The following is a 110883-nucleotide window of genomic DNA, read 5'->3' on the forward strand; positions in this document are numbered from 1 at the left end:
CGGAGGGCGTCAACAGGTTATTTCAAGATTCTTCAATAAAGGGGTGTCGGGGCCAGGCGATAGCCCGCCTCCGTCCCTATGATCCGGTACTGCTTGATCTCGCCGGGCGCCAGCAGGATGGACTGGGACACGCTGCTGGCCATGGGGGCGGCGCAGGCGCCGGGACCGGACGAGGTGAGGCTGACGGCGACTTCGCCCGGGGGCAGATTGAAGGAGGCGCTCTGTCCCGCCATCAGGGTACCGGCGAGACGCCCCTGGATCACCAGACCGATATCGCAGCCCGAACCTGAGTAGGCATCACCGCGGGTGATCATGAGGATGCCCGGCTGCCCCGTCCCACCCTGGGGTACCTGGGCCAAGGCGGCAGAGCTACCGAGCAGCCCCAGCAGAAAACCGATAAGCAACTTCATGGCTGTGTCCTCCAGATCGTAAGCACCTTAGCACTGCCCGGCCGCGCGCGCTCCGTTTCGAAGCACAGGCCCGTGGCAGGCCTCCCTGACGCCCAAAAACTGAGCGAGTGGTCAGGTTCTGCGCCGGGCAAAAATCCCGAATCGGGCGGAAGCCTTATACAAATCATTGAAAAATAACTATTTTTCCCGCCCGCTCGTGGTTGGCGCCAATTTTGCTGAGCACGGCGGGGATCTGACCATAACGAGAAAGCACCTTAGGAGCCGACATGCGTAAAACCCTCACCACCGCGCTACTGACGAGCAGTCTGCTGGCCACCGGCGTGGCCAATGCCGCGGATAGCCCGTTGCTGTGGCACGGCGAAAGCCTCACCTATCTATATGGCAAGGATTTCCGGGTCGATCCACGTATCCAGCAGACCGTCACCTTCGAGCACGCCAGTTCCTGGACCTGGGGTGATCTCTTCCTGTTCGTCGACAGCATCTGGTTCAACGGGGCGACCAATGCCAGCGATGGCCATCAGGGCTTCTATGGCGAGGTCAGTCCGCGACTGTCGTTCGGCAAGCTGTCGGGCAAGGACCTGTCCTTCGGACCGGTCAGCGATGTACTGCTGGCCACGACTTTGGAATACGACCAGAACGATGGCCGCGGCGCCGGTCGCGACCAGCGCAACTACCTGGTCGGCCCTGGCTTCGATCTCAAGGTGCCGGGCTTCGACTACTTCCAGCTCAACCTCTATTACCGCAAGCCGGATGGCGGCAGCGCGCCCTCGGGTGCCTGGCAGCTGACGCCGGTATGGGCCTATACCCTGCCCCTGGGCAATTCGGATCTGCTCATCGACGGTTACATGGACTGGGTGATGAACAACAAGGGCAGCTACCACGCCAACCTGCACTTCAATCCGCAGGTCAAGTACGACCTGGGCAAGGCGATGGGCTACGAGGCCAAGCATCTTTATGTGGGTACCGAGTACGACTACTGGTCGGACAAGTACGGCATCAAGGACAGCGAAGGTTTCCGTACCGACCAGAGCGTCTTCAGCTTCCTGGTGAAGTATCAGTTCTAAAGCGCCCAGGATCCCCTGCGGTCCTGCACCTGCCGTCCATACCGGCAGAGCCGATGTGAGGTAACCACCCATGACCACCCCCCTCCGGGACGATCTTCTCTATGGCCTGGAAGAGCGCCCAGCGCCCCTCGCCGCCTTCTGCGCCGCCCTGCAGCACGTGCTGGCGAGCTTCGTGGGGATCATCACGCCCCCGTTGATCATCGCCGGCGCGCTGGGCTTGCAGGAGCACCTGCCCTACCTGATCAGCATGGGGCTGATGGTGTCGGGCGTCGGCACCTTCCTGCAGGCCCGGGGAAAGGGCGGCCTGGGGGCGGGCATGATCTGCCTGCAGGGCACCAGCTTCGCCTTCCTGTCGGCAGTGCTGGCGGCGGGGATGCTGGTCAAGCAGCGCGGGGGTTCGCCGGAGGACATCCTGGCGATGATCTTCGGCGTGTGCTTCTTCGGTGCCTTCGTGCAGATCGGCCTGAGTCGCTGCCTGGGATTGTTGCGCCGGGTGATCACGCCCCTGGTGACCGGTATCGTGATCACCCTGATCGGCATCAGCCTGATCAGGGTAGGCATCACCGACCTGGGTGGCGGAGCCAAGGCTGCCAACTTCGGCGCACCGGCCAACCTGGCACTGGGTAGCCTGGTGCTGATCATCATCATTGCCCTGAATCTGTCGCGACGTCCGTGGCTCCGCCTATCGGCGGTGGTGATCGGCCTGCTGGTGGGCTCACTGGCGGCCTGGGCCTGCGGACTGCTGAAGCCCCAGCCGCTGCCGTCCCTGCCGCTGGTAAGCGTACCCCTCCCCTTCCATTTCGGTTTCCATTTCGATTGGTCGGCCTTCCTGCCGGTCGCGCTGATCTATGTCATCAGCACCATAGAGACCACCGGCGACCTGACCGCCAACTGCCTGATCTCCCGGCAACCCATCGAAGGGCCGGACTATATAAGGCGGCTCCGCAGCGGGGTCCTCGGCGATGGTGTCGCCTGCCTGCTGGCGGCCACCTTCAATACCTTTCCCAGCACCACCTTCGCCCAGAACAACGGGGTGATCCAGCTGACCGGCGTGGCCAGCCGCTACGTCGGCTACTGGATCGGCGGCATCCTGCTGGTGCTGGGGCTGTTCCCGGTGCTGGGCGCCATCCTGCAGCAAATTCCCAAACCAGTACTGGGCGGGGCGACCCTGGTGCTGTTCGGCAGCGTGGCCGCGGCCGGTATCCGTCTGCTGGCGCACTGCAGCCTGGATCGCCGCAGCCTGCTGATCATCGCCACCTCGCTGGGGGTAGGCCTGGGTATCGCCAGCCAGCCGACGCTGCTGGATCAGTTGCCGCCCCTGGTGAAGAATCTCTTCGATACGGCGATCACCAGCGGCGGTCTCACCGCCATCCTGCTCAACCTGCTACTGCCCGAGGAGCGCACTGTGCCAGCGGCCGAAAGCCCCTCGCCAGCCTCCCACCCTTGAAAGAGGTCTTGTGTCCGAGGCCGGGGGTGCGCTATTGATGCCTGCCGCGCCTTCGGATCCTGCAGTTGACATGACCCTTCTCGTACCCGCCCATTACGCCGGCCAGGACAAGCCGGCCGGTCGCATCCGGCAGCAGAACGAAGAGTCGATCCTGAAGGCGGCGGAGGAGGAATTCGCCCGCCACGGCTTCAAGGGCACCAGCATGAACACCATCGCGCAACGCGTCGGGCTGCCCAAGGCCAACCTCCACTATTACTTCAACAACAAGCTCGGCCTCTACATGGCCGTGCTGGGCAATATCCTCGACCTGTGGGACAGCACCTTCAACCACCTGACCGTGGATGACGATCCCGCCGAGGCCCTCGGCCGTTATATCCGTGCCAAGCTGGAATTCTCGCGGCGCCAGCCGCTGGCCTCGCGGATCTTCGCCATGGAGATCATCGGCGGCGGCAACTGCCTGTACGAGTATTTCAACCAGGACTACCAGACCTGGTTCCGCAGCCGGGCCGCGGTCTTCGAAGCCTGGATCGCTGCCGGCAAGATGGATCCGGTGGATCCGGTCCATCTGATCTTCCTGCTGTGGAGCAGCACCCAGCACTACGCCGACTTCGCCAGCCAGATCTGCCAGGTGACGGGACGCAAGCGCCTGACCCGGCAGGATTTCGAGGAAGCCTCCCAGACCCTCACCCACATCGTCCTCAAGGGATTGGGTCTGCAGGTACCATGACGTTCACCCTGATCCAGGAGGCTTCCTGGGAAGAAGAGGTGCGCAAGAGCCGTTTTCTCGCCCTGGCCGCGCCGGTCACCAGCGTGGACGCCGCCCTGGCCTTCATCGAGCGGGTGAGCGTGCCCACCGCGACACACAACTGCTGGGCCTGGAAGCTCGGCAACCAGTACCGCTTCAATGACGATGGCGAGCCCGGGGGGACGGCCGGCCGCCCCATCCTGGCCGCCATCGAAGGGCAGGACTGCGACCAGACGGTGGTGGTGGTGATCCGCTGGTACGGCGGCATCAAGCTGGGGACCGGTGGCCTGGTGCGTGCCTATGGCGGTTGCGCCGCCCGCTGCCTGCAGCAGGCGGACAGACAGCCGCTGGTGCTGCGCCAGGACTATGGCTTCGCCTGCACCTATGCCGAATGGCCGCTGATCAAGGCGCGGCTGGCGGCCTTGGCGGTGGTGGTGCTCGAGGAAGACTATCAGGCCCTGGAAATCGCCCTGCGGATCGCGCTGGAGCCGCAGCGGCGAGACGAGGTGGCCAGGCTGCTGGCGAATCTGAGCAGCGGCCGGATCGTCCTGCAAGGGCACTAGCGGCACGACCTTTGCTGTCTGGCGGTGCACGCCTGCACGATCCGCACCGCCTTGGCGCACTTTCCCGTCCTTGATGCGTTGCAGGGTTGCTTGGCGGCATGACTGGACCTGCCGAAGAGCTGCGTATCGCCCTAAAATCGAGCAACGAGCAGCCACATGGCATGTTTTTGGTGCAACCCTTTCAGACGACTGCCTTGATGAACGAACTGCCCTCCGCCGTGGCCACCCTGGTCCACAGTGCCAATACCCTGTTCCTGCTGCTGGGCGCCGTGATGGTGCTGGCCATGCATGCCGGCTTCGCCTTTCTCGAGGCCGGCACGGTCAGGCACAAGAATCAGGTGAATGCCCTTTCCAAGATCCTTGCCGATTTCGCCATCTCCACCCTGGTGTATTTCTTCATCGGTTATTGGATCGCCTATGGCGTGACCTTCCTCGCGCCCGCCCAGGTGCTGACCGCCGACAGCGGCTACGCCCTGGTGAAATTCTTCTTCCTGGCGACCTTCGCCGCGGCCATTCCGGCGATCATCTCCGGGGGGATCGCCGAACGTGCCCGCTTCGTCCCACAGCTGTGCGCCACCGCCCTGATCGTGGCCTTCGTCTATCCCTGCTTCGAAGGCTTGATGTGGAACAACAACCTCGGCCTGCAGGACGGCATCGAACGACTGTTCGGCGCGCGCTTCCATGATTTCGCCGGCTCGGTGGTGGTGCACGCGGTGGGCGGCTGGCTGGCGCTGGCGGCGGTGATGCTGCTGGGCCCGCGCCAGGGGCGTTATCGCGAGGGCCGGCTGGTGGCCTTTCCACCGTCGAACATTCCCTTCCTGGCGCTGGGCTCCTGGATCCTGATCGTCGGCTGGTTCGGCTTCAACGTGATGAGCGCCCAGAGCCTGGCGGGCGTCAGTGGCCTGGTGGCACTGAACTCCCTGATGGCCATGGTCGGCGGGACGCTCGCGGCCCTGCTGCTGGGGCGCAACGACCCGGGCTTCCTGCACAACGGCCCGCTGGCCGGACTGGTCGCCATCTGCGCCGGCTCCGACCTCATGCACCCCATCGCCGCGCTGCTTACCGGCCTGGTGGCGGGCGCCCTGTTCGTCTGGGCCTTCACCGCGGTACAGACGCGCTGGAAGCTGGACGACGTCCTGGGCGTCTGGCCCCTGCACGGACTCTGCGGGGCCTGGGGCGGCATCGCCTGCGGGCTGTTCGGCCAGACCGCCCTGGGCGGCCTGGGTGGCGTGAGCCTGCTGGCACAGCTCGCCGGCACGGCGCTGGGCATCGCCATCGCGCTGGTCGGCGGGTTGGCTGTCTACGGACTGCTCAAGGCGGTGCTGGGGCTGCGCCTGAGCCAGGAAGAGGAATACCAGGGCGCCGACCTGGCGATCCATCGCATCGCCGCCAACAGCCACGACGGCTAGCGCCTGGTTACCCACAGGGGCCGTGCACAGTGGTGTGGATAACCCGTGCATGAAGTCACCAGAGCGCCACGGGGACCGGGCTGGCAGCGACTGGTGAAGAAATGAGCATACGCCGACGTCGCGACGGAGACCGTGAACGCCGGGTCCCCGGTAGCCGGCCGGCGCACGGAATGGGTAGAGTGGGCGACCCTTCCTGCTGGAGCCCCCCATGCCCGCCCTCGCCACCCTGCTGCCCTGGCTCCGCGAGGTGGACCGCACCACCCTGAAGGCGGACCTCGGCGCGGGCCTGCTGGGGGCGGTACTGGCGCTGCCGCAGGGCGTCGCCTTCGCCACCCTGGCCGGACTGCCTCCGCAATACGGCGTCTATGGCGCGGTGGTGCCCTGCATCGTTGCCGCCCTGGCGGGCTCCAGTCGCCATGTGGTGACCGGGCCGACCAACGCCAACTCCCTGGCCCTGCTGGCCGCGCTGTCGCCGCTGGCGCTGGCGGGCTCCGGCCCCTACATCGATCTGGCCCTGGCCGTGACCCTGCTGGTCGGCCTGCTGCAATTGACGGTGGGCGCCCTGCGCCTCGGCGCGGTGGCCAACTTCATCTCGCCCTCGGTGCTGCTCGGCTTCATGAGCGGCGCCGCCGTGCTCATCGGTCTCTATTCGCTCAAGGACCTGCTCGGCCTGTCGCCGCCCCTGGGTACCTCCGCCTTCGGTGTGCTGGGCTATGGGCTCGCCCATCCCCTGGCGATCCACTGGCCGTCGCTGGTCATCGGCCTGGCGACCCTGGTCGCCACCCTGCTGCTGCGCCGCCTGCGACCGCGCTGGCCGACCATGCTGCTGGGTCTGCTGGCCGGTTGCCTGTGCGCTTGGGTCCTGGAGCGCAGCCTGCCCGGTGCGGCCCAGGGTATCGCCACGGTCGGCCGCATCCCTTCGGCCCTGCCGCCCTTTCACCTGCCAGACGTCACCCTGCAGGACCTGGGCAATCTTTCGGGGATCGCCGTGGCCCTGACCCTGGTGGCCCTCGGGCAGTCGCTGTCGATCGCCAAGGCGGTGGCCCAGCGCTCCGGGCAGCGCCTGGACGTCAACCGTGAATTCCGCGGCCAGGGCCTGGCCAACCTGGTCGGCGGCTGCTTTTCGGCCTATGTCTCCTGCGGGTCGCTGAACCGCTCCATGCCCAATTTCGAAGCCGGTGCGCGGACCCCACTGGCGGCGGTGTTCGCCGCCTTGCTGGTAGTGGCCCTGGTCGCCTTCGGCGGCGAGTTGATCGCGGCCATTCCTTTGGCGGCCATCGCCGCGACCCTGCTGCTGGTGGCGCGCGGCCTGCTGGACCTGGGCCGCTGGCGTGAGGTGCTGCGGGTCAGCCGCACCGAGGCGCTGGTGGCCGGGGTGACCTTCCTGGCGACCCTGACCATCCCGCTGGACCGCGCCGTGCTGCTGGGCACCCTGGTGTCCCTGGTGGCCTATCTCTATCGCACCTCCCATCCGGCGATCCGCCCGCTGGTGCCGGATCCGAGCACACCCGAGCGCCGCTTCACCCCGCTGGACGAACTGGGACAGCCGGCGCGGGAGTGTCCGCAGCTCAAGCTGGTGCGGGTGGAGGGATCGGTGTTCTTCGGCGCGGTGCCCCATGTCGGCGATCAACTGGACGGCTTTCGGCGCGCCCAGCCGGGCCAGAAGCATGCGCTGTTCATGACCAAGAGCATGAATTTCATCGACCTGGCGGGCAACGATCTCTGGCGCCGTGAAGGCCGCGAGCGACGCGCCCTGGGCGGCGACCTCTATTTCCACCGGCCGCGCACCCCGGTGCTGCAGCTGTTCGCCAAGACCGGCTTCCTCCAGGAACTGGGCGAAGGCCATGTGTTCTCGTCCAAGGACCAGGCCTTGCGCAGCATCTATCCGCGCCTGGACCCGGAGGTCTGCCGCACCTGCACCGCCCGCACCTTCGTGGAATGCGCGGCGCGGGCGGCAGAGCGGGCCAAGGACGAGACCCGCACGGACTGCTAAGCTGGCGGTTTTTACCCTGCCGCTGGAGAAGCTCATGCCTGCCGTCCTGTCTCGCGCCCGTTCGCTCGCCCTGGCCTGCCTGCTGTTACCGGGCCTGGCGCTGGCCCATGGTCATCTGAAGAATGCCGAGCCGGCGCCCGACAGCACCAGCAGTCAGGCCCCCAAGCAGCTGAGCCTGACCTTTTCCGAGGGCATCGAGGCTGCGCTGAGTCAGGTGCAGCTGCAACGTCTGGAGGGTCAGGCGAGCACGGCGATCACCACCGGCAAGGTGATTTCCGGTACCGACGCCAGCACCCTGGAGGTGCCGCTGGAGGCGCCGCTCCAACCTGGGCGCTACCAGGTGAAATGGCGCGTGCTGGCCAAGGACGGACACAAGACCCAGGGCGATTATCGCTTCAGCGTCCAGTAAGTCTTCCCGTGTTTGACGGCGGACTGGCGACGCCCGAGGCCTGGCGTCCGCTCACCCGCGTCCTGCTCCTGCTGCCGCTGCTGCTGACCTGGGGCTACCTGGCACTGGCGCTCTGGCTCGCGCGACCAGGGTTGCGTGCCTGGCTGCTGGGGCGGGCGCGAGGGAGCGCGCGGGCGTTGGGTGCCCTCCTGCTGCTCGGCGTCGTCGCGCAGTTGCCGGTGCAGGCTGCGCTGGTGGGCGATGGCTGGACGGACGCCTTCAACCTGGCGGTCTGGCGACTCTTCATGGCCACCGACGCGGGACAGGCCTGGCGCTGGCAGCTCCCCCTGGGTGCGCTGGTGGCACTGTGGCTGCTGGCCGGCACCTTCAACCGGGGCTGTGCTGTGCTCTGGGGCCTGAGTGGCACCCTGCTGGCCAGCCTGGCGCTGGGCGGCCATGCGGCGGCGACGGCGGGCGCCCTGGGTATCGCGCACCCGCTGAATCAAGGGCTGCACCTGTTGAGCAGCGGCCTTTGGCTGGGCAGCCTGCCCGGCGTGCTGCTCTGTCTGCAGCGACCACCTGCGACGTTGAAGGCCGAGGTCCGCGACCTGCTGCGCAGCTACTCGCTGCCGGGTCAAATGTGTGTGGCACTGGCGCTGTCCACTGGCGCGCTCAACAGCCTGTTGATTCTCGGGCCTGAGAAGATCTTCCAACTGACGCCCTACTCGGGGCTGCTGCTGGGCAAGGTGCTGGTGGTGGCGGGGATGGTCGGGCTGGCGTTGCTCAATCGCTATGGGCTGGTGCCGCGACTCGCTCACGGACCCCGTGCGCTGCTGTGGCTGCGACGGGCCACCGCCGTGGAGATCGCCCTGGGTATCGGTGCCGTCGCCCTGGTGGCGGTCTTTTCCGGTCTCGATCCCTACGGCTAGCAAGAGGGGCGGCCTGCACCGCCCCGGTACGTCCTAGAAATAGACGTTCATGCCCAGGTAGATTTCCTTGGTGCTGTCGAGTTGAGTCGAGCCGAGCTTGGTGCCGTCCTGGTCGATGTCCGGCTTGGCGTTACTGCGCAGGTAGCGATAGCCGGCCTCCAGCGAGGTGCGCTGGTTGACCTGCTGCAGGATGCCCGCCTGGACCCCGGCCAGGTAGCCGGTATCGCCGTTGTGGCTATAGCTGGAGCCGTCCTGGGTGACCCGTGTCAGGCCGAGGGTGCCGCCGCCGAACAGCCTGGTGCTGTCGCTCAGCGGGTAGAAGGCGTCGTAGCTGCCGGTGAGGTCTTGCTGGCGGAGCTTTATGCCATCGCTGCTGCCACTGGCCTGGTCGAGGGTAGCGTAGTAGCGACCGGCATCGTTCTGCTGGCCGAGGCGCAGGCCCCAGGTGTTGTTGCCGTCGATGGCACCGTCGGTGTCGGGGCTATTCAGGTTGCCATTGAGTGCGTGACTGTTGTCGAAGTTGTCGTAGCTCCTGCCGTAGGTGAGGCCGGCAAAGTTCTGCGTATCGGCAGCGAAGACCGAGTGGCTGGCCACAGCCAGCAGACCAAAGAGGACGACACGGGATTTCAGGGCATTCATGGTGGAAGATCCTCACGCGATTCGAATACAGCCCGACCGGCTGCCTGGCCATCTTCCGGGGCGGCAGGTTAGCGACGGATTAAGGGGACTGAATCGAAGCTGAACGTCAGGACGACCTGAGCAGCGACCAGGCCGCCCGTTGCAGGCGGCCCGGCAGGCGAGGATCAACGCTGACGGTGGTACTCGGTCACGCGCAGCACTTCCTCCTTGGAGCCCAGGAACACTGCCACCCGCTGGTGCAGGCCGTCGGGCTGGACGTCGAGGATGCGCTGGTGGCCGTTGGTGGCCGCACCCCCGGCCTGCTCGACCAGCATGGCCATGGGATTGGCCTCGTACATCAGCCGCAGCTTGCCGGGCTTTTCCGGCTCGCGAGCGTCGCGGGGGTACATGAACAGACCGCCACGGGTGAGAATGCGATGGACGTCGGCTACCATGGAGGCGATCCAGCGCATGTTGTAGTTCTTGCCCAGGGGGCCTTCCTTGCCGGCCAGCAGCTCATCCACGTAGCGCTTGACCGGGGCTTCCCAGTGGCGCTGGTTGGACATGTTGATGGCGAATTCGGCGGTGCTCTCGGGGATGGTGATGTCTTCATGGGTCAGCACGAAGCTGCCCAGCTCGCGATCCAGGGTGAAGCCCTTGACGCCATCGCCCAGGGTCAGCACCAGCATGGTCTGGGGACCGTAGATGGCGTAGCCGGCGGCGACCTGCTCGGTACCCTTCTGCATGAAGGCTTCTTCGGTCACGTCACCGGTGGTGCTGCTGACGAAGTCCTTGCGCAGGATGGAGAAGATGGTGCCGACGGAAACGTTGACGTCGATGTTGGACGAGCCGTCCAGGGGATCGAACATCAGCAGGTAGGCACCCTTGGGGTAGTGACCGGGAATCTGGTGGACCTGGTCCATTTCCTCGGAGGCCATGCCGGCCAGGGTGCCGCCCCATTCGTTGGCTTCCAGCAGGATCTCGTTGGACAGTACGTCCAGCTTCTTCTGCACCTCGCCCTGGACGTTCTCGGTGCCCATGCTGCCGAGTACGCCACCCAGCGCCCCCTTGGACACCTCGTAGCTGATGCGCTTGCACGCCCGCGCCACGACTTCGATGAGGAAGCGCAGGTCGGCCGGGGTCTTGTGGCTGCGGGTCTGCTCGATGAGGTAACGACTGAGGGATATCCGGGACATCGCGGTGCTCCTTGTAATGATGGGCGCGAGTGTAGCGCCAAAGCTCAAGCTCCGTCTCAAGCAGAGCGGACCGTCAGGCCAGGTCTGCCAGCCAGTGCCGATTCCAGGCTTCGTCATCCGGGCGACGAGGCGCTGGGCAGCGGCGGCCGACAGGGAACGTACGCCTAGCGCACGCTCGAGGTCTCCATGGCCAGCAGTACGCCTCGGCCCACACGGAGATTTTCGGCGCTGGGATAGACTGCCGAGTCGGGTTCCAGTTCAGGCTGGCGGCTGTCCAGCTGTATCACCCAGTGATGTCCGTCACGTGACGGCGGCAGGCGCAGCTCGATTTCCTCCCGCCGCGGCTGGAAGGCCAGCCAGATCCGTGCGGCCTGAGGCTGATCCGCTGCGTCGAGGGGCTCCAGGGTGAGGGCAAGCGGCAGGCTGCCCCCGGCCTGCCAGCGGCCGTCGTCCATCGGCGCACCGTCGGCATCGAGCCATTCGATCCTGACCCAGCCGCGGGGATCGGGGCGCCCGAGCAGCCGCTGCGCCTGCAGGGCCGGTAGTTCCTGGCGCAGCGCCATGAGTTGGCCGACGAAGGCGCTCTGCTGCTGCCCAGCTGGGCTGGCGGCCTGCTGCCAGTCCAGCCAGGACAATTCATTGTCCTGCACATAGGCATTGTTGTTGCCCTGCTGGGTGCGACCGAATTCGTCGCCGGCGGTGAGCATGGGTGCGCCCCCGGCCAGGATCAGGGTCGCCAGTAGGGCGCGCTGGTCGGCGGCGCGAGCTTCCTGCACTGCGGGGTCGTCGCTCGGCCCTTCCACGCCGTTGTTCCAGCTCTTGTTGTCGGTGGTGCCGTCGCGATTGCCTTCGCCGTTGGCCTCGTTGTGCTTCTCGGCGTAGCTGACCAGATCGGCCAGGGTAAAACCATCGTGGGCGGTGATGAAGTTGACGCTGGTGCGCAGCAGGCGATCACCCGCGCCGAACAGGTCGGCGCTGCCGGCCAGGCGCGTGGCCAGGGCGCCGCGCAGGCCTTCGTCGCCGCGCCAGAAGCGGCGCACGTCGTCGCGGAAGGCATCGTTCCACTCCTGCCAGGGTGCGCGGAAGGCGCCGACTTGATGCCCACTGGGCCCTATGTCCCAGGGTTCGGCCACCAGCCGCACCTGGCGCAGCACCGGGTCCTGGGCCAGGGCCTGGAGCAAGGGCGCATCGCGGTCGAAGCCGCTTTCCAACCGGCCTAGAGCGGGGGCCAGGTCGAAGCGAAAGCCATCGACGCCCGCGGCGGTGACCCAGTGGCGCAGGCTGTCCAGGGTCAGGCGCAGCGCTGGCGGGCTGTAGAGCGCCAGGCAATTGCCGCAGCCCATGTCGTTGATGTAGCGCGCCGGATCGTCCGGCTGCAGCCGGTAATAGCCTGCATTGTCCAGGCCGCGCAGGTTGAAGGTGGGACCGAGTTCGTCACCTTCGCCGGTGTGATTGAAGACCACGTCGAGGAGCACCTCGAAGCCGGCCCCCTGCAGGGTGGCCACCGTCTCGCGCAACTCGCCCAGGGCATCGCCCCCCGCCAGGCGCGGATCGACGGCAGCCATCACCACCGGGTTATAGCCCCAGTAGTTGGCCAGCCCCAGGGCCGGCAGGTGGCGGTCGTCGGCCCAGGCGGCGATGGGCAGCAGCTCCAGGGTGGTGACGCCGAGGCGCTGCCAGTGCTCGATCAGCGCCGGATGGCGCAGGGCGGCCAGGGTCCCGCGTTGGCGGGCCGGGACCTCGGGGTGGAGCTTGGTCTGGCCGCGCACGTGCAGTTCGTAGATCAGCCCGGCGTCGCGGGCCTTGGGGCTGGGCACGAGACTGTCCAGCGGTGGCAGGACGATGGCCTTGGGTACATGGGCGCCGCTGTCGCGCTCGTCCGCACGATTGGGGGCGTCGGGATGGAAGCCGTAGGTGCTGGGATGGAGTTGGAAGGGCCGATCCACCGCCAGGGCCCAGGGATCTACCAGCAATTTGTTGGCATTGAACCTGAGGCCGTCTTGGGGCCGATAGGCGCCCTGGGCGCGCAGGCCGTATCTCAGACCCGGCTTGGCGCCGGGGAGGAAGCCATGCCAGACGCCGCCTTCATGTTCGCGAAAGACCAGGCGCTGGGTCTCGGCTTCACCCTTGGCGTCGTAGAGGCAGAGTTCGACGGCCTCGGCGGCGGGCGACCAGACGGCGAAGTTGATCCCGTCGTCGACGACGGTGGCACCGTAGTGAACAGGGCTGCCCGCTTCGAGGCGGGTGAAGGTACGGGGCATGGGGGCTCCAGATCAGGGCTTGTGGGGCGGATGCTGCAAGGATGTAGACGGCGTGGAAGGCGTGGGTTCTCAATCGGGGGTAGTTGATCGCGGCCATGGCCGGCCGGCGTAGGTTGGGTTGAGCGTAGCGAAGCCCAGCATCACCTTGGGGCTGGCAGTGTTGGGCTTCGACGATAGAGCCGTCTCAACCCAACCTACCGGCAACCGCAGGTCGGCTGAGCACAGCGAAGCCCAGCATCGCCTCGGGACCGGCAATGTTGGGCTTAGACGAGGGAGCCGTCTCAACCCAACCTAGGGTCTATCGCCGCAATGGCTGCGCAGCGCATTCAACTACAACGCCTTCCAGATCTCCGTGGCGTATTCGCGGATGGTGCGGTCCGAGGAGAACCAGCCCATGCTGGCGGTGTTGATCACCGCCGATTGCCACCACTTGTCCGGCTGCTGCCAGCGGGTCTCGACCTGGCGCTGGGCGTCCCAGTAGGCGTCGAAGTCGGCGCAGACCAGGAAGCGGTCGTGCCAGGTCAGGACGTCCAGCAGGCTGTTGTAGCGCGCCGGATCCTCGGGCGAGAACTGGCCACCCCGTAGACCGGCCAGCACCTGGGACAGCCGCGGCGAATTCTCGATGATGTCCGAGGAGATGCCGCCGCTGCGCTGGCGTTCCTCCACCTCGGCCGCCTTGAGGCCGAAGATGAACATGTGCTCGGCACCGATCAGCTCGCACATCTCGACGTTGGCGCCATCCAGGGTGCCGATGGTCAGGGCGCCGTTGAGGCCGAACTTCATGTTGCTGGTACCCGAGGCTTCCATGCCGGCGGTGGAGATCTGCTCGGACAGGTCCGCCGCCGGGATCATCACCTCGGCCAGGCTGACGTTGTAGTTTGGCAGGAAGACCACCTTGAGCAGGTCACGGGTCAGGGGGTCGCTGTTGACCACCTTGGCCACGTCGTTGGCCAGCTTGATGATCAGCTTGGCCTGGTGGTAGCTGGCCGCGGCCTTGCCGGCGAAAATCTTGACCCGCGGCGTCCAGTCGCCATTGGGGTTGTCGCGGATGGCCTGGTACAGCGCGATGGTCTGCAGCAGGTTCATCAGCTGACGCTTGTACTCGTGGATCCGCTTGATCTGGACGTCGAACAACGCACTGGGGTCGAGATCGATCTCCAGCCGCTGCCTGACCAGGGTGGCGAAGGTGTCCTTGTTGCGCTGGCGCTGCAGGGCGAAGCGCTCGCGGAAGGTGCTGTCGTTGGCATAGGGCTTGAGCTGCGGCAGGGTCTTCTCGGGATCGTGCAGCACGCCCTGGCCGAGGGTATCCACCAGCAGGTCGGTGAGCGCCGGATTGGCCTGGTGCAGCCAGCGGCGGAAGGTGATGCCGTTGGTCTTGTTGTTGATCCGCTCCGGGTAGAGCCGATGCAACGAGCGGAAGACCGTCTTGCGCATCAGGTCGGTGTGCAGCCCGGACACCCCGTTGGTGCTGTGGGAGCCGAGGAAGGCCAGGTTGCCCATGCGTACCCGGCGGCCCTGGCTTTCGTCGATCAGGGAGACGTAGGAGATCATGCCGCCGTCGGTCTCGCCGCGGGCCCGCAGGGAATCGAGGAACTGGGCATTGATCAGGTAGATGATCTGCATGTGGCGCGGCAGCAAGCGCTCCATCAGCTGCACCGGCCAGGTTTCCAGGGCCTCCGGCAGCAGGGTGTGATTGGTGTAGCTGAGGGTGCCGACGGTGGTGTTCCAGGCGGCGTCCCAGGGAATGCCGTGGACGTCCACCAGCAGGCGCATCAGCTCGGCGACGGCGATGGCCGGGTGGGTGTCGTTGAGCTGGATGGCGACGTGCTCGGGCAGGCTGAGCAGGTCGTTGTGCTGCTTGAGATGGCGACGGGTCAGGTCGGCCAGGGAGGCGGCGACGAAGAAGTACTCCTGGCGCAGGCGCAACTCCTGGCCGGCTTCGCTGCTGTCGGCCGGATAGAGTACCCGCGAGATGCTCTCGGCCCGCGCCTCGTTGGCCACGGCGCCGACGTGGTCGCCGGCGTTGAAGGTCTCCAGGTGAAGGATCTCCAGCGGCCGGGCGCGCCAGAGTCGTAGGGTGTTAGCGCCCTCCCCGCCCCAGCCGATCACCGGGGTGTCGTAGGCCACCGCGCGGATGCGCTCGCCCGGGGTCCAAGTCTGCCGCCGGGGGTCACCCTCGCCATAGGGCGCGACATGGCCACCGAAGCCGATCTCGTACACCACCTCGGCACGTTCGAATTCCCAGGGGTTGCCGAAGTCCAGCCAGTTCTCCGGCTGCTCCAGCTGGAAGCCGTCGGCGATCACCTGGCGGAACAGGCCGTGTTCGTAGCGGATGCCATAGCCATGGCTGGCGATGCCCAGGGTCGCCATGCTTTCCATGAAGCAGGCGGCCAGGCGGCCGAGACCGCCGTTGCCCAGGGCGGCGTCCGGTTCCAGGCCGCGGATGCGCTCCAGGTCGACGCCCAGATCGGCCAGCGCCCGGCGGGTCTCCTCGAGGATGCCCAGGTTGGACAGGCTGTCGATCAGCAGGCGGCCGATGAGGAATTCCAAGGAAAGGTAGTAGACCCGTTTCTGGCCGGTGCGATAGGCCTCGCGGGTACGACTCATCCAGCGGTCGACGATGTAGTCGCGCGCCGCCAGGGCGGTGGCCTGGAACCAATCGTGGTCGAGGGCGTTGTCGGGATCCTTGCCGACGGCGTAGGTGAGCTTGGAGAGGATGTTGGTGCGGAGCGCGGAAACTTCGTTGGGCGAGATGAAGCGGGGTCTCGTCATCAGGATTGACCTCTGCAAGCGCTTAGGAATCAGATCGCGAAGTGGCCGCGGAAAATGCGGTGCGTGCCGTTGCCTTACTTTTAGGCGAAACGGCCGGGACGTCCAAGCTTTTTTCGACCAATCAGACGGTTAGACGTCAGTCCTGCCTTCTCTCCAGACCGAGGTTTTCAACATGCGCAAGACCCTGCTCATCACCGGCGCGAGTCGCGGCATCGGCCGCGCCACGGCGCTGGGCGCCGCCGCCCGCGGCTGGAACGTCGCCTTCAACTACCGCCAGGACGAGGCCGCGGCCCAGGCCACCCTGGCCGAGATCGAGGCGCTGGGCGTGGAAGGCCTGGCGCTGCGCGGCGACGTGGCCGACGAAGCCCAGGTGCTGGCGCTCTTCGAGCGCACGATGGAGCGCTTCGGCGGCCTGGACGCCTTCGTCAACAATGCCGGGATCGTCGATCAGTCGCAGCCGCTGGTGGAAATGAGCGCCGAGCGATTGCGACGGATGTTCGAGGTCAACGTCTATGGCGCCTTTCTCTGTGCCCGCGAGGCGGCTCGCCATCTGTCGCGGGAGCGCGGCGGCCGCGGTGGCGCCATCGTCAATGTCTCTTCCATCGCGGCGCGCCTGGGCTCGCCCAACGAATACGTCGACTATGCCGCCAGCAAGGCGGCGCTGGACACCCTGACCCTGGGCCTGGCCAAGGAACTCGGCCCGCACGGGGTGCGGGTCAATGCGGTGCGGCCCGGCGTGACCCTTACCGAAATCCACGCCAGTGGCGGCCAGCCGGGGCGCGCCGAGCGCCTGGGTGTGACCACCCCGCTGGGGCGTGCGGGCGAGGCCGAGGAGATCGCCGCCGGCATCCTCTGGCTGCTGTCGGACGAAGCCTCCTACACCACCGGCGCCCTGCTGGATATCGGCGGCGGCCGCTAGGGCCTAGGCTCTGTACGAAAAGTCGCCGAGCGACGGTCAGGCGAGGCGAAAAACGCTGAGGAAGCGGAGTTTACGAGTGGTAAATGAGCATTCCGAAGCGTTTTTCAACGAAGCATCACCGAGCGCAGGCATTTTTCGTACAGGGCCTAGTCGCGGCGGGGCGTCAGGGCGTTCAGCACCTGCTGCGACAGCGCATGGTAGAGCGGCACCGGCATCAGCCAGCCGGAGACGGCGGCGGCCAGCAGGCAGGCCGCCAGCACCGGCAGCGCCATGTCCGGGCTGTGGGCCAGCTCCAGGGTGATCACGGTAGCGGTCAGCGGGGTGCGGGTGACCCCGGCGAGGTAGGCGGCCAGCCCCAGCAGGGCGCATTGCGGCAGGCTGATGCCCGGCAGCCAGTCGACCAGCCAGGGGCCCAGGGCGGCGCCCACCGCCAGCGAGGGCGAGAACAGGCCGCCCGGCACCCCGGCCAGGTAGGAGACGACGTTGGCGAGGAATTTCCACAGCAGGAAGTCGCCGCCGGTCAGGGGTTCGCCCGCCAGGATGGCATGGGTCTCGGCATAGCCGGTGCCGAACACGTGCTGGCCGGAGAACAGCCCCAGCGCGGCCAGCAGCAGTCCGCACGCGGCGGCGAAGGCTACCGGTCGCTGCCGACGCAAGGCGTTCAGGCGGCCCAGCCAGCCCCGGTCGGTGGGTAGCACCAGGCGCCCATAGCAGCCGCCCAGCAGGCCGCCGACGACACCGATCACGGCGACCCCGACCCAGCCGAGGCCCCAGGTCAGGTGCAGGTCCAGGGCGCCGAGGTAGCTGTAGGGCCCGACGATCCCCAGGGTGACGATGCCGCCGAGCAGCACGGCGGTCAGCACCAGGCCGCTGAAGCGCTGCTCGAAGGTATGGGTGAGTTCCTCGATAGCGAAGACCACGCCGCCCAACGGGGTGTTGAAGGCCGCGGCGATACCTGCGGCGCCTCCGGCGAGGATGAGTCCGGACAGGGTGCGGCGGCCATGCAGGCCGAGGCGCTTGCCGAAGCCATAGAGCAGCGCCGCGCCGACGTGCACGGTCGGTCCTTCCCGCCCCACCGAGCCGCCTACCAGCAGGGCGCCAGCGGTGAGCAGCAGCTTGGCCAGGGCGATGGGTGGCGCCAGCAGCCGGGCTCGGAGGTCCGCTTTGGGGCGTTCGAGGGTGGCGATGACCTGGGGAATGCCGCTGCCACGGGCATCGCGCAGCACGCCTTGCGTCAGCCAGACCAGCCCGGCGAAGCCGAGGGGCGTGACCAGCCAGGGCCAGATGGCGCTGTGCTGCAGCAGCTGCTGAAAGAGGCCGAAGGAGGCGTCGGCCAGCCAGGCGAAGGCCAGGCCGGCCAGGCCTACCAGTACCGCCCCGACCCAGAAGGCGATCCGCTGGCGCCATTCGCGCAGCCGCCGACGGCGACGATGACGCAGCAGGTGCAGGCGGCGCCGGGCGGCGACCTCGGGATCGGTATCGGGAAAGACGGGATCGGACATGGGAGGCGGCTACACCGGAAGGCCAGAGCCTGCCAGTGTAACCGCTTGTTACCGCAAAGTTGCCGCAGCCGGGTCAGGCGGCGGGAACCAGCTCCGTCGCGGCCTCGTTACGCTTGAGTACCGCGTAGATGACCCCGGTCACCAGGCTGCCGGCCGCGATGGCCGCCAGGTACAGCCAGGCATGGCTGATGGCGTTGGGGATCAGCAGCACGAAGAGGCCGCCGTGGGGCGCCATCAGCTTGCAGTTGAACAGCATCACCAGGGCGCCGGTCAGGGCGCCGCCGATGACGCTGGCCGGGATCACCCGCAGCGGGTCCTTGGCGGCGAAGGGAATGGCGCCTTCGGAGATGAAGCACAGGCCCAGCACCGACGCCGCCTTGCCCGCCTCGCGCTCGCTCTGGGCGAACTTGCGCCGCGCCAGGAGGGTGGCGATGCCCATGCCGATGGGCGGCACCATGCCGGCGGCCATGGTGGCTGCCATGGGGCCATAGGTCTTGGACGCCAGCAGGCCGACGGTGAAGGCGTAGGCGGCCTTGTTGATCGGGCCGCCGAAGTCGATGCACATCATGGCGCCGAGGATCAGGCCGAGCAGCACGGCGTTGCTGGTGCCCAGGTTGTTGAGGAAGTCGGTGAGCCGACTCAGGGCGCCGGCCACCGGGGTGCCGACCAGGTAGATCATCACCAGGCCGACGATGAGGCTGGCGAACAGCGGGATGATCAGGATCGGCTTGAGCGCCTCGACGCTGGCCGGCAGCTTGACGTGCTGGGCGATGACCTTGGCCACGTAGCCGGCCAGGAAACCGGCGATGATGCCGCCGATGAAACCGCTGCCCAGGCTGGCCGCCAGCCAGCCACCGATCATGCCGGGCGCCAGGCCTGGACGGTCAGCGATGGAATAGGCGATGTAGCCGGCCAGCACCGGGACCATCAGCTTGAACGCCGATTCGCCGCCGATCTGCATCAGGGCCGCGGCCAGGGTGCCCTGTTCCTTGAAGGCCTCGATGCCGAAGACGAAGGACAGGGCGATCAGCAGGCCACCCGCCACCACCATCGGCAGCATGTAGGACACCCCGGTGAGCAGGTGCTTGTAGACCCCCGCACCTTCCTTCTTGGCGGGCTTGGCGCCCTCCCCGGCTGCCGGCGCGGCGCTGCCGGCCAGGGTCTCGCCCTCGGCCAGCGCCTTCCGGATCGTCGCCTCGGGTTGCTTGAGGGCCACGCCGGTGCCGCAGCGATAGACGCGCTTGCCGGCGAAGCGCTCGACGTTGACCTCAATGTCGGTGGCCAGCAGCACCACGTCGGCGTCGCGGATGGCCTCGGCCGGTAGCGGATTGCGGGCACCCACCGAGCCCTGGGTCTCCAGGTGCAGGCGATAGCCGAGCTTCTTGGCGGCGTTCTGCAGGGCTTCGGCGGCCATGAAGGTATGGGCCACGCCGGTCGGGCAGGCGGTGATGGCGACCAGGCGCGGCGTCTCGCTGGCGCTGGCGGGCGCACTGGGCGCGGCGCCACTGGCGGCCGGAGCCTGCTCGAGCACCTTGGCCTCGCTGGCGGCGCGCTGCAGGAAGGCGTCGACATCGCGCAGGGCTTCGGCCGGGGCCGCGCGGTAGACCCGCTTGCCGACGAAGCGCGACAGGTCGACGGCGCCGGTGTGCACCACCACCACCAGTTCGGCGCGGGCCACCTGGTCGTCGGTCAGCAAGGTGGCCTCGGGACCGTCGTGGATCTCGACGCTGGTGGTCCAGCCACGGCGTTGGGCGGCGGCATCGAGCAGGCGTGCGCTGAGCACGCTGGTGACCATGCCGGTCGGGCAGGTCGTGACAATGGCGATGTTCATGGGGTTACCCCTGATTCTTGTTCTAGCGGAAAGTCGGGAAGGATGCGCACCCGCACCTGCTCTTCGAAGGTGGCGAGCCGCGCGGGATCATTGATGCCGAAGCCGATCTGGGTGACCGCCAGGGCGGCGATGGCGGTGGCCGTGGCCAGGGTGCGTTCCGGCGTCTGGCCGGTGAGCAGGCCGTGCAGCATGCCGGCCAGCAGGGAATCCCCCGCGCCGACGGTGCTGGCCACGGTGACCTTGGGCGGCTGCGCCTCCAGGGTCTGGGCGCCATACCAGCGCACGCCCTCGGCGCCCTGGGAGATCACCAAGTGCTCGATGCCCAGGGCCCGCAGCTGCTCGACCAGCAAGGCCTGCTCGGTGGCGGTCTCGGCGGGCGCGCCACAGGCCTCGGCCAGTTCCTCGGTATTGGGCTTGATCAGCCAGGGACCGGCGGCCAGGGCGGCGCGCAGGGCGGCACCACTGGTGTCCAGCGCCACCGGCAGGCCCAGCGACTTGAGCCGGCCGATCAGCGCGGCCAGCCACTCGGGGCTTACCCCACGCGGCAGGCTGCCAGCCACCACCACGGCATCATGGCCAGCGGCGATGCGGTCGAGGGTCTCCAGCAATTCCTGCTGGGCGGCGGCCGACACCTCCGGGCCCGGCCCGTTGATGTCGGTGATGCGGCCAGCGGCCTCGGCCAGCTTGAGGTTGCTGCGCGTCTCGCCGGCGACCCGGACGAAGGCATCGGTGAAACCACGACGGGCGAACAGGGCGTCGAAGGCGGCCGCATTGTCGGCACCGAGGAAGCCGCTCACCGTCAGCTCATGGCCGAGGTCCGCCAGCACCTGGGCGACGTTAAGGCCCTTGCCGGCGGCATGGACGATCACCGCCTCGCTGCGGTTCACCGCACCGGGCTTGAGTTCGGGCAGCTGGACGGTGAGGTCCAGCGCCGGGTTGAGGGTCAGGGTGAGGATCCGGCTCATGACAGGGCCTCCACGCTCTGCCGGACTTCGGCGGCGGTGGCCAGCTCCAGGGCCCGCGCGGCGCAGGACTGCACCAGGCGCAGCTCCAGCTCGCGCACCCGCGCCTTGACCAGCGGCACGCTGCGCGCCGAGACCGACAGCTCGTCCACCCCCAGGCCGACCAGCACCGGCACCGCCAGCGGATCGGCGGCCAGCTCGCCGCAGACGCCGACCCACTTGCCGTGGGCATGGGCGGCGCGCACCGTCATGTCGATCAGGCGCAGCACGCTGGGATGCAGGCCGTCGGCCTCGCCCGACAGCAGCGGATGGCCGCGGTCGATGGCCAGGGTGTACTGGGTGAGGTCGTTGGTGCCAACGCTGAAGAAGTCCACTTCCGGGGCCAGCACCGGCGCCAGGAGGGCGGCCGAGGGCACCTCGATCATGATGCCGACCTGCAGGTCGGTGGTGGGAATCTCCTGGCGCAGGCGGTCGAGGATGTCGCGCGCCTGGCGCCACTCCTCGACCCGCCCGATCATGGGGAACATGATCCGCAGCGGCCGGCCATCGGCGGCCTTGAGCAGGGCGCGCAGCTGGGTTTCCAGCAGCTCGGGACGGCGCAGGGTCAGGCGGATGCCGCGGACGCCGAGGAAGGGATTCTCTTCCGGCGGCAGCGGCAGGTAGGGCAGCGGCTTGTCGCCGCCGACGTCCAGGGTGCGCACCACCAGCGGCTTGCCGGCCAGGCCATCGAGGGCGCGGCGGTATTCCTGCTCCTGGGCGGCCTCGTCGGGCGCCGCATCGTGGCTCATGAACACCAGCTCGGTGCGCAGCAGGCCGACGGCTTCGGCGCCCTGCTCCACCGCGGCGGCGGCCTGGGCGGTGTCGCCCAGGTTCACCGCGATCTCGACCTGATGGCCATCGCGGGTGGTGGCGCTGTCAAAGCGACGGGCTTCGGCGGCGCGGCGGCGCTCGGCCTGGACCTCGCGCTCGCGCTGCACGGCCTCGATCCGGGCGGCGTCCGGGGCGATCTCCAGGGTGCCCTTATCGCCGTCCAGCAGCAGTACGCTGCGCGGCGCCAGCTCCAGCACCCGCCGGCCGGCGCCGACGATGGCCGGGATGCCCAGGGCGCGGGCGACGATGGCGCTGTGGGAGCTGGCGCCCCCGCGGGCGGTGAGGATGCCGCAGACCCGCTCGCGGTCGAGGCGGGCTACGTCGCCGGGGCCGACCTCGTCCATCACCAGTACATAGGGTTCTTCGGGTTCACGGACCGCTTCGACGCCACAGAGTTGGGCCAATACCCGGCGCCCGACGTCACGCAGGTCGGCGGCGCGCTCGGCGAGCAGCTTGTCGTGCAGGGCTTCCTGCTGGCTGGCCGCCTCCTCGATCTGGGCATCCCAGGCGGCTGCCGCACTGGCATTGGCCTTGAGACGGGCCGCGATGCCCTGCTGCATGTCGGGATCTTCCAGCATTTCCAGGTGGGTCTGGAAGATCTCGCGCAAGGCACTGGATTCGCTACGGGCGATCAGCGCCTCGATGTCGGCGCGCACGGCGGCCAGGGCGACGTCCAGGCGCTGGCGCTCGGCCGCGGCCCCTTCGCCGGTGGCGGGATAGTCGAATTGCTGGGGCGCCACTACGTGGGCCGGGCCCACGGCCAGGCCCGGTGCGGCGGCCACCGCCTGGGCGTAGTCACCCGGCGCCAGCGGCAGTTGTTCGGACGGATCCACCAGGCTGATGGCGGTGACCCGGGCGGCGCCAGCGGGGGCCGGGGCGCTGGCGGTGACCGGCTCGACTTCTTCGCCGAGTCCAGCCTGCACCGCGCCGATCAGATCGTTCAGGGCCGCCTCGGCCGGGGTGCCGGGTTCGACCAGGAATTCCAGGGTCTGGCCGCGACGGGCGCCCAAGGCCAGCAGGCGCGACAGGCTCTTGGCCGAGACCGGGGCACCACCGTCGACCCGCACGCGGATCTCGCCGTCATAGGCCTTGGCCAGCCGCGCCAGCTCCTTGGCCGGACGGGCATGCAGGCCGTGGGCGTTGGCCAGCACCACCTGGGCGCTGGGCCAGTCGGGCGCCACTTCGCCACCCAGGGCTTCGAGCACGGCGCGACGCGAGGTGGCCTGGGCCAGCTCCTGGCCACGGCCGGCGACCAGCAGGTCGCAGAGGCGTTCGAGCAGGGCGCGGTGCCCCTCGCCCAGGCTGGCCAGGCAGAACAGGCCGCGCACCGGCTGGTCCTGGTAATGCAGGATCTGCAGCGGGGTGACGAAGGCCAGGCCGGGGCGCTTCACCGCGCTCTCGCTGTTCAACCACCAGAGGCCGTCGCCCAGCGGCAGCGGCTGGCTGGCCTGCAGGGCACCGGCGAAACCGGCGCCGACGCATTCCATGTGCTTGAGCATGCGCGCGCCCTGCCAAGCCAGGTCTTCCAGGTCTTCGGCGTCGATGGCCAGCTGGACCAGTTCTTCGTCCAGCGCCAGGGCCTGGGGCGCGCCCTGCAGCAGGTCGAGGATCTGCTGGGGTTCGCGGGCCTCGCGCAGCGCCTGCTGCAGGTCGCTCTCGCCCAGGGCACGGGTCAACAGCTGCAGGATGCGCAGGTGCTCGTCGGACTTGGCGGCGATGGCGATGGCCAGGTAGGTCAGTTGCCCGTCACCCCAGTCCACCCCTTCGGGGAACTGCATCATCCGCACCCCGGTGACGAACACCTGGTCGCGGGTCTGGGGCGTACCGTGGGGAATGGCGATACCCTGGCCGAGGTAGGTGGAGCCCTGGGCCTCGCGGGCCTTGAGCCCCTCGAGATAACCCGGGGCGACCAGGCCATCGGCGACCAGGGATTCGGCGAGCATGGCCAGGGCGGTCGCCTTGTCGGGCGCCTGCTGGGCCATGCGGATATGCTGGGCGTTGAGTTCGAACATGGAAGGATACCTCCGGCGCCGCGCGCCCGATCCTGGCGCCGTGCCTTTCTTGTAATAGATGCTTGCCGGCTCGCTCGACCCTGCAAACGCGCCCGAACAGGCGTGGCAGGGCTTCGGGTAGAGGCGTGACAGCCCTCGGACAACAGAAAGCTGAAACGTTTCACCCAATGGGACTGGAACGTTACTCGATAATCGCCGATCCTTGAAGCACAACACACAATAAAGACCGTCGCGTTTCTGCCGTATCCCGCAGGCGCTTCAGGTCCGATGAGGAACAGGCGTGAAACTCAGCGACATCGCCCAATTGGCTGGCGTATCCCTCACCACCGCGAGCTATGTCATCAACGGCAAGGCCGCGCAGCGACGCATCAGCGCGGCCACCGTGGCGCGGGTCATGGCGGTGGTCGAAGCCCATGGCTACCAGCCCGACCAGCGCGCCGCCGGCCTGCGCCGCGGGGCTACCCATACCCTGGGTTTCCTGCTGCCCGACCTGGAAAACCCCAGCTACGCCCGACTGGCCAAGCAACTGGAGCGGCGGGCACGGGCGCGCGGCTACCAATTGCTGATCGCCTGCACGGACGACAATCCCGACAGCGAGCGCCAGCTCATCGCGCTGTTCCGGGCGCGCCGGTGCGACGGCCTGTTCACTGCCAGCAGCCTGGCCGAGGACGACGCCCCCTACCGGCAACTGCAGGAACACAGCATCCCGATCATCGCCATCGATCGCCAGCTCGACCCCACCCAGTTCTGCTCGGTGGTCAGCGATGACCATGCCGCCGGCCGGCAACTGGCGGCCACCCTGCTCACCCCCGATACCCGCAGTATCGCCCTGATCGGCGCCCGCCCCGACCTGGTCATCAGCCGCGAACGCGCCGCCGGCTTCGCCGCCGCCCTCGTCGACCACCCGGCGCGCCACTGGGAGCGCCATGCGCCCCACTACAGCCGCGACGGCGGGCGCGCCCAGGCGCAGGCGATGATCGAGGAGCTCGGCCACTGGCCCGAAGCCCTGCTGACCACCTCCTATGTGCTGCTGCAGGGGGTGCTGGACGTCCTGCGCGACCACCCCTTGGCCGAGGGCGACGGCCTGCGCCTGGCCACCTTCGGCGATACCCAGCTGCTGGACTACCTGCCGTTCAAGGTCAACGCCATCTCCCAGCAGCACGAGGTCATCACCGAGCGGGCCCTGGAGCTGATGCTGGATGCCCTGGAAAACGACCACTACCTGCCCGGGGTCCAAGCCATTCCGAGGGTCCTCAAACACCGCCTGCCATGAGCCTGCTGATCGACACCCACAACCATCTGGACTATCCAGGCTTCGACGCCGAGCGGTCGACCCTGCTGGCCCAGTGCGCGCGCCTGGGCGTGGTGCGCCAGGTGCTGATCGGCGTGGAGCGCAAGCAGTGGCCGCAACTCTGGCGGGTGGCTATGGAAAATCCAGGCTTGCATGCAGCGCCAGGCCTGCATCCGCTGTACCTGCAGCGTCATCAGGACGTCGATCTCGACGCGCTGCGGGCCTTCTGCCTGGACCGTCGAGCGGACCGACGGCTGTGTGCCATCGGCGAGATCGGTCTGGACTATTTCATCGAGGCGCCGGACAAGCCGCGCCAGGCCTGGTTCTTCGAGCAGCAGGTGCGCCTGGCCATGGAGCTGGAACTGCCGGTGCTGCTGCACGTGCGCCGTGCCCATGCCGACGTGGTGAAGATCCTCAAGCGCCTCAGGCCACCCCGGGCCGGCATCGCCCATGCCTTCTCCGGCAGCTACGAGGAGGCGCGGGAATACCTGCGTCTGGGCTTCAAGATCGGCCTGGGCGGCGCGCCGACCTGGCCCCAGGCGAAACGCCTGCAGCGCGTGCTGCCGCGACTGCCGCTGGAGGCCATCGTCCTGGAGACCGATGCCCCGGACATGCCGCCAGCAATGCACCCCGACGTGCGCAACAGCCCGACCCACCTGCCGGCCATCTGTGCGGCCCTCGCGCCGCTGTGGAACGTCTCGGCCGAAACCCTGGCCGCGACCACCACCCGCAACGCCTGCGCGGTGTTCGGCTGGGACCCCGGCCAACTGGCCTAGTCCTGCAGTGCCTCGTGTAAACGCGGCCAGTCGAACGCGGGACCCGGATCGGTCTTGCGCCCCGGCGCTATGTCGCTGTGTCCCTGGATCCGCGCGGCGGTGATCGCGGGATAGGCGCGCTGTAACGCCCGGGTCAGGCGCTCCAGGGCCCGGTACTGGGCGTCGCTGTAGGCCTGGTCATCGGTGCCTTCGAGTTCTATGCCGACGGAGAAGTCGTTGCAGTTGTCGCGCCCCTCGAAGGAGGAAACCCCGGCGTGCCAGGCACGCTGGTCGCAGGAGACGAACTGGGTCACCGCGCCCTCGCGCTCGATGAGGAAGTGGGCAGCCACCCGGAGGTCGACGATTTCCTGGAAGAAGGGATGGGCCGTGTGGTCGAGCCGATTCTGGAAGAACGCCTGGACACAACCGGTGCCGAATTGCCCGGGCGGTAGGCTGATGTTGTGGATCACCAGCAGCGACACCTCGGTGCCGGCCGGCCGCTCGTTATGATTGGGCGACGGACACAGCCGCGCCTCACGGTACCAGCCCTCGACGAAGACCCCGTCCATCAGCGCGCCTTGGCCTTGAGCGCATCGCGCAGGGCGATGGCATCGCTGAACTCACGCTGGCCGACGAAGCGCCCATGATCGAGCATGATCCAGAGCACCCTGTCCGCATCCCCGGGAAACCGGGGCGCAACCCGCGATTCGCGGTCGAGCAGCACGGGATAGCCGTACTTGCGCATGGCCGGCACGGCGAACAGCCGGGTGATGGCGGCGGGCATGCCGCTGATGTCTGCGACATAGACCACCCGGGTGCCATCGATGAAGCCCGCGGGCTGGTCGCGCAGGGCTTCCTTCACCAACCCGGATCCGGTCATGCTGCGGGCGACCAGCAGCACCTGCGCGCGATCATCGAAGGTATAGGGCTGGTCGCGCTGATCGAGCAGGGTAAAGGGCGCGACGCGCTCACCTGGCTCGAGCGCCAAGGCGGTCAGGGGCAGCAGCAGACACGACAGCAACAACGCCAAGGCTCTCCCGCGCATGGCATCCTCTCCCAGGTGATCCATCGAGGCCGTTATCCTGCCCTACCGGCCGGCCAGGCACCACCTTAGCGTCGAGGAGCTGCATGATCCCACTCAAAGATTTGCTCGCCCAGGTTCCCCAGTCCGGCGCGGTCCGCTGGATCGGCGTGCGGCCCGTGGCCCGGGCGCCCATGGTCGAGATCGAGGCGGTCGAAGCCCGGCGGGATGCCGGCCTGACCGGCGACCATGCCCGGCCCACGCCACGCAACCAGCGCCAGGTAACCCTCATCCAGTGGGAACACCTGCCGGTGGTCGCCGCCCTGATCGGCAGGCCGGTCGCCCCCGGCGACCTCAGGCGCAATCTGGCCATCGCCGGGATCAATCTCTTCAGCCTGAAGAATCGCCGCTTTCGCATCGGCCAGGCGGTGCTGGAAACCACCGGCTGGTGCCAACCCTGCGCGCGTCTGGAAGACCGGCTCGGTCCGGGTACCTTCCAGGCCATGCGCGGCCACGGCGGCCTCACCGCCCGAGTGCTGGAGAGCGGCATCATCCGTCTCGGCGACCGGGTGGAGGTGCTGGATTGACCCCAGTATCCCTAGGGTCGAATGGCTGCTCCAGCCCAGTTAAACTAGGCCTACCTCTCGTCGTGGCGAACCTCTTCATGCAGGCGAATGCATGCCGTTGCCCTTGAAACCCCTGGCTTTTCGCCCATCTTCCACCTTGGCTGCCGCGCTTTTCAGCCGCCTCGACGTCCCCAGATTCCGTCCGGCCCGGGACTGCGCCCGCTTGCGGCGACGCGCCCGGACCGGCCAGCGCTTTCCTTCCCTATGAGTACCTTCCATGACCCATCGCATCGTTATCGTCGGCGGCGGCGCCGGCGGCCTGGAACTGGCCACCCGCCTGGGCCGTAAGCTGGGCAAGCGTGGCCAGGCCAAGATCGTGCTGATCGACGCCAACGCGACCCATATCTGGAAACCCCTGCTGCACGAGGTCGCCGCCGGATCGCTCAACTCCACCGAGGACGAACTGAGCTACGTCGCCCAGGCCAAGTGGAACCACTTCGATTTCCAGCTCGGCCGCATGACCGGCCTGGATCGTGATCGGCGCAAGGTCCAGCTGGCGGCCATCGAGGACGACGGTGCCATCCTGGTGCCCGAACGGGAGATCGGCTACGACTCCCTGGTCCTGGCCATCGGCAGCACCACCAACGACTTCGGCACCCCAGGCGCGGCGGAGAACTGCATCTTCCTCGACACCCGTGCCCAGGCCGAGCGCTTCCACCGCAAACTGCTGACCCATTACCTGCGCGCCCACATCAGCGAGCAGCCGGGTGAATTCATCGAGGTCGCCATCGTCGGCGCCGGCGCCACCGGCGTGGAGCTGGCCGCCGAGCTGCGCAACGCCGCCGAGGAACTGCAGGCCTACGGTCTCGACCGCATCCGTCCCGAAGACCTGCGTATCACCGTGGTCGAGGCCGGTCCGCGCATCCTGCCGGCCCTGCCGGAGCGCATCGCCGGGCAGGCCCATCGCACCCTGGAAAAGCTCGGGGTACGGGTGCTGACCGGTTCGGCGGTCAAGGAAGTTCGCGCCGATGGCCTGCAGACCGCCAGCGAGTTCGTCCCCGCCAGCCTCAAGGTCTGGGCGGCCGGCATCCGCGCCCCGGCCTTTCTCAAGGAGCTGGCCGGCCTCGAGACCAACCGCATCAACCAGCTGGTGGTGCACTCGACCCTGCAGACCACCCGCGATGCCAATGTCTTCGCCCTGGGCGATTGCGCGGCCTGCCCCCTGACCCCGGGCGACACCCGCACCGTGCCACCCCGGGCCCAGTCGGCCCACCAGCAGGCCTCCCTGCTGGTCAAGACCTTCAAGGCACTGCTGGACGGTCGGCCGCTGCCCGAATACCACTACAAGGACTACGGCTCCCTGATCTCGCTGTCGCGCTTCAGTGCCGTCGGCAACCTCATGGGCGGCGCTCTGGGCAACCTGACCCTGGAAGGCTGGCTGGCGCGGACCTTCTACGTCTCCCTCTACCGGATGCACCAGGTCGCCCTCTATGGTCCGTTGCGCGCCCTGGCGCTGTTCGCCGGCGATCACCTCAGACGCAAGACCGAGCCGCGCCTGAAGCTGCACTGAGCCGCAGCCGCGCGGATACGAAAAAGCCGTCCCGAGGAACGGCTTTTTTATGGGTACCGCTGCCTCAGGACGACGACTGGCCGCGCAGGTTGCCGATCACCGAGGTCATGGCCCGGTCGAACAGCAGCGCATCGTCCAGCAGCCGTACCCGGCCTTCCTGGTAATCCAGCGCCAGCTCTTCGCGCGTCCGGTCCAGCACCTTCATGCCGGTCCGGTTGACGAAGACCAGGCGCCCCATGGGCCGGATGATCGCGGCCAGCTTGCAGCGCAGCTTCTGCTCCACATCGAGGATCTCCAGCCAGGCCCCCACCGACAGCGCATCCACCCAGTCGAGGGATTCACTGGTCAGCCCGGCGATCCGATCACCGCCGCGCGGCAGCTCGAAGGGTTCTTCGACAGGCGCCGGCGCGGGCACCGCGGCCGCCACCTCGGCGTCGACCGGCTCGGCGCGGGTCTGCTGGAAGGTCTGCACGTGCAGCGATTCGAGTTCGGTGAAGAATTCGGAGGTCGAGAAGGGATCGAAGGCGGCACTCGCCAGGCCTTCACGCAGCGCCTTGAGCAAGCCGGGGACCATTTCCAGCAGCCGCTGGCGCGAGGCCACGTCGTAGTGCGGCTGGATGCTCCAGATCAGATCGTCCATGGTCTGCAGCGCCGCGCGCCACTCGCTGGAATCGTAGCCCTGCTTCAGGCAGGTCAGCAGCAGGACCTGGCTCCAGGCCTCGCGCAGCACCCGCTGCACGGCGGCCGGCAACTGGTGCTCCTGCAGGCGCTGGCTGAGCACGTGCTCGACCTGCAACCGGGCGATCTCCGCCCGGGCACGCCCTTCTTCGGCGTCACGGGTACGCTGTTCGAGCAACTCGCTGCGGCGCTGCTCGTCACTGACGTAGGCCATGAAATCGGCCAGCAGCTCGGCGAAGATCTCCGGGTCGTCGACGAAGTCGCTCAGCAGCCGTTGCACGATCTGTTCGATCTTCTGGTAGAGGCCGTCGCGCTGCAGATCGCTCTGCTCACCCCAGCCCAGGGAGGCGGCGGCGATCTCGTTGAGCAGCCGCCGCGCCGGATGGCTGCCACGACTGAAGAAGGTCTTGTCGAGCACCGCGACCTTGAGCATGGGGATCTGCAGCCGGGCGATCAGCGCCTTCAGCGAATCCGGCAGCGTGAGGTCGTCGAGAATGAATTCGAAGAGCATCGCCACCAGATTGATGACGTCCTCGTCGACCTGGCCCACCACCCGCTTTCGTCCGGAGCGCTCGCTGATCCTTCCCAGCGCCACGCCCAGCTGTGCCTTGAGGTCGTAACCGTCCAGGGACTGGCTGGAAATCTGCTGCTGCAGGTGGGACAGCAGGCGCATGAGGTCGTAGCTGGTGATGACCTGGCCATCGCCGGTCGCCGCACCGCTGTCAGCGGACGGCGCGCCACCCAGGCTGCCGCCGTTCGGGGCACGCAACTGGGCGAGGAGCCCTTGCAGGGTACCGAAGAGTTCCTGGCCATCGTCTTCGCTGTTGACGTGCGCCGGCGTACGACCGCTGTAGCCCTTGGCCGAGCGCCCCGGCACCTGCTGGGGAATGGCCTTGAGCTGCGGCAGCACGCCGGCATCGACCAGTTGCCGATTGGATTCCGCGTACAGCTGGCCGAGGCCATTGAGCACGAAGCGCTCGAACAGCTTGTAGATGATCAGCTTGACCTTGATGTCGGTATCGAGATCGCGACAAGCCTCGACGAAGGCCTCGCACAGCCGGCGCGGCCCCAGGGGATGGGTCGCGTCGTCCAGCTTGCTCGACAGCTGGGTATTGAATCTGATGGTCAGGTGACTGATGGCCATGGCGTTGTTGCTCAGCGCCTTAGCCACCATGGTGTCGACCGCCACGCTCTCTTCCAGCGCATCGTTCTGCACCAGGCTCAGGTCTTCGTAGGAGACGCTGTCGAGGCGCATCTCCGGCTTGCTGCCGACCAGGTTGTTCAGCGCCGCGAAGCGCTCGAAGTACTGCTGGAGAAAGCTGCGCTCGATACTCTTGCGCCGCAGGCGCAGGTCGCGCATGGCTTCGAAGTAGAGGCTCTGTTCCTGGTTGCTGCCAGCCCGGTCGGCCATCTCGAACAAGGCATCGTCGGCATTGTCGAACAGCTGCTGCAAAGAGGCATTGAGTCGCTGAGCGGCGCGATCTCGAACCGGCAAAAGTACCGCGGGCAATCGGGAAGAGGACTCCCCGAGCGCCTTGAAATGAACTACGTTTACGTCGTTCTGCACCACCGCCTCCCACAACCGTTCTTGCGTTCGGCTGAATCGCGTTCCACTACAGGAGCATTGAACAACGTTGGCCGCCCTGGCCGCGAGGTGAAACGTTGTCGAAGTGCCATTATTTGCTTTGCTACGGCATCGACCAATCGGCATCTGCACAGTACATGACAGGGTTCACAAGGCACCTGTCCGACAGCGCCTGCCCTTAGAATAACTCAACGTTGTCTATCTCAGATCGTCAACCTCCCCTAAAGTTGCCCGCGCGTCCGCCGCTATCCCCTACCGGAGTCCGTTCATGTCCAGCGCCACCCTGCCCGAGCTTGCCCAGGTCATCACCGACAACGTCGCCGCCGCGCTGCGCGAAGACGTCGGCAGTGGCGACCTCACGGCAGGCCTGATTCCCGCCCACCAGCACGCCCGGGCGCGGATCATCACCCGCGAAACGGCGGTCGTGGCGGGCACGGCCTGGGTCGATGAAGTCTTCCGGGTCCTGGATCCGCAGGTAGCGGTCACCTGGCACGTGGCCGATGGCGAGCGGGTGGCGCCGGATCAGGTGCTGTTCGAACTCCAGGGCCCGGCGCGGGCGCTGCTCACCGGCGAACGCAGCGCCCTCAACTTCCTGCAGCTGCTGTCCGGCACCGCCACCCGCTGCCGCCACTATGCCGACAAGGTGCAAGACACCCAGGTACGCCTGCTGGACACCCGCAAGACCCTGCCCGGCCTGCGCCGCGCCCAGAAGTACGCGGTCACCTGCGGGGGCTGCCACAACCACCGCATCGGCCTGTTCGATGCCTTCCTGATCAAGGAAAACCACATCGCCGCCTGTGGTGGCATCGCCCAGGCGGTGACCGCGGCCCGCCAACTGGCACCGGGCCGACCGGTGGAGGTCGAGGTGGAAAACCTCGGCGAACTGGAACAGGCCCTGGCCGCGGGGGCCGACATCGTCATGCTCGACGAGCTGAGCCTGGCCGACATGCGCACGGCGGTCGCCCTGACGGCGGGCAGGGCCAAGCTGGAAGCCTCGGGCGGGGTCAACGAAGACACCCTGCTGGGTATCGCCCAGACTGGGGTCGACTACATCTCCATCGGCACCCTGACCAAGGACGTCAAGGCCATCGACCTGTCGATGCGGATCCGCGATTGAGCGGGATAGGCAAAGGGCCTCGCGGCGGCTAGACTCCGCAGCCGCGCCCCTGGGCGCACCGGCTGCGAGCGGTCCTGGCGACCGCTCGCCCCTCGCGACACTCGAACAAGATCGAACCCGTGACCAAAGACCAACTTCGCGCTGAACTGGAACGCCAGGCCCAGCGCTATCAGGATGTATACGGTGGCGAAATCGTCACCTACGCCGCCCAGCCCAAGCCCGATCGCAAACCCTGGAAGAAACGTCCTACCGTGCAGGACGAGGTGTTCGCGTCGGAAGTCCGCAAGATCGCCGACCTCAAGGCCAAGACCAGCGCCGAGTCCGTCGCTCAGGACGACTGAGCGGCAGCCGCCGCTTCGCCCTCGTCCGGCGCAGCGGCGGGGTCCGCAGCCTTCTGCAACCGATGCCACAGCTCCGCGGCCGCGCTGAAATCGGCGCCGCTCTCGGCGGCGAGGCCCTGCAGGTCATAGCGGGCCAGGCAGCCCTCGCCCAGGCGCGGTGGCGCCCCGGCGGTACCGGGTACCGCCGGGGCGTCGCGGTCAGTCGAAGATGACGGTCTTGTTGCCATGCACCATGACCCGCTCTTGCAGGTGGTATCTCAGACCACGCGACAGCACCATCTTCTCGACGTCCTTGCCGAGGCGGACCATGTCCTCGACGTTGTCCCTGTGGCTGACGCGCTCCACGTCCTGCTCGATGATGGGGCCGGCATCCAGCTCCTCGGTCACGTAGTGGCAGGTGGCACCGATCAGCTTGACGCCCCGCTGGGCCGCCTGGTGATAGGGCTTGGCCCCGACGAAGGACGGCAGGAAGCTGTGGTGGATGTTGATCACCTGGTGGGCGTAGCGGGCGCAGAGATCGGGCGGCAGGATCTGCATGTAGCGCGCCAGCACCACGGTGTCCGCTTGGTGCAGGTCGATCAGCCGCGACACCTCGTCGAAGGCCGGCTGCTTGTCGGCCGGATCGACCGGTACGTGGAAGAAGGGAATGCCATGCCACTCGACCATGCTGCGCAGGGTGTCGTGGTTGGAGATGACGCAGGGAATCTCGCAATCCAGCTCGCCGCTGTGCCAGCGGTGCAGCAGATCGGCCAGGCAATGGGATTCGCGACTGGCCATGAGCACCACGCGCTTGCGCTGGGCCGAATCGGTAATCCGCCACTGCATGGAAAACTCCCGCGCGATGGGCGCGAAGGCCTGGCGGAAGCCCGCGAGGTCGAACGGCAGGGAGTCGGCGCGGATCTCGTGGCGCATGAAGAACCAGCCACTCTCCGTATCCGAATGGTGGCTCGCTTCGGTTATCCAGCCATTATAGGTCGCCAGGAAGTTGCTGACCTTGGCCACGATACCTACCCCGTCCGGACAGGCGATCACCAGACGAAACGTTTGCATAGCACAACCTCGAACGAAAAGGGGCTGCATTCTAGGCGCAGTCGCAGGCAGCGTCGAGCGGTGCACAGGCAACGTGGCTGGAGGATCCGGTCGTGGAAGCGGAGCGGTAAAACAATCGCGCTGTGCGAAGTTCCGCCAAGGCCGCAATGAAAGTTATGGGTTGCGGCGAAAGTCCCGCCAAGAAACAGTTGGTCTGTTAATTATTCAGCGGTGCCCGCCTAGTTTACTTATCCCGATAGCCAACCTATGATACAGGCACTTTCATCTCTGCATCAGCAGCAAACAAAGGCCAGCCATGTCGCTCATCAATGAATATCGCCAGACCGAAGAAGCCATCAAGGAACTGCAGGAGCGCCTGAAGTCGCTGCAGCAGGATGACAAACTGCAACGCGAACTGGAGTTCGAAAAGAAACTCCGTTCCTTGATGGGTGAGTATCAGAAGTCGCTGCGTGACATCATTGGCATCCTCGATAGCGAAGCCAAGCCCGCACGCCAAGCTCGTACCACCAAGGCCAATACTGCCAGCACCCCCAAGCGCGCGCGCAAGGTCAAGCAGTACAAGAACCCGCACAACGGCGAAGTGATTGAAACCAAGGGTGGCAATCACAAGACCCTGAAAGAGTGGAAGGCCAAGTGGGGCTCGGACGACGTAGAGTCCTGGGCGACCCTGCTGGATTGATCTGAAAACGCCGGTTCGCCGGCGTTTTTTTCGTCTCGCTGGGGTGCAGCCCGCGGCTCACCGCCCTGTAACAGCGGAGTGCTGCGCCATCGGCGCTACTCTTTTCGATCCTGGATTTTCGCTGGCAGCTGCCTGCGGCTGGATTGGGTACAAGACTCACTTCGCGCTGTGCGACGACGGCCCATAAGTCTGGATGCCGTTCTTAAGAAACTTGCCATCCCTGGCAATGTTTCCTAGCAAAAAAGTTGTCGCGCCATTTGTCGCGACGTTAAGTCGCACTCTCGACCGAACTCTCCAACCGCTGCATCACGGCGCGAACATGGGCGGACCAGGCATCGAGAATGGGCAATAGATCACTGGATACTTCACCCCGCAGCTGTTCGGCCAGGGTGAAGAATTGACCGCAGGTCAGTTGGCCTTGTCCTTCTTCCTTCAAGAGTCGTAGCCGACAGAATTCCCGCCAACGCGCGCCCTCTTCCGCCGTGAGTAACTCGGGAAAGTTACGGGCACGGTAGCGAAAGAACAATTCGGGATGACGTTCGTCACGAAAGGCCCACGTCTGGACGCTCAATTGTTCGGCAGGACACTGGCGAACTCGCTCGCAAAGGCTTCGCTCTTCGGCATCGATGAAGCCGTCATAGAGTCTCAACTCCGCATCCTGTCCCTGTCCTGCGAACGCGGCAGACTCGGTGTAGAGCTCGCGGAGCTTGGGTTGCCAGTTCGAGCGCTGGTCGAGCAGGCGGCTGACGGCGCGCCACACCGCGGCCAGGTCGAACTGCAGGCGCTCCAGATCCGCGGGACGCAACACACTGAAAGGCGCCAGGACCGGGCATTTGTTGATCTGCACCAGCTTGAGCGGCACGGGCAGCTCGCCCTCCGCCAGATCCTCGCGACGGGTGTAGAGGCGCTGGCGCAAGGTATCGGCATCGAGTTCGAACAGGGGTTCGGGCGCGGCGCCGAGGTCGCAGACGATCAGGGCGTTGCGATTGACCGGATGCCAGGCCAGCGGCAGGACCGGCGCGAGGAAGTGCCGCTCGGCACTGAAGCGGCCGGAGACGTGCAGCAGGGGTTCGAGCAGGCGGATACGCGTCTGGACCGCCTTTTTCTGTCGCTGCGTCCAGAGATAGTCATAGAGCCGCGGCTGGCGCTGCCTGACCAATCGCGCCAGGGCCAGGGTCGCCCGGACATCCGCCAGGGCATCATGGGCCTGGCCATGCTCGATGCCATTGGCCAGGGTGAGACGATCCAGCCGCAGGGAGACGCGCTGGTTCTCCTCCGGCCAGGTGAGGCTCTCCGGGCGGAAGGCATAGAGGGCGCGGATCAGGCCAAGCACATCCCAGCGACTGTTACCCTGCTGCCACTCGCGGCCATAAGGATCATGGAAGTTGCGGTACAGGCTGTGCCGCACCATTTCATCGTCGAAGCGCAGGTTGTTGTAGCCGACCGTGCAGGTATTGGGCCGCGCGAGCTCGTCGTGAAGGCGCTGCAGGAACTCCCGCTCACGCAGTCCCTGACGCTGCAGGGTATCCGGCAGGATGCCGGTGACCAGGCAGGCACGCGGATGCGGCAGGACATCGTCGCTCAGCCGGCAATGCAGATTGAGCGGTTCGGCGATTTCATTGAGGTCGAGATCGGTACGCACCCCGGCGACCTGCAGCGGACGATCCCGCCGTGGATCTATCCCCGTGGTCTCGAAGTCGTACCAGAAGATACTTTGAGTCACACCGCCCTCCCCTAGAATCGGCGCAGTCTAGCATCGTCGAGCGCCTTGCTCCCGGCCCCCCGCACCCGCTAGGCTCTGGAGTCTGTCCATCCGTGTATCCGCTCCCCGCATGCGTTCAGTCGATCGGCTCTCCTTTCGCGTCAGGTGCCGACTGCTCGGCGCGCGCCTGGGCGCCGCCGGCTTGGCCCTGACGCTGTCCCTGGCCTGCCTCGCCGAGCCGGAGCCGTTGTCCTGCCCGCTACCGCCGCAGGCCGACAGTGGGCCGGCAAGCCTGCGACTGACCCACCAGGGACTCGACAGCCGCGCCGCCCACCAGCTCGCCACCGAGCTCGCCGCCTCGACCGCAAGCAGCCAGGACCCGCAGGCGCTCGCGGCGGCCTACCTGCGCCGGCTCGGCAGTCCGGTGCAGCGCAGCAGCCCCGAGCACCTCGGCGAACTGCCGTCGACAGGGGGCGTACGCTTCTGGCTGGCCGGCAATCCACCCCTCACCGAACAGGACGCCCAGCGCCTGCTGGACTGGGTCGAGTCGGGTGGCCGACTGGTGGCGGTCGCCGACGACAGCACCCTGGCCCTCAGTGCGACCCTCGGCGTGAGGCCGATGCCCACCCGCGAGTTGAGCGGCACGCCGCAACCCATCATGGCCCTGCCGCTCTGGCCCAACCTGACGCAGCTGTATCTGGCCGACGACGACGCCCCCGCCTACCTCGGCTTCGACGACAGTCGCCACCTGTTCGATGTCGGCGACCAGGCCGTGGCCTGGGCGAGCAGCGCCAGCGCCACGCATCTGCTGCTGCTACCCTGGGGCGAGGGTAGCGTCACCCTGCTATCGGACACCGAGCTCTGGAGCAATGGGCGCCTGCCCCAGTACGACAACGCCTGGCTGCTGTGGTACCTGACCCAGGGCGCAGCGGTCGTCATCGTCGCGCCGACGCCACCCGTTCCGCTGTGGCTCGACCTGCTGCAGCGCTTCGGCGTGGCCACCCTGTTGCTGGCACTGGCGCTGACCCTCTGGCGGTGGCGGACGGGCGGCGGCAGCCGCGCGGCCCATCGCTGGCCGGAGCTGGTCGCCGCACTGCAGCGTGACATCCAGCGCGACCTGCATCGCCGCCGCCCCGAATTTGCCGACCAGGGCGTGGCGGAGCACTGGCACTATCTGGCGCGCCTGAGCGGCCTGAGCATCCGCGCGGTGGGCGAGGCGCTGCGCCCCGGGCCGGCGCGCCTGTCCGGCAAGGACTTCACCCGCCGTATCGTCCACTTGCGCCAGCTGCGCCTGGCCTTGCGCACCCTTAGCCCGAGGAATTCCGATGACCGACACCGCCCTTCCTGATGCCAACCCGGCGGATCCCGGTGAGGCGAGCGTCAAGGCGCGCGCCCTGGCCCGCGTGCAGGCGCTGCGGCAGGCGCTGCTCAGGGTATTGCCGGCGCAGGAGACCGCCGTGGACGGCCTGCTCGCGACCCTGCTGGCGGGGGGGCACCTGCTGCTGGAAGGCCCCACCGGATCCGGCAAGACGCTGCTCGCCCGAGCCCTGGCTGCCAGCCTGGAAGCCGGCTTCGCCCGCCTGCACTGCCATCCGACACAAACCCTGGCCGAGGTCGCCGGGGAGATCGTTCTGGACAGCGGCCAGGACAGTGCCCGTCTCCGACGCGGGCCGCTGTTCAACCCGCTGGTCCTGATCGAGGATCTCCACCGCGCCCCGGCGGTAGTCCTCAATCTCCTGGACGATGCGCTGCAGAGTCGCCAGGTGCTGCTGGAGGGCCGCCAGGTACCCTTGCCGGCGCCCTTCCTGGTGATCGCCACCCGGGCGCCGGGCCACGACCTGCCCCTGGCGCTACGGGATCGTTTCCTCAGCCAGCTACGCCTGGACTGGCCCGCGGAAAGCCAAGAGCTGGCCGCCTTGCGCCAGGTCGTCCAGCAGGGCTACGGCGACCCCCTGGAGGCAGCGGCGCTGCGCCCCCTGCTGCACGCGCGGGATCTGCCCGCCCTGCAGCGCCTGGTGGCGAGCCTGCCGGTCCCGGAGTCTGTGCTGGACTACGCCGTGCGCCTGATCCGCCTTACCCGGGACTGGCCGGCGTTCGACCAGGGCGCCGGTCCGCGGGCGGGCCAGGCGCTGCTGCGTCTCGCCCAGGCTCAGGCCTTCCTGCGCGGCAGCGCCACGGTCGCGGGCGAGGACGTCCGCAACGCGCTGCCAGGCGTGCTGCGTCCGCGCCTGCGGCTGACCCCGGAACGGGAATTCGAGGGTGACAGCCTCGATGGCCAGATCCTCAAGCTGCTGGGGCAATGTCCGGCACCACGCCCATGACCCCGAGCCGCCGCTTCCCACTCGTCCTGGTCATCCTGGCCCTGGCCAGCCTGGTCCTGGGGATCGCGGTGCCACCCCTTTGGCAAGGACTGCCCGCGGCGGCTGCCGCGCTGGTGTTGGCCCTGGCGATCCTGGAGCGGCAGAGTCCGCGCTGGCGCTGGGTGGGACTCTGGCAGCATCCGCCTGCCGTTCCGCGCCCATCGAGGACTCCGCGGTACCCCACTGCCTGGCACCTGTTGCTCGACAACCAGGCGCCCAGCGGCCTCGACGCCTGGCGACAGGACCGCGACCAGGTGCTGGAGCTGTGGCGCAATCTAGCGGTCGGTGGCAATGAGGTGCGCCTGTATGGCCTGGCGCCCGAGTTGCGCCTGCTGGCGGCGGCCGCGCCCGGACGTCCCCCGGTCCGGCCCGATCCGCTTCCGCCGCGACCGACTGCCGCCGGCGACCTGCAATCCGCACTGGCACGACTATGCCGCCAGGCCGCGCCTGGGAGTGTCATCCTGGTGGTGGCACCGCTGGAGGAAGCGGCAGTGGACTGGCTCGCCCGCCTGGACCTGGCCGGGCGCGGACTGCAGCTCTGGGTGGTCGGCACCTCGCTACGACTCGCCGGGGAGCCTCGCGAGATTAGCGGCTGGCGCAGTGCCCGGCGCTACGCCGAAGCCTGGCAGACCGAGATCCGCAGCGAGCGGCTGGCCAGGCGCCTGGAGCGCCTGGGCGTGAGCTGGTTGGCGGCCAGTCATACGGCGGATCTGCAGACCCGCCTGCTACGGCGCCTGGAAGAGCAAGGCGCTCAGATCGCCGACTGCGACAGGCGACCGAAGGTGAAATAGTGCTGCAGCACGCCGATCAGCTCGGCGAACTCGGGCGGCGGCTCGGCGACGCTGAAGCCGGAATCGTAGTTGCCCGGCGTCACGTCTTCATGGCTCCACTGGCAGCGAGCATCGAAGTCGACGAAATGCAGCTGGCCGTCCTGGCCGGGAATCTTCAGCCGGAGTTCGAAACGCGCATTCACCAACATGGGCAGCTGGCTGATCATCAGCAGCCCCTCGCGGGAGATGTTGCCGATGTAGCCCATGGGCTTGTCGGTGAAGCGGTTGAACACCTTCAGGTAGTAGGGCAGCTGGTGGCGCTCGATACGACGATTCTGAGTCATGGTGCGATTCATCCTGCACACGGTAAAGCCACTTTACCGACAACGTCCTGGAAAGCTCAGCGCTGCGGTAGGTTTCGCACCGGTTGGGGCGTCGCAACGGCCGTTCCGCCATCTAGCCCCATTTGGCGCAGGGTGTCCAGTCGGGCCTGGGCCCGATAGGCATATTCGCTGGCCGGATAGCGGGCCTGGATGAAACGATAGGTCTGGGCGGCGTCGCCGTACAGCTGCTGCTGCTCCAGGCACTGGCCGCGCAGCATGGAGAATTCCGGTTGCAGCCAGGGCCTCGCCCTGCCCTTGCGCTCGGCCTGGGAGATCTGCAGCAGGGCATTGGCACAGTCGCCTTCCGCATAGGATTTGTAGGCGGCATCGAGATAGGAATTCATCGAGACACTGGTACAGCCCGTCAGGCCGAGCAGCAGGAACAGGCAGAGATAAGGGCGCATGGAAAGTCCTCCTGTTCGCTAGATCGGCGCCGGGGCCAGCTTCTTGAGGACGAACGACCATCGGTGTGACGAAGCTGCGAAAAGCCGTCATGTGCTGGCCACGCGGGAGCGCTACAATGAGCTGCGCTTCGTGTTCTACGTCGACTCGGCGCTCGGGCGCCGACTCATGGTTGCAATCCGCTAAAGGAAAGACTGCATGATTTATCGCCGTACCAAGATCGTCGCCACCCTAGGCCCGGCCAGCAATTCTCCGGAAGTCCTCGAGCAGCTCATCATCGCCGGCATCGACGTCGCCCGGCTGAACTTCTCGCATGGAACGCCCGATGAGCACCGGGCCCGTGGTCAGCTGGTACGGGATCTCGCCGCCAAGCACGGCCGTCACGTCGCCCTGCTCGGCGACCTCCAGGGTCCGAAGATCCGCATCGCCAAGTTCGTCAATAAGCGTATCGAACTCAAGGTCGGCGATCCCTTCCGCCTGTCCATTGCCCATCCGCGCACCGAAGGCACCGAGGAAGTGGTCGGCATCGACTACCCGGGCCTGGTCGCCGACTGCCGCGTGGGCGACGAGCTGCTGCTGGACGACGGCCGCGTCGTGCTGCGCGTGGAAGGCGTCACCGCCACCGAACTGCATTGCACCACCCTGATCGGCGGTCCGCTGTCCGACCACAAGGGCATCAATCGCCGTGGTGGCGGTCTCACCGCGCCGGCGCTGACCGACAAGGACCGCGAGGACATCAAGCTGGCCGCCTCCATGGAGGTCGACTACCTGGCGGTGTCCTTCCCGCGTGATGCCGAAGACATGAACGAAGCCCGGCGCCTGATGGAAGCCGCCGGTGGCAAGTCCTGGCTGGTGGCCAAGATCGAACGCGCCGAAGCCGTCGCCAACGACGAAGCGCTGGATGGCCTGATCCAGGCTAGCGATGCCGTCATGGTGGCCCGCGGCGACCTGGGCGTGGAAATCGGCGACGCCGAACTGGTAGGCATCCAGAAGCGCATCATTTCCCACGCGCGTAGGCTCAACAAGGCGGTGATCACCGCGACCCAGATGATGGAGTCGATGATCAGCAGCCCCATGCCGACCCGTGCGGAAGTCTCCGACGTGGCCAATGCCGTGCTCGACAACACCGACGCCGTGATGCTCTCCGCCGAGAGCGCCGCCGGCCAGTACCCGGTGGAAGCGGTCAAGGCCATGGCGCGCGTCTGCGTCGGCGCCGAGAAGCAGCCCACCAGCAAGCTGTCCAGCCACCGCCTGGGCCAGACCTTCACCCGTTGGGACGAGAGTATCGCCCTGGCCTCCATCTACGTGGCCAACCACTTCCCCGGCGTGAAGGCCATCATCAGCCTGACCGACACCGGCTACACCCCGCTGATCATGTCGCGCCTGCGCTCCTCGGTGCCGATCTTCTCCTTCGCCTCCAGCCGCGCCACCCAGGCCCGCACCGCGCTGTTCCGCAACGTGCACACCATCCCCTTCGACCCGACCACCATGCCGGCGAACAAGGTGAGCCAGGCCGCCGTGGACGAGCTGCTCAAGCGCGGTATCGTCGAGCACGGTGACTGGGTGATCCTGACCAAGGGCGACAGCTACACCAAGCGTGACGGCACCAACACCATGAAGATGTACCGCGTGGGCGACCTGCTGGTCTGAGTCACAGCGCCAGGCATCACCCGTCCAGGCGGGTAAGGCCTCGAAAAGCCCCGATCAGGCGACTGGTCGGGGCTTTTTCTTGCGCCCTGCGCCGCGGCCCAAGGAGCGGCTCGTCGGACTAGCCACTGGCACCGGCCAGGTAGGCCAGATGCAGCGCCGCCGCGCCCATGACGCCTAGGCTGCAGACGACGAGGATGTAGCGCTGCAAGGAACGCAGGCGGCCTTCCCGCCTGGCCTGCGCATTGAGGGTATCGACAAGGGCCAGGCTGGCTAACGGTTGTTCGCGCATCGTCTCGCTCCCCAATTCCTAAATGCACTATATTCTCATTCTCACAAAGTGCAAGGGAGTCCAACGAGTGCCTGGTGGACTGTGGCAGAATAGCCGGTTTGGTACGAACAGCCTGGGTGAACGATGGCGTTACGTTTCGAACGGCTCAAGTGGCAGGACTGGAAGGGCGCCTTCACGGAGCGCAACTACGAGCGCGGCCGGCGCCTGGTCCTCGACGGGCTGGTACAGCTCCGCTCGGCCGCCAAGGGGCAGGTCTACGCCGAGTGCAGCAGCCCGGCCGGCCCGGCCTATCGCCAGGCGATCACCCTGCGCCCGGGCGAATCCGCCTGGCGGGTCGAAGCCCGCTGTACCTGTCCGGTCGGCCGCAACTGCAAGCATGCCGCCGCGGCCCTCATCGAACTCGAACGCCTGCAGCGCTGCGAGGCCGATCTGCCGAGCGTGCCGGTCGCCAACCCGGACCTGCCGCAGCCGATCCTGACCCTCGGCAGCCACACCCAGATCGATTACGACCGCCACATCGGCAAGATGCGGCCCACCGTAAGGCACCGCGCCGCCCTGGCCTTCCAGTATGGTCAGCGCCGGGTATTCGGCACGCCGCCGCGCACTCCGGGCGCCGACTATCCCGCCCGCCAGCTGGCTGCCGAGCAGCGCTGGCGCCAGACGCTGATCGACCATGGCCTGCGCCTAGCGACTCGGCGCAGCGCCGCCCTGCCCGAGGAATGTGGCGAGATGTTCGAGCTGCCTGACGATCCCGCCTGGCTCAGGTTCGTGCAGCAAGTCATCCCGACCCTGCGCGAGAGTGGCTGGCAGATCGAGGCCCAGCCGGAATTCACCTTCGATCTCACGCCGGTGGAAGGCTGGTACGGCCACCTCGAAGAGGTGGAAGACCAGGCCGCTACCGGCCTGTTCGACGTCGAACTGGGCATTCGCCTGGGTCAGCGCCGCGTCAGCCTGATCCCGCTGCTGATCGACGCCATTCGCCGCGAACCCTCCCAGTACGAACCGGGGATCCTGGCCAAGCGTCCTGACGACGAGCCGGTGCTGCTGCGCATCGAACCGCCGCGAATGGCCGGCCAACAGGGCCGGGTACAGCGGGTCGCCGTCCCCCTGGGGCGACTCAAGCCGATCCTGCAGATCCTCGGCGAGCTCTATGCCACCGAGCGCCTGCCCAATGACCGTGCCCTGCGTCTGCCCCGCCTCGATGCCGCGCGCCTGGCCGAGTTGGACGAGCGCCTGCCGCTGGAATGGGAAGGCGGCGAGCGACTAAGGAGCTTCGCCGAGCGCCTGCGCAGCTACGCCGCCGAGCCGGTGGTGCTACCCGAAACCCTGCACGCGGAATTACGACCCTACCAGCGCGAGGGCGTGGCCTGGCTGCAGGCCCTGCGCGAACTGGAGGTGGGCGGCATCCTCGCCGACGACATGGGCCTGGGCAAGACGCTGCAGACCCTGGCGCACATCCTCGTCGAGCAGGCGGCCGGCCGCCTCACCGCGCCGGCGCTGATCGTCATGCCGACCAGCCTGATCCCCAATTGGCAGGACGAGATCGCCCGCTTCGCGCCGGGCCTGCGCGTCCTCACCCTGCAGGGCAGCGCCCGCAGCAGCCGCTTCGAACGCATTCCCGAGCACGATGTGGTGCTCACCACCTATGCGCTGCTCCCGCGCGATGCCGAGCGCCTGGCCGGCTACGACTTCCATCTGCAGGTACTGGACGAAGCCCAGTCGATCAAGAACGCCGCCACCAAGGCCGCCCAGGCGGCCCGGCACCTGCGCGCCCGCCATCGCCTGTGCCTAACCGGCACGCCGCTGGAAAACCACCTGGGCGAGCTGTGGTCGCAATTCCACTTCCTCATGCCCGGCTGGCTGGGTGACGAGAAGACCTTCAAGCAGAGCTATCGCATCCCCGTCGAGCGCGAAGGCAATGTGCAGCGCCTGGCGGCGCTCAAGGCGCGGGTGCGGCCGTTCATGCTGCGCCGTACCAAGCAACGGGTTGCCAGCGAATTACCGCCGAAGACCGAGATCGTCCAGCTGGTCGAACTCAGCCCGGCGCAGCGCGAGCGCTACGAAGCCCTGCGCCTGATGCTGGACGAACGGGTACGCGCCGAGATCGCCCGCCAGGGGATCGGCCGCAGCCAGCTGCTGATCCTCGATGCCCTGCTGCGCCTGCGCCAGGTCTGTTGCGACCTGCGCCTGGTGCCCCATGAAGACGATGCCGTGGCCAAGCCCTCGGCGAAACTGGCGGCGCTGAACGAAAGACTCGACGCCCTGCTACCGGGAGGCAGCCGGGTCCTGGTGTTCTCCCAGTTCACCAGCATGCTCGATCTCATCGCAGCGGATCTCGATGAGCGCGGCATCGAGTACGTCACCCTGACCGGCGAGACCCGTGATCGCCGCACCCCGGTGCAACGCTTCCAGAGCGGCGAGGTGCCGGTGTTCCTGCTCAGCCTCAAGGCGGGCGGCAGCGGGCTCAACCTGACCGCCGCCGATACCGTGATCCACTTCGACCCCTGGTGGAACCCGGCGGCCGAACAGCAGGCCAGCGACCGGGCCTACCGCATCGGCCAGGATCGCCCGGTGTTCGTCTACAAGCTGATCGCCCGCGGCACCCTGGAAGAGCGCATCCAGCAGCTGCAGCAGGAAAAGGCCCGGCTGAGCGCCGGCATCCTCAGCGAGAACGCCGGCGACTGGCGCCTGACCGAGGCCGACCTCGCCCAGCTGCTGGCGCCGCTGGACCGTTAGGCCAAGGCTGGGAAGCAAGCGGCTGGCTGGGCTAGGCGGCCTGCTGCTCGTGGAGCATCCAGGCCGACACGGCCCTGCTCGCCAGGGGCGCCTCCCGCCGCACAGGCGATGGAAGGCGCCGCTCCTGCAGCGCTGCCGCCCGGCTTATTTCTCTCCAGCGCTGTCCCCTACCGCTTCCCCCGTCGCATCCAGGGCCTTGCTGGAAGGAAACTTGTTGGAGGCGACCCTGACCGCCAGTACCGAGAGCGACAGCAGGAAAATCCCGCCACAGAGATACAGCAGGCCAACATCCGGCGGCCGGTGGTGCGAGACATCGCCGATCAGATAGCGGGTCAGCGCAGTGATGGCGATGTAGAGCAGAAACCGGATCGGCAGGTGGTTGGTCTTGAAGTAGATGCCGACCATGGCACCCAGCTCCAGATAGATGAACAGCAGGAGGATGTCATCGATGCTCGCCTGGCCTTTGTCGAACATCTCCATGAAGGCCATCACCGAGGCCCAGGCCGTGGCTGCGCCTATGGCGAACAGACCGCAATAGTGGAAGCCTTCCACCATCAGGTTGCCCAGCGAATTGGCGCCATCGTGCATGCGCTTGCGACTGCCATCTGCCCACTTCATACCGGGTCGCTCCATCCAGCCATACCGCGATCACTGGCCAGACGGGCCAGCGGCTTGCCCAGGCCGTTGGCCAGGAGGTGCGTACGAGGCCGCAGGCGTTCGTTCAAGGATTCATCCATGCTGAAAAGTCTCCTTCGTCAGGTTGCCCTGGCGCCGTGGCCAGGGGGTTCTTATAGCGAGAAGCCAGGCAGCCCGCCAGTGCGCGACTGTCGCAGACTGGACGCGCGGGCAGCGGCAGGCTAAAACCTCAGGAAAAGCCCCAAGGGCCTGGAGTCTACCGTGGAGTCGCGTCTCGCCTGCCTCGCCTGTCTGGACCGCCCCGATCCCCGGCTGCTAGAAGCCGCCCTGTGGATCGCCGCCGAGCATCGCCAGGACCTCGAGCCCCGTGCCCTGCTGCACTCGCTGGACGACCTGGCGCTGCAGCTGGTCGCCAGCCTGGACGGCGACGCCAGCCACTCGGAGCGTGCCCAGGAATTGTTACGGCAGCTGTGCGACGCCGGGTTCCGCGCCGCCGAGTGGCCCCTGCGCCCCACCGCCGCCCTGCTCGACGAGGTGCTGGTACGGCGCCGCGGCCAACCCCTGTCCATCGCCCTGGTGGCGCTGGAGCTGGCCCGGCGGCTGGACATCGAGCTGCAAGGCATCGGCTTTCCCGGTCATTTCCTGCTACGTGTGCCCGGTGCCGATCACCTGCTCGAACCCTTCGGCGGACGCCGGCTGTACATGAACGACTGTCGCCAACTGCTGGTAGATCAATTCGGTCCCACGGCGCGGCTGCAGGCGACCTACCTGGCGCCGCTCTCTCCCCGGCAGATGATGCAGCGTCTCTCGCGCAACCTGCGTGAGTTGCACCGCCAGGGCGACCAGCCGCTGGCGGCGCTCAAGGATGCCCAGCGCGTCATCGAACTGGGCGCCGCGGGTGTCGCCGACCACCTGGCGCGCGCCGATCTGTATCGGCAACTCGACTGTCCCCAGGCCGAGCGCTACGACCTGCAGCACGCGCTGCTGATTAGTGAAGACGAGGCCGAGCGGGAGCAGGTACGGCGGCGCCTCGAGCAACTGGGCGCCGCCAAGACCACCCTGCACTAGCCGTGCAGCAGCCAGAGCACCAGCTGGGCACCCAGCAGGTTGCTCAGGCCGGCCAGCACCATGACCAGCCCGGCCACGGTACCCTCCTCCAGGCCGACCTCGTAGGCCTTGCTGGTGCCGACGCCATGGGCGCCCATGCCGAATAGGGCGCCGCGGGCGAGGGCCGACTTGAGCGGCAACAGCTTGATCAACAGGCTGCCGAGGATGGCACCGCCCAGCCCGGTGATCATGACGAAGGCCGCCGTCAGCTCAGGCACGCCACCGACGGCGGCGGACATCGGCATGGCGAAGGGCGTGCTGATGGAGCGTGGCAGCATCGACAGCAGCACCCGATCATCCAGCAGCAGCAGGCGGGCCAGCAGCCAGGAGCTGCCGATGGCGACCCCGCTGCCCACGCACAGCCCCGCCAGCAGCGCCTGCCAGTAGCGCGCCAGCAGTCGTCGCTGCTGCCAGATCGGCACGGCGAAAGCGACCGTCGCCGGCCCCAACAGGGTGATCAGCCAACGGCTGTAATGGGCGTACTGCGCATAGCTCACCTGTTGCCAGAGGGTGGTGGCATAGAGCAGTACGGTGACGAAGATGATGGGGCTGACCACATACCAGCGCAGGCGGGCATAGAGCAGCCGGCTCACCCCATAGGCGGCCACCGTCAGCAGCAGCCAGAAGAGTCCCGGCAGATCAAGCATCGCGGCGTCCCCGGCGGCGGAACATCCAGTCCACGGTATAGGCGGTGGCGACCATGGTCAGCACCGTGCTGAGCAGGATGGCGAGGAGGATGCGCACCCCCTCCTGCCGTAGCAGCGGACCGTAGTCGAGCAGACTCAGCAAGGCGGGGATGAAGAACAGCAGCATCTCACCGAGCAACAGGCGCACGCCATTCTGCAACCACTCGGGTTCGACGATACGCGCCGCCAGCAGCAGGAGCAACATGGCCAGCCCTACCACACCGCCCGGTACCGGCAAGGCGAAGGCAGTCGCCAGCCAGCTGCCCAGCCCCCATAACGCACCCAATCCGCACAGCTCCAGAGCCAGGCGTAGATATCTATTCACCCAGGGCTCCATCTCAAACCGTCATCAGCGCCCAAGGATACCCAGGCTGACCTGGCGAGGACAGCGACCCGGGCCCGGCGGCGGCGATCCGGCAGGTAAAGCTGTGTTGTCCGCCGGGCAAGGTCAGCCCAGGGCGGCGATGACCGCGGAGGTCCAGCGCTCGGCGTCCTCGTCCGGGGTCACCGTCTCGCTGGCATCGATGCGCAGCAGGGGCAGCAGCTCGCGCAGTCCCAGCTCGGCGAACAGCTCCTGCATCAGCTCGCCGCCGCCGCAATAGGTATCGCCATAGCTGGAGTCCCCCAGGGCCAGCACCGCACCGGGCCGGCCGCGCCAGGACGGCAGCCGGTCGCGCAGCTGGAAGTACAGCGTCTCGAGGTTGGCGGGCAACTCGCCCATGCCGGTGGTGGAGGTGATGGCCAGCAAGGCCTCGGGCGCGAAGGCCTCCAGACTGGCAAGTTCGGCATTCGGCTGGTGCCAGACCTCATGGCCCGCCGCGACCAGACGGGTCTTCACCTGCCGCGCGATATCTTCCGCGGTGCCGTATACGGAGCCATTCAACAGTGCGACTTTCATGCAGACCTCTAGCGGTGAAGGCTGCCCAGTATGCCTCGAACGACCCTTGTTTGGCGTTTGCGACATCCCTGCAACGTCAGGCGCTGCCCCGGGGTCTCAAGGCTTGCTATGCTAGCGGCGCCTGCTACCCCAGGTATTTCTCCACCCTGCCCGCCTACCCGGCGGCTTGATGGCATCCGGCCTATCCGACCCGATCGCTTGGAGCTCCAACATGAGTCAGCCCGTTACCCTCATGGTCGCGCGCCGCGTGGCGGCCGGCCAATACGACGCCTTCCTGGTCTGGCTACGCGAAGGCGAAGCCCTGGCGACCCGTTATCCGGGCTATCTCGGTTCCGGGGTCCTGACCCCACCGCCGGGCGACAACCTGGTGCAGATCATCTTCCGCTTCGCCTGCCCCCAGAGCCTCGACCAGTGGGAACACTCGGAGACGCGGCGCCTCTGGCTGGAGCGCGGCCAGGGCCTGTTCGAAGCGCCCCAGGCGCGCCGCGCCCAGGGCATGGACGATTGGTTCGGTGCCGGCGTGCAAGCCCCGCCGCGCTGGAAACAGAGCATCGCCGTCTGGCTGGCGTTCTTTCCCATCTCGCTGCTGTTCAACGCCGCCTTCGGTGACTACCTGGCGCATCTGCCTTTGCTGCCGCGCATCCTGCTGAGCACCCTGATCCTCACGCCGGTGATGGTCTGCGTCTTCATCCCGCTAATCACCCGCGCGCTCAGGGGCTGGCTGCACAGCGCCTCGTCCAGGGCCGAGGAGCTCAGAGGCAGCGCCCGCTAGACGTAACGGATCGGCCTGCTGCCCGACGAGTCGAATGCGTACAATACGCACGGCCAGCTTCCTGGCCGTTTCGCTCTTAAGGATCGGGTACCCTCATGTCTGCAGCCCTTCCCCTGCTGGTAACCGGCGCCAATCGCCGCGTCGGCCTGGCTCTTACCCGCCGCCTTCTGGCGGAAGGTCAACCGGTCATCGCGGTCTACCGCGACGATCCGGGTCCGTTGCGTGAGCTGGAGATCGAGGCCTACCAGGTCGATCTGGTGGAGGAACAACAGCGCGACCTGCTGATGCAGCAGCTGCATGAAAGGCACCAGGCGCTGCGCGGCGTGGTGCACAACGCCTCGGTCTGGGCGGAAGACGGCCTCGACAACCTGCGCCTGCTCTATCGCCTGCACCTGGAAGCGCCCTACCACCTCAACCTGGGCCTGCAGGATCTGCTCTTGGCGGCGCCGCGGGCCGACATCATCCACATCGGCGACGACAGCGCGACCCGTGGCAGCCGCAACCACATCGGCTACGCTGCCACCAAGGCCGCGCTGCACAACCTGACCCTGTCCTTCGCCGAAGCCCTGGCGCCCACCGTTCGCGTCAATACGATCGCGCCGGGCCTGCTGATCTTCAAGGAAGGCGCCGACGAGACCTATCGGCAGGCTACGCTCGACAAGGCCCTGCTGGACTTCGAACCCGGCGCCGATCCCATCGTGGATACCGTGCTCTATCTGCTGTCGACGACCTACGCGACCGGCAGCACCTTCACCGTCAACGGCGGGCGCCACCTGCGCCATGGCCGCCGCTAGCCAAAGGAGTCACCCATGACCGAACAAGACCGCCTGGAACTGGAGGCCGCCGCCTTCCGCACCCTGGTCCAGCACCTGCGCAAGCGTACCGATGTGCAGAACATCGACCTGATGAATCTCTCCGGCTTCTGCCGTAACTGCCTGTCCAAGTGGTACAAGGCGGCCGCCGACGAGAAGGGCTTGGCGCTGAGCCTGGATGACGCGCGCGAAGTCGTCTACGGCATGCCCTATGCCGAGTGGAAGGCCCAGTACCAGACCGAAGCCTCCCCCGCTCAGGCGGCCGCCTTCCAGGAGAACCAGCCCAAATGAGCGAGCTGTCCAGCTTCCGCGCCAGCCTGGCCAGTGGTAACCACGCCTTCGCCGATACCCTGGCGTTCGTGGCCGAGCACTATGCCTACCAGCCAACCGCCTTCCACAATGGCGGGGTGGAAAACGCCGCCGGCCAGAACGAAGGTTCCTGCAAGACCCTGGGCCTGGCTAAGCTCGAAGGTCTGAGCGATCAGGAAGCCCTGCTGGCCTTCGGCGAGCATTATCGCAGCGTGCTGGAGACGCCTGAAGGCAGTGATCATGCCAATATCCGTGCGCTCATGGCCAAGGGCCTGGCCGGCGTGAGCTTCCAGGGCGAGCCCCTGAGTCGTCGCTGAGCGATCCTGCGCTCATAAAAAAGCCCTGCATAGGCAGGGCTTTTTCTTGCAACCGGGCTCAGACGGCAGCCGCGGGTCTCATGTAGGAAATGGGCGCCAGACCGGAGTCTTCGAAGGTCACCACTTCCCAGGCATCGCGATCGGCCAGCAGCGCGCGCAGCAGGCGATTGTTCATGGCGTGGCCGGACTTGTAGCCGCGGAATTCGCCGATGAGGCTCTTGCCGAGCAGGTAGAGATCACCGATGGCGTCGAGGATCTTGTGCTTGACGAATTCGTCTTCGTAGCGAAGACCGTCTTCGTTGATCACACCCTTCTCGTCCACCACGATGGCGTTATCGACGCTGCCACCCAGAGCCAGGTTGTGCGAACGCAGGAATTCCAGGTCACGCATGAAACCGAAGGTACGGGCGCGGCTGACTTCCTTGAGGAAGGAGGTGCTCGAGAAGTCCACCGAGGCCTTCTGGGTGCGGTTGTTGACCACCGGGTGATCGAAATCGATCTCGAAGGTCACCTTGAAGCCGTCGAAGGGCACGAAAGTGGCGCGCTTGTCGCCATCGACGACGGTCACTTCCCGCTTGATGCGAATGAACTGCTTGGCCGCTTCCTGCTCCTGCAGACCCGCGGACTGGATCAGGAACACGAAGGGACCGGCGCTGCCGTCCATGATCGGTACTTCGACCGCGGACAGCTCGACGTAGGCGTTGTCGATACCCAGGCCGGCCATGGCCGACAGCAGGTGCTCGACGGTGCCGACCTTGACGCCGCTGTCGCTGAACAGGTTGGTCGACATGGTGGTTTCACCCACGTTCTCCGCCCAGGCCGGGATTTCCACGACCGGATCGAGATCGGTGCGACGGAACACGATTCCCGTATCGACCGGAGCCGGCTTCAGGGTCAGGTATACCTTCTCCCCGGAATGCAGGCCGACGCCAGTGGCGCGAATGGTGTTCTTGAGGGTGCGTTGTCTAATCATGCCAGGGCCGCTCGGTCGCAGGGTGCGAATGGTGGTCAACGAAATCGCGATGATAGCAGAAGCGAAAATCGATGCCCACTAATCACACCCGCGCTTGTGATATACCCGATCAATCAGCCTGACGACGCAGGAAGGCCGGGATGTCCAGGTAATCCAAGTCGTCGTTGGGATTGACCTTGGTTGCTGCCGCCGAGCCGCCATGGTTCTGGCTGCCACGACCGGAGCGCATGGAGGTCGGGTACTTGAGGTCGTCGTAGTTGACCGGAGCGGACTCCTGACGGGCTGCGGCGAGGGTCTGGGCGGTGTTGTCGACCACCTTGACCGGCTTCTCGATGCGCGCACCCAGGCCAGTGGCGACCACGGTGACGTGCAGCTCGTCGCGCATTTCCGGATCGATGACCGCGCCGACCTTGACGGTGGCGTGCTCGGAAGCGAAGTCCTCGATGATCTCACCCACGGCGGCGTATTCGCCCAGGGACAGGTCCAGGCCGGCGGTGATGTTGACCAGGATGCCGCGGGCACCGTGCAGGTTGACGTCTTCCAGCAGCGGGTTGCGGATGGCGGCTTCGGTGGCTTCGCGCGCCCGGTTCGGGCCGCTGGCGTGACCGGTACCCATCATGGCCATGCCCATCTCGCCCATCACGGTCTTGACGTCGGCGAAGTCGACGTTCATCAGGCCGGGACGCTGCATGATGTCGGAGATGCCACGGACCGCGCCGGCGAGGACGTCGTCGGCCTTGGCGAAGGCGGCCAGCAGGCTGGCGTCCTTGCCCAGGATGGTCAGCAGCTTCTCGTTGGGGATGGTGATCAGCGAGTCGACGCATTCGGACAGGGCACGGATACCTTCGTCGGCGACCTGCATGCGCTTGCGGCCTTCGAAGGGGAACGGACGGGTGACCACGGCAACGGTCAGGATGCCCATTTCCTTGGCGACCTCGGCGATGATCGGCGCAGCACCGGTACCGGTGCCACCGCCCATGCCGGTGGTGATGAAGACCATGTCGGCGCCTTCGAGGACTTCGGCGATGCGCTCACGGTCTTCCATGGCCGCCTGGCGGCCGATTTCCGGGTTGGTGCCAGCACCGAGACCCTTGGTGACGCCCGGGCCGAGTTGCAGCACGGTACGGGATGTGACGTTCTTCAGGGCTTGGGCGTCGGTATTTGCACAGATGAATTCGACGCCTTCAACACCGCTTTTGACCATGTGGTTGACGGCGTTACCACCGCCACCGCCTACGCCGATAACTTTGATCACGGCGCTTTGTGGAATGTTGTCTACGAGTTCGAACATGGTCCCCTCTCTTCCTTTCGGATCTTCGCCTACTGCCGCGGTTTAATTGTGAATTACAAATTGCCCTGGACCCAACGCTTCATGCGTTCCAGGACTGTGGATTTGGTTTCGCTGCTATATCCGCCGGAAACGACCGGCAAGGGATCGGTCTGCTTTTGCAGGCCATAGAGCAACAGGCCGACGCCTGTGGAGTAGATCGGGTTGCTGATCACGTCGGTCAGCCCCTTCACCGTCTGGGGTACCCCCAGGCGTACCGGCATATGGAAAATCTCTTCCGCCAGCTCGACCGCGCCTTCCATCTTCGCGGTGCCACCGGTGAGTACGATCCCTGCCGGGATCAGATCCTCGTAACCACTGCGGCGCAGTTCCGCTTGCACCAGTGTGAATAGCTCATCGTAACGGGGCTCGACCACTTCCGCGAGGGCCTGACGCGACAATTCTCGCGGCGGACGATCACCTACGCTGGGCACCTTGATGGTTTCGCCCGGGCCAGCCAGCTTTGCCAAGGCACAAGCATACCGAATCTTGATTTCTTCCGCATATTGCGTAGGGGTTCTCAAGGCCATGGCGATGTCATTTGTGACTTGGTCGCCAGCAATGGGTATCACCGCGGTATGGCGAATGGCGCCTTCGGTAAAGATCGCGATATCGGTAGTACCGCCGCCGATATCCACCAGGCAGACACCCAGTTCCTTTTCATCATCGGTCAGCACGGAATAAGCCGAGGCCAACTGTTCGAGAATGATGTCGTCGACTTCCAGGCCACAACGTCGGACGCACTTCTCGATGTTCTGGGCAGCGTTGACGGCGCAGGTCACCACATGGACCTTGGCTTCCAGGCGCACCCCGGACATGCCCAGGGGTTCGCGGACGCCTTCCTGGTTGTCGATCACATAATCCTGGGCCAGGGTGTGCAGCACGCGCTGGTCGGCGGGGATGGCCACCGCCTGGGCGGCGTCGAGCACGCGCTCGATGTCGGCCGGGCTCACTTCGCGGTCGCGGATCGCCACGATGCCGTGGGAATTCAGGCTGCGGATGTGATTGCCGGCGATGCCGACGAAGGCCGAATGGATCCGGCAACCGGCCATCAGCTGGGCTTCTTCGATGGCCCGCTGGATGGAAGCGACGGTGGACTCGATGTTGACCACCACGCCCTTCTTCAGCCCGCGCGACGGATGGGTGCCAATGCCGACGATCTCGATCTGACCCTCGGAAGACACCTCGCCGACCAGAGCCACGACCTTGGAAGTGCCGATGTCGAGGCCGACGATCATCTTGCCGCTTTGCACGCTTGCCATAGTAAGAAACTTCTCCTCAATGCTTGGCCGGTTCGGTCACGGGGGTGGCGGCGACGGCGGGATCGCGCCAGGCCACGGCCAGACCGTTCGGATAACGCAGATCGATCCGCGCGATATTGTCCATCTGTGCCTTGAGCACCTGATCGTACAGGCGCATGAAGCGCCGCATCTTTTCCACCAGCTGGTCGCGGCCGAACACCAGTTCCAGGCCCTGACCGGTGGTGAGGTACCAGCTGCCGCGCTCGTGCATTTCCAGGCGCGACACGGTGTAACCGAGCGGCCGGAGCATCTGGCTGAACATCTGGTACTGCTGCATCACTTGCTGCTGGGCCCGCTTGGGGCCGTACAGGCGCGGTAGATTGTCATAGTTGGCCAGATCCTGTGGGGCAAAAGCCTCACCCTGGTTATTCAGCAGGGCTTCATCGCCCCAGCGGGCGATGGGCATCTGCTCTTCCAGGCGGATGCTGATCTCGTCGGGCCAGACCCTGCGCACCTCGGCATGGGCGATCCACGGCATGGTCTCCAGCTCGTGGCGCATGTCCGCCAGGTCGACCTGGAAGAAGGTGGTGCCCACGAAGGGCGCGATGCGCTGCTGCACGGCTCCCTGGCTGATGTAGGACAGGTCGCCCTTGACGCTGACCTTGGCGATCGGCCGGTCGGCGTAGGGCAGCAGCTTCTGCGCACCCTCGTAGGTGCCGAAGCCCAGGCCCAGCAGCAGGAACGGCCAGAGGATGCGCTTGAGCAACCCCAGGCTCGGCCGCGGCAGGCGCGTCGACAGCGGTTCCTCGGCGACCAGGCGACTGGCGCCGCGGGGCTCGACGTTGCGCGACCGGCCGTAGCCGGGCTGGTTGTGACGTAGGGTGGCGACCAAGGTTCAGCCCTCCACGTGCGCGCCGGCAACAGGGGTTGCCGGCAGAAAGTTGGACGGATAACCGCTCATGCCGAACTCCCGGACGTCGCGGCGCTGGCGAACAGCGGGTGCTTGAGCAGTTGCGGCGCCAGGGCACCGATATCGCCCGCGCCCTGGCAGAGCAGGATGTCGCCGGGACGCAGCAGCGGCTTGACCAGCGGGGCGATGTTGGCACCGCGCTCCACGTAGATGGGATCGAGCTGGCCACGCTGACGGATGCTGTGGCAGAGCTGGCGGCTGTCGGCGCCGGGTATCGGCTCTTCGCCGGCCGGATAGACTTCCATCAGCAACAGGACGTTGGCATCGGCCAGCACCTGGACGAAGTCTTCGTAGAGATCGCGGGTACGGCTGAAGCGGTGCGGCTGATAGACCATCACCAGCCGGCGCTCGGGCCAGCCGCCACGCACCGCCTTGATCACCGCGGCGACCTCGCGCGGGTGGTGGCCGTAGTCGTCCACCAGCATGACGCTGCCACCAGCGACCGGCAGTTCGCCGTAGACCTGGAAGCGTCGCCCTACCCCCTGGAAGCCGGACAGGCCATTGAGGATGGCTTCGTCGCTGACACCTTCGTCGGTGGCGATGGCGATGGTGGCCAGGGCGTTGAGCACATTGTGCACGCCCGGCATGTTCACCGAGACCGCCAGCGGCGCACGGCCGTCGCGCAGGACGGTGAAGTAGGTGCGCATGCCTTCCTGGCGGATGTCCACGGCGCGCACGTCGGCGTCCTCGACGGTACCGTAGGTGACGGTGGGCCGGGCGACCTGGGGAATGATCTCGCGTACCACCGGGTCATCCACGCAGAGCACGGCCAGGCCGTAGAACGGCAGGTTGTGCAGGAAGTCGACGAAGGTGCGCTTGAGCCGGTTGAAGTCCCCTTCGTAGGTGCTCATGTGGTCGGCATCGATGTTGGTGACCACGGCGACCATCGGCTGCAGGTGCAGGAAGCTGGCGTCGCTCTCGTCGGCTTCGGCTACCAGGTAGCGGCTGGTGCCGAGCTGGGCGTTGGTACCGGCGGCATTGAGGCGGCCACCGATGACGAAGGTGGGATCGAGGCCTTCAGCCGCGAACACCGAGGCGATCAGGCTGGTGGTGGTGGTCTTGCCGTGGGTGCCGGCGACGGCGATGCCGTGGCGATAGCGCATCAGCTCGGCCAGCATCTCGGCGCGGGGGACCACGGGAATGCGCTGTTCGAGAGCGGCGGAGACCTCGGGGTTGGATCTGTTGATGGCGCTGGAGACCACCAGCACATCGACCTGGTCCAGGTTTTCGGCGCGATGGCCGATGTAGATGCGCGCGCCGAACTGCTGCAGCCGGGCGGTCACCGCGGATTCCTTGAGGTCCGAACCCGAGACTTCGTAGCCCAGGTTGAGCAGTACCTCGGCGATGCCGCACATGCCGACTCCGCCGATGCCGACGAAATGGATGCGCCGGATGCTGCGCATGCGCCGAACTTCGGCCTGGATGGCGCTTTGCGACTTAACCACGGGCAACCTCCAGGCAGGCATCGACGACCGCACGGGTAGCGTCGGATTTGGCCAGGGCACGGCTGCGGGTGGCCATGTCGACTAGACGTTCGGGATGCATCAGGACCTCGGTAAGCTGCGCGGCGAGATCCGCCGGGCGGGTGGAATGTTGCGGCAGTACCACCCCGGCACCGGCACGCTCCAGGAAGCGGGCATTGCTGGTCTGGTGGTCGTCGATGGCATGGGGCAAGGGAATCAGCAGCGCCGGCAGGCCAGTGGCGGTCAGCTCGGCCACGGTTAGGGCACCGGCCCGGCAGATCACCAGGTCGGCCCAGGCGTAGGCCGTGGCCATGTCGGCGATGAACGGCTGGACATCGGCCTCCACGGCGACATTGGCATAGCGCTCGGCGGTCACCTCGGCATGCTGGCGACCGGCCTGGTGGCGTACCTGGGGCCGCAGCCCGGCCGGCAACTGGGCCAGGGCTTCGGGCAGAAGCTTGTTGAGCGGCTCGGCGCCCAGGCTGCCGCCCAGTACCAGCAGGTTGGCGGCGCGCTCGTCCAGGGGGGCGCGGGTCACGGGCGCGAAGAGCTCGGCACGTACCGGATTGCCGGTGGACAGGCGCTTGGCCGAAGCCGGGAAGGTGTCGGCGAAGCCTTCGCAGACGCGCGCGGCCAGGGGCACCAGCATGCGGTTGGCGGTGCCGGCATAGGCATTCTGCTCGTGGATCACCAGCGGGATGTTGCACAGCTTGGCCGCGAGGCCGCCGGGACCGGTGACGAAGCCGCCCAGGCCCAGCACGCAGACGGGCTTGAGCCGGCGCATCAGGCCCACGGCTTGCAACAGGGCGCCGCTGAGCTGCAGCGGCGCCTTCACCAGCGAGCGCACGCCCTTGCCGCGCAGGCCGGAGACCTGGATGTGATGCAGAGTGATACCGGCCTTGGGCACCACGTCGTTCTCGATGCCGCGCGGGGTGCCGAGCCAATGGACGGTATAGCCGCGCGCCTCGAATTCGCGGGCACAGGCCAGGGCCGGGAAGACGTGTCCCCCGGTGCCGCCGGCCATGATGAGGACGTTAGCGGACATCGGCGAAGTCCTCCTCACTGAATTCCATGTCCTCGGTATCGACCAGGGTTCGTCGCTCCCACTCGATACGCAGCAGCAGGCCCATGCTCACGCAGCAGATCACCAGGGAGCTGCCGCCATAGCTGAGGAAGGGCAGCGTCAGGCCCTTGGTGGGCAACAGGCCGACGTTCACCCCGATGTTGATCAGGAACTGGCCGATCCACAGCATCGACAGGCCATAGGCCACGTAGGCCGAGAAGAACTGCTTGGACTGCTCGGCCCAGCGGCCGATGAACAGGCCGCGGACGCAGACGAAGAAGAACAGGGCGACGGTGGCCATGGCGCCGATCAGCCCCAGCTCTTCGGCCAGTACGGCGAAGAGGAAGTCTGTATGGGCTTCGGGCAGGTAGAACTGCTTCTGGATGCTGTTGCCCAGCCCCAGCCCGGTCCAGCCGCCGCGGCCGAAGGCGATCAGCGCCTGGGTCAGCTGGTAGCCGGAGCCGAACTGGTCGGCCCAGGGATCGGTGAAGGTGATCAGCCGCTGCATCCGGTAGGACTGGGTCTGCACCAGGACGAAGACCGCCAGCACCGCCAGGGCGACCATCAGCAGGAAGCGAAACAGGCCGACGCCGCCGAGGAACAGCATGGCGCCGGCGGCGCCCATCATCACCACGGTGGCGCCGAAGTCGGGTTCGCGCAGCAGCAGCATGGCCATGGGCAGCAGCACGATGAACGGCTTGAAGAAGCCCGCCCAGGTGTGGCGCACCTCGTGCTGGCGACGCACCAGGTAGCCGGACAGATAGAGCACCACGAAGACCTTGGCGACCTCCGAGGGCTGCACGTTGAAGAAGCCGAAGCCGATCCAGCGCAGGGAGCCGTTCACCTCGCGGCCGATACCGGGCACCAGCACCGCCACCAGCAGCAGGAAGGCGATGATCAGCAGCGGGAAGCCGAAGCGTTGCCAGGTGGCCATGGGGATCAGCATCACCACGCCACAGGAGACGAAGCCGATGGCCAGGTAGATGAGGTGGCGATACATGAAGTACAGCGGATTGCCGGACTGGGCGGCCGCCACTTCGGACGATGCCGAGGTCACCATCACCAGGCCGAGACCGAGCAGCAGCAGGCAACCGGCCAGCAGCGGGAAGTCCAGGTCGATGCCGTGGCGACTGGCCAGCGGCGAAGGATAGGGACGCAGCAGGCTGAGGATCATGACAAGGCTCCCACGGCCTGGGCGAACAACCGTCCGCGCTCTTCGAAATTGCGGAACATGTCGAGGCTGGCGCAGGCCGGCGACAGCAGCACGGCATCGCCCGGCTGCGCCAGGGCACGGCTCTCGCGCACGGCGTCTTCCAGGGTGGCGACACGCACCTGTTGCACGCTCGGCGGCAGGATGGCGGCGAGGCGCTCGGCATCGCGGCCCAGCAGCACCACGGCGCGGCAGTGACGCGCGATGGGCTCGCGCAGGGCGCTGAAGTCGGCACCCTTGCCATCGCCACCGGCGATCAGCACCAGTTGGCCGGCGATGTCGTCGCCCAGGCCTTCCACGGCAGCCAGGGCCGCGCCGACATTGGTGGCCTTGGAGTCGTTGTAATAGTTGACGCCACCCACCTCGCCCACCCACTGGCAGCGGTGTTCGAGCCCCGGGAAGGCACGCAGGGCCTCCAGCATGGGTTCCAGCGGCAAGCCGGCGGCCTGGCCCAGGGCCAGCGCGGCCAGGGCATTGCTGTGGTTATGGGTGCCGCGGATCTTCAGTTCCTCGACATCCAGCAGGTTGTCGAAGGCCAGCGCCAGGTAGCGGCGGCCCTCTTCCTCGCGGATGCCGAAGGCGCGGAAATCGGGACGACCGAGGCCGAAGGTCAGGCAGGGTACGCCATCGGCGATCAGCGGCCGCGACAGGGCGTCATCGCGATTGACCACTACCTGGCGGGCGCCGCGGAAGATGCGGTGCTTGGCCTGGTGATAGGCCGGCATGCCGCTGTAGCGATCCATGTGGTCTTCGCTGACGTTGAGTACCGTGGCCACCTCGGCGTTCAGGCGCTCGCAGGTTTCCAGCTGGAAGCTCGACAGCTCCAGCACATAGAGCTCGACGTCGTCGGCCAACAGATCCAGCGCCGGGGTGCCGAGGTTGCCGCCCACGGCGACGCGCTTGCCGGCACGCAGGGCCATGTCGCCGACCAGGGTGGTGACGGTGCTCTTGGCGTTGGAACCGGTGATGGCGACGATGGGCGCCTTGGCATGACGGACGAACAGGTCGATGTCGCCCGACAACCGCACGCCACGGGACGCGGCCTCTTGCAGCGCCGGCGTTTCTAGCGCCAGGCCGGGGCTCACGTAGACTTCCGCCGCGCGGGCGAGGAAGTCGGCATCCAGCTCACCGCAACGCACCTCGACCTGGGGATACTGGGTCCGCAGCGTCGCAAGTTCCGGCGGCTGGCTCCGCGTATCGGCCACGGCGAAGGGCACGCCGCGGCGCGCGAGAAAGCGCACCAGCGACATGCCACTCTTGCCGAGGCCGACGACGATACGGAACTGGTCGGAAGCGATGAGCACTGGGATTACCTCAGCTTCAGGGTGGCGAGGCCGAACAGCACCAGGATCACGGTGATGATCCAGAAGCGCACGATGACCCGGGGTTCGGGCCAGCCCTTCAATTCGAAATGGTGGTGGATCGGCGCCATGCGGAAGACGCGCTTGCCGGTCAGCTTGAAGGAGGCCACCTGGATGACCACCGAGAGGGTCTCCATGACGAAGACGCCGCCCATGATGAACAGCACCACTTCCTGGCGAACGATCACGGCGATGGTGCCGAGGGCGGCGCCCAGCGCCAAGGCGCCGACATCGCCCATGAAGACCATGGCCGGATAGGTGTTGAACCAGAGGAAGCCCAGGCCCGCCCCGATCAGGGCGCCGCAGAAGACGATCAGCTCGCCGGAGCCTTCCACATAGGGGATCAGCAGGTAGTCGGCGAATTTCACGTTGCCCGACAGGTAGCAGAAGATGCCCAGGGCGCCGCCGACCATCACCGTGGGCATGATCGCCAGGCCATCGAGACCGTCGGTGAGGTTGACCGCGTTGCTGGAGCCGACGATGACGAAGTAGGTCAGCACAACGAAGAAAATCCCCAGCGGGATTTCGATGTTCTTCAGCAGGGGCAGGATCAGCGTGGTTTCGATGGGCGCCTTGGCCGTGACATAGAGGAAGATCGCCGCCCCCAGGCCGAACACCGATTGCCAGAAGTACTTCCAGCGACTCGGCAGGCCCCGGGAATTCTTCTCGATCACCTTGCGATAGTCATCGACCCAGCCGATGGCGCCGAACAGGAAGGTCACCGCCAGCACGGTCCAGACATAACGGTTGTGCAGGTCGGCCCACAGCAGGGTGCTGATGCCGATGGTGGTCAGGATCAGGGCGCCGCCCATGGTGGGGGTGCCGGACTTGGACAGGTGCGACTGGGGACCATCGTTGCGCACGGCCTGGCCGATCTGGCGGATCTGCAGGGTGCGGATCATCCAGGGGCCGAGCCACAACGACAGCAACAGGGCGGTCAGTACGCCCAGAATGCCGCGCAGGCTGAGGTATTGGAAGACGGCGAAGCCCTTGTAGAACTGTTGCAGGAACTCCGCCAACAGCAGCAGCATCAGTGTTTCTCCTCGGTGTTGATAGCGCAGAGCGCGGCGACGACCTTGTCCATCGCCGCGCTGCGGGATCCCTTGATCAGCAGGGTGGTTCCGGCCCGGTCCTCGTCCGCCAGGGCCTCGATCAGGTGTTCGCGATCGGCGAAATGCCGAGCCTCGGCGCCATAGGCGCGGGCCGCGTGGGCCATCGAAGGCCCGACGCTGTAGAAGGCGTCCACCTTGCCGCGGGCATGCTCGCCCACGTCGCGATGGCCCTCTTCGGTCCATTCGCCCAGCTCGGCGATGTCGCCCAGGACCACCACCCGACGGCCCGGCAGGGCGGCCAGCAGGTCGATCCCGGCCTTCACCGAGGCAGGGTTGGCGTTGTAGCTGTCATCGATGACCTGGGCACCGCGACGGCTGGTCTGGGTCAGGGTGCGACCCTTGACCGGTGCCGCCTCGGCCAGGCCGCGGGCGACGGTGGCCAGGTCCAGGCCCAGGCTGAGGGCCGCCGCAGCGGCCGCCAGGGCGTTGCCCACGTTATGGGCGCCGAGCAGTTGCAGGGCGATGCGCGCCTCGCCCTGGGCACTGTGCAGGGTGAAACTCGGACGACCCTGGCTGTCGAGGCTGACGTCTGTCGCGCGAACATCGGCACGGGCATCCAGGCCGAAGGCCACGACCCGGCGGCCGGCGGCGCGGCGCTGCCAGGTCTCGAAGGCCGCGTCGTCGCGGTTGAGCACCACGGTGCCGCCCTCGCCCACCCCTTCGATGATCTCGCCCTTGGCCTCGACGATGCGGTCGACGCCGCCGAACTCGCCCACATGGGCCTGGCCGGCGTTGGTAATGATAACGACATCCGGGCGTGTCAGGCTCACGGTGTAGGCGATGTCCCCGACGTGCGAAGCGCCCAGCTCGATGACGCCATAGGCGTGCTCGGCGGCCAGCTGCAGCAGGGTCAGGGGCGCCCCCAGGTCGTTGTTCAGATTGCCCTGGGTGGCCAGGGTCGTGCCGCGCTGGCGCAGGATGGCAGCGAGCAATTCCTTGACCGTGGTCTTGCCGCTGGAACCGGTGACGGCGGCGACCTGGCCGTGGAAGAGGTCACGGTTGAAGGCGCCCAGGCGACCCAGCGCCAGGCGGGTATCGGCCACCACCAGCTGGGGCAGGTGTACCTCGGGGACGGCGCGCTCGACCAGGGCAGCCGCGGCGCCCTGGGCAGCCACGTCGGCCAGGTAGGCATGGCCATCGAAGCGTGGCCCGGTCAGGGCGACGAACAGCTGGCCGGCCACCGCCTTGCGGCTGTCGGTACCGACGCCGTCGAACAGGGTATCGGCACCCAGCAGATTGCCGGTCAGGGCCTCGGCCACTTCGGTCAGGGTAAAGGATCTAAGCATCGTGTCGCTCCCAGGCGGTCAGGGCCCGCTCGGCCTGGTCGAGATCGGAAAAGGCATGCCGGACACCGGCGATTTCCTGATAGGGCTCATGGCCCTTGCCGGCCAGCACCACGATGTCCTGCGGCTTGGCCTCGGCGACCGCCAGGGCGATGGCGGCTTCGCGTCGTCCGGCGAAGCGAACCCGCTCGGGATGCTTAAAGCCGGCGCGGATGTCGGCGACGATGGCGGCCGGATCTTCCGTACGGGGATTGTCGTCGGTCACCACTACCTGGTCGGCCAGGCGCTCGGCCACCGCGGCCATTTCCGGCCGCTTGCCGCGATCGCGATCGCCGCCACAGCCGAACACGCAGACCAGTCGACCCTCGGCACCGACATGGGGCCGCAGGGCAGTGAGCACCTTGTCGAGGGCATCCGGGGTATGGGCGTAGTCCACCACCACCAGCGGCTGTCCGGCACCGCCCAGGCGCTGCATGCGTCCGGCCGGGCCCTGCAGCTGCGGCAGGATGGCGAGGATGTCGTCGAGGCGATGGCCCAGACCCAGCAAGGCGCCGATGGCGGCCAGCAGGTTGCTCAGGTTGAAGCGGCCAATCAGTTGGCTGCGCAGTTCGCCGGCGCCCAGGGGGGTCACCAGGTGGGCACGTACGCCATGGTCATCGAACTGCACAGCCTGGCAGTGCAGGCTCGCCGCTGGATCACCAAGGCTGTAGGTCAGGGTCAGGGCATCGCTGGGACGCGCCGCCAGCGCCCGGCCGAAGGCGTCGTCCAGATTGAGTACCCGGACGCCGAGCGCCGGCCAGGCGAACAATTGGGCCTTGGCCTCGCCATAGGCGTCCATGGTGCCGTGGAAATCGAGGTGGTCGCGGGTCAGATTGGTGAAGACCGCGACCTTGAAGGCCAGGGCCGCCACGCGACCCTGGGCCAGGCCATGGGAAGAGACTTCCATGGCCACGCTGGCGGCGCCGCGCGCGGCCAGTTCGGCCAGGGTCGCCTGCAGCTTGAGGGCGTCCGGCGTGGTGTGGCGGCCTTCGGCGAGGGCGCCATGGAAGCCGTTGCCCAGGGTACCGACGATGCCGCAACGCTGGCCGAGCAGGTCACAGCCCTGGGCGATCAGTTGGCTGACGCTGGTCTTGCCATTGGTGCCGGTCACCCCGACCAGGCTCAGGCGCTGGCTGGGCTCGCCATGGAAACGCCCGGCGATGGCGGACAGCTGGCCGGCGAGGCCGTGAACGGCCACGAGGGGAATGTCCAGCGCCGGCAAGGCCGGGGCGTTGTCGGCCTCATAGGCGATGGCGGCGGCGCCACGCTCGACGGCGCCGGCGATATGGCCACGACCGTCGCTGTGCAGACCGGGAACGGCCAGGAACAGGAAGCCGGGCTGGACCTCGCGACTGTCCAGGGCCAGGCCGACGATCTCGACGGCAGGGGCCGCTTCAGACAGGAGGTCGGTCAGCAGGCGGCTCATCGATCACGCTCCCCGACCAGCAGCGGCTTGCTGGCGGCCTGGACCTGCTGCTGCACCGGCAGCGGCTGGATGTTGTCCGGCTGGATGTTCATCAGGCGCAGGGCACCTGACATGACCCGGCTGAACACCGGCGCCGACACCACACCGCCGTAGTAGCCGCCCTTGCTCGGCCGGTCGATCACCACCACCGCGGCCAGGCGCGGGTTGCTGGTGGGGCCGAAGCCGGCGAACAGCGAACGATAGGAATTCTCGGCGTAGCCGCGGGTACCGGTGCTGGTCTTGCGCGCGGTCCCGCTCTTGCCCGCTACGTGGTAGCCAGGCACCTGGGCGCGGAAGGCCCCACCGGGGGCTTCCACGACCTGCTGCAACATGCCTTGCAGGGTCTTGGCGACCCGTTCGTCCACCGCCTGGTCGCTGGCCGGGGCCTTGTCCAGGCGCACCATGGACAGGGGCACCGAGCGACCGTCGTTGGCCAGCACCGAATAGGCATGGGCCAGCTGCACCGCGGTCACCGCCAGGCCATAGCCATAGGACAGGGTCGCGGTCTCGGCCGGGCGCCAGTTGCGATGATTGGGCAGGTTGCCGACCCGCTCGCCGGGGAAGCCCAGGCCGGTGTCCTGGCCCAGCCCCACGGCGCGCATGGCGTTGTAGATGTTCTCGCCGCCGACGTCGAAGGCGATCTTGCTCATGCCGACGTTGCTGGACTTGATCAGGATGCCGGTCAGGTCCAGGGCGCCATCGCTGTGGGAGACGTCCTTGATGGTGTAGCGGCCGATCTGCAGCGAGCCGGGATAAACGTTGACCTTGTCGGTGGGCTTCCAGCGACCGCTGGCGAGGGCAGCGGTCATGGAGATCGGCTTCATCACCGAACCGGGCTCCATGACGTCGATCATCGCCCGGTTGCGCATGGCGGCCGGTTCGAGACTGCGTCTGTTGTTGGGGTTGTAGGTGGGCATGTTGACCATCGCCAGGACCTCGCCGGTCTTGACGTCGACGATGGTCAGGCTACCCGCCTCGGCTTCGAACTGGGTCAGGGCATTGCGCAGTTCGCGGGCGGCGAGATACTGCAGGCGCAGGTCGATGGACAGTGCCAGGGTATTGCCCGGCTTGGCGTTCTTGGCGACCTGCACATCGCGAATCAGCCGGCCACGGCGATCCTTGACTACCTGGCGCCGACCCGGCACGCCGGACAGCCACTCGTTGAAGGCCAGCTCGATGCCTTCGCGACCGTGATCGTCGATGTCGGTGAAACCGACCACGTGGGCCGCCACGTCGCCCGCGGGATAGAAACGACGAAATTCCTCGATGTCGTAGACACCGGGAATCTTGTGCGCCTTGACCTGGGTCATCACCGCCTCGCCCTGCTCGGGGGTGAGTCCTCGCGCCAGGTAGAGGAATTCCTTGCTGGCGTTCTGCTCGAGGCGCTTGCTCAGCTCTGCCCGCGGCTGGCCGACGGCATCGGCCAGCAACGGCCAGCGATCCTCGGCACCGGCCAGTTCCTTGGGATTGACCCACAGGGTGGTGACCGGGGTGCTGACCGCCAGCGGTTCGCCGTTGCGATCGGTGATCAGGCCGCGGTGGGCCGGAATCGGAATGGTGCGCACGCTGCGCGCATCGCCCTGCCCCTTGAGGAAGGCGCGGTCGATCACGTGCAGGTCGACGATGCGCCAGACGATGGTGCCGACCATGACCAGCAACAGCCCGAGGATCAGGCTGAAGCGCCAGGGCAGGCGCGCGATGAGGCCTATCACGGATTGACCATCCGGATTTCGGCCGGATCGGGGATGCGCATCTGCAACTGGCCGCTGGCCAGGGCCTCGACCCGGCTATGGGCGGTCCAGGTGCTCTGCTCCAGCAGCAGGCGGCCGTACTCGGCCTGCGCCTTGTCGCGGATGGCCATCTCGCCGTAGAGGGTATTGAGCAGCTGGCGATTCCAGTGGGCGCTGTAGGCCACCGCCACCGCCGACAGCAGTACGCCGGCGAAGAGCACCAGCATGACGCTGCTGCCCAGGGGCAGCTTCTTCACGAACAGCCGGCTCATTTCAGTTTCTCGGCAACGCGCATGACGGCGCTGCGAGCACGGGGGTTGGCGGCCAGTTCGCCTTCGCTGGCATAGATGGGCTTGCCGAGCAGGCGCAGCGAGGGCTCGAACACCGTGGCGCGGATGGGCAGGTCGCGCGGCAGCTGGTCGGCCTCGCCCTTGGCCAGCCGGCGCATGAATTGCTTGACGATGCGATCTTCGAGGGAGTGGAAGCTGATCACCACCAGCCGCCCACCGACCGCCAGCTGCTCGTAGGCGGCCTGCAGGCCCTGCTCGAGGTCACTCAGTTCACGATTGATGTAGATGCGCAGGCCCTGGAAGGCGCGGGTCGCAGGATGCTTGCCCTTTTCCCAGGCCGGATTGGCCTCGGTGAGTACCTTGGCCAGATCGGCGGTGCGCTCGAAGGGCTGGACTTCACGGCGCTGCACCACGGCACGCGCCATGCGTTTGGCGAAGCGTTCTTCGCCGAATTCCTTGAACACCTGGGCGATGTCGGCCTCGGCGGCCGTGGCGATCCAGGCAGCGGCGCTCTGGCCCCGACTCGGGTCCATGCGCATGTCCAGTGGACCGTCCTGCATGAAGCTGAAGCCGCGTTCGGGGTCGTCGAGCTGGGGCGAAGAGACGCCCAGGTCGAGCAGTACGCCATCGACCTGCCCGGACCAGCCACGACTGACCAGTTCATCGCCAAGTTCGGCGAAGCTGCGCTGGACGATCTCGAAGCGGGAGTCCTCGCTGGCCAGCGTCTGACCCGCGGCGATCGCCTGGGGATCCTTGTCGAAACCCAGCAGGCGCCCTTCCCCACCCAGCAGGCGCAATACCGCCCGGCTGTGACCGCCACGGCCGAAGGTACCGTCCAGGTAACGGCCGGCAGGCTGGATCGCCAATGCCTGTACGGCCTCGTCCAGCAGAACGGAGACGTGGTGGAAGACTGGGTTCATGGTCACAGGATCAAGTCGCGCATTTCATCCGGCATACCGCCGGGTTCTTTAATTGCCAGGAGATCCGCGTCGCACACGGCGCTCCAGGCGTCCTCATCCCATAACTGGAATTTGTTGAGCTGCCCGACCAGCATCACCCGGCGGTCCAGCTTGGCGTAGTCACGCAGGCGCGGGGGCACCAGGAAGCGGCCACTGCCGTCGAGTTCCAGGTCCACCGCGTTGCCGATCAGCAAGCGCTGCAAGCGGCGAGTCTCCTCGCGTAGCGAGGGCAACTGCCGCAGCTTGCTTTCGATGATTTCCCACTCGGGCAGGGGGTAGACGCAAAGGCAGGGATCGACCGCATCGATCGTCACGATGAGCTGGCCGGCACAACGCTCCAGCAGCTCGTCACGATACCGGCTCGGCATCGCGGCGCGCCCCTTGGCGTCGAGACTGATGGCGTTCGCTCCCCGAAACAATGTCGCGTCCTCTAATAGGCTCTTCCTGCCATTTAATCCCACTTCGTCCCACTTCGTACCACCGGCCGCCACTATATTGAGGAGGGCCACTTTCAGTCAAGGTAAGCGAAGGGGTTCCCAGGCCGCGTGGGACGCGGATTTCGAGCAAATTGCACGAGTTCACGGACAGGACGAACGACATCGATTTCCGACAAACGGAAATGAAGTCAATTGATTGGCTCAATTGATTAAAGTGATTTATGAAGAGGCGCCTGGAGCCCCAGGCAGAGCACCCTGGGAGGGAGGGGGATGCGAGAGCCGACCTGTAAGCCGGGTTCTGTCGAGGACAGTCATTCCTCTGGGACAACCATCGCTGATTGCCTCTAGCGACCTACCCGAATCCAGCGCGGGCCACGCCTATGGATTCCTATTTGGTCTTGCTCCAGGTGGGGTTTACCTAGCCACGAACTGTTGCCAGCCGTGCGGTGCGCTCTTACCGCACCTTTTCACCCTTACCGGCGCTCGCGCGCTTAGGCGGTTATTTTCTGTGGCACTTTCCGTAGGCTCACGCCTCCCAGGCGTTACCTGGCACCTCGCCCTATGGAGCCCGGACTTTCCTCCCTCGCAACCCTTGCGGATCACGACAGCGACTGCCCGGTCGGCTCTCGCGGCGCAAGGGTATAGAGACTGGTGCCGGATAACAAGGAAAGATGTCCAGGAAACGCCGATCACTCGGCCTTGCGCTCGAGGGCCAGCTGGTACAGCAGATTCTTGCGCGCCCCGGTGATCTGCGCCGCCAGGGCGGCAGCGCGCTTGACCGGCAGTTCTTCCAGTAGCAGATCCAGGATGCGCAGGGTCTCGGCGTCGACCTCGGCGTCCTCGGGCGCCGTCCAGCCGGCTACCAGCAGCACGCATTCGCCGCGCTGCTGATCCAGGTCCGCACGGATCCAGGCCTGCAACTCCACGGCGGGCAGGCCACGCAGGGTTTCGAAGGTCTTGGTCAGTTCGCGGCCCAGCACGATGTGCCGGTCGGGGCCGAAGGTGGCCACCATGTCGGCGACGCACTCGTCGAGGCGGTGGGGTGCCTCGTAGAAAATCAGCGTCCGCGGATCTTCGCGCAGCGCGGCCAGGCGCCCCTGGCGCCCCACCGCCTTGGCCGGCAGGAAGCCTTCGAAGCTGAAGCGATCCGATGGCAGGCCGGCCGCCGATAGCGCCGCGACCAGGGCGCAGGCCCCGGGCACCGGCGAAACCCTGACCCCCTGGGCGCGCGCCGCCCGGACCAGGTGAAAGCCCGGATCGGAAATCAGCGGCGTGCCGGCGTCGGAGATCAGGGCGACGTCGTCGCCGGCCAGCAAGCGGGCGATGAAGCGGCCACCGGCATCCCGCTCGTTGTGATCATGACAGGCCGCCAGGGGCGTCTCGATCCCGAAATGCCGCAGCAGGCGCGACGAATGACGGGTGTCCTCGGCAGCGATCAGGGCCACTTCGCGCAGGACTTTCAGGGCGCGGGCGGTGATGTCGTCCAGGTTGCCGATGGGGGTGGCAACCACATAAAGAGTACCGGGCGAAATCATGATGAAACCTGACGGACTGGAAATAGCCCAACAGTGTACGCCGCTCTCGCCCTCGGCGTTCGCAGCGCCTGGGTGCTGTGAGACAATCGGGCCCTTTCCAGACCCTAGCTCAGGAACCACCGCATGAAGTTCCGCCTGCGTCCGCTGCTCTGCGCCACCGCCTTCGCCCTGCTCGCCGCCTGTAGCAGCACGCCTACCACGAGCACGCTCGGGGAACTGCCCCAGCCCAGCCAGGCCAGCATCGAGCAACTGCTGAACCAGGCCGGCGCCAGCCAATCCGAACAGGCCAACCTGCTGCGCCTGACCGCCGCCGACAAGGCCTACGCCCAGCAGAATTCCCGTGAGGCGCGGCAGATCCTGGGCTCTATCAACCTGGAAGGCCTGAAGCCGGCGCAGCAGATGTTCGCCCAGACCCTGCTGGCCCAGCTCGACCTGCTCGACAAGCAACCGGCGCAGGCGCTCAAGCGCTTCGATCACCCGAGCTTCGCCCAGTTGGGCGAGTTGCCGGCGCAGCAGCAGATCCGCAGCGGCCTGACCAAGGCCGGTGCCCAGGCCGCCAATGGCCAGGCGCTCGCTGCCGCCCAGGAGCGGATCTTCCTCGGCCCGCTGCTCGACGGCGACGCCGCCCATGATAATCGCGAGCAGATCTGGCAGCTGGTGACCAGCCTGCCGGATGCGCAACTGCGCCAGAGCGTGAAGGACGCCGACCTCAATGGCTGGCTGGCCCTGGCGGCCATCACCCGCGGCAACCTGGCGCTGGATCAGCAGCTGGCCGCCATCGAGGACTGGCAGAAGCAGCATCCCGGTCATCCCGCCGCGCGCACCCTGCCCGATGACCTGGAGCGCCTGAAGACCCTGGCGCGGGAACCGCTCAACCGGGTCGCCCTGCTGCTGCCCTTGCAGGGCCAGCTCGCCGGCGTCTCCCGCGCGCTGCAGGATGGCTTCATGGCCGCCCGCTACGAAGCCCTGGCCGCCAACCAGCCCGTCCCGACCGTGACGGTCTACGACAGCACCCAGATGGGCTCGCTGGACGCCTTCTACCGCCAGGCCCAGGCCGCCGGCATCCAGCTGGTGGTCGGCCCGCTGGAGAAGAACCTGGTCAAGCAACTGGGCGATCGCCCGCAGCTGCCGATCAATACCCTGGCGCTGAACTATGGCGACAGCCAGGGCGCCCAGCCGCCGCAACTCTTCCAGTTTGGCCTTGCCGCCGAAGACGAAGCCCGCGAAGCCGCCCGCCGTGCCTGGGCCGACGGCAAGCGCAGCGCCGGCGCCATGGTGCCCCAGGGTGACTGGGGCAGCCGCGTGCTGGCCGCCTTCCAGGGCGAATGGCAACAACTCGGTGGCCGCCTGGTCGCCGCCGAGCGGATCGGCCAACCGGTGGAGATCGCCAATCGCATCACCAGCCTGCTGCAGATGCGCCAGGGCATGGACTTCATCTTCCTCGCCGCGACACCGGCCCAGGCGCGCCAGATCAAGCCGATCCTGGTCTACCAGAACGCCCGCGACCTGCCGGTGTACGCGACCTCCAACCTCAACAGCGGGGTCAACGAGCCGGGCGTCAACCAGGACCTGAACGGCATCCTGTTCTGCGAGACCCCCTGGCTGCTCGACCCCAGCAATCCGCTGCGCGCCAAGATCACCGGCCAGTGGCCCCAGGCGGGTACCAGCATCGGCCGCCTGTACGCCATGGGCGCCGACGCCTACCTGCTGGCGCTGCACCTGCAGCAGCTCAAGGCGCTGCCCAACTCCGAGCTGCCCGGCCTGTCCGGCAATCTGAGCGTGGCACCTGACCAGCGCGTGGTGCGTCACCTGCCCTGGGCGGAATTCCGCAACGGCGTGGCCCAGCCGCTGCCGGCCAGCAACGCACCGCTGCCCGCCACCAGCGTGCCGGCTTCGCTCAGCACGCCGTGAAGCAGGCCCCGCATCTGCAACGCGGCCAGCAGGCCGAGGACCGCGCCCTGCAGTTCCTGCAGACGCGCGGCCTGCGGCTGATCGCGCGCAACTGGCGCTGGCGGGGTGGTGAGCTCGATCTGGTCATGCTCGACGGCGATACAGTAGTATTCGTCGAGGTGCGCGCTCGCCGGCATACCGCCTGGGGCGGTGCCGCGGAAAGCATAGATGCCCGCAAGCGGCAACGGCTGGTCAACAGCGCCGCCCTCTTTCTGCAATCCGAAGCGCGCTGGGCCAAGCGGCCCTGTCGTTTCGACGTGATCGCGATCGGCCCCGGGGCCGACGCGTCCCCTCAGTCACTCGAATGGATCACCCAAGCCTTCGAGGCCTGAGGCCCTCCACTGCACAGGTCAAAGATATCGCGATGGACACCCACGCCCGCATCCAGAAACTCTTCCGGGACAGCATCGAAACCAAGCGTCAGGCGATGGAAGTCCTGATTCCCCATATCGATCTGGCCAGCCAGGTCATGGTTGCGGCCCTGCTCAACGAAGGCAAGATCCTCACCTGCGGCAATGGCGGCTCCGCCGGCGATGCCCAGCACTTCTCCTCGGAGCTACTGAACCGCTTCGAGCGCGAGCGCCCCAGCCTGCCGGCGCTGGCGCTGACCACCGACACCTCGACCCTGACCTCCATTGCCAATGACTACAGCTACAACGAGGTGTTCTCCAAGCAGATCCGCGCCCTGGGTCAGCCCGGTGACATCCTCCTGGCCATTTCCACCAGCGGCAACTCGGCCAACGTGATCCAGGCGATCCAGGCCGCCCACGACCGCGAGATGACCGTGGTCGCCCTCACCGGTCGCGACGGCGGCGGCATGGCCTCGCTGCTGCTGCCCGAAGACGTCGAGATCCGCGTTCCGGCCAAGGTCACCGCCCGCATCCAGGAAGTGCACCTGCTGGTGATTCACTGCCTGTGCGACCAGATCGATCAGCAACTGTTTGGAAGCGAAGAATGAAGAAGGCTCCCCTCCTCGCCATCCTGGCGCTGTCCTTCGCCGTGGCTGGCTGCAGCAACGTGGTCACCGCCAGCCGCGACAAGCCCATCGACGACAACCGCGGCACCCGTACCCTCGGCAGCACCGTGGACGATGCCTTGATCGAGACCAAGGCCGCGGTCAACATTTCCAAGGCCAATACCGATCTCGCCAGCTCGCACATCGTGGTGGTGAGCTACAACGGCGTGGTGCTGATCGCCGGCCAGACCCCGCGGGCCGACCTCAAGGCCCAGGCCGAACAGGCCGTGCGCAGCGTGCAGCGGGTCAAGACCGTGCACAACGAACTGCAGGTGACCGCCAACTCCTCGCTGCTGGCGCGGAGCAACGACTCCTGGCTGACCACCCGCATCAAGACCCAGATGTTCGCCGACGAAGACATTCCCGGCTCGCGCATCAAGGTGGTCACCGAAAACGGCATTGTCTACCTCCTGGGCCTGGTGACCCAGCAGGAAGCCGCCCATGCCGTACAGCTGATCCAGAGCGTCTCGGGTGTCCAGCGCATCGTCAAGCTGTTCGAATACATCAACTGACCCCAGTCGACGCCCAACAAAAAGCCCCGCCAGTGCGGGGCTTTTCGTTAACCGAACGCTTGATCAGGCGGCTTGCCACTCACGCTCGGCTTCGTCGCGGGTCTTGACCAGGCGGACCTGGGTGCCTTCCACCGACTTCACCCAGCTCAGCGGAATGTAGTGGTGCTTGCCCTGGGCGTCCTGGTCACGCTTGGTCAGCTTGATGCGATCGGCACCTTCCATGTGGTCGACGGTGCCTACGTGCTCACCATCCGAACCGACGACTTCCGCATGCTCTTTGATCTGGGTTGCATCTACCATGGTCGTTCTCCGGCAGGTTAAGAAAAAGGAGGCGCCTCTCTGAGTGCCTGCAGGATAGGAGGCACGAGACGCCGTCTGGGTTCGCCCCTTGCCGACGAAAGGCCTGCACCGTGGTCAGATGCGCAGGACCTGCGAGGAGGATCCACCGATGAGCGACGAGCCAAGCAAGTTGACCCGTTCCAAGGAACGCTGGGCCCAGGAGGGACGCTTCCTGACCGGTGAGCGCGCACGTCCGGAGAGCGAGCGGCTGCCACCCGGCCAGCACCGCGTCAGCAACTGGCCGGTCCTGGACCTGGGCGTCCGGCCCGAGGTCAGCCTGGCACGCTGGCAACTGGCGGTGACCGGGGCGGTGCGGCAGACGCTGCGCTGGAACTGGGACACCTTCGCCGCGCGGGCGACCACCCACGCGGTCAACGACATGCACTGCGTCACCACCTGGTCACGCTACGACAACCACTGGATAGGCCTGCCGGTGAGCGAACTGCTGGCGGAGGTGCAACCGCGCGAAGAGGCGACCCATGTGCTGTTGCACAGCTACGACGGCTACATCACCAACCTGCCCCTGGCCGACTTCGCCGCGCCCGGGGCCATGCTGGTGCACAGCTGGGAAGGTCAACCCCTGACGGCCGAGCACGGCGGACCGGTGCGGGCGCTGATCCCGCACCTCTACCTGTGGAAGAGCGCCAAGTGGCTGAGACGCATCGATTTCCGGGTGGGCGATACGCCAGGCTTCTGGGAGATGCGCGGCTATCACGACCGGGGCGACCCCTGGCAGGAGCAGCGCTACGCCGCCGACGACGCCTGATGGCGCCCTAGGGCGCCGCCGGGGCCAGTTGCAGCTCTACCGGATCGCCGGGATTCAGGCTGCGGATGCGGAATTCGTCGCGCTTGAGGCTGAGGATTTCCGTGGGATAGGTGATGCCTTCCTCGATCAGGTTCAGACCCTTCTCGGTTCGCGTCCAGCGCCCCAGGGACGGCTGGCTGCTGGGCGAGCCCATCACCAGGGTGCCGTCGCTGAGGAAGACGTAGAGCATGCCCGGCTCGATGCTGTTGCTGGTGCGGATCTGCCAGACCTTGTTGACGAAGCTTTCCTGGGTACCGCTCGCCTTGCCGCCGCCCTGGCCGTAGCCGATAAGGCCGGCCACGACGCACAGGGCGCCTAGCGCCAGTACCACCACGCGCCAGTAACGACGCGCCTTGTCTTGCACACTCATGTCACTCCTTGGGTGTTCTTCAGGCTGGCCAGGTAGGTGCCGAGTGGTGGCCGCTCCTGGAAGTAGCCATGCAGCCCGGCGAAAATCGAATCGGCCAGCTGCTTCTGGTGGCGACTGTCGAGCAGGCGTCGGCAGTCGCGATCATTGGAAATGAAGCCGGTCTCGACCAGGATCGAGGGGATGTCCGGCGATTTGAGCACAGCGAAGCCGGCCTGCTCCACCCGTTTCTGGTGCAGGTTGGTGATGCTCGACAATTGCCCCAGCACCTTGTGGCCCAGGTCCAGGCTCGAGGAGATGGTGGCGTTCATCGACATGTCCAGCAGCACGCCGGCCAGCATGGGGTCGCGCCCCTTGAGGATCTCGTTGGCACCGATCAGGTCGACGTTGTTCTCGCTGTCGGCGAGGAAACGCGCCGTGGTCGAGGTGGCCCCACCCTCGGACAGCGCATAGACCGAGGCGCCATAGGCCGTGCGGCGCGGGGCGGCATCGGCGTGCACCGAGACGAACATGTCGGCGTTGTAGCTGCGCGCGACCTCGACCCTCTTGCGCAGCGGCACGAAGAAGTCGTCGTTGCGCACCAGCTTGGCCTTGAAGCCCTTCTGCAGGTTGATGCGGCGCGCCAGGTTCTGCGCCACGATCAGGGCGATGTCCTTTTCCCGATCGCCACGCGCGCTCAGGGCGCCAGGATCCTTGCCACCGTGGCCGGCGTCGACCACTACCATGATGTCGCGACCCGCGGCCAGGCCCTTGCCACGCTTCACTTCCAGCGGCGGCTCGGCGTCGGCCGGCGGGCGTGCCGCGACCACCGGCGCACCGGCGCGCTTGAGATCGAGGACCAGGCGATTGGCGGCGCCCTCGCCGGGGCCGAGGATGAAGCTTTCCATTTCCACCGGGTGCGCCAGCTCCAGCACCACGCGGGTGTCCTGGGCGCCGTAGTGGGCGCTGCGCACGGCGCGGACCGGGGATCCCTGCAGTGCCAGGTGGTTGAGCACCGCGGGCGCCTGGGTATCGGCCAGGTCGAGAATGATGCGATCCGGCGCCACCAGGGTGAAGGTCTTGTAGCGCACCGGCCCGGTGAGATCGAACACCAGGCGAAGCTTGTCGGCATCCTGCCAGGCCCGTGCCCCCTTGAGTTGCTGACGGGCGGCAAAGGCGGGCAACCCGACGGGCAAGGTCATGCCGGCCAGGATCAGATTGAGCAGACGACGGCGATTCATGAAGTCCTCGCAAGAAACGAGAAACGGCTGGGAAGTTACAACATAACGCCAAAGATCGCCTGCCGCCTGGCAGCTGTCAACTGCCGTTCGAACAAAATATTCCTTAAAAAACGGGGATATAGCGTTCGTTTGAAGAATCAGCTTTAGATACAGTCACTTGCCGTCGCCACGGCGTCGGCTGTCAGAAAGGCGAACGGCGAGAAGTGCGACGGAGAGCGAATTTATCGGCGTTGCCATCGTCGAAGTGTCAGGCACTTCCGCCTTTGAAGGGATCACACCATGAACAAGAAGATTGCAGTCGCGACCGCCCTGTTGGCTGGCACCGTCCTGGCGGGCTGCGCCTCGGTCAAGAACACCGCCGACTACACCGTGGGCCGCGTCGAGTTCCGCGAGCAGCCGCTGGTGAAGCAGGTGGACAAGGGCATGAGCAAGGCTGATGTCCTGCGTATCGGCGGTACCCCGTCGAGCACCTATACCCGCAAGTATCGTCCGGGCACCTGCAACAACTATGTGCTCAACAAGGATGGCAAGGAGCAGGTCTACTCGATCGGCTTCGACAGCATGAACCGCGTCGACAGCAAGGACTTCGAGACCTGCGAAAGCGCTGATCGCGCCTGAAGCAGGACGCGAACCGGCCGGTCTGGCCGGGTGTCCTGAAGGACGCTGGCGGCGTCTGATGGACAGGATGGGCGAGCGGCTGCACCATGGGCCCTCCCCATCCCCGATCGCTGCGCCGATGTCATGTCCTGCGGATCGACGCGGGTTCGGCCGGCACCGCCACGCTCTACCATCGTTCCAAGGAATTCAGGCATGTCCAGACGTCACCTCATACTCACAGCTGCGGTGCTTTCCCTGACTGGCTGCGGTGGCTATGACTACAGCTGCGATGCGGCCAAGACCGCCGAACTGGTCCGCCAGCAATACGCCCAGACCATCAACGAGATCTACGCCGAGGACATCGCTGCCGGCCAGCCCGCCCTGGAAGCCGGCCAGGTCTCGCTGGTCGACATCAAGACCCAGGAGGAGCCGTCGGACAGCGGCGACGCAGGCTTCTATACCTGCAACGCGACCGTCGAGGCGACCTGGCCCAAGGCCGCCCTGGAGCGCCTGGCACCCGCGGCCGCCCAGCTGGCCAGCGTCGGTGCCATCCTCGAGAACGGCCACCTGCGCCATGCGCTGAGCTACGAGTCCTCGCTGGAAGGGGGCGACAAGCAGCGCGTCGACATCACCCTGCCCGAAGCCGTGGACCTGAGCCTCAAGACCCTGGCCGGCCAGGAGCCCATGGATGAATACCTGGAAGACGCCCCCGACGGCGAACAGGAAGCGCCCTAGGCTTTGTCTTAAAAGTGCCTGCGCTCGATCATGCGGCGTTAAAAATCCGCTGGGTCGCCAGTCCGATCGGAATGCTCATTTACCACTCGTAAACTCCGCTTCCTCACGGATTTTTGCCTTGCCTGACCTTCGCTCGGCGACTTTTTAGACAAGCCCTAAACTCAGGGCGCCAGCGCTGCTGTGCAGCCCTGGTGCCCGCGTGTATGATCCGCTTTCCCCTCGCCAGCATCCTCCGGCGGGTTCGTGAGCCCTGGTGCCCCTGCGGTGATCCCGCACGACGTCGCCATCCTCCGGCCCGGCATTCGTCACTCCGCGTTTGCACCGTGCCTCGCCTGCGCTCACGATGAGCAGAACCGTGACCTAGAAAGCCGCCTCGGAGAGCCGCTTCATGCCTGACTATCGCTCGAAAACCTCCACCCAGGGTCGCAACATGGCTGGCGCCCGGGCGCTCTGGCGCGCCACCGGGATGAAGGACGAAGACTTCAAGAAGCCGATCATCGCCATCGCCAACTCCTTCACCCAGTTCGTACCGGGCCATGTCCACCTCAAGGACCTCGGCCAACTGGTCGCCCGCGAGATCGAGCGGGTCGGCGGCGTGGCCAAGGAATTCAACACCATTGCCGTGGACGACGGCATCGCCATGGGCCACGACGGCATGCTCTATTCGCTGCCGAGTCGCGAGATCATCGCCGACGCCGTGGAGTATATGGTCAATGCCCACTGCGCCGATGCCCTGGTGTGCATCTCCAACTGCGACAAGATTACCCCCGGCATGCTGATGGCCGCGCTGCGCCTGAACATCCCGGTGGTCTTCGTCTCCGGCGGCCCCATGGAAGCCGGCAAGACCAAGCTGGCCAGCCACGGCCTGGACCTGGTGGACGCCATGGTCATCGCCGCCGACAGTTCGGCCAGCGACGAGAAGGTCGCCGAATACGAGCGCAGCGCCTGCCCCACCTGTGGCAGCTGCTCCGGCATGTTCACCGCCAACTCGATGAACTGCCTGACCGAAGCCCTGGGCCTGGCCCTGCCGGGCAACGGCTCGACCCTGGCCACCCACGCCGACCGCAAGGAACTCTTCCTGCAGGCCGGCCGCACCATCGTCGACCTGTGCCGCCGCTATTACCAGGAGAACGACGAGTCGGCCCTGCCGCGCAATATCGCCTGCTATGCGGCGTTCGAGAACGCCATGACCCTGGACATCGCCATGGGCGGCTCGACCAACACCATCCTGCACCTGCTGGCCGCGGCCCAGGAAGCCGAGGTGGACTTCGACCTGCGCAACATCGATGCCCTGTCGCGCAGGGTGCCGCAGCTGTGCAAGGTGGCGCCGAACATCCAGAAGTACCATATGGAAGACGTACACCGGGCCGGTGGCATCTTCAGCATCCTCGGCGAGCTGGCCCGGGGTGGTCTGCTCCACACCGACCTGCCCACCGTGCACAGCCGCACCCTGGGCGAAGCCATCGAGCAGTGGGACATCACCCTGACCCAGGACGAGGCGGTGAAGACCTTCTTCCGCGCCGGTCCGGCCGGTATCCCGACCCAGGAAGCCTTCAGCCAGGCCACCCGCTATGACAGCCTGGATGACGACCGTGCCGAAGGCTGCATCCGCAGCGTGGAGCACGCCTACTCCCAGGAAGGCGGTCTGGCCGTGCTCTACGGCAACATCGCCCTGGACGGCTGCGTGGTGAAGACCGCCGGCGTGGATGAGTCCATCCATGTGTTCGAGGGCAATGCCAAGGTATTCGAAAGCCAGGACGCCGCCGTGCGCGGCATCCTCGCCGACGAGGTGAAGGCCGGTGACATCGTCATCATCCGCTACGAAGGCCCCAAGGGCGGCCCGGGCATGCAGGAGATGCTCTATCCCACCAGCTACCTGAAGTCCAAGGGCCTGGGCAAGCAGTGCGCCCTGCTCACCGACGGGCGCTTCTCCGGCGGTACCTCGGGCCTGTCCATCGGCCACGCGTCGCCGGAAGCGGCCGCGGGTGGCGCCATCGGCCTGGTGCGCGATGGCGACAAGGTGCTCATCGACATTCCCCAGCGCAGCATCAACCTGCTGGTGAGCGCTGAAGAACTGTCCCATCGCCGTATCGAGCAGGACAAGCTGGGCTGGAAACCGGCCCAACCCCGCGCCCGCCGGGTGACCACCGCACTCAAGGCCTATGCCCTGCTGGCCACCAGTGCCGACAAGGGCGGCGTGCGCGACAAGGCGCTGCTGGGCTGACCGCTCCTGCCGGGCGATGGCGTCTGCCGTCGCCCGGCTGCTCCACTTTACCCTCCCCCATAGGCGCCTGCCGGTCTATCTCGGGCCTTTCGCCCCGCCCCCTCTTTGCCGCTTCCCCTGCCCTTCGCTAAGCTTCAGCCCTCCCGCCACGATGCCCATTCCAGAGCGGTTCTACCGTTGCTTGGCTTGCTATTTTTGCAGAAGCGCGACCTGTGATTCAGCTCACAATCGACCCGAAACGAGACGCTAGGCCGTTGAGTGATCAAAGGCTACCCTCCGTCTGCCGCTGAATTGATTCAGCGATAAGTTTGTAGTCAGGTAAGGCCGCAATGGTCACACCTAAGTTGATCTTTCGCTGGAGCACGGCGGATCAGGTGTGAACCAGGCATCGCGTTACACAACAACAATAATTAGGGAACATAAATGAAGAAGAAAAAGGCTATCCCCCTGGCCAGGGTTTCGGTCGCATCCTTGGTGAGCACTCTCCTCCTGATCCCCGCTGCACAAGCCTTCGAAACCACCGGTTACTTCCGTGCCGGCCTCGGCGATTCTTCCGGCTCCGGCTCCATGCGCTGCTTCAAGCTCCAAGGCGCCCAGTCCAAGTACCGCCTGGGCAACGAGTGCGAGCAGTACGGTGAGTTCGCGGCCAAGCAGGATGTCTTCTCGCTGGACGATGGCTCCGCCGTGGGCGTCTACGGCATGGCCAGCCTCTACAACCAGTACGACCGCACCCCAACCTTCCATGGCGACAACGGCCAGATCCGCGCGGTCCAGGCCTATGCCTACTGGAACAACATCGCTGCCCTGAATGGCGGTAACCTCTGGGCCGGTCGCCGTTACTACAAGCGTAACGACATCCACATCTCCGACTTCTTCTACTGGAACCAGAGCGCCACCGGCGGCGGTATCGAGGACGTCAACATTGGCGGTCTCAAGTACAGCCTGGCCTTCTCGCGCAAGGACAACCAGAACCAGAAGGACTTCCAGAACCGCATCGACTTCAACGTCGCCGGCTTCAACACCAATCCCAATGGCTCGCTGGAGATCGGCGTCAGCTACCTGGACAAGCCCAGTAACCAGCCCAACGCCAACAGCGGCGTGGCGGTGACGCTGCAGCACAAGCAGGCCAACTTCATGGGCTGGGGTGGCGTGAACACCTTCGCCGTGCAGCGCGGCCAGGGCCCGGGCACCGCCCTGGGCAGCACCGGCGATCCCACCCTGAGCAGCGCCGACGTCTCCTATCGCGTGGTCGACTACTTCGACTGGCAGATCAGTCGCTACTGGGGTGGCCAGATCGCCGCGGTGTACCAGAAGGACGAACGTCCCAATGGCAACGACCTGCGCTGGACCTCGCTGGGTGGCCGTCTGGTCTACGGCATCACCGACCAGTTCAAGTTCTCCACCGAACTGGGCCATGACCAGGTGGAAGCCCCTGGCGGCACCCGCAAGCTGACCAAGCTGACCCTGGCGCCGACCTGGTCGCCCAAGGGACCGGAATTCAAGACCCGACCGGAATTCCGCCTGTTCTACACCTATGCTGTCTGGAACCGGGCTGCGCAGAACGCCGCTGACGAGTTCGATCCGGGTTCGTCCCTGTCGAGCACCGGTAACTTCGGTAGCGACCTGCATGGCTCCAACATCGGCTTCCAAGTCGAGCAGTGGTGGTAACAGCTCCACCGCGACCGGCGCACTGCCGGTCGCCTTCCTGTCTCTGAATCCGAGCGCACAACAATGAAAAGAACCGTCTCCCTCGCCTCCTTCGCCGGTTGCCTGTTGGCCGCCGCTCTGGCCAGTGGCACCGCCCAGGCCGCTCCCGTCTCCGCCTGCCTCATCACCAAGACCGACACCAACCCCTTCTTCGTCAAAATGAAGGAAGGAGCCACCGCCAAGGCCAAGGAGCTGGGGGTGACGCTCAAGGCCTATGCCGGCAAGATCGACGGCGACAGTGAAAGCCAGGTGGCCGCCATCGAGACCTGCATCGCCGATGGCGCCAAGGGCATCCTCATCACCGCCTCGGACACTAAGGGCATCGTGCCGAACCTGCAGAAGGCCCGCGAAGCCGGCCTGCTGGTGATCGCCCTGGATACCCCGCTGGATCCGGTGAGCGCCGCCGACATGACCTTCGCCACCGACAATCTGCTGGCCGGCAAGCTGATCGGCCAGTGGGCGAAGGAGACCCTGGGCGACAAGGCCAAGGACGCCCGGGTGGCCTTCCTCGACCTGAACGCCTCCCAGCCGTCGGTGGACGTCCTGCGCGACCAGGGCTTCATGCTCGGCTTCGGTATCGATCCCAAGGACCAGAGTCGCATCGGCGACGAGACCGATCCACGCATCGTCGGCCACGACGTGACCAACGGCAACGAAGAAGGCGGTCGCGCGGCGATGGAGAATCTACTGCAGAAGGATCCGACCATCAACGTGGTGCACACCATCAACGAACCGGCCGCCGCCGGGGCCTACGAGGCGCTCAAGGCCGTGGGTCGCGAGAAGGACGTGCTGATCGTGTCCATCGACGGGGGCTGCCCGGGCGTGCACAACGTGGCGGACGGCGTCATCGGCGCCACCTCCCAGCAGTACCCGCTGCAGATGGCCGCGCTGGGCATCGAGGCGATCAAGACGTTCGCCGATACCGGCAAGAAACCGACCCCCACCGAAGGCAAGAACTTCGTCGACACCGGGGTGAAGCTGGTGACCGACAAGCCGGTGCCGGGTATCCAGTCCCTCGACAGCAAGGCCGCCCTGCAGAAATGCTGGGGCTGATGCCCTCTCGTCTAGGCTAGAGCAGAGGGATCGCCCCCGCTTGAGCGCCATTGGCGCCGGCGCGGGCGATCGCCTCTCGGCCGCTTTCCCGCTCTCAGGAGATTGCCATGAGCGATCCGACCTCGCCCTCCCCGTCCGGCCAGCCGTTCGAGCAGGTGCTCAAGCACAGCGCCACGGAGGTGGCCTCCTTCACCCGTGACGAGCGCAGCGCCCTGCTCCGATTCCGTCACTTCCTGCATTCGCGCCCCTCGGCGGTGTCGCTGCTGGTTCTGCTGCTGTCGCTGGGCATCTTCGGCGTGCTGCTGGGTGGCAAGTTCTTTTCCGCCTTCACCCTGACCCTGATCCTGCAGCAGGTCGCCATCACCGGCATCGTCGGCGCCGCCCAGACGCTGGTGATCATCACCGCCGGCATCGACCTCTCGGTGGGTGCCATCATGGTGCTGTCCTCGGTGGTCATGGGCCAGTTCACCTTCCGCTACGGCCTGCCGGTGGAGCTGTCGATCCTCTGCGGCCTGGCGGTGGGCACCCTGTGCGGGATGGTCAACGGCTGGCTGATCGCCCGCATCAAGCTGCCGCCCTTCATCGTTACCCTGGGCATGTGGCAGATCGTCCTGGCGGCCAACTTCCTCTATTCGCGCAACGAGACCATCCGCGCCCAGGAGATCGGCGCGACGGCGCCACTGCTGCAGGTCTTCGGCGAGAATTTCCGCCTGGGCGGCGCCGTCTTCACCTATGGGGTAATCGCTCTCGCGGCACTGGTCGCCCTGCTCTGGTACGTGCTCAACCACACCGCCTGGGGCCGGCACCTCTATGCAGTGGGCGATGATCCCGAGGCCGCGGCACTGGCCGGGGTCAACGTCAGGCGCATGCTGATCACGGTGTACGGGCTGTCCGGACTCATCTGCGCCTTCGCCGGCTGGGTGCTGATCGGCCGGATCGGCTCGGTCTCGCCTACCGCCGGCCAGTTCGCCAACATCGAGTCCATCACCGCCGTGGTGATCGGCGGCATCTCCCTGTTCGGGGGGCGCGGCTCCATCCTCGGCATGCTGTTCGGCGCCCTGATCGTCGGCGTCTTCGCCCTCGGCCTGCGGCTGCTGGGCACCGACGTGCAATGGACCTATCTGCTGATCGGCACGCTCATCATCGCGGCCGTGGCTATCGACCAATGGATCAGAAAGGCGGCCAGCTGATGACTACCGAACCCCTGCTGATGGCCCGTGGCCTGGTGAAGCGCTATGGCCGCGTCACCGCCCTCGACCATGCCGACTTCGACCTCCTGCCGGGCGAGATCCTCGCCGTGATCGGCGACAACGGCGCCGGCAAGTCCTCGCTGATCAAGGCCATCTCTGGCGCCCTGCGCCCGGACGAGGGCGAGATCCGCTTCGAGGGCCAGCCGATCCAGTTCGCCTCGCCCATCGCCGCACGGCGCGCCGGCATCGAGACGGTCTACCAGAACCTGGCGCTGTCGCCGGCGCTGTCCATCGCCGACAACCTCTTCCTCGGTCGCGAATTGCGCAAGCCGGGCCTGCTCGGCAGCCTCTGCCGGACCCTGGACCGCAAGGCCATGGAGCGCATCGCCCGGGAGAAGCTGTCCGAGCTGGGGCTGATGACCATCCAGAACATCAACCAGGCGGTGGAAACCCTGTCCGGCGGCCAGCGCCAGGGCGTGGCGGTAGCCCGGGCGGCGGCCTTCGGCTCCAAGGTGATCATCCTCGACGAACCCACCGCCGCCCTTGGCGTGAAGGAGTCGCGCAAGGTCCTGGAGCTGATCCTCGACGTGCGCGCGCGGGGCATCGCCATCGTGCTGATCTCCCACAACATGCCCCATGTGTTCGAGATCGCCGACCGCATCCACATCCATCGGCTGGGCCGCCGGCTGACGGTGATCGACCCGCGCGAGCATTCCATGGCCGACGCCGTGGCGCTGATGACCGGGGCCCAGACCGTGGCGGCCTAGTCCAAAGGCGTCGGCTGAACGGCTCGCCGAGAGCTTCCTACGGGCAACCAGGGTGCCTGTAGGAAGCCAGGTCGATGGTGGCTATTCCCTGGGTGGCAAGCCGGGGCTGTCGCACTATCGCGATCTGCTCGCCTGCCTGGCGCGTTGCCAGGGCGCAAGAGTCCGTCTTCGCCAGGATGACCGCTGCGCTTAAGGTACTCCGCGCCTTTGTCGATACAGGGGGATAACAAACATCCCGATGGATCTCCCCTCATGCCCACTGCCCTGTCGTTGAAACAGAAACTCTCGCTATCAGCCACCGCAGCCGTCCTGGTCGTGGGTATCGGCCTGACGACCATCAACTTTCTCAACACACGCGCGGCCCTCGAGGCCTCCACGGTCGAGCAGCTGAAGACGGTCAGCTTCGTCTTCAACGGCGGCGTCCGCCAGTGGCTCGATGGCAAGGCCGCGGCCCTGGGCGCCCTGGCGCCGGAGACCCAGGAGGCGAATCTTCCCGCCAGCCTCAACCAGGTCAAGCTGTCGGGTGGCTTCGACAACGTCTTCTATGCCCGCGGTGACGGCAGCCAGGTCAACGCCAATGGCGTCCAGCTGCCGCCGGACAACAACGATCCGCGGAAATGGCTGTGGTACCAGCAGGCGCTGCAGCACCCCGGCCAGGTGTTCTTCTCCATCCCCACGGTGGCGGCGGCCACCAAGCAGAACGTGCTGTCGCTGGGCTGGGCCCTGCAATCGGCAGGCAAGACGACCGCCATCCTCGGCGCCGACGTGAGCATCCGCGACATCCTCGAGCAGCTCAAGCGCGTGCAATTGCCGGGTGCCGGCAGCGCCGTGCTGGTCAACGGCCAGAACATCGTGCTGGGGCATGAGGACGCCGCCCTGCTGGCCAAGCCGATCACCGACCTCTACCCGCTGCTGGGTGCGGACACCCTCAAGGGCCTGGCCCAGGCGCCGGGCGAGAGCTACGTCGAGACCGCGGCTGGCCAGCGCCTGTACGCGGCGCCCATGAACCACAACGGCGAAACCCTGATCATGATCGTCGACGAAGGGGTGCTCATGGCGCCGCTGCAACGGCAACTGTGGATCAGCGTCGCCATCCTGGCGGCGGTGCTGGGGGTGTCGCTGGTGCTGATCAATCTCTTCTGCAGCTACCTGCTCCGGCCGCTGGGCGTAGTCTCCGCGGGCCTGCAGGTCATCGCCGATGGCCAGGGCGACCTGACCCGGCGGATCGCCGTGCAGAGCCACGACGAGGTCGGCGGGCTGGCGGGACACTTCAACCAGTTCGTCGCCAGCCTGCATGGCCTGATCGGCGGCGTGCGCCAGCATGCCGAGAACGTGGACGCCGAATCGCAGAAGGTCCTGCAGCGCAGTGCCTCGGCCACCCAGGAACTGGGCCGCCTACAACAGGAAATTACCCTGGTCGCCACGGCCGTCACGGAGATGTCCTCCGCCACCCAGGAGATCGCCCGCAACGCCGAGCAGACCGCCGCAGCTATCCGGCAATCCTCCGACAGCACTACCCAGGGCCTGAGCCTGGTGCAGACCAGCAAAACCTCCATCACCAGCCTGGCCCGGGAAGTGGATGACGCCACCCAGGTGATCGGCGAACTGGACCAGCACTCGCAATCCATCGCCAAGGTGCTGGACAGCATCCAGAGCATCGCCGAGCAGACCAACCTGCTGGCGCTGAACGCAGCCATCGAGGCCGCCCGCGCCGGCGAGCATGGCCGCGGCTTCGCGGTGGTCGCCGACGAGGTGCGGACGCTATCGCAGCGCACCCAGGCGTCGACCCGGGAAATCAACGAGACCATCGGCACGCTCCAGCAGATGACCCGCCAGGCGGTGCAGCGGATGGGCAGCAGCATGGCCATCGCCGAACGCAGCGTGGCCGATGTGGAGCGGGCCTCCAGCGCCCTCGAGGCCATCGCCGAGAGCGCCGGGGTCATCTCCGAGATGTCGCTGCAGATCGCCACGGCGGCCGAGGAGCAGACTTCGGTGACCGAGGAAATCACCCGCAACGTCATCACCATCAAGGCACTCGGCGACACCCTGGCCAGCGGCGCCGAGGATTCGGAACGGCAATCGCGCTCCCTGCAGCATCATGCTGCCGACCTCAACCGGGACGTGGCCCGCTTCATCCTGTAAGGCTCAGCCTCCGTACCAGGACTACCCGCCGGCCGCCCGGTCCCCGGGCAGTCCTGGTCGAAGGCCTGCGCCGCGCGGCAGGCATCCGGTAAGATCGGCGCTTTGCCGCGACGACCCGCCCATGTCTCAGTCTCCCCGCTCCGAATTGCTCTATGGTCCTGCCGACCGCCCGCGCCCGCTGATCGCCCTGCTGGCCGCCATCCAGCACCTGTTGGCGATCATCGTCCCCATCGTCACCCCCGGCCTGCTGATCTGCCAGGCCCTGGGTGTCGCCCCGCGCGACACCAACCTGATCGTCTCCATGTCGCTGGTGATCTCCGGCATCGCCACCTACGTCCAGTGCCGGCGCTTCGGACCCTTCGGCGCCGGGTTGCTGATCGTCCAGGGCACCAGCTTCAACTTCGTCGGCCCGCTGATCGCCGGTGGCGCCCTGATGGTGAAGAACGGCACCCCGGTGGAAGCGGTGATGGCCGCCATCTTCGGCGTGGTCATGGCCGGCTCCTTCGTCGAGATGGGGGTGTCGCGGGTGCTGCCCTTCGTCAAGCGCCTCATCACCCCGCTGGTGACCGGCATCGTGGTGCTGATGATCGGCCTGACGCTGATCAAGGTCGGCCTGATCAGCATGGGCGGTGGCTTCACCGCCCTCGGCAACGGCACCTTCGCCAACGGCGAGAACCTGCTGCTGTCGGGCACCGTGCTGGCGACCATCGTGGTGGTCAATCGCCTGCCCGTACGTGGCCTGCGCAGCAGTGCCATCGTCGTCGCCCTGCTGCTGGGCTATGCCCTGGCCGCCTGGCTGGGCCGGCTCAACTTCACCGGCCTGCACGAAGCCGCCTGGGTGCAGATCCCCCTGCCGCTGCACTTCGGCCTGGGCTTTTCCTGGTCGCTGTTCGTACCGCTGCTGGTCATCTACCTGGTGACCTCCCTGGAAGCCATCGGCGACATCACCGCCACCAGCAAGGTCTCCCGCGAGCCGGTGGAGGGCCCGCTGTGGATGCAGCGGATCAAGGGCGGGGTGCTGGTCAATGGCGCCAACTCGCTGCTGGCCGGCCTGTTCAACACCTTTCCCAGCTCGGTGTTCGCGCAGAACAACGGGGTGATCCAGCTGACCGGTATCGCCAGCCGTCACGTCGGCCTGTGGATCGCCGCCATCCTGGTGCTGCTGGGGCTGTTCCCGACCGTGGCCGGGGTCATCCAGGCGGTGCCCGAGCCGGTGCTCGGCGGCGCGGCCATGGTGATGTTCGGCGCGGTGGCCGCCTCGGGGATCAACATCCTCGCCGGCGTCGAACTGGATCGCCGGGCGCTGCTGATCATCGCCGTGTCCCTGGCGCTCGGCCTGGGCATCTCCCAGGTTCCGGAATTCCTCGCGCACCTGCCGGCCGGCCTGCGCGCGGTACTGGAATCGGGCGTCGCCACCGGCGGCCTCTGCGCCCTGCTGCTGAACTGGTTCCTCCCGGAAACGCCGCGAGCCGCGGATTAGCCGCGCTCATTTCATCCTGGGGCTGAAGTTCCGCGGCGGGTTGCCGATAAGCCTGGCAAGTCACCTGTGGACTCGCCGCGAGCGTCGTTGCGCGCGTAGGCGACCCACCCAGCAGAGCGCCCATGATCAGCCCGGATGTTCCTGTCGTTAAGGTCCCGCTGCGCGAATACGCCGTCCTGGCCCGTGCCATGGGTGCCACGGTCTTTGCCCAGAACCTCGAGAAGCGGCCTGGCGAGCTGGTCGGCTGGCGTTTTCCCAAGGGCTGCTTCGTGCAGAAGGCGCATTTCCAGAGCCTGCTGGGCCGCCAGCCGGAGACCCTCTAGGCGTCGTCTTCCAGCACGGCGAGAAAACGCTGCGCCTCGACCAGTTCGGTCTCGTTGAAGACGGCGACCCCGGCGCATTTCAACGCCGCCGCCGTGACCCCCTCGCCCACTACCCGGGTGCCGCTGAAGCTGCCATCGTAGTTTTCCAGATTGCCACAGGACGGACTGCGCGCCTTGAGCACCGCCAGGCGGATGCCGTGCCGTGCGATCAGTTCGAGGGCCGCCTCGGCACCGGCGACGAAGGCCTCGGTCACGTCTTCGCCACCCGCGGTCACCACCGCTACTCGGCCATCCAGCACGGCGCCGCCCTGACCGCCAGGAATCTCCGCGGGCGGGCGCGGCGTGGGCAGGCCACCGGCCACCTCCGGGCAGAGCGGCACGATGCGCCCTGCGGCCTGCCAGACGCCCAGCAGATCGAAGGGACCATGGGCGCCGCCGTCGTAGCGCACCCGGTGCCCCAGCAGGCAGCGACTCACCAGTATCTTTTCCATGGCTCCTCCGGTAGTCCCGCTACTCTAGCCCTAACCCTGCAGCGGATTCTCGCCCCGGCGACGGAACCAGCCGGTCAGTGACAGCCGCTCGCGGGTCGCGGGCAGCACCTCGTGGGGCAGTTGGCCGGAGAGAAAGCAGACCAGGCTACCCCCCAGCGGCAGGACGTCCTGGTGACGCTGCCCGTCGAGGTAGAGACGCAATTCGCCGCCCTGCTCCGGTAACCAGGCGTCGTTGAGATAGAGCACCAGGGAGACCATGCGCCGGTCGTCATCGCGGAAACGATCCAGATGCCGGGCATAGAAGGCGCCGGGCGGATAGAGGGCGAAGTGGCTCTCGTAGTCCTCCAAGCCCAGGAACAGGCTCCGGTTGAAGGCCTCGCGCAGGGTATCCATGAGCTGCAGGTAGCGCTGCACGCCCGGGTGGGCATCGTCCGGCTCCAGCCAGGCGATGTGATCGCCACGCACCCCCTCGCGGATCAACGGACTGTCGCCGCGGCCGATGCCGGCGCGCTCGAGTTCACCACGGGCATGGCGCCGCTGACACTCGGCGGCCAGTTCGGCGGTGAGGTCCAGGGGCAGGAAGATGCTCTGCCGCGACCAGCCGTGCTCGGCGAGATCCTCGACGATACGTTGCAGCAGGGGATGCTCGGGGTGCAGAGCCATCGCGAAAACCGTGAAAGACCGGGCGTGGCCGGCGGGATGCCGAGTGTAAGAGAAGTCGACCACGGCTGCGCGCCTGCCTTGACCAGGCGACGAATGCCCGGGATGAGCGCCTCGACAGCCAGCCTGGGGTTGCCGACAATGGCGGACTTTCCGGCTCCGTGCCGCTGCCCGAGGTGTCCATGCGCGTTCTGTTCGCTTCCCTGCTCTTCGCCATCAGCCTGCCCGCCCTGGCCGACGACACGGTCAGTCTCTATCAGGCCGCCGGTTGGCCCGAGCAACGGGGACATTTCCGCGACGCCCTGCAGGCCGCCCAGCAGCGCTACCAGAACAGCCTGCCGCCGGCGCTCTACCAGAGCCTGGTGGACAACAGCAACAAGCGTTACACGGCCGCCGCCATCGACCAGCGCGCCCTGGCCGCCTTGCGCCAGAGCCTTCCCGCCGACGGTCCGGCACTGCAATTCTTCCAGTCGCCGGTGGGCCGCAAGGTGGTCGCCGCGGAGATCGCCGCCACCCGTAGCGACCAGCTGGCCAAGAACGCCAACGGCGTACCCCAGCAGCAGGCCAGCGCCGCGCGCCGTGCCCAGGCCAAGCGCCTGGCCGCGGCCCTGCCGGTCCGGGAAGCCGGTGCCGAGGTCAGCGTGGCCCTGGCGGGCCTCGCCGCCGACAGCCTGAGTTCGATGCTGCCGGGCCTGCTGGGCCAGCAGCAATCCGGTGGCATGATCGAGCAGCAGCGGCAGCGATTCATCCAGCAGATGAACGCGGGCGACCTGGAAAACACCCTGCTCTATGTCTACCGCAGCCTCAACGACAGTGAACTCGGCCAGTTCGCCGACTTCGCCAGCTCGGCCAATGGCACTGCCTACTACCAGGCGGCCGTGGTCGCGCTGCGCGCCGCCCTGGGGGGTGGCGGCCAGTAGGCCGTCCTAGGCCAGGCGCTCGTCCAGCCAGCGAAAATAGCGCTGACGCAGGACTGCGGTCTCGTTGACCAGATGGTGCCGCGCCTCCGGCAGGCGCAGCACCTCGGGTCGGGCGAACTTGGCGTCCAGAATCCCCAGGTTGTGTCGCCAGTCCACGGTGAAGTCCTGTTCGCCCTGGATCACCAGCGGGCTGCGGGTACTGACCGGCGCGGCTTCGATTTGCGGAATCCAGCGCGCCAGGGCGCCCACCCACTGGGCGGGTAGCTCCCGCGGCTGCAGCCCGTCGCGCTGCAGGAAGTCGAGAAAGTCCGGATCGCCGGAGTTCACCGAGAAGCGCCGCGGCAAGGCGCGCACGAAGGGCTTCACCAGCCGATAGGTCCACAGGCCCTGGCGCCAGGCATGGGGCCGCACCAGGGGAGCCAGCAATACCGTCTCGCCCAGCTCGGGCGCGGGCTCCCCCCTCAGCAGATAATCCAGCAGGATGGCGCCGCCGGTGCTCTGGCCGAGCAGGTGCCAGGGCCGGGGCAGGTCCAGGCGCCGCGCCTCGGCGATCAGGGCCGTCAGGGCAGTCTGGTATTCGGCGAAATCCCGGATGCTGGCGCGGGCGCCGCTCGACAAGCCGTGCCCGGGCAGGTCGCAGGCCAGCACCGCCAGCCGGCGCGACAGCGCCCAGTCCACCACATGGCCATAGAGTCCCATGTGATCGTAGTAGCCGTGCAACAGCAGCACGCTGCCGCGCGGCGCCGGTGGCCACCAGGCCTGCACCGCGAGCTGGTAGTCCCCTGCCGCCAGCACGCCCAGGGCGACCGTCACCTCCGGGCGGGCGCCACGGTCCGCGAGGCGGTATAAGGTGCGATAGGCCTGGTGATCGTCGGCGGGCGCGAGATCGCGGTGCAGGGGCGCCAGGGCGCCGCGCAATCGGTCTGGATCGAAGGAAGCGTTCATGAGGGGTTCGACTGGACAGAGCGGCCCATGATCGACGTCCAGGCCGGTGCGGGACAAGAGCGACCAGCGTACTTTTCCAATTGTTTCAGAATGTGCAACTCAGCCCTGCGCAATGATGTCTGAATATTTCACTGCCTAGGCAGTATTCTGGATACGCTTGATTGCCTGGGCAGATACTGCAATGTCACATTTCGACCGTAGCAACTTTCCACTGCGCTACTCCGTGGGCCATCTGATCCACCTGGCGAACCAGTACAAGGATCGCCTGCTGGACAGCCACCTGGTGCCCTACGACATCACCGCTGCCCAGTTCAAGGTGCTGCTGCTGCTCGCCCGTGATCTGACCGATACCCCGGCCGAACTCAGCCGCTGCCTGTCCCTCGACAGTGGCGCCATGACCCGCATGCTCGATCGCCTGGAAGCCAAGGGCCTCCTGCGCCGCGTGCGCAGCCTGAGCGACCGCCGCCAGGTGCGCCTGGAGCTGACCGCCACGGGCAAGGCGCTGAGCAGCGAACTCATGCAGATCGGCGTGGATGCCCTCAATGACCTTACCCAGTGCCTGGATCGCCAGGAGCTGGATGACCTCGAACGCCTGCTACGCCGACTGCTCGGCCCCTCCGGCCTGCTGCCGGAGACCTCTGGAGACCTCTGAGCCATGACCTTCCGCCTGCCTTTGACCGCCCTCTGCGCCGCCCTGCTGCTGGCCGGCTGCGTGTCGTCCGAGGGGCTGCACACCCAGGGGCACGCCGTGGATCCGGCGACGCTCAAGGGTGAGGCCACCTTTGCCAACGACCGTCTCTCGCCGGCCCAATGGCCGAGCGCCGACTGGTGGACCCGCCTCGGCGATCCGCAACTCGACAACCTGATCCGCGAGGCCCTGCGTGACAGCCCCTCGCTGCAGGAAGCCGATGCGCGCAGCCGCCAGGCCGATGCCGCGGTGCTCGCCGCCGACGCCGACCGCTATCCGCAGATCGACGCCAACGCTGGCGTGACCCGCTCCCGCCTGGCGCGGCCGGACGACCCCCTCGGCCAGGGCGACCGCTATAGCACCCTGCGCCAATTCGACGTCAGCGGTAGCTACAGCTTCGACCTCTGGGGTGGCCAGCGCGCCGCCTGGGAAGCCGCCCTCGGTCGCGCCCGCGCCGGCGAGGTGGATCGCCAGGCCGCCCGCCTGACCCTGGCCGCCAACGTCAGCCGCGCCTACAACCAGCTCGGCCTGGCCTACGCCAACCTGGACGTGGCCCAGCAGGACCTGGAGCGGACCCGCGGCATGCTCGACCTGGCCCAGCGCCGGGTGGACGCCGGGCTGGACAGCGACTACCAGCTGCAGCAGACCCAAAGCCTGGAAGCCAGCGCGGCAGCCTCCCATACCGCCGCCGAGCAGCAGGTGCGCAGCGCCCAGATCCGTCTCGCCGTGCTGCTGGGCAAGGGCCCGGACCGCGGCGCCGAGATCCCGCGGCCCAAGCTGATCGCCCCCGCCGCGGTGAATCTGCCGGCCCAGCTGCCGGCCGAACTGGCGGGCCGCCGTCCAGACCTGATCGCCGCCCGCTGGCGGGTGGAAGCCGCGAGCAAGGACATCGTCGCGAGCAAGACCAACTTCTATCCCAACCTGAACCTGACGGTGGCCGCCGGCAGCAAGGCGATCCTTGGCGACGCCCTGTTCGGCAGCCCGGCGCGCTTCTTCAATGTCGGTCCGGCGCTGTCGCTGCCGATCTTCGACGGCGGGCGCCGCCGCGCCGACCTCGCCAGCCGGGACGCCGACTACGACCTGGCGGTGGCCCAGTACAACCAGACCCTTGTGCAGGCGCTGGGCGACATCGCCGACGCCATCACCCGCCAGCGCTCGCTGGACCAGCAGATCGTCGAGCAGCAACGGGCGCGCGACATCGCCAAGAGCTCCTTCGACATCGCCATGCAGCGCTATGGCGCCGGCATCGGCAACTACCTCGACGCCCTCACCGTCGAGCAGCAACTGCTGCAGGCCGAGCGCCAGCTCGCCAGCCTCCAGGCCGACCGCGTCGACAGCGGCGTGCTGCTGATGCAAGCCCTGGGTGGCGGTTTCCAACCGTCCAAACTGCCGCCGGCGCCCGCCGCCGCGGCCACACACTGATACCGAGAGCCCGACCATGGCCGATTCCGCCGCAACCGCCCAAGACAATACCCAGGAGCAGCCCAAGAAGCGCTCGGGTAAACGCAAGCTGTTCCTGCTGCTCCTGCTGCTGCTGGTGATCCTGGCGGGCGTGGGGGTCTACTGCTACCACCTGTTCTATGGGCGCTTCCACGCCAGTACCGATGACGCCTACGTCAATGGCAACCTGGTCCAGATCACGCCCCAGGTCACCGGCACCGTGACCCGCATCGCCGTGGACGACGGCGACTTCGTCCGCCAGGGCCAGCCGCTGGTGGAGTTCGATCCGAGCGACACCGCCGTGGCCCAGCAGAGCGCCGAGGCCAACCTGGCCAAGACCGTGCGCCAGGTGCGCGGCTTGTACAGCAACGTCGACAGCTACAAGGCCCAGGTCGCCGCCCGCCGCGTCGAGGTCGAGCGCGCCCGTGCCGACTACGCCCGGCGCCAGCAGCTGGCCAAGGGCGGTGCCATCTCCAAGGAAGAGCTGGCCCACGCCCGCGATACCCTGGTCGCGGCGCAAAGCTCCCTGACCTCCGCCCAGCAGCAATTGGATACCAACCAGGCGCTGGTGGACGACACCGAGATCGCCTCCCACCCGGACGTCAAGGCCGCCGCGGCCCAGCTGCGCCAGGCCTATCTCAACCACGCTCGCAGCACCCTGGTGGCGCCGGTCAGCGGCTATGTCGCCAAGCGCTCCGTGCAGGTCGGCAGCCGCGTCCAGCCCGGCGCGGCGCTGATGGCCGTAGTGCCCCTGGACCAGATCTGGATCGACGCCAACTTCAAGGAAACCCAGCTGGCCGAGATGCGCATCGGCCAGCCGGTGGAGATCCATTCCGATCTCTACGGCGACGACGTGCGCTATCGCGGCGTGGTGGAAAGTCTCGGCGTGGGCACCGGCAGCGCCTTCTCGCTGCTGCCGGCGCAGAACGCCACCGGCAACTGGATCAAGATCGTCCAGCGCCTGCCGGTCCGTATTCGCCTCGAAGGCGACAACCTGGACAAGCATCCGCTGCGCATCGGCCTGTCGACCATCGTCGACGTCGACCTGCACGACCAGGATGGCGCGCGCCTGCCCACCACCACCCCGTCCCAGCCGCGCTACAGCACCGATGTCTACGATCACCAGCTGGCCGAAGCCGATCAGCTGATCCAGCAGATCGTCCACAACAACGGTCCGGCGGCGCGCGCCGCGGGTGTCGCCAAGCGCTGAGAGCCAAGGAGGCTCGGTCCCGAGCCTCCCCGCCCACCCCTTCTGGTAATCCGTCATGAGCGATAACGCCTTTCGCCCGGCGAGCCTGGTGCTCGCCACGGTGGGCCTGTCCCTGGCCACCTTCATGCAGGTGCTCGACACCACCATCGCCAACGTCGCCCTGACCACCATCTCCGGCAACCTCGGGGTGAGTTCGGAACAGGGCACCTGGGTCATCACCGCCTTCGCCGTGAGCAACGCCATCGCCCTGCCGCTGACCGGCTGGATGGCGCGCCGCTTCGGCGAGGTCAAGCTGTTCATGGCCGCCGTGGTGCTGTTCGTCATCACCTCCTTCCTCTGCGGCATCGCCACCTCCATGCCCGAGCTGGTGATCTTCCGCGCCATGCAGGGCTTCGTCGCCGGCCCGCTCTACCCCATGGCCCAGACCCTGCTGCTGGCGATCTTTCCCGCGGCCAAGCGCGGCATGGCCCTGGCGCTGCTAGCGATGGTGACGGTGGTGGCGCCCATCATCGGTCCCATCGCCGGCGGCTGGATCACCGACAACTACAGCTGGCCGTGGATCTTCTTCATCAACATTCCCATCGGCATCTTCGCCACCCTGGTGGTCTGGACCCAGCTGGGCAAGAAGCCGGAAAAACTGGTCAGTCAGCCCATCGACTACGTCGGGCTGATCCTGCTAGTGATCGGCGTGGGCGTGTTGCAGGTGGTGCTGGACAAGGGCAACGACCTGGACTGGTTCGAATCCAACCTGATCTGCCTGGGCGCGGCCATTTCCGCCGTGGCCCTGACCGCCCTGGTGATCTGGGAGCTGACCGACAAGCATCCCATCGTCAACCTGCGGCTGTTCCGCTATCGCAACTTCAGCTTCGGCACCCTGGCGCTGGTCCTGGGCTACTCGGGCTTCTTCGGCATCAACCTGCTGCTGCCCCAGTGGCTGCAGACCCAGCTCGGCTACACCCCGGTGTGGGCGGGCCTGGCGGCGGCGCCCATCGGTATCCTGCCGGTGATCCTCTCGCCGCTGGTTGGCAAGTTCGCGCACAAGACCGACCTGCGCCTGCTGGCCGGCGGATCCTTCCTGGTGATCGGCGCCTCCTGCTTCATGCGGGCGACCTTCAACAACGAGGTGGACTATCGCCACATCGCCGAGGTGCAGACCTTCATGGGCCTCGGTGTGGCGCTGTTCTTCATGCCCACCACCAGCATCCTGCTGTCTAGCCTCAAGCCCTCGGAACTGGCGGACGGCGGCGGCCTGGCCACCTTCCTGCGGGTCCTGGGCGGCAGCTTCGCCTCTTCCCTGACCACCTGGCTGTGGCAGCGCCGCGCCATCCATCACCATGCCCAGCTGACCGAGGACGTGACCGTCTACAGCCCGGCTACCCAGCATTACCTGGACGCCATCGGCGGCCCATCCCAGCAGGCCTATGCCCAGCTGGACAAGGTGGTGGAAGGCCAGGCCTACATGCTGTCCACGGTGGACTACTTCACCCTGCTCGGCTGGATCTTCATGGGGCTGTTCCTGATCATCTGGCTGGCCAAGCCACCCTTCGCGGCCAAGCCGGGGGCCGGTGGCGGCGACCACTAGAACGGATCAGGGGGCGTGGTGCTGGGTCTGCAGGTAGTCGGCGATGTCACCCAGATCCTCGGCATCGCCAATGCCCCAGAATCTCATCTTGGTGCCCGGCACCTTCTGCTCGGGATCGCGCAGGAAGGCCGCCAGGGCTTCGCGATCCCAGGCGAAGCCGGCGTTGCGCATGGCGTCGGAGTAGTTGTAGCCGGCCAGGCTGCCGGCCTGGCGGCCGAAGAGGTCGTTGAGCTGGGGCCCGAAGCCGGACTGGGCGCCCGGCCCCACCGAATGGCAGTTGTGGCAGCGCCGCAGGAACAGGTTGCGGCCATTGTCGGCATCGGCCCAGGCCAGCTCCGTGCTCAGCAGCGTCAGCAGCACCAGCCCGAGCAGGGCCTTCATCGCTGGCACTTGCGGCAATAGACGCTGGCGCGCTGGCCGAGGCGGATCTCCTGCAAGCCGGTGCCGCACACCTTGCAGAACTCGCCCTTGCGGCCGTAGACGAACAACTCCTGCTTGAAATAGCCGGGCGCGCCATCGCCACCGATGAAGTCACGCAGAGTGGTGCCACCACTCTCGATGGAGCGCGCCAGCACCTTCTTGATCTCCTCGGCCAGACGGTCGTAGCGCGCCCGGGAGATGCTGCCGGCGGCGCGGCGCGGATCGATGCCGGCGGCGAACAGCGCCTCGGCGGCGTAGATGTTGCCCACCCCCACCACCACGGCGTTGTCCATGATGAAGGGCTTGACCGCCATGCTGCGCCCACGCGACAGCTCGTACAGCCGTCCGCCGTCGAAGGCCTCGGTCAGGGGTTCGGGTCCCAGCTTGCTGAGCAGCACATGGGCAAGAGGATCCTGGGTCCAGAGCAAGGCGCCGAAACGCCGCGGATCGGTGTAGCGCAGCGACAGCCCGGACTCCAGCTCGATGTCGACATGCTCGTGCTTGGCCGGCGGCTGGTCCGCCGGCACCATACGCAGGCTGCCGGACATGCCCAGATGGCCGATCAGGGTACCGCTTTCGGCCTTGATCAGCAGGTACTTGGCGCGGCGCTCCACGGCCTCGATGCGCTGCCCGGACAGGCGCACGTCCAGGTCCTCGGGCACCGGCCAGCGCAGGCGCGCATCGCGGACGATGACCCGGCGCACGCGCTGACCGACGACATGGGGCGCGATGCCCCGGCGGGTGGTTTCGACTTCAGGTAATTCGGGCATGAGGATCCAGGAGGCTTATTCCAGAGATTTGGCTTAAAAGGCGCCGAGCGAAGGTCAGGCAAGGCGAAAAACAGCGAGGAAGCGGAGTCTACAAAGGGTAAATGAGCATTCCGACCGGGCTGGCGAACCAGCTGGTTTTCAACGCCGCATGGCCGAGCGCAGGCCCTTTTAACCAAATCTAGTAATTGATCCGACCGCTGCCCATTTCAAGGATGGTCTCCTTGAGCGACTCGAAGTCGTATTCGGACAGGCCGACGTGATCCAGCACCCGCGGGGCGATCGCCCGCCACTCGTGATCCTCGTCCTGGCCACCCAGGGCGCGATAGCAGCCGCAGATGTGTTCGGCCATCTTCAGCAGGGCCAGCAGGTTCTTGATCTGGATGTCGGTGGTCGACTCCTCGTCGAACACCGACTGCGCGTTGTGGTGGTTGGCGATGGCCTGACCGACGTGCTCCGGCAGGCGCCAGGAACGGGAGATGAAATAGCCCACCACCGCGTGGTTGGTGCTGAAGATGCGGTTCTCCACATCCACCACCCGCACCTGTTCGTTGACGCTGGCATAGGCCTCTTCCAGCACCGCCATGTAGTTGGGGAAGCGCTTGAGCATCAGCGGGATGCCGCAGTTGTGGAACAGGCCCAGGGCATAGGCTTCGTCGGGCGTCGGGTAGCCGGTCTTCTTGGCCAGGCTCAGGCAGGTCTCGGCCACGTCCTGGGCGGTGTCCCAGAAGCGGTTGAGGATGACGATGGTCTCGTCGGTGAGCTCGCCCTTGATCGACTGGGCATTGATCAGATTGATGACCGACTGGCTGCCCAGCAGATTGACCGCCCGCTGGATCGAAGTGATGCGGTTGCTCAGACCGAAATACGGCGAATTGACCAGCTTGAGCAGGGCGCCCGACAGCCCGGGATCCTGGCCGATCAGGCGGGAGATGACCTTGAGATCGGGATTGGGCATGAGCTGCTCGAGTTGCAGATCCACCATGATCTGCGGCTGCGGAGGAATGCTGATGCCTTGCAGGGCCTGACGGATCTGCTCCTCGGTCAGCTGAGGGGACGCTTGGGACATGAAGACTACTCTGCGAGGGATGTCACAAATTTACTCCGCGCCGCCGAGGGATGCCATCGGGCGCGACGAAGGAACTTCGTATGGCCCGAATGAGCCGGATCTATGAGCGCTGGCAAAAGGCTAGCCCGACCCGAATTCCAACCGAGGTATCCGCATCATGGCTACATCCCTGAACGGCAAGAAGATCGCCATCCTGGTCACCGACGGCTTCGAACAGGCCGAACTCACCGGACCCAAGGAAGCGCTGGAGCAGGCAGGCGCCCAGACCCACATCATCTCCGCCGAAAGCGGCGAAGTCCGTGGTTGGGACGGTACCGAGCCGGCCGACAGCTTTCCGGTGGACCTGACCTTCGACGCCGCCAATGCCGGTGACTACGATGCCGTGCTGCTGCCCGGGGGCGTGGTCAACGCCGATACCATCCGCATCGATGCCCAAGCCCAGCAACTGACCAAGCAGATCGCCGATGCCGGCAAGCCGGTCGCCGTCATCTGCCACGGCGCCTGGCTGCTGATCTCCGCCGGCCTGGTGCAGGGCAAGACCATGACCAGCTGGCCGTCACTGACCGATGACCTCAAGAATGCCGGCGCCACCTGGCAGGACCAGGAGGTCATTGTCGACGGTCAGTTGGTGAGCAGCCGCAAGCCGGACGACATCCCCGCCTTCAACCGTGAATTCCTCAAGCTGCTGGCCGGCTGAGGATGATTGCGCGCCCCGGACGGTCCGACGCTCGGGGCTTCACCCTCGCGCTCCCGACCCGATGGACACGGCGGTGCTCAGCGGCTTCTGCCATGAACTCCTGCAGTGCCCTCCAGGCCTAGGCTCAGGGCTGCGCCCCGTCCAGCCGTTGGCGCAGGGCTGCCTGCATATGGGCAACCATCCGCTCCAACGCGGCGGGATTGACGAGCTCTCCGTCCGTGGTCGTCCAGCCAAGCGGTGGCCGGCCTCCGGACTTCAGGTGCAGGACGATACGTATCAGGCCCGAGGCGGAACGCTCGGCCTGGCAGCTGTGCCGGGGAAAGGCACCGGCAATGGCGCCCAGGGCCCTTTGTAAAGCGGGATTGTGCATCGTGCTTTCATAGATCTTTATCGCAATAGGTAAGACTATTACCCAGGCAATCGCCGGTAAAGCCGCTTCGCCTGAGCGGTAGCTATCGCGATAGCGAACGGAACTCAGGGAAGGATTCGGGTCTGATTCCGCATCGCCACCATGCAAGGATGCATGAGATGCCCTACCGCAGTCCCGATCCAGCAGAGCTGGAGCAAAAGTCAGTACCGGAACTCGAGCGCGAGGTCGCCCGACGTCGCCGCAATGTCGAATCGAGCCGTCGCTGGCTGAAGCATCAGCTCGACCGCTTCGCCAAGCAGCAGGAAGACCTGGCCGTCATCGAGGCCATGCTCGAACAAAAGCGGCTACCCCAGTCTGAAAAGCCGGTTCCGCCCCGCGCTGAATGATCCTTCGCAGGGCGTCACAGCGCCCAGGTTTTGGCCCGGAAGCCAGAAGTCCCGCGAAGCGGCATTGCCGAGCAGGCCCCCCCAGTCGACGGCCGTCGCGGCTGCCCGCGCAAGAATGGCACTTTGATCTCATAAGACTGAACTTATGGCAAAGTGCCAGAGTCCTATCCAGTGCCCCCAAAGCACTTTTAGCCCGCCCTGCCCGGCGGGCTTTCTTTTGCCCGGCGTTTGGGCTCGACGCCTGCCTGTCCTACGCAAGGCAATGCCGGTAGCCCTGCAAACAGACGTGGAAAGGCATAGGACGCGCATGACCAGGCGAGCTGCTGCGGTGTTCTAGGGATGCCATTGATCGGTCTGGCGATCCAGGCCACTCAAGATGCAGGCGGGCCGAGGCGCAACCGGGGATGACCAGGCTCGTTCAGGCCTGGAAATCGCCCTGCAGGTCCACCAGGTGGCGCTCGATGTCGGCTAGGCGCTGACCCTGGTCATCCATGCCCAGCCAGGCTAGTTTCAGATGCGCCTCGAAGGGCAGCAGATAGGCCAGCTGGCAACCGAGCGCCTGGCGATCGGCGACTTCTCCCCCCATGTCCAGACTGGCCACCATGGGATGCTGGGCCAGGGCCACCAGCAGCGCCAGCAGATCCGCGTCGGCATCGCGCAGCGGTTGCGGCGCGGTCTCCGGCAGCCATTCCACCTCGCCGACCACCAGGTGATCGGCCTGCTCCTCCTGGCTCAGGAGGCGAAACCGGCGTCCCCCTTCGATACGGATGCCCAGCAGTCCATTGCTCTGCTGCTGCCAGTCGCGGATCAGCGCCTCGCAGCCATGGCTGCCCAGTCGATTCGGCGCGGCACCGGTTTCACGGCCTTCGAGGATGGTCACCACACCGAAGCTGCTGCCTTGCTTGAGGCAGCGGCCGAGCATGTCCAGGTAGCGCGCTTCGAACAGCTGCAAGTCGAGGCGGCAGCCGGGAAACAGGGTGGTGTTCAGCGGAAACAGGGGCAGCGTCATGGAGCCTCCGAGGCCTGATGGTCCTGCTGGATAGAGCGTCGGGCGCCACCGACAGCTCCCGCGCGGCGACGCACGGGAGCCTGCCGGGTCAGAAGCGATAGACCTCGGCACCGGTGCGAATGGGCACCACGGCCGGCAGCGTCGGTCGCGCCTGGGCCTCTTCCACGAGTTGCTTGGGCTCCTTGCGGGCCACGTCGCTGGGGCGGCGACCACGCTGGGCGACTTTGGTGAGATCGGTGGCGAGACGGGCGGCGAATTGCTGCAGCAGCTCGCCCTGGGCCCGTACCTGGGCGGCGCGATCACCCGCGTGGCGCGCCTGCAGGTGCACCACCTGGGTGTCCAGCAGCCGATCCTGGCTATCGCGCAGCTGCCAGCTGGCATCCAGGGTGGCCGGCGCCCGGTCACCGGCGTCGAGACGGGTCACCACCAGCTCCACCCGGTATTGCGGAGCGAAGCCCTCGGGCTGCTCGCCCACCACGATCCGCCCGCTGTTCAGCCGGCTGGCGAGCTGGCGTTGCAGCAACTGGCGCACGTTGGCATCCAGCGGACCGGCCCAATGGTCACGGGTGGTCGCCAGGCTGCCATCGGCTTGGCGCTCCAGCAGGACGTCACGCTGCAGGTAGTCGGCCAGTTGCAGGCTTTCGATCCACACCGCGAGTCCACGGTCGCCGCTGGCAGGCGCGCGCACGCTGCCGCCATCGAGCTGATAGTAGTGGGTAGGCGCGACGCTGGCACAGCCACCCAGGCCGGCCAGCAGGCCGACGAGGGCCAGCCTGGCGAGACACATCCGTTTCATCGAGGCTCTCTCTCGACGGGCACCGAGGCCCGGCGAGTCCTGGTCGAAAAAATCGGGCCTATGCTAGCGGCTGACCGCAGTCGGCTCAAGTTTCCACCTGCAGCGAGTCCACCCGCTGGAAGCCACGCGGCAACTTGTTGCCCCGCCGGCCGCGCTCGGCGCGGTAGTGCTCGAGGTCACTGCCCTTGAGGGTATAGGGCCGCTTGCCGGCCTGCAGGGTCAGGGAAGCACCCGCCGGGACTACGGCCAGGTCGACCACGTATTCCTCGCGCTTGGCAACCCGCTCGCCGGGAATGGAGATCAGCTTGTTGCCCTTGCCCTTGGCCAGCTGCGGCAGCTCGCCGATGGCGAACACCAGCAGGCGACCCTCGTTGGTGACCACCGCAATGGAGGTGTCTTCCAGGGCGGCCACCGGCTTGGGCGGCAGCACCTTGGCGCCGTTGGGCAGGCTGATCAGCGCCTTGCCGGCCTTGTTCTTGGCCTGCAGGTCCTCGCCCTTGACCACGAAGCCGTAACCGGCGTCCGAGGCCAGCACATAGAGGCCATTGTCGTCCGGCAGGAGCAGGCATTCGAAGCTGGCGCCCGGCGGGGGGGTCAGGCGGCCGGTGAGCGGTTCGCCCTGGCCCCGCGCCGACGGCAGCGAATGGGCCGCCACCGAATAGCTGCGCCCGGTGGAGTCGATGAACACGGCGAACTGGTTGGAGCGGCCCAATGCCGCCGCCTTGAAGCCGTCGCCGGCCTTGTAAGACAGCCCCGTCGCATCGACGTCGTGACCCTTGGCCTGGCGCACCCAGCCTTTCTCGGAAAGCACCACGGTCACCGGTTCGGTGGGCATCAGCTCGGTTTCCGACAGGGCCTTGGCCTCGGCACGCTCGACGATGGGCGAGCGACGCTCGTCGCCATAGGTCTCGGCGTCCTTGATCAGCTCGTCGCGGACCAGGTTGCGCAGCTTCTTGTCGCTGCCCAGCAGGGTCTGCAGGCGCTTCTGCTCCTTGAGCAGCTCGGCCTGTTCGCCACGGATCTTCATCTCTTCCAGCCGCGCCAGCTGGCGCAGGCGGGTTTCCAGGATGTAGTCGGCCTGTTCCTCGGAGAGTTCGAAGCGGGCCATCAGCGCCTGCTTGGGATGCTCCTCGGTGCGGATGATGTGGATCACCTCGTCCAGGTTGAGGAAGGCGACCAGCAGGCCATCCAGCAGGTGCAGGCGGCGATTGACCTTGTCCAGGCGGAACTGCAGCCGACGGCGCACCGTGCCAATGCGATAGATCAGCCACTCCTGGAGGATCTGCCGCAGGTCCTTGACCTGGGGCTTGCCGTCCAGGCCGATGACGTTGAGGTTGACCCGGTAGCTGGACTCCAGATCGGTGGTGGCGAACAGGTGCTGCATCAGCTCGTCGGCATCGATGCGGTTGGAGCGCGGCACGATGACGATGCGGGTCGGGTTCTCGTGGTCCGACTCGTCGCGCAGGTCGGCCACCATGGGCAGCTTCTTGGCCTGCATCTGGGCGGCGATCTGCTCGAGCACCTTGGAGCCGGACACCTGGTGCGGCAGCGCGGTGATGACCACGTCGCCATCCTCCCGGCGGTAGACGGCGCGCATGCGCACCGAACCGCGGCCGGTCTCGTAGATCTTGCGCAGGTCGGCGCGCGGCGTGACGATCTCGGCCTCGGTGGGGAAGTCCGGACCGGGCACGTGTTCGAGCAGCTCGGGAATGCCGGCGATGGGATCGTCCAGCAGGCGCACGCAGGCGGCGGCCACTTCCCGCAGGTTGTGCGGCGGGATGTCGGTGGCCATGCCCACGGCGATGCCGGTGGTACCGTTGAGCAGCAGGTTCGGCAGTCGCGCCGGCAGCACCGCCGGCTCGTTCAGGGTGCCGTCGAAGTTGGGTACCCAGTCCACGGTGCCCTGCCCCAGCTCGCTGAGCAGCACCTCGGAATAGCGCGACAGCCGCGCCTCGGTGTAACGCATGGCGGCGAAGGACTTGGGATCGTCAGGGGCGCCCCAGTTGCCCTGGCCATCCACCAGCGGATAGCGATAGGAGAACGGCTGGGCCATGAGCACCATGGCTTCGTAGCAGGCCGAGTCGCCGTGGGGGTGGTACTTACCGAGCACGTCACCGACGGTACGGGCGGACTTCTTGTGCTTGGCGTCGGCGTCCAGGCCCAGCTCGCTCATGGCGTAGACGATGCGGCGCTGGACCGGCTTGAGGCCGTCGCCGATGTGCGGCAGGGCGCGGTCCATGATCACGTACATGGAGTAGTTCAGGTACGCCTGCTCGGTGAAGTCGGCCAGCGAGCGGCGTTCGACGCCGTCCAGGCTCAGGTCGAGGGGTGCACTCATGGGAATCCTTTGGTGTTACATCGGTAATCGGGTTACTCGATCCATCGCGGCCAGGGGCCGCTCCTACGGTCTCTGTAGGAGCGGCCCCTGGCCGCGATAAATACGGCCAGGTCGGGATTTCAGATCAGCACTTCCGCGCGGTCGCCCTTGGATTCCAGCCAGCTCTTGCGGTCGCCGGACCTCTTCTTGGCCAGCAGCATGTCCATCATCTCGAGGGTGCCGGGCACGTCCTCCAGGGTCAGCTGCACCAGGCGCCGGGTGTTGGGGTCCATGGTGGTCTCGCGCAACTGCAGCGGATTCATCTCGCCGAGGCCCTTGAAGCGGGTGACCTGGGGCTTGCCGCGCTTCTTCTCCGCTGCCAGGCGATCGAGAATGCCATCGCGCTCGGCTTCGTCGAGGGCGTAGTGGACCTCCTTGCCGAGGTCGATGCGGTACAGCGGCGGCATGGCCACATAGACGTGGCCGGCATCCACCAGCGGGCGGAAGTGCTGCACGAACAGGGCGCACAGCAGGGTGGCGATGTGCAGGCCGTCGGAGTCGGCGTCGGCGAGGATGCAGATCTTGCCGTATCTCAGGCCGCTCAGGTCGGCGCTGCCCGGATCGATGCCGATGGCCACGGCGATGTCGTGCACCTCCTGGCTGCCCAGCACCTCGCTGCCGTCCACCTCCCAGGTATTCAGGATCTTGCCACGCAGCGGCATGATGGCCTGGAATTCCTTGCTGCGCGCCTGCTTGGCGCTGCCGCCGGCGGAGTCGCCCTCCACCAGGAACAGCTCGGATCTCATCGGATCCTGGCCGGCGCAATCGGCCAGCTTGCCGGGCAGGGCCGGGCCCTGGGTGATCTTCTTGCGCTCGACCTTCTTACCGGCCTTGAGGCGGCGGCCGGCGTTGTTGATGGCCAGCTCGGCGATCTGCTGGCCCAGCTCCGGATGGGCATTGAGCCAGAGACTGAAGGCGTCCTTGACCACCCCGGCGACGAAGGCCGCGGCCTCGCGGGAAGACAGCCGCTCCTTGGTCTGGCCGGAGAACTGCGGCTCCTGCATCTTCATCGAGAGCACGAAGGCGATGCGCTCCCAGACGTCTTCCGGGGCCAGCTTGAGGCCGCGCGGCAGGAGGTTGCGGAATTCGCAGAATTCGCGGATGGCATCCAGCAGGCCCTGGCGCAGGCCGTTCACATGGGTGCCGCCCTGGGCGGTGGGAATCAGGTTGACGTAGCTTTCCTGTACCGACTCGCCACCCTCGGGCAGCCAGAACAGCGCCCAGTCCACGGCCTCCCGGGCCGAGGCCAGGCTACCGTGGAACGGCGCTTCGGGCAGCCGCGGGGCATCGCCCACGGTGTCCACCAGATAGGATCTCAGGCCGTCTTCGTAATGCCATTCGAGGCGCTCGCCGCTGGCTTCGTCGTGGAAGCTCACGGCGAGGCCCGGGCAAAGCACCGCCTTGGCCTTGAGCACGTGCTTCAGGCGGCTGACGGAAAACTTGGGCGAATCGAAGTACTTGGGGTCAGGCCAGAAGTGCACGCTGGTGCCGGTGTTGCGCTTGCCGACGCTGCCGACCACCGCCAGCTCGCTGGCCTTGAAGCCGTCGGCGAAGGCCATGGCGTATTCGCTGCCCTCGCGCTTGACGCGCACCTCGACCCGGGTCGACAGAGCATTCACCACCGAGATGCCCACGCCGTGCAGGCCACCGGAGAACTGGTAGTTCTTGTTGGAGAACTTGCCGCCGGCGTGCAGCTTGGTGAGGATCAGCTCGACGCCGGAGACGCCCTCTTCCGGGTGGATGTCCACCGGCATGCCGCGGCCATCGTCGATCACCTCGAGGGAGTTGTCGGCATGCAGGATCACCTGCACCGCGCGGGCATGGCCGGCCAGGGCCTCGTCCACGCTGTTGTCGATGACTTCCTGGGCCAGGTGGTTGGGCCGGGAGGTGTCAGTGTACATGCCAGGGCGCTTGCGCACCGGATCGAGTCCGGAAAGGACTTCGATGGCATCGGCGTTATAGGCGTTCTGCGTGGCCATGGGGTCTCTATTCGAAGGTGTTGAAATCCAGCTCGCGCCAGAGCGCCGGGTCAAAGCCGGCCAGCTCCAGCAGCAGCGGCAGCTGGCGATGGAAGCCCTGGAAGCCGTGGTCGCCGCCCTGCTCGATGCGCAGGGTGCAGGCGCCGTAGTAACGTTCGGCGTCGCGGTAGTCGAGGGTCTCGTCGCCGGTCTGCAGCCAGACGTGGAAGCGCTCGGGATCGGCCGGCGCCGCGACTTCCAGCGCGCTCAGGGCCGCGACGTGGGCCTCGGTGAGGGTCCAGGTCTCGCCGGTGTGGTGATTGCGCTGGGGACCCAGGTAATGCTCCATGAAGCGCCAGGGCCGCACCGCCGGGTTGATCAGCACGGCCTTGAGCCCGTGGCGTTCCGCCAGGACGGTGGCATAGTAGCCGCCCAGGGAGCTGCCGACCAGCAAGGGGGCGTCCAGCTCGGCCAGTTCGCGCTCCAGCAAGGCGAAGGCGGCGCCGGCATTGTTGGGCAGCGCCGGCGTACGCAGCTGGTCCGCGAGGCCCAGGTGCGTCATGCAGGCGGTCAGCTGCCGCGCCTTCAAGGACGCGGGTGAGCTGTTGAAACCATGGATATAGAGGATCGACGGCATCGGGCCGCTCCTACTGGATAAAAAAACAGGTATAGGGTAACCCGTTTCGATCCCTGCCACCATGACCGACCGGCGTCAGTAGCCCGCGGCGCTGTGGTCCACGGCGAAGCCATGCTGCTCCAGGCGCGAGACGCCGGTCTCCAGACCGCCATCGGGCAACAGCCGCAACCAGCGATACCCCGGGGCCTGGTCACCGGCCTTGAAGTCCTGGCTGCCCGGCTCGAATTGCAGCCCGGTGGAGGGCGAGGCCAGCAGCCGCACGCCGTTGCGCAGCTGATCGAATTCCTGGTGGATATGGCCCCAGAGCACCACCCTGACCTGAGGGTGGCGATCGAGTACGGCGAATAGCTCGTCCGGCCGGTGCAGCCCCAAGGGCTCCATCCAGCCGCAACCCACCGGTACCGGGTGATGGTGCAGGCAGATCAGCGCCGGACGCTCGGGTGCCGCGGCCAGGGCTTCGTCCAGCGCGACCAGCTGCGCCTGCTCCAGCTCGCCGAACACACAGCCACGCACGGTGCTGTCGAGCAGGATCAGCCGCCAGGCGCCCACATCGGTGACCGTTTCGAGGAAGTCGCGATCGCCACAGGCCTTGGCCATGGGCGCATTCTCGTCATGATTGCCGGCCAGCCAGCGCATGGGCGCGGCGAGGGGCTCGGTCAGCTCGCAGAATCGCTGGTAGGACGCCACCGATCCGTCCTGGGAGAGGTCGCCGCTGGCCAGCAGCAGGTCGATGCGGGGCTGCTCGCGCTGCACCTGGGCGACCACCTGTTGCAGGCTGGCCGCCGTGTCTATGCCCAGCAACCGGCCACTGGCGCGCGCAAACAGATGGCTATCGGTCAGTTGAACAACCAGGGGAGCGTCGACACTATCCGGCAAACTCACCAAAGCCTCCTAGGCATAAGGGGACAACGAGCGCAGGCAGGGTGCAGAAAAGTTCCCGGGAACTTGCGTGCATGGTTCACATTTTCGCAGCTTGACCGGCATCAGGGAAGACGCGGCTGTCAGCGTTGCGCTCTGGTGCTCATCGCTGCAGGATGGGCTCGGCCTCGTGGCCACAGGCCAGGCAGTGACTCAGCCACTCGCCGAGGAACAGATTGAGCTGGCTCTTCTCGTCGGGCTGGTGCATCGCCTGGTTGGGATAGGGATAGCGACCGAGCAGGTGCCGCGAGGCTCCCGCCGACACGACCTCCGCCATCCGCGCATCGTGATACACCCGCACTTCCAGTTCGGGCACCGGCAGCCAGGGCAGCCCCAGCTCCTGGCGCACCCGCAGCGCCGTCGTGTAGGGACAGGCTTCGGTGACTTCCAGGGCGAGCACCCCCAGCGGTCGCTCGCCCTGAGACAACATGACGCGGCGCGACACCACGGCTTCCCGCATCTTGGGCAGAAGCCGCATCAGCCGCACGTAGTTGGCCTCGCACGTGGCCTGCAGGCCCGGCAGGTCAACTCGATAGCGATCTCGCAGTTTCAGCCCCATAACCCCCGTACCTCGGCGCGATTGAGCGCCAACCATTGCAGGGCGATGATAGCCGCTGCGTTATTGATTCGACCGTCGCGAACCCCGGCCAGTGCCTCGTTCAACGACCAGACATGGACGCGAATGTCCTCGCCCTCCTCTTCCAGGCCATGGACGCCGCCGGCGTCCGCGGTGCTGCAGCGCCCCAGGTAGAGATAGACCTGTTCGTCGCTGCCGCCAGGCGAGGGGAAGTAGGTGGAGATGGGCCAGAGCGATTGCAAGGTCAGGCCAGCCTCTTCCTCGGCTTCCCGATGAGCGACCGCCTCGACCGCCTCGCCCTGCTTGTCCACCAAGCCCGCGACCGGCTCAAGCAGCCAGGGATGAGCGGTCTTTTCCATGACGCCGACGCGAAACTGCTCGATCAGCACCACCTCGTCGCGCACGGCGTCGTAGGGCAGCACGCAGACGGCGTCGGGGCGCACGAAGACCTCGCGCTCCAGCTCGGGGCCGAGCCCACCGGAGAACTGCCGATGGCGCAGCCGGAAACGGGCCATTCGGTAGAAGCCCTGGAAGCAGATCTCGCGACTCAGGATCTCGACGGCAGGCGCCTGGGATTCGTTGGCTTCGTTCATGGGCGCTCCGGCGCTGGTGAAAGGTAATCAGATCATCCTAGCGCGCCGCTTCCGCGCGTGCAGCCCCTTACGGGACAAGTCGCGAAACGGACAACAAGCCGGGAATCCTCCGCGCGGCCCTGGCAAACTTATGCGGCCAGACGGGTTCGAAAGCCGTCCCACTCCGTTCCAACGAAGGTTTCAACGACAAGGAATCCCATGCGTATCCGCCCGCTCCTCCTGCTCGCCGGCCTGCTGCTCGGTGGTTGCCAAAGCGTCTTCGGCCCCAACCTCGACAAACCCCTCACGCCCCGCCACCAGGCCTGGGAACACCGGCCCGCCGGTTGCCAGGGCGAAGACTGCCCGCTGATCAACATTGACTACGTGGCATTCGGGGAGCCGGCGCTGGACGCCCTGGTGCAGCGCCACCTCCTGGGCCTGGCCCGGGCCGAGCCGGGCGCACCCATCCCCGCCTCCCTGGCCGGCTACGAGCGCGACTTCCTCAGCCAGGCCCAGCCGCGCTGGAGCAGCTATCTGCAGGCCAAGGTGCGCGAGCAGCATGACGGTCTGGTGATCATCGAATTCTCCAGCTACCTGGCCAATGGCGGCGCCCACGGTCTGGCCGGCCGCGACTTCGTCACCTGGGATCGCCATCTCGATCGCGAGATCACCCTTGGCGACATGCTGATTCCTGGCCAGGAAGGCGAATTCTGGCGCCTGGCGCAACTCTCGCGGGAAGCCTGGATGGTCAGCAACGGCGTCGGCGATGCCGAATTCCGCCAGCAGTGGCCCTTCCTCAAGACCAACAACGTGGCTCTAGACTTCGGCGCCCTGACGCTCAAGTACGACATCGGCAGCATCGCCCCCTACGCCATGGGCCACCCGGAGCTGAAGATCCCCTATCCCAAGCTCAATGGCATCCTCAAGCCGGAATACTTCCCCGGTCGTGGGAAGAGTCGCCAGCCGTAGGACCTGGCGCGTGGAAAACGCTAGGCGGTTTTCCACCCTACCTGCCTAACCCCCACCCCAACCCTCCCCCGCGCGCGGGAGAGGGGGTTATTCGGCGTCAGGGATAACCTTTTCGCGCGGGGTCGTAGGGTGGATGACGGCGCAGCCTCATCCACGCGTGCCGACCTACCTGCCCCCACCCCAACCCTCCCCCGCACGCGGGAGAGGGGGCCGTTCAGCGTCAGGGATCACCTTCCCACGCAAGATCAGAACTCGCGTAGGTTGGGCTGAGCGCAGCGAAGCCCAACCGCTCGGCCTATACCCGCTTCAATCCCAATATCGCCTGGGCGGTGCCCGCCACCACGATGGCTGGCAGGGTCGCCCCCCAGGCGGGCAGCGCCAGCGGCAGCAGGTGGTAGACGGCGACGCCCAGGGCCCAGGCGACCAGGGACTCCAGGCGCAGCGCCCTCATCCGCTCGGGCGCCCGACGGCGGCGCAGCAGGAAGTGATCCACCAGCACCACGCCGAACAGCGGGGCGAACACCGAGCCGATCAGCAGCAGGAAATGCTCGTACTGGGCCAGGGGCACCAGCAGCGCCAGCAGGGTGCAGAGGATGCCGATGGCCAGGGTCAGCTGCCAGATCTTGATCTGGGCGAGAAAGCCCGTGGCCACGGCTGCCGAGTGATAGGCGGCGAAGGCGTTTTCCGACTCGTCCAGCAGGATCAGCAGCAGCGGCAGGCCCAGGCCGGCCACGGCCAGGGCGCGCAGCAGGGCGTCGGCCTCACCGCCGCTGGCGAAGGCCAAGGTATAGGCGAAGCCCAGCCCCATCAGCCAGAGATTGCCGCAGAAATAGCCCAGCATGACGCCACGGCCGGCGCTGCGGCCGGTGCGGGCGAAACGGGTGTAGTCGGCGATCACCGGCAGCCAGGACAGCGGCATGGCTACCACCAGGTCGAAGCCCAGGGCCTGGGTCAGGGAGCCATCGCCCGGGCGCTGCCAGAGCGCGGCCAGATCGGCGCGCAGGAAGAGGTCCAGGGTCAGCCAGGTACAGGCGCCGAGGAGCAGCCAGATCCCCCAACGACTGAGGAAGCGCCGTACGAAGGTCAGCGGACCCGCCACCGCCAGGGCCGTGGCCAGAGCGCCGAACACCAGCGTCCAGAGCATCGGCGAGGCCCAGGCCTGCAGGCCCCAGCTGCCCAGCAGCACGCTGGCCGCCTCGCGCATCACCACCAGCTCGAAGGCGCCCCAACCGATCAGCTGGGTGATGTTGAGCACCGCCGGCAAAAGGGCGCCACGCTGGCCGAGGCTCTGGCCCAGCGCGGTCATGCCGGCCAGACCGGTGTCGCTACCCACCAGGCCGGCGGCGGCCAACAGGAGCACCCCGACCAGGGTCCCCAGCACCAGTACCAGCAGGCCGTCGGCCAGCCCCAACCCGGGCGCCAGCAGGGCGCCGGCCTGGGCCACCATGAGGCCGATACCGAGGGAGAACCAGAGGGTGAAGAGATCGCGCCCGCCGAGGACGCGACGATCCGCCGGAACGGGAATGGTGGGGGTATAGAGGCCGGGAGCCTGGGCCATGATGGGTCTCGTGAGCAAGAAATTGAGAAAGACGTAGGTTGGGCTGAGACAGCCTTACCGTCGAAGCCCAACAGTGCGGGACCGACCTGGGCATTGTTGGGCTTCGCCGCGCTCAGCGCCAACCTACGGAAACAGCGTGTGGGCTAGCAAACGTAGGTTGGGCTGAGACGGCTCTATCGTCGAAGCCCAACGTGCGAGGTCGACCTGGACAACGTTGGGCTTCGCTGCGCTCAGCGCCAACCTAAGGTTGTCAGACCTGCTTGTAGATCACTCCACCTTCGTCCTTGAAGCGTGCGGCCTGCTCTTGGAAGCCGGCCTCGATGGCCTTCTGTTCGTCGGTCAGGCCGTTTTCCTTGGCGTAGTCGCGGACTTCCTGGGTGATCTTCATGGAGCAGAACTTGGGTCCGCACATGGAGCAGAAGTGCGCCACCTTGGCCGAGTCCTTGGGCAGGGTCTCGTCGTGGAAGGCGCGTGCCGTGTCTGGGTCCAGGCCCAGGTTGAACTGGTCTTCCCAGCGGAACTCGAAGCGCGCCTTGGACAGGGCATTGTCGCGGATCTGGGCACCCGGATGCCCCTTGGCCAGGTCGGCGGCATGGGCGGCGATCTTGTA

General features: G+C 66.8%; 107 protein-coding genes, 1 other RNA gene and 1 pseudogene (1 of these 109 only partly in view). 49 read left to right on the top strand and 60 right to left on the bottom strand.

Annotated features, from left to right (window positions below; translation table 11 throughout):
- Positions 1 to 32: 32 nt before the first annotated feature.
- Complete coding sequence (locus tag ACYJP6_RS22630; protein ID WP_459478080.1) at positions 33 to 410, bottom strand: hypothetical protein; 378 nt, start codon at positions 408 to 410, stop codon at positions 33 to 35.
- A gap of 266 nt (positions 411 to 676) precedes the next feature.
- On the opposite strand from ACYJP6_RS22630, the gene ACYJP6_RS22635 reads away from it, so the two are divergent.
- From ACYJP6_RS22635 to copD, 8 genes are all read left to right on the top strand, one after another.
- The gene (locus ACYJP6_RS22635; protein WP_459478082.1) at positions 677 to 1474 is read left to right on the top strand and encodes an outer membrane protein OmpK; all 798 of its coding nucleotides are present in this window, start codon (positions 677 to 679) and stop codon (positions 1472 to 1474) included.
- Positions 1475 to 1544: 70 nt separating this feature from the next.
- Positions 1545 to 2921, top strand: a complete 1377-nt coding sequence (locus ACYJP6_RS22640; protein WP_459478084.1) for a nucleobase:cation symporter-2 family protein — start codon at positions 1545 to 1547, stop codon at positions 2919 to 2921.
- A gap of 70 nt (positions 2922 to 2991) precedes the next feature.
- Positions 2992 to 3648, top strand: a complete 657-nt coding sequence (locus ACYJP6_RS22645) for a TetR/AcrR family transcriptional regulator (RefSeq protein ID WP_145007274.1) — start codon at positions 2992 to 2994, stop codon at positions 3646 to 3648.
- On the top strand, positions 3645 to 4229 hold the full coding sequence (locus ACYJP6_RS22650; RefSeq protein WP_459478086.1) for an IMPACT family protein: 585 nt from the start codon (positions 3645 to 3647) through the stop codon (positions 4227 to 4229). The genes ACYJP6_RS22645 and ACYJP6_RS22650 overlap by 4 nt, the downstream gene beginning before the upstream one ends.
- A 197-nt stretch (positions 4230 to 4426) precedes the next feature.
- Complete coding sequence (locus tag ACYJP6_RS22655; protein ID WP_459478088.1) at positions 4427 to 5638, top strand: ammonium transporter; 1212 nt, start codon at positions 4427 to 4429, stop codon at positions 5636 to 5638.
- Between the two features lie 208 nt (positions 5639 to 5846).
- Positions 5847 to 7631, top strand: coding sequence for a SulP family inorganic anion transporter (locus ACYJP6_RS22660; RefSeq protein WP_459478090.1), 1785 nt, complete (start codon positions 5847 to 5849; stop codon positions 7629 to 7631).
- A gap of 34 nt (positions 7632 to 7665) precedes the next feature.
- The gene (gene copC / locus ACYJP6_RS22665; protein WP_459478092.1) at positions 7666 to 8040 is read left to right on the top strand and encodes a copper homeostasis periplasmic binding protein CopC; all 375 of its coding nucleotides are present in this window, start codon (positions 7666 to 7668) and stop codon (positions 8038 to 8040) included.
- Positions 8041 to 8048: 8 nt separating this feature from the next.
- Complete coding sequence (gene copD / locus ACYJP6_RS22670) at positions 8049 to 8948, top strand: copper homeostasis membrane protein CopD (RefSeq protein WP_459478094.1); 900 nt, start codon at positions 8049 to 8051, stop codon at positions 8946 to 8948.
- A gap of 33 nt (positions 8949 to 8981) precedes the next feature.
- Here the strand turns inward: copD and ACYJP6_RS22675 are convergent, their stop codons facing one another.
- The 4 genes from ACYJP6_RS22675 to ACYJP6_RS22690 all read right to left on the bottom strand — a co-directional run bounded on the left by ACYJP6_RS22675 (position 8982) and on the right by ACYJP6_RS22690 (position 15795).
- Positions 8982 to 9587, bottom strand: coding sequence for a hypothetical protein (locus ACYJP6_RS22675; RefSeq protein ID WP_459478096.1), 606 nt, complete (start codon positions 9585 to 9587; stop codon positions 8982 to 8984).
- Between the two features lie 164 nt (positions 9588 to 9751).
- Complete coding sequence (locus ACYJP6_RS22680) at positions 9752 to 10762, bottom strand: class 1 fructose-bisphosphatase (protein ID WP_145007265.1); 1011 nt, start codon at positions 10760 to 10762, stop codon at positions 9752 to 9754.
- Between the two features lie 164 nt (positions 10763 to 10926).
- On the bottom strand, positions 10927 to 13023 hold the full coding sequence (gene glgX / locus ACYJP6_RS22685) for a glycogen debranching protein GlgX (protein WP_459478098.1): 2097 nt from the start codon (positions 13021 to 13023) through the stop codon (positions 10927 to 10929).
- 330 nt (positions 13024 to 13353) lie between these two features.
- Positions 13354 to 15795, bottom strand: a complete 2442-nt coding sequence (locus ACYJP6_RS22690; RefSeq protein ID WP_459478100.1) for a glycogen/starch/alpha-glucan phosphorylase — start codon at positions 15793 to 15795, stop codon at positions 13354 to 13356.
- Between the two features lie 172 nt (positions 15796 to 15967).
- Between ACYJP6_RS22690 and ACYJP6_RS22695 the strand changes: the two genes are divergently transcribed.
- On the top strand, positions 15968 to 16714 hold the full coding sequence (locus ACYJP6_RS22695; RefSeq protein ID WP_459478102.1) for an SDR family oxidoreductase: 747 nt from the start codon (positions 15968 to 15970) through the stop codon (positions 16712 to 16714).
- A 146-nt stretch (positions 16715 to 16860) separates the two neighbouring features.
- Here ACYJP6_RS22695 and ACYJP6_RS22700 read toward each other — a convergent pair whose 3' ends face one another.
- From ACYJP6_RS22700 to ptsP, 4 genes are all read right to left on the bottom strand, one after another.
- Positions 16861 to 18216 (bottom strand): chloride channel protein, encoded by a 1356-nt coding sequence (locus ACYJP6_RS22700; protein ID WP_459478104.1) that lies wholly within the window; start codon positions 18214 to 18216, stop codon positions 16861 to 16863.
- Between the two features lie 73 nt (positions 18217 to 18289).
- Positions 18290 to 20047, bottom strand: a complete 1758-nt coding sequence (locus ACYJP6_RS22705; protein WP_459478106.1) for a PTS fructose-like transporter subunit IIB — start codon at positions 20045 to 20047, stop codon at positions 18290 to 18292.
- On the bottom strand, positions 20044 to 21012 hold the full coding sequence (pfkB, locus tag ACYJP6_RS22710; RefSeq protein WP_459478108.1) for a 1-phosphofructokinase: 969 nt from the start codon (positions 21010 to 21012) through the stop codon (positions 20044 to 20046). The genes ACYJP6_RS22705 and pfkB overlap by 4 nt, the downstream gene beginning before the upstream one ends.
- Positions 21009 to 23891 carry a phosphoenolpyruvate--protein phosphotransferase gene (gene ptsP, locus ACYJP6_RS22715; RefSeq protein WP_459478110.1) on the bottom strand — a complete coding sequence of 961 codons (2883 nt, stop codon included), beginning with the start codon at positions 23889 to 23891 and terminating at the stop codon, positions 21009 to 21011. Before ptsP ends, pfkB begins: the two co-directional genes overlap by 4 nt.
- Before the next feature lie 280 nt (positions 23892 to 24171).
- On the opposite strand from ptsP, the gene cra reads away from it, so the two are divergent.
- Complete coding sequence (gene cra / locus ACYJP6_RS22720) at positions 24172 to 25164, top strand: catabolite repressor/activator (protein WP_459478112.1); 993 nt, start codon at positions 24172 to 24174, stop codon at positions 25162 to 25164.
- Positions 25161 to 25958 carry a TatD family hydrolase gene (locus ACYJP6_RS22725; protein WP_459478114.1) on the top strand — a complete coding sequence of 266 codons (798 nt, stop codon included), beginning with the start codon at positions 25161 to 25163 and terminating at the stop codon, positions 25956 to 25958. The genes cra and ACYJP6_RS22725 overlap by 4 nt, the downstream gene beginning before the upstream one ends.
- Here ACYJP6_RS22725 and ampD read toward each other — a convergent pair.
- Together ampD and ACYJP6_RS22735 are read right to left on the bottom strand one after the other, a co-directional pair.
- Positions 25955 to 26506, bottom strand: coding sequence for a 1,6-anhydro-N-acetylmuramyl-L-alanine amidase AmpD (gene ampD, locus ACYJP6_RS22730; RefSeq protein ID WP_459478116.1), 552 nt, complete (start codon positions 26504 to 26506; stop codon positions 25955 to 25957). The two genes, ACYJP6_RS22725 and ampD, sit on opposite strands and share 4 nt — an antisense overlap.
- Positions 26506 to 27006 (bottom strand): FAD/FMN-containing dehydrogenase, encoded by a 501-nt coding sequence (locus ACYJP6_RS22735; protein ID WP_459478118.1) that lies wholly within the window; start codon positions 27004 to 27006, stop codon positions 26506 to 26508. The genes ampD and ACYJP6_RS22735 overlap by 1 nt, the downstream gene beginning before the upstream one ends.
- A 59-nt stretch (positions 27007 to 27065) precedes the next feature.
- On the opposite strand from ACYJP6_RS22735, the gene ACYJP6_RS22740 reads away from it, so the two are divergent.
- Positions 27066 to 27545: an MOSC domain-containing protein gene (locus ACYJP6_RS22740; RefSeq protein WP_459478120.1), complete on the top strand. Its 480-nt coding sequence runs from the start codon at positions 27066 to 27068 to the stop codon at positions 27543 to 27545.
- A gap of 256 nt (positions 27546 to 27801) precedes the next feature.
- Positions 27802 to 29094 (top strand): NAD(P)/FAD-dependent oxidoreductase, encoded by a 1293-nt coding sequence (locus ACYJP6_RS22745; protein WP_459478122.1) that lies wholly within the window; start codon positions 27802 to 27804, stop codon positions 29092 to 29094.
- Positions 29095 to 29158: 64 nt separating this feature from the next.
- Here the strand turns inward: ACYJP6_RS22745 and ACYJP6_RS22750 are convergent, their stop codons facing one another.
- Positions 29159 to 31339: a DUF1631 domain-containing protein gene (locus tag ACYJP6_RS22750; protein WP_459478124.1), complete on the bottom strand. Its 2181-nt coding sequence runs from the start codon at positions 31337 to 31339 to the stop codon at positions 29159 to 29161.
- Between the two features lie 286 nt (positions 31340 to 31625).
- Here ACYJP6_RS22750 and nadC point away from each other — a divergent pair, with 286 nt between their 5' ends.
- Together nadC and ACYJP6_RS22760 are read left to right on the top strand one after the other, a co-directional pair.
- Positions 31626 to 32474, top strand: coding sequence for a carboxylating nicotinate-nucleotide diphosphorylase (gene nadC, locus ACYJP6_RS22755; RefSeq protein WP_459478126.1), 849 nt, complete (start codon positions 31626 to 31628; stop codon positions 32472 to 32474).
- Positions 32475 to 32593: 119 nt separating this feature from the next.
- Positions 32594 to 32815 carry a hypothetical protein gene (locus ACYJP6_RS22760; protein WP_145007247.1) on the top strand — a complete coding sequence of 74 codons (222 nt, stop codon included), beginning with the start codon at positions 32594 to 32596 and terminating at the stop codon, positions 32813 to 32815.
- On the opposite strand, the gene ACYJP6_RS22765 is transcribed toward ACYJP6_RS22760, so the two are convergent.
- On the bottom strand, positions 32803 to 33042 hold the full coding sequence (locus ACYJP6_RS22765) for a hypothetical protein (protein WP_459478128.1): 240 nt from the start codon (positions 33040 to 33042) through the stop codon (positions 32803 to 32805). The genes ACYJP6_RS22760 and ACYJP6_RS22765 overlap by 13 nt on opposite strands.
- On the bottom strand, positions 33014 to 33865 hold the full coding sequence (purU, locus tag ACYJP6_RS22770; protein WP_145007245.1) for a formyltetrahydrofolate deformylase: 852 nt from the start codon (positions 33863 to 33865) through the stop codon (positions 33014 to 33016). The genes ACYJP6_RS22765 and purU overlap by 29 nt, the downstream gene beginning before the upstream one ends.
- Before the next feature lie 295 nt (positions 33866 to 34160).
- On the opposite strand from purU, the gene mvaT reads away from it, so the two are divergent.
- Positions 34161 to 34544, top strand: coding sequence for a histone-like nucleoid-structuring protein MvaT (gene mvaT, locus ACYJP6_RS22775; protein WP_459478131.1), 384 nt, complete (start codon positions 34161 to 34163; stop codon positions 34542 to 34544).
- Positions 34545 to 34812: 268 nt separating this feature from the next.
- On the opposite strand, the gene sbcB is transcribed toward mvaT, so the two are convergent.
- Positions 34813 to 36267: an exodeoxyribonuclease I gene (sbcB, locus tag ACYJP6_RS22780; protein WP_459478133.1), complete on the bottom strand. Its 1455-nt coding sequence runs from the start codon at positions 36265 to 36267 to the stop codon at positions 34813 to 34815.
- Between the two features lie 109 nt (positions 36268 to 36376).
- On the opposite strand from sbcB, the gene ACYJP6_RS22785 reads away from it, so the two are divergent.
- The 3 genes from ACYJP6_RS22785 to ACYJP6_RS22795 are packed head-to-tail and all read left to right on the top strand — an operon-like array spanning position 36377 to position 39397.
- Positions 36377 to 37594 carry a DUF4350 domain-containing protein gene (locus ACYJP6_RS22785; protein ID WP_459478135.1) on the top strand — a complete coding sequence of 406 codons (1218 nt, stop codon included), beginning with the start codon at positions 36377 to 36379 and terminating at the stop codon, positions 37592 to 37594.
- Positions 37572 to 38567: an AAA family ATPase gene (locus tag ACYJP6_RS22790; RefSeq protein ID WP_459478137.1), complete on the top strand. Its 996-nt coding sequence runs from the start codon at positions 37572 to 37574 to the stop codon at positions 38565 to 38567. Before ACYJP6_RS22785 ends, ACYJP6_RS22790 begins: the two co-directional genes overlap by 23 nt.
- Positions 38564 to 39397: a hypothetical protein gene (locus ACYJP6_RS22795; RefSeq protein WP_459478139.1), complete on the top strand. Its 834-nt coding sequence runs from the start codon at positions 38564 to 38566 to the stop codon at positions 39395 to 39397. The genes ACYJP6_RS22790 and ACYJP6_RS22795 overlap by 4 nt, the downstream gene beginning before the upstream one ends.
- Here ACYJP6_RS22795 and ACYJP6_RS22800 read toward each other — a convergent pair.
- Positions 39358 to 39720 (bottom strand): PilZ domain-containing protein, encoded by a 363-nt coding sequence (locus ACYJP6_RS22800; protein WP_459478141.1) that lies wholly within the window; start codon positions 39718 to 39720, stop codon positions 39358 to 39360. The genes ACYJP6_RS22795 and ACYJP6_RS22800 overlap by 40 nt on opposite strands.
- 56 nt (positions 39721 to 39776) lie before the next feature.
- Positions 39777 to 40163 carry a tetratricopeptide repeat protein gene (locus ACYJP6_RS22805; RefSeq protein ID WP_459478143.1) on the bottom strand — a complete coding sequence of 129 codons (387 nt, stop codon included), beginning with the start codon at positions 40161 to 40163 and terminating at the stop codon, positions 39777 to 39779.
- A gap of 196 nt (positions 40164 to 40359) precedes the next feature.
- On the opposite strand from ACYJP6_RS22805, the gene pyk reads away from it, so the two are divergent.
- Complete coding sequence (gene pyk / locus ACYJP6_RS22810; RefSeq protein ID WP_058763606.1) at positions 40360 to 41811, top strand: pyruvate kinase; 1452 nt, start codon at positions 40360 to 40362, stop codon at positions 41809 to 41811.
- A 118-nt stretch (positions 41812 to 41929) separates the two neighbouring features.
- On the opposite strand, the gene ACYJP6_RS22815 is transcribed toward pyk, so the two are convergent.
- Complete coding sequence (locus ACYJP6_RS22815) at positions 41930 to 42100, bottom strand: hypothetical protein (RefSeq protein ID WP_459478146.1); 171 nt, start codon at positions 42098 to 42100, stop codon at positions 41930 to 41932.
- A gap of 123 nt (positions 42101 to 42223) precedes the next feature.
- Between ACYJP6_RS22815 and ACYJP6_RS22820 the strand changes: the two genes are divergently transcribed.
- Entirely contained in the window at positions 42224 to 44836 is a 2613-nt protein-coding gene (locus tag ACYJP6_RS22820) for a DEAD/DEAH box helicase (RefSeq protein ID WP_459478148.1), read from the top strand.
- Between the two features lie 144 nt (positions 44837 to 44980).
- Here the strand turns inward: ACYJP6_RS22820 and ACYJP6_RS22825 are convergent, their stop codons facing one another.
- Together ACYJP6_RS22825 and ACYJP6_RS22830 are read right to left on the bottom strand one after the other, a co-directional pair.
- A complete protein-coding gene (locus ACYJP6_RS22825; RefSeq protein WP_459478150.1) occupies positions 44981 to 45454 on the bottom strand; it encodes a phosphate-starvation-inducible protein PsiE in 474 nt (157 codons plus the stop codon).
- The gene (locus ACYJP6_RS22830) at positions 45451 to 45573 is read right to left on the bottom strand and encodes a hypothetical protein (RefSeq protein WP_459478152.1); all 123 of its coding nucleotides are present in this window, start codon (positions 45571 to 45573) and stop codon (positions 45451 to 45453) included. The genes ACYJP6_RS22825 and ACYJP6_RS22830 overlap by 4 nt, the downstream gene beginning before the upstream one ends.
- A 160-nt stretch (positions 45574 to 45733) precedes the next feature.
- Between ACYJP6_RS22830 and ACYJP6_RS22835 the strand changes: the two genes are divergently transcribed.
- Positions 45734 to 46540, top strand: a complete 807-nt coding sequence (locus ACYJP6_RS22835) for a SirB1 family protein (protein WP_459478154.1) — start codon at positions 45734 to 45736, stop codon at positions 46538 to 46540.
- On the opposite strand, the gene ACYJP6_RS22840 is transcribed toward ACYJP6_RS22835, so the two are convergent.
- The 3 genes from ACYJP6_RS22840 to ACYJP6_RS22850 form a co-directional block, all read right to left on the bottom strand.
- Positions 46537 to 47226: an LrgB family protein gene (locus ACYJP6_RS22840; RefSeq protein ID WP_459478156.1), complete on the bottom strand. Its 690-nt coding sequence runs from the start codon at positions 47224 to 47226 to the stop codon at positions 46537 to 46539. The genes ACYJP6_RS22835 and ACYJP6_RS22840 overlap by 4 nt on opposite strands.
- The gene (locus ACYJP6_RS22845) at positions 47219 to 47602 is read right to left on the bottom strand and encodes a CidA/LrgA family protein (protein WP_459478158.1); all 384 of its coding nucleotides are present in this window, start codon (positions 47600 to 47602) and stop codon (positions 47219 to 47221) included. The genes ACYJP6_RS22840 and ACYJP6_RS22845 overlap by 8 nt, the downstream gene beginning before the upstream one ends.
- A 111-nt stretch (positions 47603 to 47713) precedes the next feature.
- A complete protein-coding gene (locus ACYJP6_RS22850; RefSeq protein ID WP_459478160.1) occupies positions 47714 to 48163 on the bottom strand; it encodes a flavodoxin in 450 nt (149 codons plus the stop codon).
- 211 nt (positions 48164 to 48374) lie between these two features.
- On the opposite strand from ACYJP6_RS22850, the gene ACYJP6_RS22855 reads away from it, so the two are divergent.
- From ACYJP6_RS22855 to ACYJP6_RS22870, 4 genes are all read left to right on the top strand, one after another.
- Positions 48375 to 48935: an antibiotic biosynthesis monooxygenase gene (locus ACYJP6_RS22855; protein WP_459478162.1), complete on the top strand. Its 561-nt coding sequence runs from the start codon at positions 48375 to 48377 to the stop codon at positions 48933 to 48935.
- A 95-nt stretch (positions 48936 to 49030) separates the two neighbouring features.
- Entirely contained in the window at positions 49031 to 49729 is a 699-nt protein-coding gene (gene folM, locus ACYJP6_RS22860) for a dihydromonapterin reductase (protein ID WP_459478164.1), read from the top strand.
- A gap of 15 nt (positions 49730 to 49744) precedes the next feature.
- Positions 49745 to 50038 carry a DUF1244 domain-containing protein gene (locus tag ACYJP6_RS22865; protein ID WP_459478166.1) on the top strand — a complete coding sequence of 98 codons (294 nt, stop codon included), beginning with the start codon at positions 49745 to 49747 and terminating at the stop codon, positions 50036 to 50038.
- Positions 50035 to 50373 carry a HopJ type III effector protein gene (locus ACYJP6_RS22870; RefSeq protein WP_459478168.1) on the top strand — a complete coding sequence of 113 codons (339 nt, stop codon included), beginning with the start codon at positions 50035 to 50037 and terminating at the stop codon, positions 50371 to 50373. Before ACYJP6_RS22865 ends, ACYJP6_RS22870 begins: the two co-directional genes overlap by 4 nt.
- Before the next feature lie 58 nt (positions 50374 to 50431).
- Here the strand turns inward: ACYJP6_RS22870 and lpxC are convergent, their stop codons facing one another.
- From lpxC to rsmI, 17 genes and pseudogenes are all read right to left on the bottom strand, one after another.
- Entirely contained in the window at positions 50432 to 51346 is a 915-nt protein-coding gene (gene lpxC / locus ACYJP6_RS22875; RefSeq protein WP_145007213.1) for a UDP-3-O-acyl-N-acetylglucosamine deacetylase, read from the bottom strand.
- 109 nt (positions 51347 to 51455) lie between these two features.
- A complete protein-coding gene (ftsZ, locus tag ACYJP6_RS22880) occupies positions 51456 to 52637 on the bottom strand; it encodes a cell division protein FtsZ (protein ID WP_145007211.1) in 1182 nt (393 codons plus the stop codon).
- 53 nt (positions 52638 to 52690) lie between these two features.
- Entirely contained in the window at positions 52691 to 53935 is a 1245-nt protein-coding gene (gene ftsA / locus ACYJP6_RS22885; protein WP_145007209.1) for a cell division protein FtsA, read from the bottom strand.
- A 16-nt stretch (positions 53936 to 53951) separates the two neighbouring features.
- On the bottom strand, positions 53952 to 54806 hold the full coding sequence (locus ACYJP6_RS22890; RefSeq protein WP_459478171.1) for a cell division protein FtsQ/DivIB: 855 nt from the start codon (positions 54804 to 54806) through the stop codon (positions 53952 to 53954).
- Between the two features lie 65 nt (positions 54807 to 54871).
- On the bottom strand, positions 54872 to 56350 hold the full coding sequence (gene murC / locus ACYJP6_RS22895) for a UDP-N-acetylmuramate--L-alanine ligase (RefSeq protein ID WP_459478173.1): 1479 nt from the start codon (positions 56348 to 56350) through the stop codon (positions 54872 to 54874).
- The gene (gene murG / locus ACYJP6_RS22900) at positions 56322 to 57392 is read right to left on the bottom strand and encodes an undecaprenyldiphospho-muramoylpentapeptide beta-N-acetylglucosaminyltransferase (RefSeq protein WP_459478174.1); all 1071 of its coding nucleotides are present in this window, start codon (positions 57390 to 57392) and stop codon (positions 56322 to 56324) included. The genes murC and murG overlap by 29 nt, the downstream gene beginning before the upstream one ends.
- Positions 57382 to 58581, bottom strand: coding sequence for a putative lipid II flippase FtsW (ftsW, locus tag ACYJP6_RS22905; protein WP_459478449.1), 1200 nt, complete (start codon positions 58579 to 58581; stop codon positions 57382 to 57384). Before ftsW ends, murG begins: the two co-directional genes overlap by 11 nt.
- Entirely contained in the window at positions 58581 to 59924 is a 1344-nt protein-coding gene (gene murD, locus ACYJP6_RS22910; protein WP_459478176.1) for a UDP-N-acetylmuramoyl-L-alanine--D-glutamate ligase, read from the bottom strand. The genes ftsW and murD overlap by 1 nt, the downstream gene beginning before the upstream one ends.
- Positions 59925 to 59929: 5 nt before the next feature.
- The gene (mraY, locus tag ACYJP6_RS22915; protein ID WP_007162057.1) at positions 59930 to 61012 is read right to left on the bottom strand and encodes a phospho-N-acetylmuramoyl-pentapeptide-transferase; all 1083 of its coding nucleotides are present in this window, start codon (positions 61010 to 61012) and stop codon (positions 59930 to 59932) included.
- Entirely contained in the window at positions 61012 to 62379 is a 1368-nt protein-coding gene (locus ACYJP6_RS22920; protein WP_459478178.1) for a UDP-N-acetylmuramoyl-tripeptide--D-alanyl-D-alanine ligase, read from the bottom strand. Before ACYJP6_RS22920 ends, mraY begins: the two co-directional genes overlap by 1 nt.
- The gene (locus ACYJP6_RS22925; RefSeq protein ID WP_459478180.1) at positions 62372 to 63841 is read right to left on the bottom strand and encodes a UDP-N-acetylmuramoyl-L-alanyl-D-glutamate--2,6-diaminopimelate ligase; all 1470 of its coding nucleotides are present in this window, start codon (positions 63839 to 63841) and stop codon (positions 62372 to 62374) included. Before ACYJP6_RS22925 ends, ACYJP6_RS22920 begins: the two co-directional genes overlap by 8 nt.
- Positions 63842 to 63844: 3 nt before the next feature.
- Positions 63845 to 65529 (bottom strand): annotated as a pseudogene (locus ACYJP6_RS22930) (peptidoglycan D,D-transpeptidase FtsI family protein).
- Positions 65530 to 65588: 59 nt separating this feature from the next.
- Positions 65589 to 65882, bottom strand: coding sequence for a cell division protein FtsL (gene ftsL, locus ACYJP6_RS22935; RefSeq protein WP_007162061.1), 294 nt, complete (start codon positions 65880 to 65882; stop codon positions 65589 to 65591).
- A complete protein-coding gene (gene rsmH, locus ACYJP6_RS22940) occupies positions 65879 to 66820 on the bottom strand; it encodes a 16S rRNA (cytosine(1402)-N(4))-methyltransferase RsmH (protein WP_459478182.1) in 942 nt (313 codons plus the stop codon). The genes ftsL and rsmH overlap by 4 nt, the downstream gene beginning before the upstream one ends.
- A 2-nt stretch (positions 66821 to 66822) precedes the next feature.
- Positions 66823 to 67278: a division/cell wall cluster transcriptional repressor MraZ gene (gene mraZ, locus ACYJP6_RS22945; protein WP_459478451.1), complete on the bottom strand. Its 456-nt coding sequence runs from the start codon at positions 67276 to 67278 to the stop codon at positions 66823 to 66825.
- A gap of 289 nt (positions 67279 to 67567) precedes the next feature.
- Positions 67568 to 67923, bottom strand: an RNA gene (rnpB, locus tag ACYJP6_RS22950) — RNase P RNA component class A.
- A 62-nt stretch (positions 67924 to 67985) separates the two neighbouring features.
- Entirely contained in the window at positions 67986 to 68831 is an 846-nt protein-coding gene (rsmI, locus tag ACYJP6_RS22955) for a 16S rRNA (cytidine(1402)-2'-O)-methyltransferase (RefSeq protein ID WP_459478184.1), read from the bottom strand.
- Between the two features lie 123 nt (positions 68832 to 68954).
- Here rsmI and ACYJP6_RS22960 point away from each other — a divergent pair, with 123 nt between their 5' ends.
- Genes ACYJP6_RS22960 through ACYJP6_RS22975 form a run of 4 tightly spaced genes read left to right on the top strand, consistent with a single transcriptional unit; the run spans position 68955 to position 72308 of the window.
- Positions 68955 to 70742, top strand: a complete 1788-nt coding sequence (locus tag ACYJP6_RS22960; RefSeq protein ID WP_459478186.1) for a penicillin-binding protein activator — start codon at positions 68955 to 68957, stop codon at positions 70740 to 70742.
- Complete coding sequence (locus ACYJP6_RS22965) at positions 70739 to 71113, top strand: YraN family protein (RefSeq protein WP_459478188.1); 375 nt, start codon at positions 70739 to 70741, stop codon at positions 71111 to 71113. Before ACYJP6_RS22960 ends, ACYJP6_RS22965 begins: the two co-directional genes overlap by 4 nt.
- A 32-nt stretch (positions 71114 to 71145) precedes the next feature.
- Positions 71146 to 71739, top strand: a complete 594-nt coding sequence (locus tag ACYJP6_RS22970) for a phosphoheptose isomerase (RefSeq protein WP_007162067.1) — start codon at positions 71146 to 71148, stop codon at positions 71737 to 71739.
- Positions 71736 to 72308: a BON domain-containing protein gene (locus tag ACYJP6_RS22975; protein ID WP_459478190.1), complete on the top strand. Its 573-nt coding sequence runs from the start codon at positions 71736 to 71738 to the stop codon at positions 72306 to 72308. Before ACYJP6_RS22970 ends, ACYJP6_RS22975 begins: the two co-directional genes overlap by 4 nt.
- A gap of 63 nt (positions 72309 to 72371) precedes the next feature.
- Here the strand turns inward: ACYJP6_RS22975 and ACYJP6_RS22980 are convergent, their stop codons facing one another.
- A complete protein-coding gene (locus ACYJP6_RS22980) occupies positions 72372 to 72608 on the bottom strand; it encodes a DUF2171 domain-containing protein (protein WP_459478192.1) in 237 nt (78 codons plus the stop codon).
- 148 nt (positions 72609 to 72756) lie between these two features.
- Here ACYJP6_RS22980 and ACYJP6_RS22985 point away from each other — a divergent pair, with 148 nt between their 5' ends.
- Positions 72757 to 73413 carry a sulfite oxidase-like oxidoreductase gene (locus ACYJP6_RS22985; protein WP_459478194.1) on the top strand — a complete coding sequence of 219 codons (657 nt, stop codon included), beginning with the start codon at positions 72757 to 72759 and terminating at the stop codon, positions 73411 to 73413.
- Positions 73414 to 73420: 7 nt separating this feature from the next.
- Here ACYJP6_RS22985 and ACYJP6_RS22990 read toward each other — a convergent pair whose 3' ends face one another.
- Entirely contained in the window at positions 73421 to 73822 is a 402-nt protein-coding gene (locus ACYJP6_RS22990; RefSeq protein WP_459478196.1) for a hypothetical protein, read from the bottom strand.
- Positions 73819 to 75039 carry an N-acetylmuramoyl-L-alanine amidase gene (locus ACYJP6_RS22995; RefSeq protein WP_459478198.1) on the bottom strand — a complete coding sequence of 407 codons (1221 nt, stop codon included), beginning with the start codon at positions 75037 to 75039 and terminating at the stop codon, positions 73819 to 73821. The genes ACYJP6_RS22990 and ACYJP6_RS22995 overlap by 4 nt, the downstream gene beginning before the upstream one ends.
- A 279-nt stretch (positions 75040 to 75318) precedes the next feature.
- Here ACYJP6_RS22995 and osmE point away from each other — a divergent pair, with 279 nt between their 5' ends.
- The 10 genes from osmE (at position 75319) to ACYJP6_RS23045 (ending at position 87257) form a co-directional block, all read left to right on the top strand.
- On the top strand, positions 75319 to 75657 hold the full coding sequence (gene osmE, locus ACYJP6_RS23000; RefSeq protein WP_007162073.1) for an osmotically-inducible lipoprotein OsmE: 339 nt from the start codon (positions 75319 to 75321) through the stop codon (positions 75655 to 75657).
- A 192-nt stretch (positions 75658 to 75849) separates the two neighbouring features.
- On the top strand, positions 75850 to 76371 hold the full coding sequence (locus tag ACYJP6_RS23005; RefSeq protein WP_145007176.1) for a hypothetical protein: 522 nt from the start codon (positions 75850 to 75852) through the stop codon (positions 76369 to 76371).
- 388 nt (positions 76372 to 76759) lie between these two features.
- Positions 76760 to 78595, top strand: a complete 1836-nt coding sequence (ilvD, locus tag ACYJP6_RS23010) for a dihydroxy-acid dehydratase (protein WP_459478200.1) — start codon at positions 76760 to 76762, stop codon at positions 78593 to 78595.
- A gap of 423 nt (positions 78596 to 79018) precedes the next feature.
- Positions 79019 to 80263: a carbohydrate porin gene (locus tag ACYJP6_RS23015; protein WP_459478202.1), complete on the top strand. Its 1245-nt coding sequence runs from the start codon at positions 79019 to 79021 to the stop codon at positions 80261 to 80263.
- 63 nt (positions 80264 to 80326) lie between these two features.
- Complete coding sequence (locus tag ACYJP6_RS23020) at positions 80327 to 81355, top strand: substrate-binding domain-containing protein (RefSeq protein ID WP_459478204.1); 1029 nt, start codon at positions 80327 to 80329, stop codon at positions 81353 to 81355.
- A 107-nt stretch (positions 81356 to 81462) separates the two neighbouring features.
- The gene (locus ACYJP6_RS23025) at positions 81463 to 82545 is read left to right on the top strand and encodes an ABC transporter permease (protein WP_459478206.1); all 1083 of its coding nucleotides are present in this window, start codon (positions 81463 to 81465) and stop codon (positions 82543 to 82545) included.
- Positions 82545 to 83312: an ATP-binding cassette domain-containing protein gene (locus tag ACYJP6_RS23030; protein ID WP_459478208.1), complete on the top strand. Its 768-nt coding sequence runs from the start codon at positions 82545 to 82547 to the stop codon at positions 83310 to 83312. The genes ACYJP6_RS23025 and ACYJP6_RS23030 overlap by 1 nt, the downstream gene beginning before the upstream one ends.
- A gap of 252 nt (positions 83313 to 83564) precedes the next feature.
- Positions 83565 to 85454 carry a methyl-accepting chemotaxis protein gene (locus ACYJP6_RS23035; RefSeq protein ID WP_459478210.1) on the top strand — a complete coding sequence of 630 codons (1890 nt, stop codon included), beginning with the start codon at positions 83565 to 83567 and terminating at the stop codon, positions 85452 to 85454.
- 121 nt (positions 85455 to 85575) lie between these two features.
- Entirely contained in the window at positions 85576 to 86934 is a 1359-nt protein-coding gene (locus tag ACYJP6_RS23040) for a nucleobase:cation symporter-2 family protein (protein WP_459478212.1), read from the top strand.
- A gap of 122 nt (positions 86935 to 87056) precedes the next feature.
- Positions 87057 to 87257: a hypothetical protein gene (locus tag ACYJP6_RS23045; protein ID WP_273806466.1), complete on the top strand. Its 201-nt coding sequence runs from the start codon at positions 87057 to 87059 to the stop codon at positions 87255 to 87257.
- Here the strand turns inward: ACYJP6_RS23045 and ACYJP6_RS23050 are convergent.
- Positions 87254 to 87748, bottom strand: a complete 495-nt coding sequence (locus tag ACYJP6_RS23050; protein ID WP_459478214.1) for a 2-thiouracil desulfurase family protein — start codon at positions 87746 to 87748, stop codon at positions 87254 to 87256. The genes ACYJP6_RS23045 and ACYJP6_RS23050 overlap by 4 nt on opposite strands.
- 30 nt (positions 87749 to 87778) lie before the next feature.
- Positions 87779 to 88411: a 2OG-Fe(II) oxygenase gene (locus ACYJP6_RS23055; protein ID WP_459478216.1), complete on the bottom strand. Its 633-nt coding sequence runs from the start codon at positions 88409 to 88411 to the stop codon at positions 87779 to 87781.
- A gap of 179 nt (positions 88412 to 88590) precedes the next feature.
- Between ACYJP6_RS23055 and ACYJP6_RS23060 the strand changes: the two genes are divergently transcribed.
- Entirely contained in the window at positions 88591 to 89328 is a 738-nt protein-coding gene (locus ACYJP6_RS23060; protein ID WP_459478218.1) for a DUF2059 domain-containing protein, read from the top strand.
- Positions 89329 to 89334: 6 nt separating this feature from the next.
- On the opposite strand, the gene bipL is transcribed toward ACYJP6_RS23060, so the two are convergent.
- Positions 89335 to 90273, bottom strand: coding sequence for a phospholipase BipL (bipL, locus tag ACYJP6_RS23065; protein ID WP_459478220.1), 939 nt, complete (start codon positions 90271 to 90273; stop codon positions 89335 to 89337).
- Between the two features lie 181 nt (positions 90274 to 90454).
- Between bipL and ACYJP6_RS23070 the strand changes: the two genes are divergently transcribed.
- From ACYJP6_RS23070 to ACYJP6_RS23085, 4 genes are read left to right on the top strand one after another with little or no spacing between them, the layout of a single operon-like run.
- The gene (locus tag ACYJP6_RS23070) at positions 90455 to 90925 is read left to right on the top strand and encodes a MarR family transcriptional regulator (RefSeq protein ID WP_459478222.1); all 471 of its coding nucleotides are present in this window, start codon (positions 90455 to 90457) and stop codon (positions 90923 to 90925) included.
- A gap of 3 nt (positions 90926 to 90928) precedes the next feature.
- On the top strand, positions 90929 to 92383 hold the full coding sequence (locus ACYJP6_RS23075; RefSeq protein ID WP_459478224.1) for an efflux transporter outer membrane subunit: 1455 nt from the start codon (positions 90929 to 90931) through the stop codon (positions 92381 to 92383).
- A 16-nt stretch (positions 92384 to 92399) separates the two neighbouring features.
- Positions 92400 to 93611, top strand: coding sequence for an efflux RND transporter periplasmic adaptor subunit (locus tag ACYJP6_RS23080; RefSeq protein ID WP_459478226.1), 1212 nt, complete (start codon positions 92400 to 92402; stop codon positions 93609 to 93611).
- Between the two features lie 55 nt (positions 93612 to 93666).
- Positions 93667 to 95193, top strand: coding sequence for a DHA2 family efflux MFS transporter permease subunit (locus ACYJP6_RS23085; protein WP_145007148.1), 1527 nt, complete (start codon positions 93667 to 93669; stop codon positions 95191 to 95193).
- Positions 95194 to 95199: 6 nt separating this feature from the next.
- On the opposite strand, the gene ACYJP6_RS23090 is transcribed toward ACYJP6_RS23085, so the two are convergent.
- The 3 genes from ACYJP6_RS23090 to ACYJP6_RS23100 all read right to left on the bottom strand — a co-directional run bounded on the left by ACYJP6_RS23090 (position 95200) and on the right by ACYJP6_RS23100 (position 97386).
- On the bottom strand, positions 95200 to 95574 hold the full coding sequence (locus tag ACYJP6_RS23090; protein WP_459478228.1) for a c-type cytochrome: 375 nt from the start codon (positions 95572 to 95574) through the stop codon (positions 95200 to 95202).
- Complete coding sequence (gene mutM, locus ACYJP6_RS23095; protein WP_459478230.1) at positions 95571 to 96383, bottom strand: bifunctional DNA-formamidopyrimidine glycosylase/DNA-(apurinic or apyrimidinic site) lyase; 813 nt, start codon at positions 96381 to 96383, stop codon at positions 95571 to 95573. The genes ACYJP6_RS23090 and mutM overlap by 4 nt, the downstream gene beginning before the upstream one ends.
- 178 nt (positions 96384 to 96561) lie before the next feature.
- Positions 96562 to 97386, bottom strand: coding sequence for an HDOD domain-containing protein (locus ACYJP6_RS23100; protein ID WP_186309208.1), 825 nt, complete (start codon positions 97384 to 97386; stop codon positions 96562 to 96564).
- Between the two features lie 220 nt (positions 97387 to 97606).
- Between ACYJP6_RS23100 and ACYJP6_RS23105 the strand changes: the two genes are divergently transcribed.
- Positions 97607 to 98146, top strand: coding sequence for a type 1 glutamine amidotransferase domain-containing protein (locus ACYJP6_RS23105; protein WP_459478232.1), 540 nt, complete (start codon positions 97607 to 97609; stop codon positions 98144 to 98146).
- A 124-nt stretch (positions 98147 to 98270) separates the two neighbouring features.
- Here ACYJP6_RS23105 and ACYJP6_RS23110 read toward each other — a convergent pair whose 3' ends face one another.
- Positions 98271 to 98516 (bottom strand): hypothetical protein, encoded by a 246-nt coding sequence (locus ACYJP6_RS23110; RefSeq protein ID WP_459478234.1) that lies wholly within the window; start codon positions 98514 to 98516, stop codon positions 98271 to 98273.
- Between the two features lie 158 nt (positions 98517 to 98674).
- Between ACYJP6_RS23110 and ACYJP6_RS23115 the strand changes: the two genes are divergently transcribed.
- Positions 98675 to 98902, top strand: coding sequence for a hypothetical protein (locus ACYJP6_RS23115; RefSeq protein WP_459478236.1), 228 nt, complete (start codon positions 98675 to 98677; stop codon positions 98900 to 98902).
- 418 nt (positions 98903 to 99320) lie between these two features.
- Here the strand turns inward: ACYJP6_RS23115 and ACYJP6_RS23120 are convergent, their stop codons facing one another.
- From ACYJP6_RS23120 to ACYJP6_RS23155, 8 genes are all read right to left on the bottom strand, one after another.
- On the bottom strand, positions 99321 to 99911 hold the full coding sequence (locus tag ACYJP6_RS23120) for an LON peptidase substrate-binding domain-containing protein (RefSeq protein WP_459478237.1): 591 nt from the start codon (positions 99909 to 99911) through the stop codon (positions 99321 to 99323).
- Positions 99912 to 99999: 88 nt separating this feature from the next.
- The gene (locus ACYJP6_RS23125) at positions 100000 to 100707 is read right to left on the bottom strand and encodes a PqiC family protein (RefSeq protein WP_459478239.1); all 708 of its coding nucleotides are present in this window, start codon (positions 100705 to 100707) and stop codon (positions 100000 to 100002) included.
- 85 nt (positions 100708 to 100792) lie between these two features.
- A complete protein-coding gene (parC, locus tag ACYJP6_RS23130; protein ID WP_459478241.1) occupies positions 100793 to 103045 on the bottom strand; it encodes a DNA topoisomerase IV subunit A in 2253 nt (750 codons plus the stop codon).
- A gap of 119 nt (positions 103046 to 103164) precedes the next feature.
- Positions 103165 to 105063 (bottom strand): DNA topoisomerase IV subunit B, encoded by a 1899-nt coding sequence (parE, locus tag ACYJP6_RS23135; RefSeq protein WP_459478243.1) that lies wholly within the window; start codon positions 105061 to 105063, stop codon positions 103165 to 103167.
- Positions 105064 to 105070: 7 nt separating this feature from the next.
- Entirely contained in the window at positions 105071 to 105679 is a 609-nt protein-coding gene (locus tag ACYJP6_RS23140) for a YqiA/YcfP family alpha/beta fold hydrolase (RefSeq protein WP_459478245.1), read from the bottom strand.
- A gap of 75 nt (positions 105680 to 105754) precedes the next feature.
- The gene (gene cpdA / locus ACYJP6_RS23145) at positions 105755 to 106561 is read right to left on the bottom strand and encodes a 3',5'-cyclic-AMP phosphodiesterase (RefSeq protein WP_459478247.1); all 807 of its coding nucleotides are present in this window, start codon (positions 106559 to 106561) and stop codon (positions 105755 to 105757) included.
- Between the two features lie 139 nt (positions 106562 to 106700).
- Positions 106701 to 107156: a DUF1249 domain-containing protein gene (locus ACYJP6_RS23150; protein ID WP_007162101.1), complete on the bottom strand. Its 456-nt coding sequence runs from the start codon at positions 107154 to 107156 to the stop codon at positions 106701 to 106703.
- A complete protein-coding gene (locus tag ACYJP6_RS23155; RefSeq protein WP_459478249.1) occupies positions 107147 to 107767 on the bottom strand; it encodes an NUDIX domain-containing protein in 621 nt (206 codons plus the stop codon). Before ACYJP6_RS23155 ends, ACYJP6_RS23150 begins: the two co-directional genes overlap by 10 nt.
- 198 nt (positions 107768 to 107965) lie before the next feature.
- Between ACYJP6_RS23155 and ACYJP6_RS23160 the strand changes: the two genes are divergently transcribed.
- Positions 107966 to 108715: an RsiV family protein gene (locus tag ACYJP6_RS23160; RefSeq protein WP_459478251.1), complete on the top strand. Its 750-nt coding sequence runs from the start codon at positions 107966 to 107968 to the stop codon at positions 108713 to 108715.
- Positions 108716 to 109010: 295 nt separating this feature from the next.
- Here the strand turns inward: ACYJP6_RS23160 and cytX are convergent, their stop codons facing one another.
- Complete coding sequence (gene cytX / locus ACYJP6_RS23165) at positions 109011 to 110273, bottom strand: putative hydroxymethylpyrimidine transporter CytX (RefSeq protein WP_459478252.1); 1263 nt, start codon at positions 110271 to 110273, stop codon at positions 109011 to 109013.
- 250 nt (positions 110274 to 110523) lie between these two features.
- Positions 110524 to 110883: the final stretch of a phosphomethylpyrimidine synthase ThiC gene (gene thiC, locus ACYJP6_RS23170; RefSeq protein WP_027600242.1), read on the bottom strand. Its footprint extends 1518 nt past the window's final position; only the last 360 of its 1878 coding nucleotides appear in the window; its start codon lies beyond the right edge, outside the window; it ends in the stop codon at positions 110524 to 110526.

Source organism: Pseudomonas sp. No.117 (genome assembly GCF_054558395.1).

What these genes read in the sequence shown, in the direction of transcription:
- pyk (WP_058763606.1), top strand. Translation starts at nt 40,360, where the DNA reads ATGATTTATCGCCGTACCAAGATCGTCGCCACCCTAGGCCCGGCCAGC.
- ACYJP6_RS22870 (WP_459478168.1), top strand. Translation starts at nt 50,035, where the DNA reads ATGAGCGAGCTGTCCAGCTTCCGCGCCAGCCTGGCCAGTGGTAACCAC.
- ampD (WP_459478116.1), bottom strand. Translation starts at nt 26,506, where the DNA reads ATGGACGGGGTCTTCGTCGAGGGCTGGTACCGTGAGGCGCGGCTGTGT.
- pfkB (WP_459478108.1), bottom strand. Translation starts at nt 21,012, where the DNA reads ATGAGCCGGATCCTCACCCTGACCCTCAACCCGGCGCTGGACCTCACC.
- ACYJP6_RS22855 (WP_459478162.1), top strand. Translation starts at nt 48,375, where the DNA reads ATGAGTCAGCCCGTTACCCTCATGGTCGCGCGCCGCGTGGCGGCCGGC.
- ACYJP6_RS22725 (WP_459478114.1), top strand. Translation starts at nt 25,161, where the DNA reads ATGAGCCTGCTGATCGACACCCACAACCATCTGGACTATCCAGGCTTC.
- ACYJP6_RS23155 (WP_459478249.1), bottom strand. Translation starts at nt 107,767, where the DNA reads ATGAACGAAGCCAACGAATCCCAGGCGCCTGCCGTCGAGATCCTGAGT.
- ACYJP6_RS23085 (WP_145007148.1), top strand. Translation starts at nt 93,667, where the DNA reads ATGAGCGATAACGCCTTTCGCCCGGCGAGCCTGGTGCTCGCCACGGTG.
- ACYJP6_RS22925 (WP_459478180.1), bottom strand. Translation starts at nt 63,841, where the DNA reads ATGAGCCGCCTGCTGACCGACCTCCTGTCTGAAGCGGCCCCTGCCGTC.
- ACYJP6_RS22655 (WP_459478088.1), top strand. Translation starts at nt 4,427, where the DNA reads ATGAACGAACTGCCCTCCGCCGTGGCCACCCTGGTCCACAGTGCCAAT.
- mvaT (WP_459478131.1), top strand. Translation starts at nt 34,161, where the DNA reads ATGTCGCTCATCAATGAATATCGCCAGACCGAAGAAGCCATCAAGGAA.
- ACYJP6_RS22850 (WP_459478160.1), bottom strand. Translation starts at nt 48,163, where the DNA reads ATGAAAGTCGCACTGTTGAATGGCTCCGTATACGGCACCGCGGAAGAT.
- ftsA (WP_145007209.1), bottom strand. Translation starts at nt 53,935, where the DNA reads ATGGCAAGCGTGCAAAGCGGCAAGATGATCGTCGGCCTCGACATCGGC.
- ACYJP6_RS22700 (WP_459478104.1), bottom strand. Translation starts at nt 18,216, where the DNA reads ATGTCCGATCCCGTCTTTCCCGATACCGATCCCGAGGTCGCCGCCCGG.
- ACYJP6_RS22840 (WP_459478156.1), bottom strand. Translation starts at nt 47,226, where the DNA reads ATGCTTGATCTGCCGGGACTCTTCTGGCTGCTGCTGACGGTGGCCGCC.
- ACYJP6_RS22790 (WP_459478137.1), top strand. Translation starts at nt 37,572, where the DNA reads ATGACCGACACCGCCCTTCCTGATGCCAACCCGGCGGATCCCGGTGAG.
- ACYJP6_RS23080 (WP_459478226.1), top strand. Translation starts at nt 92,400, where the DNA reads ATGGCCGATTCCGCCGCAACCGCCCAAGACAATACCCAGGAGCAGCCC.
- ACYJP6_RS23055 (WP_459478216.1), bottom strand. Translation starts at nt 88,411, where the DNA reads ATGGCTCTGCACCCCGAGCATCCCCTGCTGCAACGTATCGTCGAGGAT.
- ACYJP6_RS22735 (WP_459478118.1), bottom strand. Translation starts at nt 27,006, where the DNA reads ATGGATCACCTGGGAGAGGATGCCATGCGCGGGAGAGCCTTGGCGTTG.
- lpxC (WP_145007213.1), bottom strand. Translation starts at nt 51,346, where the DNA reads ATGATTAGACAACGCACCCTCAAGAACACCATTCGCGCCACTGGCGTC.
- ACYJP6_RS22985 (WP_459478194.1), top strand. Translation starts at nt 72,757, where the DNA reads ATGAGCGACGAGCCAAGCAAGTTGACCCGTTCCAAGGAACGCTGGGCC.
- mraY (WP_007162057.1), bottom strand. Translation starts at nt 61,012, where the DNA reads ATGCTGCTGCTGTTGGCGGAGTTCCTGCAACAGTTCTACAAGGGCTTC.
- ACYJP6_RS22970 (WP_007162067.1), top strand. Translation starts at nt 71,146, where the DNA reads ATGGACACCCACGCCCGCATCCAGAAACTCTTCCGGGACAGCATCGAA.
- ACYJP6_RS23110 (WP_459478234.1), bottom strand. Translation starts at nt 98,516, where the DNA reads ATGCACAATCCCGCTTTACAAAGGGCCCTGGGCGCCATTGCCGGTGCC.
- ACYJP6_RS22745 (WP_459478122.1), top strand. Translation starts at nt 27,802, where the DNA reads ATGACCCATCGCATCGTTATCGTCGGCGGCGGCGCCGGCGGCCTGGAA.
- ptsP (WP_459478110.1), bottom strand. Translation starts at nt 23,891, where the DNA reads ATGTTCGAACTCAACGCCCAGCATATCCGCATGGCCCAGCAGGCGCCC.
- ACYJP6_RS22845 (WP_459478158.1), bottom strand. Translation starts at nt 47,602, where the DNA reads ATGGAGCCCTGGGTGAATAGATATCTACGCCTGGCTCTGGAGCTGTGC.
- ACYJP6_RS22680 (WP_145007265.1), bottom strand. Translation starts at nt 10,762, where the DNA reads ATGTCCCGGATATCCCTCAGTCGTTACCTCATCGAGCAGACCCGCAGC.
- osmE (WP_007162073.1), top strand. Translation starts at nt 75,319, where the DNA reads ATGAACAAGAAGATTGCAGTCGCGACCGCCCTGTTGGCTGGCACCGTC.
- rsmI (WP_459478184.1), bottom strand. Translation starts at nt 68,831, where the DNA reads ATGATTTCGCCCGGTACTCTTTATGTGGTTGCCACCCCCATCGGCAAC.
- ACYJP6_RS23070 (WP_459478222.1), top strand. Translation starts at nt 90,455, where the DNA reads ATGTCACATTTCGACCGTAGCAACTTTCCACTGCGCTACTCCGTGGGC.
- ilvD (WP_459478200.1), top strand. Translation starts at nt 76,760, where the DNA reads ATGCCTGACTATCGCTCGAAAACCTCCACCCAGGGTCGCAACATGGCT.
- bipL (WP_459478220.1), bottom strand. Translation starts at nt 90,273, where the DNA reads ATGAACGCTTCCTTCGATCCAGACCGATTGCGCGGCGCCCTGGCGCCC.
- folM (WP_459478164.1), top strand. Translation starts at nt 49,031, where the DNA reads ATGTCTGCAGCCCTTCCCCTGCTGGTAACCGGCGCCAATCGCCGCGTC.
- ACYJP6_RS22820 (WP_459478148.1), top strand. Translation starts at nt 42,224, where the DNA reads ATGGCGTTACGTTTCGAACGGCTCAAGTGGCAGGACTGGAAGGGCGCC.
- ACYJP6_RS23075 (WP_459478224.1), top strand. Translation starts at nt 90,929, where the DNA reads ATGACCTTCCGCCTGCCTTTGACCGCCCTCTGCGCCGCCCTGCTGCTG.
- ACYJP6_RS22980 (WP_459478192.1), bottom strand. Translation starts at nt 72,608, where the DNA reads ATGGTAGATGCAACCCAGATCAAAGAGCATGCGGAAGTCGTCGGTTCG.
- ACYJP6_RS23060 (WP_459478218.1), top strand. Translation starts at nt 88,591, where the DNA reads ATGCGCGTTCTGTTCGCTTCCCTGCTCTTCGCCATCAGCCTGCCCGCC.
- ACYJP6_RS23120 (WP_459478237.1), bottom strand. Translation starts at nt 99,911, where the DNA reads ATGACGCTGCCCCTGTTTCCGCTGAACACCACCCTGTTTCCCGGCTGC.
- ACYJP6_RS23125 (WP_459478239.1), bottom strand. Translation starts at nt 100,707, where the DNA reads ATGAAACGGATGTGTCTCGCCAGGCTGGCCCTCGTCGGCCTGCTGGCC.
- ACYJP6_RS23025 (WP_459478206.1), top strand. Translation starts at nt 81,463, where the DNA reads ATGAGCGATCCGACCTCGCCCTCCCCGTCCGGCCAGCCGTTCGAGCAG.
- ACYJP6_RS23030 (WP_459478208.1), top strand. Translation starts at nt 82,545, where the DNA reads ATGACTACCGAACCCCTGCTGATGGCCCGTGGCCTGGTGAAGCGCTAT.
- ACYJP6_RS22785 (WP_459478135.1), top strand. Translation starts at nt 36,377, where the DNA reads ATGCGTTCAGTCGATCGGCTCTCCTTTCGCGTCAGGTGCCGACTGCTC.
- ACYJP6_RS22645 (WP_145007274.1), top strand. Translation starts at nt 2,992, where the DNA reads ATGACCCTTCTCGTACCCGCCCATTACGCCGGCCAGGACAAGCCGGCC.
- ACYJP6_RS23115 (WP_459478236.1), top strand. Translation starts at nt 98,675, where the DNA reads ATGCCCTACCGCAGTCCCGATCCAGCAGAGCTGGAGCAAAAGTCAGTA.
- nadC (WP_459478126.1), top strand. Translation starts at nt 31,626, where the DNA reads ATGTCCAGCGCCACCCTGCCCGAGCTTGCCCAGGTCATCACCGACAAC.
- ACYJP6_RS22650 (WP_459478086.1), top strand. Translation starts at nt 3,645, where the DNA reads ATGACGTTCACCCTGATCCAGGAGGCTTCCTGGGAAGAAGAGGTGCGC.
- mutM (WP_459478230.1), bottom strand. Translation starts at nt 96,383, where the DNA reads ATGCCCGAATTACCTGAAGTCGAAACCACCCGCCGGGGCATCGCGCCC.
- ACYJP6_RS22635 (WP_459478082.1), top strand. Translation starts at nt 677, where the DNA reads ATGCGTAAAACCCTCACCACCGCGCTACTGACGAGCAGTCTGCTGGCC.
- ACYJP6_RS22660 (WP_459478090.1), top strand. Translation starts at nt 5,847, where the DNA reads ATGCCCGCCCTCGCCACCCTGCTGCCCTGGCTCCGCGAGGTGGACCGC.
- ACYJP6_RS22920 (WP_459478178.1), bottom strand. Translation starts at nt 62,379, where the DNA reads ATGCTTAGATCCTTTACCCTGACCGAAGTGGCCGAGGCCCTGACCGGC.
- ACYJP6_RS22865 (WP_459478166.1), top strand. Translation starts at nt 49,745, where the DNA reads ATGACCGAACAAGACCGCCTGGAACTGGAGGCCGCCGCCTTCCGCACC.
- ACYJP6_RS23020 (WP_459478204.1), top strand. Translation starts at nt 80,327, where the DNA reads ATGAAAAGAACCGTCTCCCTCGCCTCCTTCGCCGGTTGCCTGTTGGCC.
- ACYJP6_RS22830 (WP_459478152.1), bottom strand. Translation starts at nt 45,573, where the DNA reads ATGGATGAATCCTTGAACGAACGCCTGCGGCCTCGTACGCACCTCCTG.
- ACYJP6_RS23015 (WP_459478202.1), top strand. Translation starts at nt 79,019, where the DNA reads ATGAAGAAGAAAAAGGCTATCCCCCTGGCCAGGGTTTCGGTCGCATCC.
- parC (WP_459478241.1), bottom strand. Translation starts at nt 103,045, where the DNA reads ATGAGTGCACCCCTCGACCTGAGCCTGGACGGCGTCGAACGCCGCTCG.
- ACYJP6_RS23160 (WP_459478251.1), top strand. Translation starts at nt 107,966, where the DNA reads ATGCGTATCCGCCCGCTCCTCCTGCTCGCCGGCCTGCTGCTCGGTGGT.
- ACYJP6_RS23050 (WP_459478214.1), bottom strand. Translation starts at nt 87,748, where the DNA reads ATGGAAAAGATACTGGTGAGTCGCTGCCTGCTGGGGCACCGGGTGCGC.
- ACYJP6_RS23005 (WP_145007176.1), top strand. Translation starts at nt 75,850, where the DNA reads ATGTCCAGACGTCACCTCATACTCACAGCTGCGGTGCTTTCCCTGACT.
- glgX (WP_459478098.1), bottom strand. Translation starts at nt 13,023, where the DNA reads ATGCCCCGTACCTTCACCCGCCTCGAAGCGGGCAGCCCTGTTCACTAC.
- cytX (WP_459478252.1), bottom strand. Translation starts at nt 110,273, where the DNA reads ATGGCCCAGGCTCCCGGCCTCTATACCCCCACCATTCCCGTTCCGGCG.
- murC (WP_459478173.1), bottom strand. Translation starts at nt 56,350, where the DNA reads ATGCCTGCCTGGAGGTTGCCCGTGGTTAAGTCGCAAAGCGCCATCCAG.
- ACYJP6_RS23140 (WP_459478245.1), bottom strand. Translation starts at nt 105,679, where the DNA reads ATGCCGTCGATCCTCTATATCCATGGTTTCAACAGCTCACCCGCGTCC.
- ACYJP6_RS22800 (WP_459478141.1), bottom strand. Translation starts at nt 39,720, where the DNA reads ATGACTCAGAATCGTCGTATCGAGCGCCACCAGCTGCCCTACTACCTG.
- ACYJP6_RS22675 (WP_459478096.1), bottom strand. Translation starts at nt 9,587, where the DNA reads ATGAATGCCCTGAAATCCCGTGTCGTCCTCTTTGGTCTGCTGGCTGTG.
- ACYJP6_RS23105 (WP_459478232.1), top strand. Translation starts at nt 97,607, where the DNA reads ATGGCTACATCCCTGAACGGCAAGAAGATCGCCATCCTGGTCACCGAC.
- ACYJP6_RS22825 (WP_459478150.1), bottom strand. Translation starts at nt 45,454, where the DNA reads ATGAAGTGGGCAGATGGCAGTCGCAAGCGCATGCACGATGGCGCCAAT.
- copC (WP_459478092.1), top strand. Translation starts at nt 7,666, where the DNA reads ATGCCTGCCGTCCTGTCTCGCGCCCGTTCGCTCGCCCTGGCCTGCCTG.
- ACYJP6_RS23035 (WP_459478210.1), top strand. Translation starts at nt 83,565, where the DNA reads ATGCCCACTGCCCTGTCGTTGAAACAGAAACTCTCGCTATCAGCCACC.
- ACYJP6_RS23045 (WP_273806466.1), top strand. Translation starts at nt 87,057, where the DNA reads ATGATCAGCCCGGATGTTCCTGTCGTTAAGGTCCCGCTGCGCGAATAC.
- ACYJP6_RS22630 (WP_459478080.1), bottom strand. Translation starts at nt 410, where the DNA reads ATGAAGTTGCTTATCGGTTTTCTGCTGGGGCTGCTCGGTAGCTCTGCC.
- ACYJP6_RS23090 (WP_459478228.1), bottom strand. Translation starts at nt 95,574, where the DNA reads ATGAAGGCCCTGCTCGGGCTGGTGCTGCTGACGCTGCTGAGCACGGAG.
- ACYJP6_RS22795 (WP_459478139.1), top strand. Translation starts at nt 38,564, where the DNA reads ATGACCCCGAGCCGCCGCTTCCCACTCGTCCTGGTCATCCTGGCCCTG.
- ACYJP6_RS22765 (WP_459478128.1), bottom strand. Translation starts at nt 33,042, where the DNA reads ATGGCAACAAGACCGTCATCTTCGACTGACCGCGACGCCCCGGCGGTA.
- ftsL (WP_007162061.1), bottom strand. Translation starts at nt 65,882, where the DNA reads ATGAGCCGGCTGTTCGTGAAGAAGCTGCCCCTGGGCAGCAGCGTCATG.
- ACYJP6_RS22815 (WP_459478146.1), bottom strand. Translation starts at nt 42,100, where the DNA reads ATGCGCGAACAACCGTTAGCCAGCCTGGCCCTTGTCGATACCCTCAAT.
- ACYJP6_RS22960 (WP_459478186.1), top strand. Translation starts at nt 68,955, where the DNA reads ATGAAGTTCCGCCTGCGTCCGCTGCTCTGCGCCACCGCCTTCGCCCTG.
- ACYJP6_RS22805 (WP_459478143.1), bottom strand. Translation starts at nt 40,163, where the DNA reads ATGCGCCCTTATCTCTGCCTGTTCCTGCTGCTCGGCCTGACGGGCTGT.
- rsmH (WP_459478182.1), bottom strand. Translation starts at nt 66,820, where the DNA reads ATGAACCCAGTCTTCCACCACGTCTCCGTTCTGCTGGACGAGGCCGTA.
- ACYJP6_RS22995 (WP_459478198.1), bottom strand. Translation starts at nt 75,039, where the DNA reads ATGAATCGCCGTCGTCTGCTCAATCTGATCCTGGCCGGCATGACCTTG.
- ACYJP6_RS23150 (WP_007162101.1), bottom strand. Translation starts at nt 107,156, where the DNA reads ATGGGGCTGAAACTGCGAGATCGCTATCGAGTTGACCTGCCGGGCCTG.
- ACYJP6_RS22705 (WP_459478106.1), bottom strand. Translation starts at nt 20,047, where the DNA reads ATGAACATCGCCATTGTCACGACCTGCCCGACCGGCATGGTCACCAGC.
- ACYJP6_RS22640 (WP_459478084.1), top strand. Translation starts at nt 1,545, where the DNA reads ATGACCACCCCCCTCCGGGACGATCTTCTCTATGGCCTGGAAGAGCGC.
- murG (WP_459478174.1), bottom strand. Translation starts at nt 57,392, where the DNA reads ATGTCCGCTAACGTCCTCATCATGGCCGGCGGCACCGGGGGACACGTC.
- ACYJP6_RS22740 (WP_459478120.1), top strand. Translation starts at nt 27,066, where the DNA reads ATGATCCCACTCAAAGATTTGCTCGCCCAGGTTCCCCAGTCCGGCGCG.
- parE (WP_459478243.1), bottom strand. Translation starts at nt 105,063, where the DNA reads ATGGCCACGCAGAACGCCTATAACGCCGATGCCATCGAAGTCCTTTCC.
- ftsZ (WP_145007211.1), bottom strand. Translation starts at nt 52,637, where the DNA reads ATGTTCGAACTCGTAGACAACATTCCACAAAGCGCCGTGATCAAAGTT.
- ACYJP6_RS22990 (WP_459478196.1), bottom strand. Translation starts at nt 73,822, where the DNA reads ATGAGTGTGCAAGACAAGGCGCGTCGTTACTGGCGCGTGGTGGTACTG.
- ACYJP6_RS22695 (WP_459478102.1), top strand. Translation starts at nt 15,968, where the DNA reads ATGCGCAAGACCCTGCTCATCACCGGCGCGAGTCGCGGCATCGGCCGC.
- ACYJP6_RS22690 (WP_459478100.1), bottom strand. Translation starts at nt 15,795, where the DNA reads ATGACGAGACCCCGCTTCATCTCGCCCAACGAAGTTTCCGCGCTCCGC.
- ACYJP6_RS23040 (WP_459478212.1), top strand. Translation starts at nt 85,576, where the DNA reads ATGTCTCAGTCTCCCCGCTCCGAATTGCTCTATGGTCCTGCCGACCGC.
- purU (WP_145007245.1), bottom strand. Translation starts at nt 33,865, where the DNA reads ATGCAAACGTTTCGTCTGGTGATCGCCTGTCCGGACGGGGTAGGTATC.
- ACYJP6_RS22975 (WP_459478190.1), top strand. Translation starts at nt 71,736, where the DNA reads ATGAAGAAGGCTCCCCTCCTCGCCATCCTGGCGCTGTCCTTCGCCGTG.